This is a genomic window from Saccharothrix xinjiangensis (assembly GCF_039527585.1).
In the GTDB taxonomy this organism is placed as follows: Bacteria; Actinomycetota; Actinomycetes; order Mycobacteriales; family Pseudonocardiaceae; genus Actinosynnema; species Actinosynnema xinjiangensis.
Genome location: NZ_BAAAKE010000025.1, coordinates 1 through 115,343 on the forward strand (window position 1 = coordinate 1; position 115,343 = coordinate 115,343).

The following is a 115,343-nucleotide window of genomic DNA, read 5'->3' on the forward strand; positions in this document are numbered from 1 at the left end:
TACTGCGCGGTCGTGCTCGACGTCCATTCGCGCCGCGTCGTCGGCTGGTCGATCGACTCCGGCCAGACCGCCGCACCGGCCACCAACGCGCTCGGGACGGCCATCTCGAACCGGTCCCCACTGTCGGACACGGTGATCCACTCCGACCACGGAGTCCAGGGTGCATTCAACTGGTCGTCGCAACACCCTCTGATGTCGGAGGTGGTCGATCATGGCGGCGGCGGACTGGAGGAAGAAGACCAGCGATGCGCCGGAGGGTGCGCGTCGGCAGTGGCGCGCGGATCGGGCGCTGCGGCCCGCGATGCGCTCGCCCGGGCGGCCTGAGCCTTCGCGGGCGGTGCAGCGGCAGTTCTGGCGGCTGATCGCGACGGGTATCACCTCGGCCGAGGCTGCGGTGGCGGTGGGCGTGTCCGTGCCGGTCGGGATCCGCTGGTTTCGCCACGCTGGTGGCATGCCACCGATCTCGCTTGCCGCGCCTACCGGTCGCTATCTGTCTTTCGAGGAGCGTGAGGAGATAGCGCTGCTGCGCGCAAAGCAGGTCGGCGTGCGTGAGATCGCGCGTGCGATGGGGCGTGACCCCGGGACGATCTCCCGCGAGTTGCGCCGCAACGCGGCTACCCGAGGCGGTAAGCAGGAGTACCGGGCGCTGGTGGCGCAGTGGAAGGCTCAGCAGGCGGCGAAGCGTCCCAAGACGGTGAGGCTTGCGGCAGATGGCCGGTTGCGTGAGTACGTCCAGGAGCGCCTCGCCGGCAATGTCCGCCGGCCGGATGGCACCGTCGTCGTCGGGCCGGAGCCGCCGGCGTGGAAAGGGCTGAACAAGCCGCATCGGCAGGATCGGCGGTGGGCGACCGCGTGGAGTCCGGAGCAGATTTCGCACCGACTGAAGCTCGACTTCCCCGATGATGAGTCCATGCGCATCAGCCACGAGGCGATCTACCAGTCGCTGTTCATCCAGGGCCGTGGCGCACTCGAACGCGAGCTCGTCACCTGCCTGCGAACAGGCCGCGCTCTGCGACAGCCACGGGCTCGAGCGCAGAACCGCCCGCAAGGGCATGTCAGTGCCGACGTCGTGTTCTCCGAGCGGCCCGCCGAAGCCGCTGACCGCGCCGCTCCGGGGCACTGGGAAGGCGACCTGATCATTGGCGCCGGTCGGTCGGCGATCGGCACGATCGTCGAACGCAAGAGCCGCTCGACGCTGTTGGTGCATTTGCCCCGGCTAGAGGGTTGGGGTGAGAACCCGCCCGTCAAGAACGGTCCCGCGTTGGGTGGCTATGGCGCCGTCGCGATGAACGCCGCGCTCATCGCGTCGATGACCGCGCTTCCCGAACAGCTCCGCAAGACGCTCACATGGGACCGCGGCAAAGAACTCTCCGCACATGCCCAGTTCGCGCTCGAGACGGGTACGAAGGTGTTCTTCGCCGACCCCCATTCGCCCTGGCAGCGGCCGACGAACGAGAACACCAACGGGCTGCTGCGCCAGTACTTCCCGAAAGGCACGGACCTCTCCCGCTGGTCCGCCGAGGACCTCGAAGCCGTCGCTCTCGCGCTCAACAACCGACCCCGAAAGAGCCTCGACTGGAAGACTCCAGCCGAGGTCTTCGAGCAACAGCTACGCTCGCTCCAACAACCCGGTGTTGCAACGACCGGTTGAACCCAGGCAGTTCACATCGTGGACTTTCACCAGGCGTGCCAAGGAATCCGGGCTTCTACCCTCGACGGGTTCGATCGGTGACTGCTACGACAATGCCATGATCGAATCGTTCTGGGGACGCGTCCGGACCGAGCTGCTCGACCGTCGACGATGGCGCACCCGCCTCGAGTTGGCCAACGCCCTGTTCGAGTACCTTGAGATGTTCCACAACCGCCGTCGACGCCACACCGCACTCGGCATGCTCACTCCGATCGAGTACGAACTCCGACACGCCAGGATCGCTCCAGTAGCCTGAACTCCGGCAACCCGACTCCGTCAAACGGGGTGAGGATCACCCTGCACCATCGCCGGTGTCGCGGTGACCACGATCGAGACCGACTTCGGCCGGTTGTCGATCATGCTCAACAGGCGCATGCCCCCCGACACGCTCCAGGTCGTCAGCCTCGACCAGTGCGCGCCGGTGATGCTGGAGAAGCCCGGACAGGGGCTCCTGTTCTCTGAGCCGCTGGCCAAGACCGGCTCCAGCGACCGGGCGCAGATCTACGGCGAGATCTCCTTGGAGTATGGGCCGGAGGTGGCCCACGGCAAGATCACCGGCCCGACCGGCGGGGGTGGGGCGTGAAGTTCACCAGCATTCGCTACAAGCAGCTCGTCATCCACGACCTGGGCGTGAGGTTCGTCGACGGTGAGGTCGAGGTGACCGACAAGACCACGATCGAGGCCCTGCGCGGGCTCCCCGCCGAGCTGGGCGTCCGCGCATCCGGCGGTCGTCCGCCGGAGGAGCCCGCACAGGGTTGAGCGGTCAGGACGTCACTCGTGGGTCGGGTTCTGCCGTGAGCAATGCTGTGCGGCAGGCCCGCCCCGTGTCAGCTCGACGTCAGCGAGGTGATGAGTGAGGTGATCTCGGGGGTGATGGCATCGACGGATGCCTGGAGATCGGCGAAGGAGTTTGTGAGGAGGCTGAGGTCCGCGGGGCCGCGGCTGTCTGCCGCAGAAGCGGTGCCTGCGGTGGCCAGGGACAAAGTGGCGGCGGCGACAAGCGTGGTCAACGTCGCGGTGATCCGATGACGAGTGTTCATCGCGTACTCCTCTGTTGGGCCCGCCGTCCTTGGCGGGTAATCGGGTCGGGAGCGGTGCGCACCATCTTGCTCGACCTAATTGCACAGGGTCTACCCGTTGGTCGGAGCACTATCGGGTGAAAGTGGACTGTGGTCCCCCATGCGGCTGTCGGGTGGTGGTCGTCGTGACCGCTCCCGCCTCACTTGGCACCGTGGCCGACGTGCAGGCCCGTGCCGAGGTGCGGTTGACCGCCGAGTAACAGGCCCGCGCGGCGGTGCTGATCGGCGACGCCTCGGCAATCATCCGCGCCCGTGTGCCGGATTTGCCCGATCCGCCGCCCGCGACCGCGCCGGGCGTGATCGCCACGGCGGTGCTGCGTGCGTTGGCGTCCCCGCCGGACGGCAACAAGTCCGAGACGGTGGGCGGCCATTCACGCACGGCCGCGCACGAGGGCGGCGGGCTCTACCTCGCCGAGGACGAGTTGGACTTGCTCCGGCCGTCCGCTCCCGCACCGCGCGGCGCGTTCTCCATCTGGACGGCCTGACCTCGACCGAGCCGCCACAGACGGCAGAGCGCCGGCCCGCTGTACGGGTCCGACGCTTCTCCTTCCCACATCGGCGGCCGTGCGCACCGACTTGAGCGATCCAGCCTCATTCCACCTGATCGGAGCAGCCATTCAGCTACCTCACCGCTTCCTCGTCGTCACCCCCACATCGGTCACCGACGAGTACGACAACCCCACCCCGGACCTGGGCTACGAGCCGGACGCCCCGCGTCGCGTGACGTGGGGCCTGTTCCAGCCGGTCACCTCGACCGAGCCCGCCGAACCCGGCCGCCGACCGGTGGTCACGGCGTGGCGGCTTTCGGCATCGAGCGCTTGGCCGCGCGCGAGCGCATCGAGTGGAAGGGCCGGGTGTTGGAGGTCGAGGGCGAACCCGACCGCTGGGAACCCCGGTTCGGCCACGTCCACTACGAGACCCGACTCCGCCACGTGGAGGGCTCAACGATGGACGCATTCCACGGCTTTCTCCTCGACCGCGATGGTGTGCGCGAGCTGCTGAACTCGGACGGCTTCCAGGATGCGGTGCAGGCCGCGGCCGATCAGGTCGGCGCGGTGGCGCGCGGCGCCGGTCACCGCGCCACCTCGGGTGAGCCGTTGCCGGTCGAGGTCTTCGACGATCCCCGCCACGACCGGGTGGGCGTCACCGTCGCGGTGCACCATCCCGCCGGGGTCGGCATAGAAGCCCGCTACGGCCTGCTCAAGCGCGCGGCCGAGGCCACCGGCCTGGAGGTCGACGGCCTGGACTCAGACGGGCAGCCGTGATCGGACCGCTACCGGTGCCGGTCGATGTGGCCGAACTGGTCGTCCGCGCCCTGCGTCCGCAGTTGGCCGCCCGCCCCGACCCGGTGCTCGCGGGCATCAAGGTGTCCACCCAGGTGGGCACCGGCCCGGACGGCGGCCCACCGTCGCTGCCGTGGCTGCTGATCGCAGAGGACGGCCACACCTGGGCCTGGCCCGCACTTCAGCGCGTGGTGATCCGGCTGACCTGCTGGCACCGCTCCGAGCACGCGGCCAAGGCCGCCGTGGGCCTGGCGTTGGCGCTGCTGTGCCTGCCGACGCCCGCATCGGGCCTGACCGGAGGCGAACCCGTCACCGGCCCCCTCGGCGGGCTCGACCCGCACACCGAGCGTCCGTTGGCTACCGCCGCCGTCGCGGTGCGCGCCCGCTCCACCATCCGCTGAACCCTCGTACCCGCCTCGGGAGGCTGCCCGCCTCCCGGCACCACCTCCAGGAGAGCGGCCCTCCCGCGCCCTCCTGGAGGTCGTCCGCTTGGCCCCGAGTCCCACCCTCGTCCGCGTCCCCGGCACCGGGGAACTGTCCCTCGCCCCACCGGGCACACCCGAACCACCCGAACCCGGCACCGCGCTACCCGCCGCGTGGAGCGGCTTGGGGCTGTCAACCGAGGACGGCGTCACGATCCGCCGTGCGGTGGAGAAGTCCGGCACCACGCACTGGCAGCAGGTCACCCCGGCGCGGTTCATCTACGCCAGCCAGGAGTTCGGCGTCTCCAGCGTCTTCCAGGAGACCAAGGGCATCGTGCTGGGCGCGTACTTCGGCGGGATGGTGTTCGCCGAGACCGCCGCCGGGTCGAAGAAGTACCGCGCCGAGATCAGCAGCGTCCCCAAGGGCGACGAGCGCGCCCTGTGCGTGGACTGGGTCGACCAGATCTCCGCGACCGAGATCTACCACCACCGGCTCTACGTCCCGCGCGCCGAGGTCTCCGAAACCCAGGACGCCCAGTGGACCCGCACCCAAGAGGCGCGCTGGGGCCTGACCTTCGCCGCCCTCGCCCCGATCATCGGCACCACGTTGGCCGTGTGGCTCACCGACGACCCCGCCGTCCTGCCCGCCCCGCCCAACGGCGGCACGCTCGCCATCGAGGAGAACCCCAAGTGAGCAAAACCCAGCGCCGTGAGGCTACCAACCGCCCGGCCGCGCGCAGCGAGCACGCGGTGATGTGGCGCGGCAAACTCTTCACCCTGCCCTCCGCCTCGGAGTTCCCGCTTGCCGCGATCGAGGCCGAGGAGGAGGGCAAGGTCCTGCTGTCGCTGCGGCTGATCCTCGGTGACGAGCAGTACAAGACCTGGCGTCGCCTGGCGACCACGGCCGCCGACGCCGAGCACTTCTCGCAGACGATCATGCGAGGGCTGGGGCGGGGAAACCCGTAGTCGTCGCCCGCCTGCTGGCGGACGACACCACCGCCCACGCCCTCGAAGTCGACCTCCTCCGGCTGGGCCTGGACCTGCTGGACCTCTACCGGGGGCGGCTGTCGTTCCGGCGGTTCTGCGCCGTGGTCGCGCACCTCCCGGCCGATGCCGCCGTATGGCGCGCGACCGGACCCGACACCGGATGGACCCGTGACCAGATCGTCCTGGCCGCATTGGAACGCCGCGTCACGTTGCTGTGGGCCACCATCGCCACCGCTCTGGGCGGCAGAGTGTCCGAGAACGACGTCACCGGTCCACTCGATGGGGTGACCACCACCGCCTCCACCGCACACGCGCGACAGGAAGGAGACGAACCCGAAGTCAGGTCCCTACGTGAAATCGCGCTGTGGATGCGGCAGGGCTAGAGGCCGGTGCCGATGTAAGCGACGCGCTACTCCTGTGCCGCGCGCCCACACGCCGTCCTCGCGTGGCCAATCTCAACCCCGACATGAGTCAGATGGTTGACACACGGGCGGTAGAAGCCATCCTCGCCGGTCTGGCACGCGTCCTCGTGGTTGTTCACAACTTCATAGCCCTCCTCGCGCAAATAGTCGATGCACTCTCCCGCAGTGGCTTGGGCCGGTGCGGCGGCCAACAGCGGGAGGGCTGCGGCGGCGAAGGTGGCGGCGGCCACGCCGACCGCGCGGGCGATACGGAACATCGGTCATCACGTCCTTGATCGTGGAGTCTTGGACCCGGACGACCTGACACTCGCCCGGATCGAGGGGCGGAAACCCTGTGCTGCCAGTGTCCGACGCGACACGCGGCCACGCTCACCGGCAAAGCCCATCGGGAACGCGGCTCACCCGACCGTGCCCTGAATCAGCACAGAGCGCGAACCACCCGCCGTTACCCGAGGGCCAACCTGCTCGGTGGTCCGAGCACTGCCGCCGTGACCGGTGCGTCGGGTGGTGGTCGCACTGGCCGCCGTCGGCCACGCCTACCTCACCACCCTGCCCAGCCTCCAGGGCCTCGGGCGTCACGTCCGCGAGCAGATCAACCAGGCCCAGCGCTGTCAAGTACCGGGTTTGGTGGAGGGTTTGATCACCCGCTCGGTGTCGGTACGGGTGCGGTTGTGTGGTGGTGGTTGGTCTCGTGTTCGACGGGCGGGATCAGACCGAGCTCGCCGTGTAGTCGGCAGTGGTTGTACCAGTCGATGTACTCGGTGACGGCAATTTCGAGGTCGTCGATGCCGCGCCAGGGCCCCTTGTTGCGGACAAGCTCCGCCTTGAAGATCGAGTTGAAGGCTTCCGCGAGGGCGTTGTCGTAGGAATCTCTCTTGCTGCCAACGGATGCGATCGCGCCGGCCTCGGCCAGGCGCTGGGTGTAGCGCACGGCGTGGTATTGCTTGGATTCAACTGGTCGTCGCAACACCCCTGATCGAGAGGTGGAGCGATGGCTGGGCCGAAGCAGAAACGGGTTCGGGCGTACCGCGGGCGGATACCGTCGCCAGGACGCCCGACGGTCGCCTGGCGCGAGGATCGCGTGAGGTTCTGGGCGGCGATCACCGCCGGTGTGCTGACCGACGAGGCGTCGGAGGCGGCCGGCGTGTCGGCTCCGGTCGGTTACCGGTGGTTCCGTCACGCTGGCGGGGTGAACCCGCGACTGTCCACGACGGTCTCCGGCCGCTATCTGTCGTTCGTCGAGCGCGAGGACATCGCGCTGTTGCGCGCCCGGGGCCTGGGCGTGCACGAGATCGCCTGTGGGGTGCCAGAACTCTGCACTGATGTACCGAGCTGCGGCGATCGCGCACGACGTGCTGCAGGAGCACGATCGTGAGCTTCCCCCGGTAGCTCGGAGTCTTTCCAGGCATGGTCCAATAGGGCCTGAAGGGAGCGTCCGTGGCACCACCGAAGAAGTACCCCGACGAGTTGAGGGCACGTGCGGTCCGGTTGTACCGGGAGTCGGACTCCAAGCCGGTGATCCGGCGCCTGGCCGAGCAGCTGGGCGTGCACCCGGAGGCGTTGCGGAACTGGATCCGGCAGGACGAGGCCGACCGCGGCGAGCGGGGACGACCGGTCCACGACCTCCGAGTCGGATGAGCTGCGCAGGTTGCGGCGGGAGAACGCGGAACTGAAGCGCGCCAACAAAATCTTGAAGACCGCGTCCGCGTTTTTCGCGGCGGAACTCGACCCGACCCGGCGACGGTCGTGAAGCTCGTGGAGCAGCTTCGCGGGCGTTTCGGGGTCGAGTTCGTCCTCCGGGTCCTGGGCATCGCCTCGTCCACCTATTACGGCTGGGTGGCCCGACAGGCCGCCCCGTCCCGCCGTGAGCGCGAGGACCGGTCGATCACCGCGGAGATCGTCGACATCCACACCGCCTCCGGCGGCACCTACGGCAGCCCGCGGGTGCACCAAGTACTGCGACGTCGGGGCATCCGCGTGTCGCGCAAGCGGGTCGAGCGGCTGATGCGCCAGGCCGGCCTGCAGGGCGCCTTTCTGCGCAAACAGTGGCGGACCTCGTCAACCAGGCAGGATCCGCAGGCCGCACCGGCGCCCGATCGGGTGAACCGGGACTTCACCGCGCCCGCCCCGGACCGGTTGTGGGTCGCCGACGCGACCCGGATCCGCACCGGCGAGGGCGCCTTCTGGCTCGCGGCCATGCGCGACGCGTTCTCCAACCGGATCGTGGGCTGGAAGACCAGCGACCGCTGCGACACCGACCTCGTGCTCGGCGCTCTGGAATACGCGATCTGGTCCCGCGACGTGCGCGACGGGCAGCTGATCCACCACAGCGACCGCGGGTCGACCCCTGGATTCAATCGGTCGTCGCAACACCTTGATCGTGGAGGTGTCGGATGGGGCGGCCAGCAGGGTGGATGACGACTGTGACGGGGCGTCCGGCGATGAGGTCCCCAGGGCGGCCTCCGATTCGTCGTGATGTGGAGCGTGCGTTCTGGAATGCGATCGCCGAAGGGGTGTCCACTGAGGACGCTGCTGTCGCGTGCGGCGTGTCGGGACCGGTGGGCTGGCGGTGGTTCCGGCAGCGTGGTGGCGTGCCCTCGATCAGTCTCGCCCCACCATCTGGCAGGTATCTGTCGTTCGCCGAGCGCGAGGAGATCGCGCTGCTGAGGGTCCCGGACGTTGGCGTGCGCGAGATCGCCCGCAGGCTGGGGCGATCACCGTCGACGATTTCGCGGGAGTTGCGCCGCAACGCCGCCACCCGCGGTGGTCGGTTGGACTATCGGGCCTCGATCGCGCAGTGGAAGGCCGAACTGATGGCCCGACGCCCGAAGGCCGCCAAGCTCGCAGCCGATGATCGACTCCGCGAGTATGTCCAGGACCGGCTCGCCGGCGCGATCGGCACGCCCGGCGGAGTGGAGGTCGGGCCGATCGCGCGTAAGTGGAACGGCCGCGGCGAACCGCGGCAGGAGGACCGCGAATGGGTGACGGCGTGGAGTCCGGAGCAGATCAGCCGCCGGTTGCCGCTGGACTTCCCCGATGATGAGTCCATGCGGATCTCGCACGAGGCGATCTACCAGGCCCTCTACGTCCAGGGGCGCGGCGCGCTGCGGCGGGAGTTGGTCGCCTGCCTACGGACCGGTCGTGCGCTGCGGGTGCCGCGTGCCCGCGCCCGCCGACGGGCGGGCGGTCACGTCACCGCGGAGGTGATGATCAGCGAGCGTCCCGCCGAGGTCGAGGACCGGGCGGTGCCGGGTCACTGGGAAGGCGATCTGATCATCGGCGCCGACCGGTCGGCCATCGGCACGCTGGTGGAGCGCACGACGCGGTTCACGATGCTGCTGCACCTGCCCCGCATGGAGGGCTTCGGCACCGAACGGCACGTCAAGAACGGTCCCGCGTTGGCCGGTCGCGGCGCCCTGGCGGTGAAGGACGCCATCGCGGCGAGGTTCACGACCATGCCCGACCAGTTGCGGCGGTCGTTGACCTGGGACCGCGGCAAGGAACTGGCCCGGCACGCGCAGCTGCGGATCGATACCGGGCTGGCGGTCTACTTCGCCGACCCGCACAGCCCGTGGCAACACGGCACGAACGAGAACACCAACGGCCTGCTGCGGCCAGTACTTCCCCAAGGGAACCGACCTCTCCCGATGGGACATCGACGAGATCGAGGCCGTCGCCGCCGCACTGAACAGCAGACCCCGCAAGACCCTCGGCTGGAGGACTCCTGCGGAAGCCCTGAACGATCATCTATCCTCGCTCCAACAAGCTGGTGTTGCGACGACCGATTGAATCCAGGCTGTGGTACTCAGTCAGTGACGGCAATGGGGTCGGGGATTGATTCCATGCGGGTGGTTTCGCTGGTATCGCCAACGGTGCTGGCCAAGACACACTCGACGTGCTCGGTGGACAGGCTCAGGGCTAGTCCCGATCCTTCGGGCGTGTGGTTGTACTGCAGCCGAGCCCCGGTCACGGCAGGGAACAATGCTCGCAGTTCTGTCGGCACGTCCTGGGTGGACAACTCGACCAGGGTGGCAAGGTCTTCGACCCCGAGTGGGTCGGTGACCACCAACTCGGCGTCCAGGGTCCAGTCCTTGCCGCTCTTGTTGAAGTCCCCGTCGAAGTAGAAGATCGGCCCATCGGTCTCGGTGGCCGAGCTGAATGCCATCGACGCGCCGACGGTGACCTCATTGCCTGCCACCCATTCCACTCTTGGTGTAATCTCGACGTCCCACTCGTCGATCAGAGTCCGCGCGGAGAACGCGGCCTGCCAGAACTCCCATCCTGAGCCCCGGATCGTGTGGATTGACACGCCACTGATCGTCAGATCGCGCACCAGGTCGGGAAGGTTCACCGTCACCTGCCACTCTTTTCCTGCCCAGTCCAGGACGTTCTGCACCGTGACTTGCTCCACCCATACCCCGTGCTCGGCACATCCCGATCCGTCCGACCACGTGGCGACCAGCACCAACTCGATCTTGCGGCCGCCGATCTCGATCGGAAGGTCGTCGTTGGGTACCACATCGACGATTCCCGGTTGAGTGGCCGGGTGTTGTGTCGGTTTGGGAGTTCGTTTTGTCATCGCCGCATCTCGACCCCTCACCTGCCGCAACACCACTCGTTGTTTGTTCCTGGTCCAGACGACGGGCGTCTTACCGTTCTCCACCAATCCCACAGCCGCTGCGACGTAAAAATCTCCGAAATTGACCTTCTTCCAGTATTTGTCTTCAACCTTCTGTGCCACTGTGACACCAGAATCGAAAAGGATTTTGTATCCAGTGAAGTAATCTTTCAGATCCTTGTTCCCCGAAATCCACCCCCGGTACGTCCGCTCGGCGCGAGCCATCTTTCTCAGGCCAAGTTTTGCGGGGCCACTATTCACACACTCGAGCAGGAAATGTTCGACATGCTCGCGGGGATCGTCCACACGACCCGGCATTCCGACACCGTCGGTCGGTTGCGGGCCGATAACCAGGTTCGCCGGACACCACGTGAGAAGTGCTAGAAACGCGTCCCGTGCGGGTTTATAGTCGTCTGCCTCCTGCGAGTCCACCCCATGGGTGATCCTTTTTCCGGCGATCTCCGCGATTAGTTGGGCCACTGACGGTGAACCCTCTTCCAGAGGGGTGAGTCCTAGATAATCAGCCCGTGCGGCGACTGCCGCCAGGAAGTCCGCAGCTGATTTGTCCGGAATACTTACGACCTTGGTGAAAAAAAGCTCTACGGCCTTGTTCCAGCGATCCCTGAGGATGTTGTAAGCAATGATGTGGTGTCGCGACAACTGAACACCGCCCACCAACTCCACGTTCAGATTGTCAGGATCTCTACTTCTCATCAACTCGGGTGTTTCCAGAAAGTCGGGCCTAAATTCGCGGCGCCCATTCGGTAGCTCAATATCAAGCGTCGGCACGAGACACTCCTCGCTTCCAGGTCCGTCACCGTGACGAACTTCCCACACCACCACAGTCTCGTTACCTCACCATGGCGGCACGTCCACTGCTCGCTGAACTGGAAACATTAATCCGTTCGGGCGTCAATTCACCCAGCGTGAGACAGGAGTTCGGTCGCACAACCGAACGCGGATACCTTCGGTACTGTCTCAAGATCGGCACCTTCTGTGTCGGGTGGCCGGTGACGAGAGGAAACCGAGTCTCAGGTGATAGCGCGGTGGACGGTGTCGAAGAGTTTGCGGTCGAGCAGCGCAGTGCTTCCTTGTGGGTGAACGGAACCTCGAGATGGGCCGGTTCGCGCGAGGATCCTGGCGGCGGCGACGTCCCCATGCCATGCAACAGCGCCCGCGATGCGGCGATCTGCTCGTCGGCGGAGACGGTGTACAGGTCAGGTGCGGACCAGGCCGCGCGGACTTGTGGCGGTGTCCGGTGGTGGGCGGCCGCACCCGGCGCATCCCGCCGATGAGAGTGCTGTCGACGGCCCGCCTGCAAGTCTCGGAAGCAGAGGTGATGTTCCGTGTCGCCCGCTCGGGTGGCTGCGGTGGCCGAACAGATACCGCTGCGGTCTGATGGCTCTCAGGCGACTGTCACCAGCGGACGCCGTTCGGACCGCGACATTTGCTTGCCGTCGACCAGCATCGTCCATCGTGGATGGTGATGTGGAGATGTGTCGGTTGGTGACGTGATCGGGAGGCTGGTATGGCAGGCACGCGTGTGACGGTTCTGGCGGTGCGACTCGCGCTGGATGTCTCGCTGGCGGATGTGCCAGTGGTCGGATCACAGATCCCGCACGATACCGCGTCGGTATCCGGACTGGACCTGATGGTGCTGTCGTCGTCTCAGACGAATCCCGCACAGCAGCAGGCGCTGCGGAGTTTGCTGGACGGGGCGGGGTGGACCGGCGCGGCGTGGCCGGAGTCGGTGTGGAAAGCGACGGTGTCAGTGGGCGCCACACTCAGGGTGACCAATAAGCCGTTCACCGCGTACGTGGCGCTGACGACGTCGAAACAGACCGACACGATGATGCTGTCCGACAGTGCGGGCACCGACCGGGACGACACTCTGCTCCCAGCCCGCCAAGCCGTGCTGGTTGCGGCGGCGGGGACTGGGATGACCGGGTGGGTGGAGGTGGACAAGGCGCTAGGGCCGTTGCGGGTGTCACGGTTGGGAGTCTCCTACCGCGATAAGACGGTGTTCCTGCTGTTGGACGGTTCCCTCACACTGGGCGGGATCGTTCTCGAAACGATGGGGCTGGGAATCGGCGTGAGGGTCGAGTCGCCCTACACCGTGACGGCCACATTGGACGGTCTGGGGATCGCGTTCGAGAAGGGCCCGGTGCGGATCGCAGGCGAGGTGTTGCGCCAAACCCCGCCGTCGCCGGACTGGGATCTGTTGCTGACCGGTGGGCTGGTGGTGTCCACGTCGCGGATCAGTATGGCGGTGGTCGGTGCGTACGCGCACGGGACGAACGGAATGGTGTCGCTGTTCCTGTTCGGGGAAATCGACGGGTTGGCGATCGGGGCGCCGCCGGTGGAGGTACTCGGCCTGTCTGGCGGGTTCGGTTACAACTCCACCGTCACCATTCCAGCGGTGGACCAGATCGCCGACTACGCGCTGGTCGCGGGCTTGACCGACCCGGAGAAGTTCCCGGTGGGTAAAGGGCCGCTCGAGGTGCTGAAGACGCTGACCACGAGTGTGATCACACCCGCGGTCGGGGAGATCTGGTTGGCGGCGGGGCTGCATGTGCGGTGTTTCGAGTTCATCGATGTGAAGGCGCTGTTGATCCTGCAGGTCGGTGAGAATTTCGCGGTGACACTGCTGGGGTTGGCGTCGGCGAGTTTCCCGCCGACCGGGCATGCCTACGCGAAGGCCACGTTGCAGGTGCGCGCGTCCTACCAGGCCTCGACCGGAGAGTTGGCGGTGTTGGGGCAGCTGACCCGGGATTCCTACCTGTTGGACCCGGACTGCCATCTTGAGGGCGGATTCGCGGTGTGCACGTGGGTGTCGCCCTCGCCGCACGCGGGAGACTTCGTGGTCTGTGCGGGCGGCTATCACCCCGATTACGCCAAGCCGGGGCACTATCCGGATGTGCCGCGGATCGGATTCTCCTGGGCGCTGGGCGGCGGCTTGTCGATCGTGGGCGAATGCTATGCGGCGCTGACCCCTTCGGCGTTCATGCTCGGCGCCAGGCTGGACGTCGATTTTCACGCCTCGGTGGTGCACGCGTGGCTGCATGCGCAGATCGACGCGCTCATTCAGTGGGACCCGTTCTCCTTCGAGATCGATATCGGTGTCCGTGCGGGCGCGGAACTGCACATCGGGTTCAACCCGCGGATAGAGCTCGGGGTGGATGTGACGGTGTGGGGTCCGCCGACCGGTGGGATCGCCACCTTCCACCTGCCTATCATCAGCGATGTGTCGGTGAAGTTCGGCGCGTCGAAACCGGCCACCCTGCCCTGGCTCGACTGGTCGGACTTCCACACCCGGGTGCTGGGCAAGCAGACGACGCAGGTGCTGGCGACCGGCGGGGTGCTGCCCGAGCCGCCGACACCCACGGCGGCAGCCGCCACAACGTCACCCTCGGTTGGCGAGGCGGAGGTGAAGCCGTGGCGGGTCAGCGCTGCGGGGTTCTCGTTCATCTCCCAAGCACCGACTCCGGTCACGACGGTGTCCCTGGTGACTCCGGACGGCACCACCACCCCGGTTTCTCTCCACGACCGTGATCCGTTCTCGGTGCGGCCCATGGGCACCCAGCCCGCGAACGCGACCCACACGGTGACGGTGAAACGGAACCCGACCCCGGCCGAGGCGGCAGCGGGGGTGGAGCCGGTGGTGGTGGACCTGCTGGGCGGTATTGACCCGTGGACGGCGGAAGCCGTCTACCAGGACGTGCCGATGAGCTTGTGGGGTCCCGCGCCACCGAGTCCCGGCACCCGACCCGCTACCGACACCGAACTACTGGTCGGGCAGGCGGTGGGTGTGCGGTTGACGGTGCCTGGCCCTGACCCCGGTGATCCTCTCGGGCCGATCGTCGAGACGGTGCTCGAGGTGGACCCGATCGAGGTGGACCCTCGACCGGTCTATGCCCTGTCGGGTTCGCCCGATCCAGATGGTCCCGTGCCTGACCGACCGGGCACGGTCCGCACCGCGATCGCCACCGGTCTGCTCGGCACCGCGAGCACACGGGCCGCGTTGGACACGGCGTTGCGCAAGTGGGGTGTGGCACCGCCACAGCCACGGGAGGGAACGCTGACCGACACGGCCGAGCGGGTTTGGTCCTACCTGCCGTACGACCCCATGACCGCGCCGACCAGGCAGGCGAGGCGATGAGCGACACAGTGGCCGATGCGACGGTCCCTGGCGCGACTCTGCCTGGTGCGGCGGTGCTGGCGACCCATGACGTCACGTTGCACCCGTACTACCTCCCTGCCTTGTCCGCGGGGTCGTACACCATTCAGGTCGAACACCACATCACCGCCACCACCGGCGGCGACGGGACGCTGGATGAGAAGTTGTCCGCTGCCGACCAGCCGGTCCAGGTCACCGCGCCGCGGTTCGGTATCGACCCGCCGACGGTGTATGCGTGCTACCCGCCCGCCGGGAGCAGCGGGGACTACAACACGACGCTGCCGCATCTGACGCTCACCGCCGCGAGCCTGCCCTGGGAACGCCGCATCGACCCCGATCTCCAGGACGATCGCGACGGCGACCCGCAGGCCGAGGTGACGGTTCCCTGGATGACATTGCTGTTGCTGACCGATCAGGACGTTCAAGCCGTACCGCCGAGCACGGACGCCGCGGCACCGACCGATCCTGCCTCGGCCATCCGAACCTGGACCGTCGGTGACGCCTTTTCCCTCCATACCGACAATGTCGCTGTACCAGATCTGGGTGTACTCAGCGAAACCGAGAAACAGACGTCCTGCCGCACAGTCGACGTGCCACTTGCGGCGGTCAAGGACCTGCTGCCCCGGCGGACGGAACTGCCGCTGCTGGCCCACATGCGCCATGTCACCAACCACCCGTCCACCCACAACGACGACCAGTTCCTCCCCGGCCGCTACAGCGTGATGGTCGGCAACCGCCTCGCCCGTGCCCGCGCCGTCACCAACGACGTGGATTCGGTTCAACCCTTCACCGCCGTGCTGGTGTCGCTGGAGGGCTACGGCAATCGAGACTTCCTCGGCGGCGCCGTCAGCACCACGCAGGCGGCCGTGCGGTTGGTGGTGCTGTGGTCCTGGTCGTTCACCTCGATCACCAACCCCTACGGCAGCTTCGCGACCCTGGCACGGAACCTGGCCGAGGAAGCCCACCGAACGGGCTCGATGCTGCAGCTGCCCACTCCGGACAGTCCCAGTGGTCCTGTCGAAGTCGCTGCTTGCTACCGGTTGCGCCGTGGTTATGTCCCCGTCGCGCACGGCGTCGAGGATGGGGACACCACCATTGGCTGGTATCGCGGCCCGTTTACCCCGGTGTGGCCACCATCAGTGCCGCCCTCCGCATCCGGGACTTCCGAACACCACGTCCGAACACGCGCAGGCGAGGTGGCCTCGGCAGCCGGGTCGCTGGTCTACCTGCCCGACATCGGCACATTCGACGTGTCCTTCGCCGCGGCGTTCACGATCGGTCGACTGCTGGTGATGGCCGACCCCGCGCTGGCCGCAGGGTTGTCGCGGCTGCGTGCGGACGCCGTGCGCGCGCTGCACCGGGCCACCGCGGCCACCCACCGCGGCGAGCGGCCTGCCCGGGCGGTGTTCGAGGACATGGTCGCCCGCGACATCGGCAGCGAATTCACCGACAAGCTCAAGGACCTGCACAACCACGACACGGGCGGAACGGACACCGAGACCGCGGTGGGCGGGGTGGGAGAGGTCTTGCGGGTCGCGGTCGCCGCTGTGCTGTCCGGCGTTCCCGACGAACAGCCAGGACGTAGACCCGCCACGTTGCGGGCGTCGATCACCATGGCCCTGGACGAGGTGATCGAGCAACACCGCGCTCGGCTCATGGATGCCGGGCTGGCCCCACACGCGCTGCTGGCCGCGCTGCCCTTCGATCATCTCGTGCCCGACGAGGCGATGCTGCCCGCCGAGAGCATCCGGTTCTTCTACCTCGACCCGTACTGGCTGGACGCGCTGGTCCAGGGCGCCACCAGTATCGGCGCCGCCACCGGACTGGACCAGTACGTCACCGCCAGAGCCGTTGCGAGAGGGTTCACCGAGCCCGAGGCCGGACCGTCGCCGCTGTGCGGGCTGCTGCTGAGGTCGCGGCTGGTGGAGCACTGGCCGAACCTGACCATTGACCCGGGATGCGCCCTGGAGGACGGTGAGCAGATCGGGATGGTCCAGATCCATCCAGCACCAGACATTCTGCTCGTGTTGTTCGATGCAGTTCCCGAGACCGTGACGTTGCGGGAACCACCGCATGCCCTGCACTTCGGCATCGACAGCCCGGTCGACGACAAAGACGGCGGCACCATCAATCTCCGCAGTCCGCAGGACGACTTCACGTTCGGCACCGGCACCTATTCCCTGGGTGAGCCCTTGAACGGTGGTGCGCTGAAGGGGGTGGCCGACCACCTGCGGCCCAACGCTATCCACGGCGCAGGCCAGGTTCTGGACCTGCTGGCGTCAGCGCACCCGGGTGGCGCGGACACCGGACTGGTGGCCGCCCTGGCGAGCACCCTCCATGTTGGACTCGAGGAGATGACCGACATGGTGGTGGCATTGGAACTGCTTGACACCCGCCAGGAACTGACCTTCACCCGCACCGACCCGCAGGAGGACACCCGATGACCGCGACCGCGGATGTGACGCTCGTGCCGGTGTCGGTGGAGGCGTTGGCCGCCAACGAGACCGTGTGCGTGTACGACACGTTCCTGCGGTGCGGTCTGCAGTTCACCCCAGGCGAACGGGCACATCCGCAGCAGCCCCCGTTCACCAATGACCAGCCCATGACCAGCCAGGTCGGGGTACCGAAGACCGATCGGATCGGCGTGTACCTGCACTGGCAGTTGCCTGACGCGGTCTGCCATGCCCGCACCGACTTGACTGACGCCACACAAGACATGCCAGTCGAGTTCCCGCCGGCGCCGGACCGGTGGCTGGTGGTGCGTTATCTGCGGACCACGCCGACTGCGGCGCCGACCGCAGCCGGGTGGCTCGTGCAGTCCAACTACCTCGAACCGCTGGGAGCCCGCGACGGCGCAGACGCCGACCTGGGGACCTCCCCGTACTTGTATGAGGACCAAGCCCGCTACATCGGCCGCAAACACGACCTGTGCACCGACGACTGGCAGGAACCCGCCGAACAGGGCGTGCCCCTGACCGCCGTCGGTCCCGGCGTGCCGACCTTCGCCGCCTACCAGCCCTACAACGAGGACGTGTTCTCCCTGCACGACCCTCTCCTCGACGACGCGGGCACGCCCATCGACGACGGGATGATCAGCTATCTGGTCGTCGGCTGGCACGCCGATGCCCGCGATGACCCGTTGGAGCCCCGCCGAGTCGCGGAGCTGCTGGACTTCTACGACGTGGAACGCAGCCATCCCGGGTCCGACGGGCTGCTGACAGCCGCGTTCACGGCACTAGGCTGGGACCGCCCAACCCCGCGAGCGGTCGGTGACGCGGCCGCTACCGCCGAGCCGATAAGCCGCTGTCTGTACGTCGGCACGGCACTGGGCCTGGTTTGGCAACGACACGACACCGGCGACCACCACGTGCCGCCATCACAGCGGCCACGTTCCCCGATCAGCGATGCCAACATCGGTGTCGGGCATTCCTCGGCGGATGCCCTGGACGCGCTTGTCCGCGACGCTCACGTCACCCCACCCACTGACCGGCCTCGCACGGACCCGCCCGTCGTCGACAGTCCACGGACGCTGCTGACCGCTTTCCACAGCGGCATGCTCGACGTACTCGACACGGCGCTGGACGACGGTATCCAGGCGCTGCGCACGGCGTTGCACCGCGAGTGGTTCAACGACAGCCTCGGCGGCTACTCCTGGCGCCTGGACGCCGGACCCACGACTGACCCGATCAGCGCAGGCGACGACGTGACCTCGGCCCTCGCCGCGCTGAACACGACCCAGCGGCGCCTGGACCAAGCCGTGCGCGAGAAGACATTTCACGCTCGCCGTGCTTACGACCTGTGGTGGATGCAAGGATTGGCTCCCGATCAGCACAAGGACTTCGTCGAGCAAGCCCAGGAATATCTCGACAACACGCTGTTCCCGGCGATCCGCACGGCCAGCGACGAGATCGCCGCACTGACCGTGGACCGCGACAACCAGGTCCGCGCGCTGCGTCCACCTCACAGCTCGGACAACGGCTCATGCACCGCCGCGGTGCTGCGGATGGTGCCTCAAGCCCCGTTCCACGAGGCGGTGGACCCGGTGTCGGTCGTTCGCGGTGCCGGTGTAGCGAATGACCGATTCCTCCCGCGCGCCACGCCATTGCTGTGCCGAGACCCCAGTGAACTGGTCACCCACGCCGAACTGGACGGCAGCGCCATCAGCGCGCCCCCTTACCCACCCGCGCCCGCACACCTCGAGTCGCTGCGACAGATTTTGGCGAATCTGGGCGTGGACTGGGAAGTGGTGACGGGACTGCTGGCCGAGTTCTGGGTCCTGGACACCGCCGCCGCGCAACTGCGTGCAGGCGAGACGCCGACCACCCTGTGCAAGGACTGCACGAAGCCCAACGCGGCCGATCCGTTCGATCCGCACGCGCAACGCTTCATCCCAGCCACTGGTCACCGCGTCGCGGAGTACACCGCCCTGTGGTGCCAACCCTGGTCGCCGATGCGTCTGGACTGGCTGGCCACACTGTGGCAGCTCCCGTTCATCTCCGACCGAGACCCGACCACCTTCGGTGAGAACTGGCGCTTCACCGATGACGGTAGCCTCGAACTGATCTCCCGCCCGGACCCCACAACGGTGACTCAGGCGCCCGTCTCCGGCCGGGTCACGGTGTCCCCGGTGCCGGTGTTCACCCTCCGCAGGCGGATCACCACCCACATCGACACCTATCCCGGCGGTCCCCAAGAGAAGATGTCCGAACTCGGTGACCAGGTCGGGAGCTGGGACATGATCTCCCAATCCCTCGACGGCATGACCGCGTGGCTGGCCCGCCGCAACCCCTTCTTTCCCGATCCGGACTCGCACACCGACCCGCTACCCACCGATGTTCGCCCCACCACCGTGCCCGCTCCCGACGCCCCGCCTGAGCAGCGGTGCCAGCCGGTCCGCGCGGCCGAGTTCGCGTTCACCAGGGTCACGGTCTCCGACCGGTTCGGCCGCTCCATAGAACTGCTTCCGCATGACAACCCGGACAGCTACCGGCCACACCGGGCCGACGGCCTCACCTCCCAAGTCGTATACCCCGATACCGACACCGGGCGGGTGGCGCACCTGCCACCGCGGCTTCCGCAACCCGCCCGCCTGTCGATTGACCTGCTCTCCGCCCACACCACCACTCCCACGGTGCTGGACACCGACGCCGATCCCACCCTGCTGGCCGACACTCCCGTGTGTGCGTGGCTGCTGTTCGGCGCGGGTGAACCGGGTCTGCCCGTCGACCCTCGCACCGATACTCGATCACTGACTGTTTATGGCCCGACAGGTCAGGGCCTGGGCCAGGTCAACATCATCGGCCCCGACAACCGCCGCGCCGTGGGCTGGTCGCCCCTACCTGATTCGTCCCTGACAACCCCGCAGGACCTGTTCAGCGACGCGTTCAGCACCGCCCATCCACACCTGGCCGAGTTCCTCCACGCCCTCGTCGACTCCGACGCCGACGCCTATGCCACCGGCCACGGTGATCGCGACTCGCCCAAACCCCAGCGTACGCACGAACTACTGACCGCGATCGAAAACGCACTGGTCACCATCACCCCCGCCCGTGACGACCAAGAAGAGATCGTCACCCGGCTCGTCGGGCGTCCCCTCGCGCTCGTTCGCGCGCGCCTGCACCTCGACCTCGACGGCCCGCCCCTGGCTGACACCACCTGGGACAACGCCCTGACAGAACCTGACCCGACCAGCCATGGGTTGTGGCGGCTGCGGTGGAATGTGCAACTCGGCGATCATCTCAACACCGCGGACGGCCTCGTCGGCTACTTCACCACCGTCGGTCCAGACCCCACAACACCCACCGACTACGAGCATCTGTGCGTCGACACCACCCCCGCGGGCGAACCGACGTACTTGCGGCGGGTCACCGACGGCAGCGCCCTCGCGGTGCCCGCGCGCCCTGTCCGGGCCATCGACCCGGACCCGGACCCCGACCCCGACCGCTACCGGTACCTCACACTGCTGATCGACCCGTGGGCAGCGGTACACGCCCGAACCGACATCCTCCCGGAGACGACACTGCGCCTGCCCGAAACCACCGTGGGCGATGTCCTACGACGGTTGCGCCTGGGTATCCGCACCGGTCCCGTGCTGGCCGCCACACGCACCCCACAACCCCACCTCACCGTCGGCACCACCCCGCGGGAAGAACCGCATGAGGCGGTGGTGCTGCCCGCCGCGACCGAACCACATCGCACCGGACGCCTCGCCCAATGGGCGCAGCGCAGCGGCGATGGCTGGACAACGCTGCCGATCGCCGCCGCCGACCCGCTCGCACACCTTCCGGGCACCCGACCGACAGCTCGCACCGGATTCGTCGACCTCGTCCCGATCGTCGACCCATCCGCTCACGCCGATCAGGAGACATCATGACCGCGACCGATTCGCAGCCCCTCGCTTTCGCCGCGGCGCCGACAGTCCTGCTCGACACGCCCGCCGGACCGCTCGTCTGCGCCTGTCCCGGCCGTCCACCCACCGCCGGAGCCCTCCGGGTGACCCTCGTCAACGACCGCGACACCCCCTTCGTCTGCACGGGCCTGACCCTCACCTTCCCGATCGGCGCGGCCTCCACCGCGTTGACCGACCGCGCCGAAGACCTTCGGGTCCACCCGCCGCGCGGGTGGACCGCCCGCCATGATCCACACGGCGAGATCACCGCGCTCCCGCACAGCCCCGCAGAACTCCCGGCCGGGCATACGCTCAGCCTCACCGTCGAGGGCATCCGCGTCCGCGAGCCCGGCATCACCCGTGTCCACCTTCACGCCGACGGCCACCACCCCGACGCCGCGCCCTCCCGGCACACCACCACGCATCTGATCCGCAAGGACGCTTCTCAGGCAATCCTGTCCTCACTGGTCGCCGACCCACCCGCAGTCGAACGAGGCGGGGACACCACGCTCAAGTGGCAGGTGGCTGCGGGCACTGATCCCCGGTTCGACCTGCGCGCCGCGACCACGGACCTCGAGGTCACCGAACAAACGGGACTGGAGAGAACCGGCGACTCCTACAGCTTCCCCATCAAGCCGCAGGGCGGCCTGACCCAGAACACCGCGTTCCTGCTCACAGCCCATCCCGCTGGTGGTCAACCGGACGACCACGCGGTCACGTTGGTCACCGTCACTCGAGGCGATATCGATGCGGGCAACCTGTCGGTGAACGGCACCGCCCGGATACTGACCACTCCCACGGCCTACACCCTGAATCCTGCCACCCACGAGCAGTCGATACCCGTCTCCACCGATGGGTTCCTCGCCGCCACAGTCCACACAGGAATGAACGGCGAGGCCGCCACCCTCGATATCAACCTCTGCCCGCTCGGCGACGAACCGATCTTCACCTACACCCTGGCCACTGCCGACGGCAGCGTCGATGAGAACGTCCTCGTCCCCGTTCCCGCCGACACCACCATCGACCTCACCCTGACCGGCGACTACCAACCCTCGGCCACGGCAACGTGGTTCCCCCTCGGCCACGGCACGTCCCAGGGCCGCGAGGCCCAGTCATGACCCGCCCCGACGTGACCGCGTTGACCCACACGATCACCATCGACCCGCCCGCGCCGCAAGTCAGTGACAGCACCGAGAGCCTCGTCACGCTCACCGCGATGATGCAGAACAAGACCGACCAGGCCATCCAGTTCACCTCGATCACGATCACACTGCCCGTCGGCGACGACGAGACCGACCTGACCGCGGAGAACCAACTCGGGGCCATCGCGCTCACCTACGACACAGGTTCAACCCGCTGGACACACAGTTGGAGCAAGGGCGTGGTCACCCTCACCCCGCCCCGAGCCGCGCCGCGGTTCCCCGCACGGAGATCGATCACCGTCACCCTCGGCGAGATCCACGTCAACCACCACACGGGAAAAGCCACCGTGACCGTCACCGAACACACCCCCACCGGTGACCACCCCGTGCCCGTGGACATCGAGAAAATTCCCGCGAGCACCGCCTTCGGCGACCTCACCCCCGACCTGCCCGTCGTGGACGCGGGCGCCCAAGCGCACCTGACCTGGACCGCACGGATGCCCGCGGCTGTCACGCACTACGCCGCGACCCTGAGCTGGGACACCGACCTCGAGCATCGCAGCGAGACCGTCACCACCGACCACTCCTACACCGATCGTCCACACCGCGACACCACCTACCTGCTCACCGCAGACATCACCGACACCGGCTGCATCACCACCCACCCCGCCCTGTCCACCTTCGTCACCGTCGCCCGCCCACACCTCAACGTCACCGACTGCACCGTACGCGGCGCGGCGCGAGTCCTGGGCATCCGCGAACGACAGGACATCCATCAGAAATTCGCGCCCGGACAGATCGCGCCGCCCGTCACCCGCACCGCGGGCACCGACGGCCTGCTGTCGATCATCCTTGCCACCTCCGGACCCGGTCGGCCATCCGTCGGCGTCACGCTCACCGCCCCCGATAGAACCTGCCTGTTCATCACGACAGCGACCGCGCGCTCCGGACCAGGCGACTCCGCGCCCTGCCTGACCGTACCTGTCCCCGCGGGCGCCACCATCACCGTCACCGACACCGGTACCGCCTCCGACTACTCGCTGAGCCTGGACTGGCGGCCACTGGGCACCGGCATCCTCACACCCAGCCAACAACTGGACCGATCGGAGCGGACATGACCACCCCGGACCCGAACGCGACAGCCGCCTTCGTGATGCCCATCGACGGCCCCAAGCAGCCAGCAACGGCCTACTTCGTCACCGACGACGGATACGTCGACCGCTGGTTCCAGGACAACCACGGAACCATCACCAAAACAAGCAGCCACTATCACCCCTACCCACCAAGACCAGACGTGATCGAAGAACTCTGGGTCGACTTCGCCAACCACAAACTCGCCGGGGTATGCGCCGCCTACAACCGCGCGGCACACCCCCAATTCATCGTTGACTCCACCACCGTCATCTACCCCGACCCCAACCTTCCCATCCTCCGCACCTCAACCATTCAGTGGTTCGACAGCGGAGGATCAGTATCCGAGAACCCTCGGACACAAGCCCTCACCGCCGAATTCCCAGCACTCAAGGACCTGGCCGGACCGCAACTCGCCGTCACCGCGGCCGCCGACACCCCCGTACCCAACACGACCATCCTGTTCTCCGGCGACACCTATCGCTGCGCGATCTCCCACTCACCTCAGATCGGAGATCCCCAAACCCTCACGGACGGCGGTGGCAGCACTTTCACCGTTCACTGCGCCTTCCTCGGCGCCGACAACGTCATCCGTGTCAGCGACGGCACCACCTGGCGCACCTGCACAATCACCGGAACCGGGACGAAACAAACCCTCACAGTCACCCCCTACCCACCCTGGTCCACATCGTGACGGCCTCGAAGGCAATAAAGGCGACGCAAGCTCCTCACTTTTCGCAACATCCGAGTCCTCAAACCGGCGACACCTTGGACATCAAAATTTCGTCAACGACGGCCCGCGGGAGAAAATGATGTCAGTCATGATCTTGTCCGGCATTGTGCAAGGCAATGGAGAAATCGCCTCCGGCACCGGCTTCACGGTGAAGAACATTAAGAACGACAAGAACGACAAGAACGACATCCTGGACATCGGAGTATGGATTGGCTTCGATCAGTCATTCGAGACAGTACCGTCCGTTACGGCGACTTTGTGTGCGTGGACCGAACAGGAAGCCACCGAAGTCATGTACATCCGATACGCCACACCCTCAAAGGATTCCGCGTGGATCCACTTTCTAGCACAAAGCAGCAATTGGAAGATCTGTTTTATTGCCGCAGGATAACCGAAGTGACAAGGTGATTCGGGAAGCTATCCATACAGACACGCCGCGTCGCCACACGGAATAGAAGGAGATGATTGCAGTTGAATGATCGACCAGTGGAAGACACGAGTATCCTCGCCGTATTCGAGGGCTATCCGTTGTCGGACATGTTTCCACACGAGATGTTCAGTTCACTCCGCTTCGCGGAAGGCATGAGCACGCCGCCGGTCAAGATCGTGCCACAAGAAGACGGCAGCGTGACCAGGCATAATTTGCCAACGCATTGCCCGGCCTGGGATACATTGTATCGGCCGGTGATGCACAACAATGTTTGGCAGCTACAAAAATGGAAGGCATCCACGTGCAAATATGCAAACTTGGTCAGCTTCGACAACGCCCACGGTGAGCCCGCGTCGATCGTCAGGTGCGTCACGATCCCGGGCGAAGCGGCCAAGCCGCTCACTCCCAATGGACTCATTTGTCTGCTGAACAATGACATCCCATTCGCGGTAGTCGCGCCCGGCGATACCGACCTCAAACCCCAGTTCTGGGACCCTAAACAAGTGATAACCGACTTGGACGAGCCACTGGTCGACGTCGCGGCCGCCCCGAGGGGCGCTGTCCTTTTCGGCGTCGGGAATCGGCCGAACGGCAGCGGTTTTGTCGCTGCCATGGTCCCACCCGGTAATCCGCCGCCTCCCGGGATCGATCCCAGCTATAATTGTGTCAAAAATCCCGGCGGGGTCGCCTGCAGCGCTGACGGAAAGTACGTAGTAGTCGTCGGCTCCGATGGGAAGAAGGCCACGGTTCTGTGTCTTCAACCTTCCCCGGCACACGGCTACGACGTCGATCTCGAGACCGACGGCACCTACGGAACAAGTGGGCTCTACCAATTCATCGACGGTACCACCTGTTACGTCCTGCTGACCCGAGTCACGGTACGTGGATACGATTACCGATCAACGATCTGGAAGATCGACCTGGAGAATGAGAAGGCAAGTCGAGTCGACACCTCACACGCCGACGAGGTGATCGAGGGCATCGGAATGGACCCGACCGGGTCGGTATGGGTTTGCAGTTGGATCAAAGACAGCGACTCCTGGGCACAAGGCGTCTACAATTTGGATAGTCCCACCACCGTGTATTCCACCGGAGAACCCACAGCCACCACACCCAACAAGAGCAACACCTTCGCCATCCGCAGACTCGCCTGGACCTGATCCAGCACGGACCGACGCGCGACCCACTTCGCGCCGACTGCAGCCGAACACACCTCCACCGAACGAAACTGGTGCCACAACGCCCCCACCCTGGGCAAGTTCGCGCCAGTTGACAACAATTACCCGATCGAGAAGATCCACCACCCCCTGGAACGACACCCCCTATTTTGCTCTTCACCTGCCAGTACAACTGGCCAACAGTCCACAGTGGGCGATGAACGCGGCACCCCAAAGACCAAAACACGACCGTCGAGCGACAAGAGTTGAACCTGCGCCTCCTCTACCTCCACCGCCCCGATCGAGCCACCACCTGCGGAAGTACCGATTCTGCCTCGTGTTTCCCGCTTATTGATTCTATTTCACGCCTCTACCCACTACAGAGGTTGAATTCGTGATGGCGGATGTCGTGATCATGGTGTCGTCGTGAGGGTCAGTCCGGTCTGGGTGAGGCAGCCGTCGAGCACGTCGGGCCGGTACTGGATCTTCTTGAGTTTGCGTTTCACCACGCGCACGAGGTGGTCGAGGTCGGCCGCGGCGAAGTCGGTCAGCGACCGCTTGAGCAGCGACCACACCCCTTCGTTCGGGTTCAGGTCGGGTGCGTAGGAGGGCAGGTGCACCACGCGCAGCCAGTCCCGGTTCGCGTCGATAAACTCGATCAACTCGTGTGCTTTGTGGACATTGAGGTTGTCCCAGATCCACACCATCGGAGCTCGGAGCTGGTTGTGGGTGGCTACGATCAGGTCCCGGTACTCGCTCCAGGTGAAGCCGCGCCGCTCGCCCTTGCGTCCACGCCACAGACGCAGCCGGTCGCCGGGCTTGAAGCACAGCACGCCGGCGATGGACACCCAGCCCGCACGGCGGCCGCGCACCCGGAACACCGGCGTCCGCCCGCGTGGTGCCCAACTGCGCCCTTTGGGCGGTCTCAGGCCCTGGCCCGCCTCGTCCTCGAAGCAGATGACGGCGCCCAGGTCCGCCGCGAGTCTTTCACCCGGGGCCACACCTCCTCGTGCCACACCCCGACCGCCCCGTCGTCAAGCTCCAACGCCCGATGCGCCGGGACCTGCACCGACCAACCGTGCCGCCGCAGCAACCGCCACACCCCCTGCACCGCGTAGCCGACCCGGAACAACCGCCCGATCACAGTCTTCACCCGCGCCAGGGGTCCACCCCTGCCCCTCGTCCCAGCCGTGCGCCAACGGACCCCCGGCCAACTCGCGCACCAACCGTTCCCACTGCGCCGGCGAGAGCCGCTCCACCGACATCGGCCCCGCCGACCGCAACGCCTCCAGACCACCCTCACGCCAACTCCGGCGCCACTTCTCCACCTGCCGCACACCCACCCGCAACCCCGCGGCGACCACGGCGGTCCTCTCGACCCGGGCGAACCGGGCACCGGCATCCAGTCGTACCCGCTCCCGCGCCCGCCGTTGGCGGGGCGTCAAGCCACCACCCTGCGCATACCTCATCCACCCGGCACACCGCGACGATCAAGAAACGTCACGGGGCCACTTCCACCGCCAACACGAATTCAACCTCTGTACCGTGGCTGCCGGCTCCACCGCTTCCCGGAGCTGATGACCAGGCCGTCCTCGTTGAACTGGCGTTGCAGCTCGCCTACCTATCCTGTGCGGCGGTGGGCGGCGACCAGGCGCAGGTCCACTTCACTGGGTCAGCCCTTTCCAGCATTGGGCGGCGATGTCCTCCTCGCCCTCCTGACGCCGCGGGTCTTGCAGATCGCGCACCACCGCGAGCGCCATACGACCACCTCCCCGTTCACGAACCATGCCAACTGCTCGACATCCGACTCATTGGCTCACGAACTGTGACATTGAGTCGAAATGTCCCCAGGCCACCTGATCGGTGCCAGTACAGCAGGTCCAGCACGCTCAACCAGGGCCGCGCCGGCGGCGCGCAAGGACGACCTCGGGCACACAGGATCCGATCTGCCCATCTTCATCCGCAAATGCTGAGACGGAGTTCGCGGAGCAGCGTGTTCAGGGTGGTCCCGCGCCGCTTCTCGATGCGGTGGGTTGGTGTCCCCCACACGTGCCCATTGCCCTGTCACCCATGTCCGGCCGGTACATCCTCGGATCGGCGAATCGCCGACTTGATGAGTTCTACTACGGAGGATGTGGCGACGATGCGCAGGACCGCACTGTGGGTGGCTGTTGTTGGCGTGGCAGCCGGGATGGTATTCGGAACGGTCGGGTCCGCCGCGGCCGATCCCGGCTGGGTATCGGCCGATCAATGTGTGACCTACGGTGGCCTGATCACACCGGCCGAGGACGAGGACGGCTTCGTCTGCAACGGTGGCCGCTTCGACGGGTACCGGGTCTACTTCGATTAGATGAGCAGGTCCAAGGGTAGACGTCTGGAGACGCGAAGCGAGGGTGTCGATGTACGGGTTGTGACGACCGACGTCGACACCCTCGCGCCCGCGATATACGTCGAACCGACGACCTGTTGATCGCCGCGCCGCACCCGGCGCCGTGGCGGCCGAGGGTCGGTCCCAGGCCCCGGTTGACCGATGCCGAGTTGATCACTCTGCCGGTGATCCAGGCCTTGCTCGGGTTCACCAACGAGGCCTGGTTCCTGAGCCACGCCCACGTACGTGTAGGGCATCTGTTCCGCTACCTGCCTGGCCAGTTCGGCTACAACAAGCGGCTACGCAAGGCATCCGTCCTGGTCAAGGCCGTGACCCGGATGCTCGCCGTCGACACCACGCTGTGAACCGACGACGTGTGGATGATCGACTCCCCCGGTGGAATGCGGCCGCTCCCGTGAGACCACGAAACGCTCCGACCCTGCTCCGCCTCCCACTCCCGCTTCTCCTGGGGCCTGCGCCTGCATCTGATCTGCACACCGGGCGTGCTGCCGGTCGCGTTCGCGCCGACCGAACGCCAAGGCAGGCCAACGCACGGAGCTGTACCCGACTCCCGCCAAGGAGGAAATCGTGGCGGGTGTGCTGGCCCATCACGCCCGTCAGGCCGAGCGGCGTGCCTAGCCGGTGCCGCGGCCCGCGGCCTTTGGACCCGTCGCTACGGGAATGTTCCCCTCCTCACCCAGCCCGACAGTGGTGGCCCCATACCGCGTAGACGCCGCAGGAAACGCTCCGGGGACCGACGTCCTCGCCGTTTCTCCCCGAGGTCAAGGAGACTCGGGCAGGGCGCCGCCGCGGAGTTGCAGGGAAACGACAGCGCACAAGAGCCCTTCCCGCCGTCGAGGTCGTCACTACCGGCGAGTTCTGCGACCGTCTGAACCCGCCCAGGGTTCCTCCGGCTCACCGGATTCGCCCGGCAATCCGGATGACGGACCGGCGCCGCTGGGCGCAAGTCCGGTCACCGGGTTCGTCGGGGCGCGTGTGTCCATCGGCTGGGTGGAACCGCTCGGGCGGGCAGTGGGGCCTCGTAGCCGTGGAAGGGGCGTTGGAAGATCCAGTTGTAGATCATCTCTCGGCAGGTGCCGGGTTGGAAGGCGGGCACCTGGTGGCCGGAGGCGGGAATGCTGACCTGGGTCAGGTTCAGGTGTTGACGGACGAACCCCTTCGGGTTCCCCTGTGCCTGCGTCCAGATCAGCCGGGGTGCGGTGGACCAGCCGTTCCGCCCGGTCCACGGGAGATCGGCCAGGATCTCCTCGGTGCTCCGGTAGCCGCAGGCGGTGTCGAAGTTGCCGGTGTAGAACAGCAGCCGGTACCGGTCGGCGGCCCCGGTCCTCTTGTCGAGCAGTTCCGAGAAGTCCCCGGAGCAGTCCGCCATGTTGTCGTCCACGAGTGCCCGCGCGACGGGCCCGTCGTTGTCGGCGCATGTCCACTCGATGTCCGGGGGGACGTGCAGTGCGGTCTTGACCGGTTCGCTGTTCAGGTACTTCCTCAGCGCGCCCAGGGACAGGTCGTCCCAGCGCCGGACGTCGTACATGTCGAAACCGCCGCCGCAGGCGAGGATCGCGGCCACGAGCTCGTTGCCGAGCGTGGTCGCCTCACCCATGTCCGGTGTGGCTCGGTGCAGGACTTCCTGGAACTTCTCGTAGTCCCGGTAGAGCTCGTCCCGCTGGTGCTTCCCGATGAATCCCGTGGTGTAGGCGTAGTCGATCATCACCCGGAGGGACAGCTCGGGCTTGATCCAGCCGTTGCCGACGGACATCCCCCGGAGGTCGATCCTCACCCGGTCCGGGTCGTCCTCCCGGTTGTGCTCGTCGATCGCCAGGGCGATCGCGGGCACGTACTTGCCGGCGTAGCTCTCACCGCAGAGGTAGACCGGGCATTCCGCGTACTCCGGGTGCCGCGAGAAGAAGCCTTGCAGGGCCTCCCGGAACATCTCGCCGAGGGCTGCTTCGTCGTGCACGCACTCGTCCTGATCACGCGTTCCCGCGCGCCCCTCGTCGCGGGTGTGGCTGTACCCGGTGCCGATGGGCTGGTCCCAGTAGACGACGTGCGCCTCCTGGTTCCAGCTGTCGGGGGTGACGGAGATGGTCCCGGCCGCGTCGCCGTCGATGGTGAACGGCCCGTTCTCCAGGAACAGCCCCAGCAGCGAGGACGCGCCCGGTCCCCCGTTGAGCCAGATGATCAGCGGTGTCTCGGCGATCAGCCGTCGCTGTCGAGGGTCGGTGGCCGCGATGTGCGGGTTGCACGTCTGGCTCTCGAAGAACCAGTAGAAGAGCTGGTTCCTCTTCCTTCCACCCTGGTGGACCTGGTCGGCGAGATCGATGTGACCGGCATAGGAGCGGGCTTTCCGGACACCGCTGTCGGTGTACAGGTCGATCTGGAGGGTGTTGTCGATGTTCGCCGGGATGCTGGTGACGAGATCGGCCGGGAGGTCGTTGTCGGGCATGGATCGCACCATCCGTCCGCTGTGTCCGATCAGGATTCGAGGTTGGCGGACGGAGCGCGCCCGGAGGTGGAGAAGAACCCGGGCAGTGTCATTTCGAGCTGCCCGATGCGTTGCCCCTGGAGCAGCCGGAGGGCGGGGAACCTCCCGGGCTCGAACAGGAGGATGTTCAGTGATCCGCCGTACTTGAAGTAGCCGATCTTCTCCCCTTTGTTCACCGCGACGGACCCGGTGGTGTCGTTGACGTCCCGGAACTTCTCCAGGAACCGGACGGAGGCGATCGAGTTGAGCCCGACGGGCACCATTCCGACGTAGCCGTGCTGTTCGGTCTCGATGACGAGGTAGCCGCGGCGGAAGTGCTCGAACATGCTGTAGTCGTACCCGTAGCCCACGTCCCCCTTGTTGAGCAGTTCGGGGAAGTCCCGCATGCCGTAGTAGATCCCGCCGATGTCGTCGCGTGATTCCACCACCCGGCCCGTGACGGGAGAGTGGTACCAGTGGTACGTGTCGGGCATCAGGATGCAGGACACCGCGGTGCCGCCGGACGTGTCACCCCGCTTGTGGTCCTTGACGAAACTGGCCGCGTACTCGGAGCGGTCGAGCAGCGTCTCGACGTTCATGGTCACGGTCTTGACCGGGAGTGCCGTGTCCGCGGTCAGGTCGTCGACGATCATGTTGATCACGCAGTCGGCCGGTGCGACGACCACGGAATCGTCATTCGGCGCGTCGATCGGTCGGACGCCCGGCTTCAGGTCCCGGGTGAAGAATTCGTTGAAGTTCTGGAAGCCGTCTTGCGGTACGACGTAGTCCTCCATCTTCGGCCCGAGTTCTTCTTCCCACTTCCCGACGAGGTCGCGCGAGGCCGGCGAGTCCATGTACCGGCCCTGCAACTGCGTGAAGTCGTAGGTCATCAGAAGCCCTGCGCCGGTGGTGACGAACTTCATGCCGTCGTCGTTCCGGTAGTTGAGCCAGCTGAACTTCTCGATGTAGTTCAACCCCTCCTCGACCTTCGGCTCCCAGGCATACCATTCTCGGAAGAAATTGCACAGCCCGTCGATCGTGCCGTGCTTCTCCCAGTCGTAGTAGACGTCGGAGCTCTTGTCGACAGGCGGCTTCTTCAGTCCTTCGATCGTGGCGTGGAACATGGCCTTGAAATCCAGGTGGTTGCTTTCGTACCACTTGGCGATCCGTTCGGCGAACTCGTCGATGGTGGCACTCGGGATGAATTTCTCATGGGCCATGTCCTGCATTGCCTTTCGGGTTGTCGGCCGCGCCCGAGGTGTGGTCGGTGCGGATGCCCCTTGCCGTGCGGGCGGCTCTGGGCGAACACGGCTACAGCCAAGCGGCTCCGCCCCCCACGCCGCACACGCCCACTGCGGTGTTCACCTGGCAGAACCGGGAAGCACCCGGCCAGGTGACCTGTCGTCGACGACGCCCTCGCGCGGCTGACCGTTGCCCGGACCGCTGATCGACCTGGTTCCGGTCGATCCTGTGATGGTCGGCTTGCTCGGCAGACCCCTTGGCGAACCCGCCGCCATCCCTCTCGACCGCGGGGTCGTCGTCAATCCCTCAACGGATCGACCCGCAGGCCGTCTTCGAGCACTCGTCCTGTTGTTGTCGAGTTGTCTGTCGGTGCTCGGGGCGGTCCTGACGGCGCCGATCGCGGGTCGTGTCCTGGAGCGCACGGGACGCAAACGCCTGCTGGTCGCAGCGCTGGTCGCCTACGGGTTCTTCGGCACCGCGCCGCTGTGGCTGCCGTCGCTGGAGCTGATCGTCGCCAGCCTCGTGCTCGTCGGCATCACCGAAGCCGCGATCATGTTGCAGACCGTCTGCACGACCGTCGCCGCCACCGTCTTCTTCGCCCTGGGCGGCCCGCTGGGGGCGCAGGGCCGGCGGATCCGCGGTCCCCTTGGCGTTTCCGCTGTCCGGGATCGGGTTGGGCATCCTGGCTTTCGCTCCCGGCACGGCCTGGGTCGTCGTTGGTGCCGTCGTGGCGGGCCCAGGCAACGGCGTGCTCATCGGCCAGTTCGCCTGCCCGCTGGTGGTCCTGGCGCTGGACGGCGGCGGTTCCGCGTCGCGGTCGGTGACCGGGCGGGCGCCGGCGCTGCTGGGCGCGTTCGACCCGACCCACCGGCGACTGCGGATCACCGCGTTGGCCCGGCGTGCGGGGTTGCCGTCGTCGACCACCCACCGACTGGCTGCCGAGTTGGTGGCGTGGGGGGGCGCTGCACCGCGACGACAGCGGCTGGTGCAGCATCGGGTTGCGGCTGTGGGAGCCGGCCGTGCGGGCGTCCCCGGCGTTGAGTCTCCGAGAGGCGGCGATGCCGTTCCTGAAGGACCTGCACGCGGTGGTGGGGCACCACGCGCAGCTGGCGGTACTGGAGCGCGGTGAGGCGTTGTTCTGCGCGGGTTCCTGGCCTCCGTGCGCCGCGAGGAGCACGCGTTGTGCCCCGGCTTCATCGACGAGCACGCCACCGGCATCGCCGTGCCGGTCCGCGGCGCGCACGGCGAGGTAGTGGCCGCGCTGTCGGTCATCGTGCCCAACGACGGCAACGCCCGTGCGCAGATCCCGGCGTTGCGGGCGGCGGCGCGCGGGGTGTCGCGGACGATGCGCGGCCCGGACGGCACGAGGGCTTCTCTCGACCGATGAGAAGGCCGTAGTGGCGTGGACCACGTCCGGTTCATCCTCGGTCACCGATGACACACCCCGAGGAGCGTCGAGGACGATGGCACTCGCCGACAACGCGCTGGTCGACTTGGTCGTGACGGACAGGGCCGACGCGGCCGAGGGCGTCACGGCACTGACCCTGCGGCACCCCCGGGGTCGCCGCCTGCCGGACTGGGCCCCCGGCGCGCACCTCGACCTGGTCCTGCCCAACGGGCTGACCCGGCAGTGCTCCCTGTGCGGCGACCGGTGGGACGCGCACGCCTACCGCGTCGCCGTCCTGCGCGAACCACGCGGTCGACTCGCGCTGCGCACGCGAGGTGCTGACCGACGTCGCCCCCGGCGTCCACCTGACGTTCCGGCAGACCTCACCGGCACTCCTGGACACCCTGGGCACCCTGCTCAGCACCGTGGACGGCCTGCTGCTCCCGCACGGCGTCATCGACGGATTCCCCGCCGTCGAACTGTTCACCGACCGGTGGGTGTGCCTGGTCGCCGACGACAACCCCGACATCGGCGACGAACTCACCCTCGACGACCTCGCGCGCCTGCCCTGGGCGGTCTACCAACGCGCCTACGACGCACCGGTCACCCGTCAGCTGAGCATGCTCGGCATCAGCCCCCAGGTCGACGTGTCCGTGCCCTCGTTCCACCTCTTGCCCCCTCTCGTCGCCGGCACGCGACGCGTGGCCTTGGCGCAGCAACGCCTGGTCGAACGCTTCCCCGCACCGGGCGTGCGCGCCCTGCCCTGCCCGTTCCCCGCCGTGCCGGTACAGGAGGCGCTGTGGTGGCACCCGGTACACACCCAGGACGCCGGACACATCTGGCTGCGCGAGGTGACGGAGAAGGTCGGCCGACGGATCTGCACGCTGTGAAGCGTTTTATTTGACGCCTGTCAGGTTGCCCGAACAGGTATCCGACAACCAGGTTGCGGGCACTGCTGGTGGACCGCGATGCGCTGGCGGGGGCCGCGTCCGCGTCGGTGGAGGATTGTGTCACCCGGCTGCGCGAGCTGCACCAAGCGCACCGGGCGGACTACCGCGCCTACTACGAGCGGCACGCCACGCCCGACTCGCCGCCGATGCGCGACGCGGACCCGGCGATCGTGCTGGTCCCCGGCGTCGGCATGTTCTCCTGGTGGCGATCAGCGACTCGGGGTGGTCATGGCGCAACAAGCTGAACGCGAAGTCGTTGCCCGGGTGGGACTTCGTCGTCGCCTTCGTCCGCGCCTGCCTGGCGCACGCCGACCAGGTGGGCGCACCGGTGCCGGCGGACCTGGCCGATCTGGCGTGGTGGGACGCAGCGCACTGGGAGCTGCTCCGCTCGATCGACGGCCACCGCTCGCCCGACCGGCTCGCCGCCACCGCGCGGGGCGAGTCACGTCGTCGCCAGGCGCGCTCCCGGTCGGCGGAACGCGACGCGTGGGCGGCGCCGCGACGGCCGCCCGCGCCGGCGCCCCGCTTCGCCGGCCGGGTCGGGCCCCGAACCGGTTGGCGGAGCTGCTCGCCGACCTCCGACCCGCTCCGGGGATGGTGATCATGGCGATAGGCCGCACGGGGGGCGTGGGCAAGACCGCGCTCGACCACTGCCGGCGGGCGCTCGCCCTGCAACAGGAGATCGGCGACACCTACTGGCAGGCGCACACCCGGGGCAGCCTCGGATCCGCCCACCACCACCTCGGCCGGCACCGGGAGGCGACGCCCCCTCGGGTGTCGCCGAGCCGGCGGGTCGGGCTCCCGCTCCCCTACCAGGTCACCGGGAACTCGTAGATGCCGTAGACGTTCGCGTCGTCCTTGAACGGCAGGCTGTCGAGGGGCACGGCGGAGCGGAGGTCGGGGATGCGGCGGAACAGCGTGGTGAACACGACCTCCAGCTCCAGCCGCGCGAGGTTCTGGCCCAGGCACTGGTGCGGGCCGAAGCCGAACGCCAGGTGGTGACGCGCGCCGCGGCCGATGTCCAGTTCGTCGGGCCGCTCGAACGCCTCGGGGTCGCGGTTGCCGGTGTTGCTCAGCGCCACCACGCCCTCGCCCGCCCTGATCACCACGCCGCCGATCTCGGCGTCGGCGACCGCGACGCGCGTCGTCGCGATCTCGGCGATCGTGAAGTAGCGCAACAACTCCTCCACGGCTAACGGCGTCTTCGACGGGTCCTCGCGGATCGCGCGGGCGTTCCCGGGGTGTTCGAGGAAGGTCATCACGCCGAGCGAGATCATGTTCGCCGTGGTCTCGTGCCCGGCCACGAGCAGCAGGAACGCGAGCATGACCAGCTGTTCGCGGTCGTCGGACGTGGCGGCCTGGCGGCTGAGCAGGTCGTCGGCGGGCTCGTCCCGCTTGGCCTCGATCAGCTCGCCGAGGTAGGCGCGCAGTTCCGTGATGGCGCCGACGCGCTCCTCCGCCGAGGCCTCCCGCTTCAGCAGCAGCGCCGACCGGCTCTGGAAGAACTCGTGGTCCGCGTAGGGGACGCCGAGCAGTTCGCAGACGACCAGCGACGGCACCGGCAGGGACAGCGCCTTCACCAGGTCGACGGGCCGGGGCCCGGCGAGCATCGCGTCGACGTGCTCGTCGACGACCTGCTGGACGCGCGGGCGCAGGGCGGCCATCCGCCTGACGGTGAACTCGCCGACGACCGCGCGCCGCGCCGGGCCGTGCTCCGGCGGGTCCATGCCGATCAGGGACGGCGTGAACCCGGCGAGGGCCCGCTGCCCCGGCGTCAGCACCGGGAAGCCCGGGTTGCGCCGGTCGGAGCTGAACCGGGGGTCGGTGAGCATCGCGCGGATGTCCTCGTGCCTCGTCAGCGCCCACGCGTCCATGCCGCTGGGCAGGGTCACCCGCGAGATCGGCGCTTCCCGCAGCAGGCGGAGGTGCTCGTCCGGCGGCGCGTGCGGGCAGGTGCGGGTGATGGGCAGCGCGGTGGGGAGCTGAGCGGTCATGGTTCCACCCCGATCTCGACAGGAACTATGTGGAAGGAAATCCTCCGGTTCGCCTTCTCGACCGTACCGATGCGGAGGTTTTTCGTCCACTTCCTTCGGATGAGACAATGTTTGCCCAGGTGAGGGAGAGGCAGGAGATGACGGCTGACCCGGAGACCCCGTTGCGGGCCGACGCGCGGCGCAACCGCGACCAGATCCTCGCGGCCGCGCGCGAGGTGTTCGCCACGCAAGGCCCCGAGGTGCCGATGGAGGAGATCGCGCGGACCGCCGGGGTCGGCATCGGCACCCTCTACCGCCGCTTCCCGGACCGGGACTCGCTCATCCGCGCGGTCGCCCGGGCGAGCTTCGCCCAGGTCCTCGACGACACGCGCTCGGCCGCGACCGAGGAGCCCACGGCGTGGGACGCGCTGGTGCGCCTGGTCAACCGGTCGCACCAGCTCCAGGCGAGCGTCCACCTCTCCTTGACCTCACCCAGGGCCCGGGAGGTCCTGCACGGCGACCCGGAGATCGAGGAGTCGCGCGACGAGCTGCTGGCCGAGTTCGCCCGGATCGTCGAGGCCGCGAAGGCCGAGGGGACGATGCGCCCGGACGTGGACGCCGGTGACGTGGTGGTCCTGACCGCGATGGTCCTGCACCGGCCGCCGGGTGCGCTCGCCACCGCCGTGCTCGCGTTCGACCGGGCGGTCGCGATCGTGCTCGACGGCCTGCGCGCGCGGCCCGGCGGCACGCCGGCCGGCAGCTCCCTGCCCGGCCGCCCGATCACCGTCGACGACCTGGGCGCGTCGGCGCTCCGGGGCGGGGCCGACACCGCGGCGGGCCGGCGACCGACCCGGTGACGCCGGGCCGCGGGACGTCGTCAGGGGCGTCGCGTCATACGCCCCGACCGAGGCGGCCGAGGCGTTCGGCCGGCGGGACCGGTCACCGACCCGCCGCACGCCTCGTGGTCGGGGGTGCCGGCGCGGCGCCGTCGAGGACCTGCTCGCGGAGGATGTCCGCGTGGCCGCAGTGCTGGGCCAGTTCCCGGAGCACGTGGAGGTAGACCCACCGCAGCGGGAGCGGCCCGCGCCGGTTGCCCGGCAGCACGTCGTCGAGGTCGAGGTGCGCCGTGGCCTCGCGGGACGCCTCGCAGGCCTCGCGGTAGTCCCGGCGCACCGCGTCGATCGAGTCCTCCTCGGTCAGCGCGAACGACTCGTCGGGCGTCCCGGGGATGCCGATTTCGGCGCGGGAGCGGCCCGTCACCGCCTCGTCGAACCAGACCCGCTCGACGAAGGCGGCGTGCTTGACCAGACCGAGCAGGGTCGTGCGGGAGGCGACGAGCGACCTGCGCGCCTGTTCCCCGGTCAGCCCGTCGAGGCAGTCGTGGAGGGCTGCGCGGTGCTGGTCGATGAACGCCTCGAACTGGGCCTTGAGCGGGCTGTCGACGACTCGTTCGACCGACGCGGGACCGGGGTGGCTCATGGTGCGAGTATCGCCGGTCGACCGTCGAGCAGGGTGAGGTACGCGTCGAGTTGGGCCGCGCCGGCGAGGAGGTCGCGGCTGCGCCTGGTCAGCCGGTCCTGCCAGGCGTCGAGGAAGGCGCTCAACGCGCCCGCCCCGCCCGCCTCGCGCAGTGAGTCGACGAACCGCGCGACCTGGTGCAGCGGGTGGCCGCCCCGGCGCAACTGCCGCGCGACCTCGGCGTCGCGCACGCGGTCCGGCCCGTACTCGCGGTAGCCCGTCGCCCGGTCGCGTTCGGGGCGCAGGATGCCCGCGGTCTCCCAGGTGCGCAGCGTCGCCGGGTGCACGCCGAGCCGACGCGCGAGTTCGCCCACGGTCAGCGGTCGACCGCGGGCCGGCTCGGGCGTCGTGGCGGACAGGCCGCCCAGGGCCGTCGCCACCTCGGCGCGGGTGTCGCGTTCGGCGAGCAGCGCGACGTGCGCGGCGTCGACGAGCCGGTAGGCGGACTCGGTGTCGCCCCGGTTGATCGCGCGCATGATCTCCACCGCCTGCCCGTGCCCGTGCCCGGCGCGCAGCGCGAGGAAGGCGCGCAGGGCCTGCGCGTGCAGCGGCGTGTAGCGCCGGTGGCCGGCCTCGCTGCGCCCGGTCGGCGGGAGCACGCCCTCGTCGTCGTAATTGCGGACCGCCTGCGCGGACAACCCGTGCTCCCGGGCGAGGTCGATGGGTCTCAGCGCGCACCTCCGATTGAGGTTTCGATGCCAAAACCCCAGGTCGGTTCCGTGGAAGTTTCACCCGAACCTTCAACGATACGGTCAACAGCGGTTCCTACCGAACAGGGGTGTTCATGTCCACTTCCGCAGCACTGCGCGCCATCGGCCGACCACTCGACGACCCGGCCGACCTGGGCCGCGCCCTCGACGAACTGCTCGCCGCGCGGGCCGAGCCGCCGGCCCTGCTCGCCCTGGGCGAGCCGACCCACGGGATCGAGGCGTTCCCGCTGCTGCGCAACGAGGTCCTCACCCACCTCGTCGAACGCGGGTTCCGGTCGATCGCGCTGGAGACCGACTTCTTCGCCGCGTCCGTCGTCGACGACCACGTCACCGGCGGGACGGCGGAGGTCGACGCGGTGCTCGCGACCGGGTTCAGCCACTCGTTCGGCGGCGTGCCGGGCAACCGCGAACTCGTCGAGCTGCTCCGCGCGCACAACGCCGACCGACCGCCGCGGGACCAGGTCCGCTTCCACGGCTTCGACGCGCCGACCGAGACCGCCGCCGCGCCCGGCCCGCGGCACGCGCTGTCCGCGGTCGCCGACCACCTGCCCCCGGCGCTGCGACCCGCGTCGGTCCGCGACCTCGACGCGCTGCTCGACGCGGACTCGGACGAGGACTGGACCAACCCGGCCGCCATGTACGACCCGGCGGCGTCCATCGGCGGCTCCGACCGCGCCCGCGCCCTGCGCGTCGTCGCCGACGACCTCTCCAGCGCCCTGCGGCGCGCCGCGCCCGTCCTGCGGCCCGCCGACCCCGACGGCTACGACCACGCCCTCGCGCACGCGCGCACCGCCCAGGGCCTGTTGCGCTACCACGCGGCCATGGCCACTCCCGCGCCCGACCGCATCGCGACCCTGCTCAGCCTGCGCGCCGAGATGATGGCCGAGAACCTGCTCGCGATCGTCGCCCGGGAGCGGCGGCGCGGACCGACCCTGGTGTTCGCGCACAACGCGCACCTGCAACGCACGCCGTCCCACATGCGGTTCGGCGAGGAGGAGGCGAGCTGGGGCAGCGCCGGCGCGCTGGTCGCCACCACCCTCGGCGAGCGCTACCTGTTCCTGGCGACCGACGCCAACCCCCGCAGCGAACCGGGCACCCTCCAGCACGCGCTGGCCGGTGCGACCACCCGCCGCGCCCTGTTCCCCGCGCCGGCCCTGCGCGCCGCGCTCCCGCCGTCGACCCGCACGGGCGAACCGATCGTGCCCGGCCACCTCCCGCTCGACCCGGCGGACCTGGACGGCGCCGACGCGGTCGTCTTCGTCGCCGACACCGACGGGGTGCGGCACCAGTACTGGTGACCGGGCCCGACGACCCGGTGGCGCGCACCGGCGGCGGTGGTCGACGGTGGAGCGGTGCGAGTGGACGGCGAGGGCCTCCTCGCGGGTTATGCGACCGGGCCGGCGGCCGCGACCGAGGCGACGGCGCGGGCCGAGGCGCGGGCGGAGGACGCCCGTGCCGTCGTGCTCGTCGAGGGGGTCGGCGACCAGATCGCCGTCGAGACGCCGGCCGCGCGTGCGGCCGCGACCTGGGGGCCGAGCGCGTCGTGGTCCTGCCCGTCGGCGGCGCCCACGGCGTCGCCCGCCACCTGCGGCGGTTCCTCGGCGCGGGGTCGGGGCGCAAGCTCCGCTACGCCCGCCTGTTCACCGGGGCCGTGGCCACCTGGTTCACTGGTCCCCCGCGAAGCCGGATCCCGCCGGCGGCGGACGGGAGGTCGAGGTGTCCGAGACGGTGGCCGGGACGGCGGTGGCCGAGGTGATGGCCGAGCTGGCCGCGCTCGACGACCCGAAGGCGCGCGCGGTGAACGAGAGGCACGGCGACGACCACGGCGTGAACCTCGGCAAGCTGCGCGCGGTCGCCAAGCGGTTGAAGACGCAGCAGGAGCTCGCGCACCGGCTGTGGGCGACGGGCGACACCGCGGCGAGGCTGCTGGCGATCCTGGTCTGCCGCCCGAAGGCGTTCGAACGCGACGAGCTGGACGCCATGCTGCGCGAGGCGCGCGCGCCCAAGGTGCACGACTGGCTCGTCAACTACGTGGTGAAGAAGAGCGCGCACCGCGAGGAGCTGCGCCTGGCCTGGACCGCCGACCCGGACCCGGTGGTGGCGAGCGCCGGGTGGGCGCTGACCACCGAACGCGTGGCCAAGGAGCCCGGGGGCCTCGACCTCGCGGGGCTGCTCGACGTCATCGAGGCGGGCATGAGGGACGCCCCGGACCGCCTCCAGTGGGCGATGAACCACTGCCTGGCCCAGATCGGGATCGAGCACGCCGGGCACCGCGCCCGCGCGATCGACATCGGCGAGCGCCTGGAGGTGCTCAAGGACTACCCGACTCCCCCGAACTGCACGTCGCCGTTCGCACCCACCTGGATCGCCGAGATGGTGCGCCGCGGGCAGGGCTGAGCGCCCGCGGTCGTGCCGCCGAGCCCGGGAGGACGTGGCGGCACGACCCCGGTTCGCTCACACCGTGATGACGACCTTGGCGCGCGCGTGCTCGTCCTCGACGTACCGGATGGCGTCGGGCACCTCGTCGAGCGCGTAGGTCCGGTCGATGACCGGCGTCACCGCCCCGGCCTCGGCGAGTTCCCGCAGCGTCGCCAGGTTCTCCGCGCTCGGCCGCGCCTCCAGGACGGCGATCCGGTGCCGGCGGACCAGGGCGGCCGACAGCGACCCCCGGATGATCAGGCCCATCGGCCCGAGGAAGCTGCCGCCGGTGGACGCGCCGCCGCCGGAGAGGACGAGCGCGCCACCCGGCTTGAGCGTGCGCCGGAGCGCGGTCAGCGAGTGGTTGCCCACCAGGTCGAAGACGACGTCGTAACGCCCCGCGTCCCGGGTGAAGTCGTCCTGGCCGTAGTCGATGACGTGGTCCGCGCCGAGCGAGGTCACCAGGTCCACGTTCCTGGCGCCGCACACCGCCGTCACCTCCGCGCCGAGCCACTTGCCGATCTGCACGGCGAACGTGCCGACGCCGCCGGACGCGCCGTTGACCAGGACCCGCTGCCCGGCCCGCACCCGCCCCTCGTCGCGCAGGCCCATGAGCGCGGTGTTGGCCGCCAGCGGCAGCGCGGCCGCCTGCTCGAAGGTCAGGTTGGCCGGTTTGCGGTCCACGACGCCCTCCGGCGCGCGCACGTACTCGGCGAACGCGCCGTCGACCTCGCCGTACACCTCGTCGCCCGGCCGCAACCGGGTCACCCGCCCGCCCACCGCCTCCACCACGCCCGCGAAGTCCGTGCCCCGGATCCGCACCTTGGGACCGCGGAACCCCATCACGCCCGGCAGGAGCCGGGCCAGGTAGGGATCGCCGCGCATGACGTGCCAGTCGCGGGCGTTCACCGTCGCCGCGCGCACCCGCACGAGCACCTCGTCATCCGCCGGCGACGGGCGGTCCACCTCGCTGAGCAGCAGCACGTCGGGAGAACCGTAACGGTCCTGGGCGATCGCTTTCACCGTACCTCCGAGGGGTGTGGGTCGCGGGAGCGGCGGATGGCCCGCTCGGCCACGAGAAGGTTGATCAGCCAGCCGGCGACCATCAGCAGCGCCTCGGCGAGCCGGCCGGGTTCGCCGGCGAACGCCGACCAGGACGCGAGGGTGAGGACCTGCGTGCCGGCCCCCAGGCCGACCGCGTAGCCGCGGATCATCCAGTCGCGGTGCCCGGCGAAGTCGCGGCGCCGGGCCGCGGCGAACCCGAGGACGAGGAACAGTGCCCAGGCCGCGCCGAACACGAGCCGCGAACCGGCGCCGAGCGCGCCGACGCCCGCGCGGTGCCCGGACAGGGCCAGCCACAGCGCCGACAGCGCGCCGACGAGCCCGCACAGGACCAGCAGCCGCCCCGCCACCCGGTGCCACCCGCGCCGCCGCGCCCGGAACCCGGGTGCGAACTGGAAGGCGCCCAGGACGGCGTACGCGCTGACCGTGACGATGTGCGCCGCCAAGGGACCCGCTGTGCCGAGGTGGTGCTCCCCGCCGTCCGGCAAGAGCCGCGCGCCACCGCCCAGTTCGACCAGGCGGAACGCGCCCGCCAGCACCGGGACGAGGCTGAGCGCGATCAGCCCGGCCGGCAGGAGCCACCCCCGGCGGGCGGGGGCGGCGCGCCTCGGCGTTGTCGTCGTCATGCCCCAGATCGTGGCCGGTGCGGTGGTGCCGGCTCATCGGGAATCAGGCCGCGATCCACCCGTCCGGAAGGCCGGGACCCGGGTCGTACTTTCGGCTAACGGCGGTCGCCGTCGCGCCGGAACCGGCCCGTCTCGTGCGCCCAGATGGCGATCTCCACGCGGTTCCGCGCGCCGAGCTTGTTCATCAGGCTCGTGATGTGGGTCTTGACGGTGCTGAGCGTGATGTGGAGCCGCTGTGCCACCTCGCCGTTGGTGCACCCGGACGCCACCGCGGCCAGGACCTGCTCCTCCCGCTCGGTGAGCGGGTCGACGGGCCGCGCCGGCGTCGAGGGCGGTCCGGAGCCCGCGAACGCGGCGAGCAGCCGGGCCGTGACGCTGGGCGCGATCAGCGCCTCGCCGTTCGCGGCGGCGTGGACGGCCTGGGCCAGCAGGGCGGGGCCCGCGTCCTTGAGCAGGAAGCCCTTGGCGCCCGCGCGCAGCGCCGCGTAGACGTACTCGTCCAGGTCGAAGGTGGTGATGACGACGATCGCCAACGGGTCGGCGACGCCGGGCCCGGCGAGCGCGCGGGTGGCCTCGATGCCGTCGACCACGGGCATCCGGATGTCGAACAGGCACACGTCGGGGCGCAGCCGCCGGGCCAGCTCGACCGCCTGCCGACCGTCGGCCGCCGCGCCGACCACCTCGATGCCCGGCTGGGCGTCGAGGATCATCGTGAGGCCGGTGCGGATGATCTCCTGGTCGTCGGCCACGACCACGCTGACGCTCACGCGGCTCCCCCGGCGCGCGGCAGCACGGCGGTCACGGTCCAGCCGCGGTCCGGGTTCGGGCCCGCCTCGCAGGTGCCGCCGAGCAGGCCGGCGCGTTCGGCCATGCCGATCAGCCCGTGCCCCCGCGCCGCGGTCGGGCGGGTCGGGCGCTCACCGTCGTCGGTCACCCACAGGCGCACCGCCCGTTCGTCGACGACCACCCGGACCCCGATCCGGGAGGCGTGCCGGGCGTGCCGCCGGGCGTTGGTGACCGATTCCTGGGCGAGCCGGTAGGCCGCGGTCCCGACCGACGGTGCCAGGTCCTCGACGTCGCCGAGGACCACCACGTCCACGGACGGGCCGAAGGGCGAGCGGCTCGCGAGCCGTTCGAGGTCGGCGACGCCCGGGTTCGGCGCCAGGTCGACCGGGTCGTCCCGCCTCAGCGCCCGGACCATGGTGCGCATCTCGGCCAGCGCCCTCGACGCCTCGGACTCGATCACGCGCAGCGCGTCGGCCGCGGCCTCCGGGTGGGAACCCGACGTGGCGAGGCCGGCCTGCGCGCGGATGGCCATCGCCGAGACGTGGTGCGCGACGGTGTCGTGCAGGTCGCGGGCCAGCCGCTCCCGTTCCATCAGCTTGGCCTGGTCGAGTTCGCGCACCCGCGCCCTGACCCGGAACCGCAGCGCCGCGCCGAGGGTGGCGGCCGTCGACAGGACGACGACACCGGCGAACCCCTCGCTCGCCCCGGTGGCGCCGAGCACCACCGAGGAGCCGACCTTGGCCAGCACGACCAGCGAACCGAGCACCGCCTCGCGCCCGGATCCCCAGCGGAACAGGGAGAACGGGAACAGCAGCAGGTACACCATGGTGTTCAGCTCGGGCTCGCGGCCGATCACCGCCGGGACCACCGCGGACACGCCGAAGGCGATCCCGACCACCAGCAGCGGCCGGGTCCGCCGCCACCGCAACGCGGGCAGCAGCCCCACGGCGACCACCACCGAGGCGACCGGCGACCGGAGGTCCTCCCGGAGCAGCCCCTCCAGCACCGCGGCCACCGCGAGCACGCCGACCAACGCCCAGTCCCGCCAGGCGCGCGACGGCGGGTGCGGAGGGCGTGGCTCGTCCCACACGGACCGGAAGAACTCGTGCACCGGCTCATGGTAGGCGAGCCCGCGCCGCGGCAGATCGGCCTGAAGTACGAGTGGCGCGGCCCGGTGCGCGGCCCGGCGGGTGGTCCGGCGCGGCTCCCCGCGCCACCGCCGCGCCGGTCACCGGGAGGCGAGCGCCACGAGGCGGTCGAACGTGGCCACCAGCACCTCCCGGCGACCGGCGCGGTACTCCGGGGACGGCCCCAGGTCGTCGATCGTCGCGTCCCACACCTCCAGGTAGCGCCGCTTCCACTCCAGCGCCACGGCCGCGGGCGGCAGCGTGGCGCCCACCCAGCCCTGTTCGGCGATCAGGCACAGCAGCTCCACCGCGCCGGGCACCACGGCACCGCCGTACTCGTCCGGCTCCAACCCCACCGGGTCGCCCGCGAAGTGCTCCGCGATCTCCTCGACCAACCCGCTGGTGCGGGTGCTCAGGTGATCGGCGGCCGTGTCGTCTTCGTAGTTGCCGGTGCCCCACGTGCCCACTGGTTCGCCTCCGCTGTTCCTCGATCTACCGAGGGGATGGTGCACCAGCCTGCCGACCCCCGCCGGAAAACCCGTTGCCCGACGGCACGCCGGTTGAACATCATGGCGGACATGGATCTGTAGCCAGTGGCACGCCCGCGGGACGAGGACGGGTTCGACTTCTCCCCTCCTCCTCCCGCCGCACCGCTCGGAGCCCGCGCCTCGTGACGAGGGCGGGCTTCCTCACGCGCCGCGTTGTGCGGCGTCACGCCGGCCGGCGTTCCCGCTCCCGGGCGCCGGCCGCCTGCCACCGGGTCCCCGAGGCGATCCCCGGCGCCGCGAAATGCCGGCCGGGCGCCTCCCCGCGAGCTTGGAGTTCGCCGAAACCATGAGTGATCACCGCGGTGCCCGCGTGCCCGCCGGATCCGACGTCGACCGCAAAGCGCTGTGGGTGGTCAAGGAACTCGGCCTGCCCGCCATCGTCAAGGCGTGCGCGTCGTGCAGGTCCACGCGCCACCACCCCACCGGCAAGTTCCGGGTGAACGCGAGCGGCAAGCTCCTCGACGTCTGGATGCTGATCCGCTGCGAGCTGTGCGACCGCACCTCGAAGATCCCCGTCCACGAGCGCGTCCACGTGCAGGCGCTCGACCACGAGCGGCTGCTGATGTTCGAGGGCAACCACCCGGCCATGGTGCGCCGGCTGGCCATGGACCCGGCGCCGGCGGGCAAGGCCGCGCACCGGCTCGACTGGAGCGGCACGTGGGAGCTGGAGACCGACATGCCGTTCTACGAACCCGACGACCCGGCGCCGCTGGAGGTCGTGGTCAGGTTCGAGCTGCCGGCGCCCATCCGGGTCGAGAAGCTGCTCACGGCCGGGCTGGACCTGAGCCGGTCCGCCGTGAGGGACGCGGTCCGTTCCGGGCGCGTGCACCTGCCCCTGGCCGTCGACGCGAAGGCCCGCGAGGACTTCACCTTCTTCGTCACGCCGGTGTGCGCGCCACCGGCGTGACGCGACCCGGCCCGCCCGACGCCGAAGGGCTTCGGGCGGGCCGGTCCCGGTGTCAGACCAGGGAGCGCAGCGCGTCCGGGGTGAACGGGGCGAGGCCCGCCACGTCGCCCCCCTCGACCTTGCGGGCCCACTCGGGGTCGGCCAGCAGCGCCCGCCCGACGGCGATCAGGTCGAACTCGTCCGCGGCCAGGCGCTCCAGCAGCTGGTCGATGCCCGTGGGCGACGGGACCTGCCCGGCGAAGGAGGCCAGGAACTCGCCGTCCAGCCCGACCGAGCCGACGGAGATGGTGGGTCGGCCGGTGATCTTCTTGATCCACCCCGCGAAGTTGAGGTCCGAGCCCTCGAACTCGGGCTGCCAGTAGCGGCGCGTCGAACCGTGGAAGACGTCCACGCCGGCCTCGGCCAGCGGCGTCAGGATCGACTCCAGCTCCTGCGGCGTGTGCGCCAGCTTGGCGTCGTACGCGCCGGGCTTCCACTGCGACAGGCGCAGGACGACCGGGAAGTCCGGCGACGTCGCGGCGCGCACCGCGGCCACGACCTCGGCGACCAGGCGCGTCCGGGCGACCGCGCTGCCGCCGTAGGCGTCGGTGCGGCGGTTGGTGACCTCCCACAGGAAGTTGTCGAGCAGGTAACCGTGGGCGCCGTGCAGCTCCACGCCGTCGAAGCCCAGGCGGCGCGCGTCCGCGGCGGCCTCGGCGAACGCGGTCACGACGGCCTCCAGGTCGCTGGTCGTCGGCACCGGGCCGGCCTCGCCGATCGGTGCGCCGTCCAGCCCCAGGCCCGACGGCGTCAGCACGGGCGCGTCCGGCACGGGCGGCGTGCCGGGCTTGCGGGCCGCGCCCACGTGCCACAGCTGCGGCACGATCCGGCCGCCCTCGGCGTGCACGCGCTCGACGACGCGCGCCCAGCCCGCCAGCGCGTCCTCGCCGTGGAAGCGCGGCACGTCGGCGCTCTCGCCGGCGCTGGGGTGCCCGACGTAGGTGCCCTCGGTGACGATCAGGCCGACACCGCCGGCGGCGCGCCGCGCGTAGTAGTCGGCGACGTTCTCACCCGGCACCCCACCGGGCGAGAACTGCCTGGTCATGGGAGCCATCACCACGCGGTTCGGCAGGTCGAGCGAACCGGCGGTGAAGGGGCGGAACAGCGGCGAGGTGTCGGTGCGCGTGGGCGTGGTCATGTCCATCCTCGGTGTCGAAGCGGAGCGGTTGCTCCTCTTGAAGCTAGCACAACCGGAGCAACTGCTCCGCTACCGCCCGCGGACGACTATGCTGGGGGCGTGGCCACCGACCCGTCGACCCGCAGACCGCTCCGCGCCGACGCCGAGCGCAACCGCGCCGCGATCATCGAAGCCGCCACCGAGGTGCTCGCCGAGCAGGGCAGCGCCGTGGACGTCCGGGAGATCGCCCAGCGCAGCGGCGTCGGCATGGGCACGCTCTACCGCCACTTCCCGACCAAGGAAGACCTCCTCGGCACCATCCTCGACCGCGAGTTCACCGCGTGGGCCTGCGCCGCGCGCAGGGCCGCCGACAGCACCGACGACCCCCGGGCCGCGCTGGAGGGGTTCTACGAGCACGCCCTGGCCACCCAGGCCTGCCACCGGGCCGTCGTGGAGGCCTACGGCAACACCTGGAGCGGCCCGAGCCCGGACTGCACGGGCCTGCTGCACCCCGTGCTCGACGACCTGCGCGCCCGCGCCCAGGACGCCGGGGTGCTGCGCGCCGACGTGACGACCGGCGACCTGGCGCTGCTGCTGGCCACGTTGAGCCACACCGTGCAACTGGTGGGCGACCACTGCGCGTGGGTGTGGCGGCGGCAGCTGCGCATCGCCCTCGACGGCCTCGGCGCGGTGCACGGCGCGCCGCTGCCGACGGCGTGACCATCTACAGTGGACCTGTCGTCGGCGGGCGCGCCGGTCCGCCCCGACCCGGTCGGCGGGCCAACGGTACAGACCTCCGCGGATCCGCGATCAGCCCCACCCGGATCGGGTGACGATCGCCCGAGGCGCGACCATGCCGCCATGACCGATCTCCCCCGCGGCAGCGACGACTACCGGCGCTCGCTGGAGCTGACCCGCCGCACCTACGCCCAGGCCGTGCGCGACCACGACCGCCCGACCCGCCGCCGGGTGGTCCGCACGATGACCGACGCCTACGGCGCCGTCGGGCTCCGGGACCTGCTGGCCACCCTGCTGCTCGACCTCGCCGCGCACTGGCCGCGCCGACCGCGGACCGCTCCCTCTGGCGCCCGCCTGTCCCCGCTCACGCCCGACCTCACCGACCTGGCCGACCTGCTGGTGGCCGCCGCCGACCACGCGCAGCACCCGTCCACGGCCGCCGGCACCACGGTGTACGAGCGGATGCTGAGCACCATCACCCGGGTCCGGCCGGTCGTGCAGGCCGCGCTGGAGCAGGCGGCGGTGGAGCGGGCCGCCTACGTCGACGCGCGGGCGCACGACCCGTTCACCGGCCCGGTCCACCACCACCTGGCGGGCCTGAGCACCGCCTCGGACCTGGCCGCCGCCATCCACCTGGTCGGCAGCGCCTACGGCGAAACGGCCGGGCGGACGCCCCTCACGGCGTGAACGCGACCACCGGCGAGCCGAGCACGGCGCGGTCCGCGGCTCGCCGTCTTCGTGATTGAGGGGCAAACACCGCGACCACCGCCGCGGCGGTTGTCAGTCCTCGCAAAACCGGTCGGATCCACCCCGTTCGCCGCTCCCGCCGGTGCAGACTGGCGCCGTTCGCCTGGACGGCCGGGCGCCCCGCCACGTCGCGCCGTTCGTCCCGGACGGGGGGAGAACGCGGTGGTGGAGTTCCGGGTCCTGGGTCCGGTCGAGGTCGTGCACGCGGGTCGTCCCCTCGCCCTGGGCGGGCCGCGGCACCGGCGGTTGCTCGCGGCCCTGTTGTTGCGGGCGGGGGACGTGGTGCCCGCCGGCACGCTGGTCCACGCGCTGTGGGGGGACGCTCCCCCGCGCAGCGCGCGGGCGATGCTGCACGTGCGGACGTCCGAGCTGCGGGCGGCGCTGCGGATCGCGGAGGTCCGGCTCTCCAGCCGGGCCGGCGGCTACGTGCTGGGCGCCGGCCCGGAGGACGTCGACGCGTGGCGCTTCGAACGGCTCGCCGCCGCGGGCGCGGCCGCGCTGGCCGCCGGGGAGCCCGGTCGTGCCCGCGACGACCTCGGCGCCGGGCTCGCGCTGTGGCGGGGACCCGCGCTGGCCGAGTTCGCCGACGAGCCGTTCGCCCGGCCCGACGTCGCGCGGCTGGGGGAGCTGCGGTTGCGGGCGCTGGAGAACCGGGTCGCCGCCGACCTGGACCTGGGCCGGCACGCCGAGCTGGTGGCGGAGCTGGGGGCGCTGGTGGCCGAGAACCCCCTGCGCGAGCGCTTCTGGGGTCAGCTCGTGCTGGCGCTGTACCGAACGGGTCGCCAAGGTGAGGCGCTGCGCGCTTACGAGAGCGTCCGCCTGGTGATGGCCGACCAGCTGGGGCTCGACCCCGGCGGTGAGCTGAGGGCGCTGCACGCGGCCGTCCTCCGCCAGGCATCGTGGCTGGACCCGCCGAGGGCGGTGCGGCGGCTGCACGTCCTGCCGGCCGCGGTGACCAGCTTCGTCGGGCGCCGGCGCGAGCTGCCCGGGATCCGCGCCCTGCTGCGCGAGCACCGCCTGGTCACGCTGACCGGCGCGGGCGGGGCGGGCAAGAGCCGCCTCGCGGTCGAGGCGGCCGGGGTGAGCGCACCGGACTTCCCGGCCGGGGCCGCGCTGGTCGACCTGGCCGCGGTGACCAGGCCGGGGTGCGCCGTGCCCGCGGTGGCGGCGGTGCTGGACGTGCGCGAGCGGCTTCGGCGACCGCTCTTCGACGCGCTCGCCGAGCGCATCGGCGGCGAGCGGCTGCTGCTCGTCCTGGACAACTGCGAGCACCTGGTCGACGAGGTCGGCGAGGTGGCGCTCCGGCTGCTCCGCCGCTGTCCCGAGCTGCGGGTCCTCGTCACCAGCCGCGAACGCCTCGGCCTCATCGGCGAGGCGGTGCGCCCGGTGCCGGGGCTGGGGCTGCCCGCGGTCGGCGCCGCGGGGGTCGACGCGATCGGCCGGGCCGACGCGGTCCGGTTGGTCGTCGACCGAGTGTCGGCCGTCGACCCGGACTTCCGGTTGACCGAGGTCACGGCCGGCGCGGTCGCCGAGATCTGCCGACGCCTGGACGGCCTGCCGCTGGCGATCGAGCTGGCCGTGGCCGGGGTGCGGACGTGGGGGGTGCGGCGGATCGCCGCGAGCCTGGACGACCCCTTCCGGCTGCCGGTGTCCGGCTCCTGCGGCACGTCAGGCCGGCACCGGACGTTGCGCGCGGTGGTGGACTGGAGCTACGACCTGCTCGACGACGCCCAGCGGCGGTTGTTCGACCGGCTCGCCGTCTTCGCGGGCGGGTTCACCGCGCAGGCGGTCGAGGCGGTCTGCGGCGGTGCGCCCGGCGACGGCCCGCCGGTGGCGGAGGTGCTGGCCGGCCTGGTCGACAAGTCGCTGGTCGCCGTCGACCACACCGGCGTCGAACCGCGCTACCGGATGCTGGGGACGCTGCGGGCTTACGCGTCGGAGCGCCTGGCGGAGTCCGGCGGGGTGAGCGGCACGGCGGGTGGCGCGGCGGACGTCATGACGGCCACCTCGTCGGCCGTCATCACGGACGGCACGGCGGACGTGACAGCGGACGGTGCGCACGGCCGCCAAGCGGCCCACCTGGTGGCGGCGGTCGCGTCCGCGGGCGCCCGGCGCGGGAGCGCCCGCTCCGACGGCGCCGAGCCCGTCCCCGGCCGGGGACGGGCTCGGCGGTCCGGGCGTCAGCCCGCGTCGAGCGCGACCGCCACCTCGGTGACGGGCGCGATCGACGGGAAGTCCCCGACCTTGGTCGCCGTGCCGGTGAGCACGTCGATCGAGTAGAACGACGCCCTGGCGCCGCCCGCGGGCACGAACGCGGCGAACGCCGTGTTCGAGGTGGTCCGGCCGCCCGACAGGTCGCTGAAGATGTCGAGGCCCGCGTTGGCGCCGACGTCGACGCCGACCTTGCCGGTCGCGTTCAGCGGGCCGCTGTTGGGCGGCGCCTGGACGACGACCTGGTCGTTGATCGTGTTGAGGTCGAACAACGTGGTCGCGGTGTCGCTGTTCAGGTCGTTGTTCGTGTACGCGGCGGCGGTGACGCCCTTGGCCGTCGTGCCGCCGGAGTTCAACGCGGAGTCCGCGACGGTGGTGTGGGTGTTGAGGTCGTGCCGCAGGTTCTGGCCGTTGTCGCCGATCACCCGCAGCCGGTCGGCGGCCGGGTTGAAGTCGACGCCGAAGTCGACGCCGTGCGGCGCGACGGTCAGCTGCGAGACCTTCGTGAGCGTCGCGTACTCGTCCCCGACCGCGATCGTGTAGATGCCGCCCTTGTCGCCGACGGCGTACAGGACGTTGTCCTGCACGCGGATGTCGAGCCCGATCAGGCGGGTCTCGCCGCCGGCGAACCCGCTCACGTCCCTGACCCAGTTGAGCGTGGTGGGCGTGGTGGTGTTGAAGGCGCACATCGTCCTGCCGTCGCCGATGAGCCCGAACGCCGACAGGTTCGGCACCGCGGCGGCCGCGGTGCCGCCGCTGCTCCCTACGAAGATCGCCGCCGTGACGGCCACCGCCGCCGTCGCCGCCGCCACCCCCTTCTTGACCGGCACTCTCATCACGTCTCCCCTTCCGGTGAGTTCCGCCAGGTTGCGGCGCCACGCTATTCAGCGCGCCTTCCGGAATCCTTATTCGTCCGCTACCGGCGGAGTTGTCCGGTGCGCCGGTCGTGGCATTGATGCGTGAAAAGTCCTAAATGGTTCAACGATTAACCCATCAGGAGTAATCAAATCGTGTAGCGGTAGCTCCTTGTGACAGAAAGCACAGCTCTTTATGCCGCTTCTGGCCTGTTCGGGTGATTTGTTGATCTATTGCCACTCACTCGATCGAGTGAAGGATGGTCCGGTCCCGCCAGGCGGGCCGATCCCCGCCTGGGCTCCAGGTCCTGAAGGGCTGCACCCACGTGGCAAGAAAAGGCGCAATCGCCATCACCATCCCCCTCGCCCTCAGCGCGCTCCTGACCGCCGGCGCGTTCCCGGCCCAGTCGCAGGTGCCGTTGCAGAGCCCGATCGACATCGCGCCCTCGGCGATCCGCTTCAACCCGCACCTGCCCCAGTTGCAGATCTCCTACGGCCACCACGTCGCGGGCGACCTCCACTACGTCCGCAAGGACACCGCGGCGGCCGACGGCTGCACCGTGCGCGACCACGAGGAGACCGAGGAGTTCGAGGTCCAGCCCGGCTCCGGCCACGTGACCCTCTCCGGCGTCCGGTACGACCTCCTGCAACTGCACTTCCACACGCCGTCGGAGCACCGGCTCGCCGGCCACGCCGACCCGCTGGAGATGCACCTGGTGCACCGCAGCGCCGCGGGCGCCCTGCTGGTGATCGGCGTGCCGCTGCGCGTCGGCGCGGCCTCCACCGTGGACGCGGTCCTGGCGCACCTCGCGCCCGAGTGCGGCGAGGAGGTGCACCTGACCGACATCGACCTGAACACCCTGCTGCCGGTCAACCGCGCCACCGCCCGCTACACCGGCTCGCTCACCACCGCGCCGTTCACCGAGGGCGTGCAGTGGTTCCTGATGAGCGAGAAGACGGTCACCCAGGCCACCGTCTCCCGCTTCCAGAGCCTGTTCTACGAGGGCAACTCCCGCCCCGTGCAGCCGCTGAACGGCCGCACGGTCCAGGTCGAGCTGCCGCACCTCTGACCGGCCGGTGGGGCGGGGTCCCCTCCCGCCCCACCCCGGCTCACCGCCCGCCGGTGCGACGACGCGCGCGGTCGGGCAGCGCCGCTTGGCCGCGCACGCCGGCCGGCGAAGCGGGTGCGGGGCCTCGCGGAAGGTCCGGCCCCCGGAAGCCGTCGACGGGTTCCGGGAGGCGGTCGTGGCACGTCACGTCGGTCCTCCCCCTGCGCCCCGGGACGGGATGAGCGCTTCCGGTGGCCGGCCCCGGGCCGTTGCCGCACCGCAGAACTGCGGTGCGGCGTTAGCGCGAACGAGTGATTTCCCGCCAATCCCGGGGCGTGCCGGCGCGACCGCTGGAACCTGGGGATGATCGCGGCGACGGGTCGCGACCACCCGCAGCCCACGGAGCGCCGACCGCCGCATGACCGGGAAACCTCAGGAAGAGCCGCCCTTCCAGGGCCTGCACGCCCTGCTCGACGTCATCCGCGACCTCGTCGACCGGCCCCGCTGGAGCTGGCGCAGGCCCAAGGAGGGCGAGTACCGGGGCGACCGGCCGCTGCCCATCCTGTCCCTGGTCGGCGCCGCTCCCGGCGACGTGCCCGGCGCCCTCGCGACCCGGCTGAACCAGCCGGAGCGGGACAAGGTCGCGCACGTCATCGTGAACGCGGCCGACCCGCTGCCCGGCGCGGCCGGTGCGCTGCTGCCGCTGCTGGACGTCGTGCAGCAGGTGCTGGAGTGGGACAACCAGGGCACGGGCGGGCGGCTGCGGTTCCAGCACTACCGGCTCGCGTCCTGGCTCACCCGGCAGACCATCGAACCCGTCGACGGCCGGGACGCGCGCGCGGCGAGCCTCGCGCTGCTGCGCACCTGGTACAAGAAGGACCGCCCCCAGGCGATGGCGGGCGACGCCGCCGACGGCGGCCTGCCGTGGTGGGCGCGCCTGCTCGTCGTCGTGGGCGGCCCGCTGCCGTTCTGGCTGTGGACGCACCGCTGGCCGATCGTCGGCCGGGTGCCCCGGTGGTTCATGCGGCAGCCGTTCATGGTGCCGCTGCACTCGACGACGTTCGTGGGCTTCGCCGAACGCCTCACCACCGGCCGGCGCGGCACCGAGGACGTCGAGCAGATCAAGAAGGTGCTGGTCCACGCGTTCCTGCGGGACCTGCGCCTGGCCTACCGGCCGCGGGGCCTGCGCCCGCGGCGGTGGCGGCGCACCGCGTACGTGGTGCTCGTGCTGGACGACGTCACCGAGGCCGGCTGGGAGCTGCTGCGCCTGGTCAACGACGTGCGCAACGAGAAGGGCGACCTGGACCCGCTGCTGGTGGTGGCGCGCAGCGACGCCCCGCCGACGTGGAAGAGCCCGCACGGCATCCCCCCGGTGCGCGACGTCCAGTCCGTGGTGGACCGCTGGTACCGGATGCTGCCGACGCTGCGGCAGCGCCAGGAGGGCGAGGCGCGGTTCGTGTTCGCCCGCCTGCCCGACCCGTCCGACGAACCGTCCGACGCCGACCGCGAGGCGTGGCCGAAGATCCGCTCCCTGCCGCCGCGCAAACCCGCGTGGCTGGCGCGCAAGGGCGTCGCCGTGGCGGTGACCGCGCTGCTGATCGCCGTGCCGGTGCTGACCGCCGGGGCCTGGACGGTGTACCGCTGGGCCGCCAACTGCCTGCCGAGCCCGACCTCCGGCGCCGTGGCGCGGTGGCACGACGCCCTCGGCCAGTGCGTGGGGTACAGCGACAACAGCGCCCTCGTGTTCGGGCAGGACCAGCGGTTGCGGCTGGCGCAGCTGGCGGTGTTCGAGCAGAACGCCGTCGCGCGCGACCTGCACGAGGCCAACCCCGAACGGCCGCTGGTCAGCGTCGTGTACTTCTCCGGCCTGACGCACCGCGAGGCCGACCCCGGCACCGACCACTCCATCGCCGAGGAGCTGGAGGGCCTGCTGATCCGGCAGCAGCAGCACAACCGCAAGGAGCAGACCGAGCCGCTGCTGCGGGTGGTCGTGGCCAACGGCGGCAGCGCGATGAAGGCCGCGCCCGAGATCGTGCGCGACCTGCTGGCCCCGCTGCTGCGGGACGACCCGACCGTGCTCGGCGTCATCGGCATGGACCGGACCGTGCCGGAGACCGAGACCGCGATCGCGCTGCTGGGGCACCTGGGCACGGCGGTGGTGACCATGGTCCTCACCGGCGAGAACCTCGGCGAGGTGTCGCCGCTGTACTTCCAGCTCCCGCCCGGGAACCGGGTGCAGGCGCGGATGGTCGTGGAGTACGCGCACCGGACGTCGCGGCAGCTGACCGTCTACCACCCGCCCGCCGACGACGCGTACATCAAGACCCTGGTCGAGGAGACGTCCACCGCCGTGGAGGAGCGCGGGCCCGACATGCGGGCCCGGCAGCCCGTGCGGTGGGAGCGGTCGCCGGACGAGGTGGACGTGCGCTGCGGTGGCGGGGAGGTCGCGTTCTACGCGGGCCGCGAGGGGCAGTTCGCGGCGTTCCTCAACCGGGTCGTGGGCCTGTGCGGGCGCGACGGTTCACCGACCGTCGTCGGCGACGACTCGGTGATCAGATTCGTGGCGCAGCAGCGGAGCCGCGACCAGTACGAGCTGAACGGCCTGCCGGTGTCCTGGGTGGACATGGGCGGGCGGGTCGTGGCGGCGGGCCGGTCGTGCCGCGACGAGGGCATCCCGGGCACCAACCGGAACGAGCAGCCGCTGGTGGCGTTCTGCGACGGGTACAACCTGCTCTACCAGGTGTCGGACGCGAAGCCGCCGGCCGCCAACGACTACGCGCGCGAGCTGGCGCGCACCCCCGGCCCGCCGTGGCCCGGGCAGGGCGTCGGCCTCGCCTACGACGCGGCGGGCCTGTTCATCGCCGCCGTGCGCCGCAACCAGCAGCGCCCCGGCCACGACCCGGTGTACCTGCCGCACCGCGCGGCCATCGCCCAGGAGCTGATCGAGCGCAGCCCGTTCGACGGCGCCACCGGCGAGATCAGCTTCCGCGACTCCCGGACCGGCGCGCAGCGCAAGCTCATGATCGCGCGCATCGACGACATCGGCGACGCGTCCGCCGTGCCCCGCTGCGAGTTCGTCTACAGCGACGGCCGGCCCGAGTCGTGCCCCGGCTGACGCGCCAGGTCCCTCTTGCGCTGAAGGCATACGCTGTTGCGCATGGAGCAAAGCAATGGCGAGTTGGACAGCCTGGTGCGCAAGCGGATCCGGGCGCTGCGCGTCGCGCAGGGCTGGTCGCTGGAAGACCTGGCCGGCCGCGCCCGGCTCAGCCAGTCCACGCTCAGCCGGATCGAGAACGGGCAGCGCCGCCTCGCCCTGGACCAGCTCGTCACCCTCGCCCGCGCCCTCAACACCTCCCTGGACCAACTCGTCGAGACCGCCGCGGACGACGTCGTCTCCAACCCGACGCTCGACTCGGCGCACGGGGTGATGCGGTGGTCCGTCCGGGCGGACCCCGGCGTGACGGTCGTGCGCCACCGCATGGTGGACCCGCCACCCGACAACCCGGCGCGCCTGCGCGCCCACCCCGGCCGCGAGTGGCTCGTCGTCCTCTCCGGCACAGCGGTCCTGCTGCTGGGCAACCGCCGGTTCCGGGTGGAGGCCAACCAGGCCGCGGAGTTCCCCACGATGCTCCCGCACGCCATCGGCGCGGAGGGCGGTCCGTGCGACGTCCTGGGCATCTTCGACCGCGACGCCCGCCGCGGCCACCAGGGTCGTGAGGACACCCGGTCGGGCCGGTCGCCGCGGTGAGTCGCACGCTGCGGTGAGTCGTGCGCCGGGTGGTTTGCGCGTCGCGGCGGGTGGGTTGCGCGTTCGGCAGGGCGGTCGGACATCGTCTTGCGCATTCGGGGAGAACTCGTGCCGGGAGCGCATGGCCGACCTAGCGTGGGGGCCGTGAACCACGCATCCCAGCACGCGGCGCACCGAGCCGGCCACGACGACACCGACCAGGCGGAGATCCTGGACCTGGACGCGGAGGTGCTCGCCGAGCACACCGCCTCCATCACCGCGTGGCTGCCCGTCCGGACCGACCCCCGTCACGTCGTGGACCTGGGCTGCGGGACCGGCGCGGGCACCCTCGCCCTGCTCGACCGCTTCCCCGGCGCGGAGGTGACCGCCGTCGACGCCTCGCCGAACCACCTGCGCCGCCTGCGGGAGAAGGCCGGGGCGGCCGGCGTGCTCGACCGGGTGCGCACCGCGGAGGCCGACCTCGACGGGGCGTGGCCCGAGCTCGGCACGCCGGACCTGGTGTGGGCGTCCGCCTCCGTGCACCACCTGGCCGACCCGGACCTCGCGCTGCGCCGGGTCCACGACGTGCTCGCGCCGGGCGGGCTGTTCGCCGTCGTCGAGTTGGCCGGCTTCCCCCGGTTCCTGCCCGCGGACGCCCCGGAGGAGCGGCCGGGCCTGGAGGAGCGCTGCCACGCCGCGCTCGCCGACCACCACGCCCGGCACATGCCCCACCGCGGCGCCGACTGGGGTCCCAGGCTGACCGCCGCCGGGTTCACCGTCGAGGGCGAGCGCACGATCACCGTGAACCCGGGCGAGGAGCACGCCGAGTCGGTCGGCCGCTACGCCCTCAGCGGCCTGCGCCGCCTGCGCGACGCCGCCGCCCGGTTCCTGGCCGCCGAGGACCTGGACGCCCTCGACCGGCTGCTCGACACCGAGGGTCCGCGGTCGATCCTGCGCCGCGACGACCTCGCGATGCGCACCGAGCGCAGCGTGTGGGCCGCGCGCCGCTGAACCGCGCCACGGCTACCCGGTGTCATGCCCGCCCGTGCGCGATCAAGGCGGTGTGGGGCAGCACGAGCGTCCCATCGGGACCGGCGAACTCCGCGCACAACTCGTCGTAGTGCGCCTTGACCCGCGCGACGACCTCGGGCGGTTGGCCGGTGATGACCTGACCGATGGTCGCCACCCCGGCGGCCGGGCCGCTCCACCACCGCTCGGGGGTGGTCACGTGGTCCCAGTCCAGGGCCCGGCAGGACGCCTCGGCCAGGCCCGCCTCGCCGAACAGCGCCACCAGGCCCCGCTCGGTGCGGGGGAAGTCGTCCTCCGGCGCCAGGGTGGGCAGGTGCGCGGGCCGGGTGGCGCCCGCCGCCTGGACGGCCCGCCCGAGCAGGGCCTGACCGGGCGCCGGCGGGGTGGCCCACAGGGTGAGCGCGACACGCCCGCCCGCCCGGGTGACGCGGCGCAGTTCGGCCACCGCCGCGCGGGGACGTCCGACGTGGTTGAGGACGAAGTTGCCCACCACCGCGTCGAACGAGTCGTCGGCGAACGGGAGGTCGGGCAGGGCGGCCACCCGCACGTCGACGCCCGGCGCGGCCCGAGCGGCCAGCTCGACCATGCCCGGCTCCGCGTCCACGGCCGTCACCAGCGCGCCCCGGTCGACCGCAGCGGAGGCGGCCGTGCCGGTACCCGTGCCCACGTCCAGCACCCGGAGGCCCCCGCGCACGCCGGCGGCGTCCAGCAGGGCGGGCACGGTGTGCGCGCAGAGCGCGGCGAAGCTGGAGGCGTAGGCGTCGGCGCGCCCGGCCCACGTCCGGCGCTCGGCCTGGTCGAACACCGTCATCGCCCTCGGCCCCCTCGGCGGGTCACGTCAAGATCGGTCATCGTCGCAGATCCCCTCGCCCGGTCGGGGCGCGACCGCCGCTCCGCGGGGTGGGCGGCCTGATGACCGGCCGAGCCCGCAGGTCCGCACGTAGGGGACGAGGAGGGCGGACAGGGCGGGTTGCCACAGGTGCAGCGGTCCGAGGGCGCGCTCAGGGACAGCGGTAGCCGGTCACGGCAGCGGGCGCGTCGGGGTGCGCCGGCGCGCCCGCGCCGTCACGGCGTGCGCCAGGGCTTGCCGCCCGGATCGGCGACCCCGGCGGTCAGGATCTCCACGAACCGCGCCGCCCAGCCCGCCACCGTGTCGGCGTCGAACAGGTCGGTGGCGTACTCCAGCACCAGGTCCAGCCCGCCGGCGGGGTTGGGGCTGAACACCCAGGTCTGCTCGGCCCTGGCCACCGGCAGCTCCACGTCCACCGGGGCGGCCGGGGCGGCGCCGGTCAGCTCCAGGTGCGGGATCGGGTCGTTGAAGAAGCCGAAGATGACCCTCGGCGGGTTGCCCGCGAACTTCCCGCCCGCCGCCTCGTTGAGCACCGGCGCGGGCACCGACTGCAACGCCAGCCGCCGCCACACCGCGTCCTTCGCCACCTCCACCAGGTCGTCGAAGGTCGCCACGCCCGCGACCGGCACCACCACCCAGGACGACAGGGTGAAGACGCCGACGACGTCCTCGAAGCGGGCCTCCGGCCGGTTGGCCACCCCGCACACCGACGCCGACGCGGGGGTGCCGGTCACCTCGTGGGCCAGCGCGGCGAAGGCGGCCGTCAGCACCGCGAACGTCGTCGTGCCCCGGCGGGCCGCCAACGCGTCGACGCCGGCCGCCAACCCGGGCGGGAGGGTGACCGCGCGGACCGCGCCGTCGCCGAGCGGCGCGCCCGACCGGGGCCGGTCGGTGGGGAACAGCAGCGGGCGCGCGCCGACCGAGCCGACGTGGTCGGCCCACTCCTCGACGGCGGCGCGCGTCGCCGGGTCGGACAGGTGGGCCGCCTCCCACTCGGTGAAGTCCACGTAGGTCGCCGTCAGGTCGGGCAGGTCGGGCGCGCGGCCGGCGACCTCCGCGCGGTACAGCTCGGCCAGGTCGCGGACGAGGACGGTCGTCGACCAGCCGTCGCTGAAGGAGTGGTGCACCGCCAGCAGCAGTTCCGAGCGCCGGTCGGACGCGGTGAACAGGGTGGCGCGGAACGTGCCGGCCCTGGTCAGGTCCGGCGCCTCGTCGGCGGCCGCGAGCACCGCGCCGTCCAGCTCGGGTTCGGCGACCTCCACGACGCGCAGCGGCACACCGCTCGCGACCAGCACCTCCTGGCGCAGCCGCCCGTCGACCTCGCGCAGCCGGGTCCGCAGGGCGGCGTGCCTGGCCACCAGCGCGGTCAGCGCCCGCCGGAGGGCGGCGACGTCCAGCCGGCCGTGCAGCGCGAACCGCATCGCGATCGTCAGCACGCTCGGCTTGGCGCTCGTCGCGGTGACCCGGTACCCGTGCCGCTGCCCCCAGCTCGCCGGGGCCTCGACCTCGACGCCGGGATCGGCCGGCGCCAGCAGCGCCGCCAGGCCGCGCACGGTCGGCGCGCGCAGGAAGGCGGGCACGTCCAGCCGCACACCCAGTTCGGCGCGGATCCGGTTCACCAGGCGGATGGCGGTGAGCGAGTGCCCGCCCAGTTCGAAGAACGTGGCCCCCGGCGGCACCGACTCCCGGCCCAGCTCGGCCGCCCACATGGCGCTCAGCCCGCGTTCGAGGTCGCCCTCCGGCTCCTGCGACGACGACGCCGGCGCGACCGGCGACGGTTCGGGCAGCGCGCTGCGGTCGATCTTGCCGCTGGTGGTCAGCGGCAGGGCTTCGAGGACGTCCCACGTCGCGGGGACCATGTACTCGGGCAGCCGCGTGGCCAGCTCCGCGCGCAGGTCGGCGACCTCCGCACCGGGCGCGGGGACGACGTGCGCGGCCAGCCGCACCGTGCCGTCGGCGTCGGTCAGGGCCCGCACCGCCGCCTCCCGCACCCCCGGCAGCGCGGTGAGCTGGTGCTCCACCTCCCCCGGCTCGACCCGGAACCCCCGGATCTGCACCTGCCGGTCACGGCGCCGCAGGAACTCCAGCTCGCCGTCGGCGCGCCAGCGCACCACGTCGCCGGTCCGGTAGGCGCGGTCCGCGCCCGCGCCGGTGAACCTCGCCGCCTGCTCCGGGGTGGGGTCGGCGTAGCCCCTGGCCAGCTGGGCGCCGCCGAGCAGCAGCTCACCCGGCACGCCCACCGGGACCCGCCGCCCGGCGCCGTCGACGACCCGCACCCGGGTGCCCGGCACCGGCCGCCCGATCGTCGGCAGCCCGTCCCCGGTCGGCGGGACCTCGGCCCAGGTGGACACGACGGCCGCTTCGGTCGGGCCGTACACGTTCCACAGCCGGAACGGCGCGCCGGCCGGTGGCCTGCGGCGCAGCACGTCGCCGCCGACGACCAGGTGGCGCAGGGCGACCGGGCCGGTCGACCAGTCCTGGTCGAGCAGCAGCTCCCCCACGGGGGTGGGCGCGAACGCGACGGTGATGCCGGTGTCGACCAGCCAGTCGCGCAGCCCGGCCGGGTCGTGGCGCAGGCCGGGCGGGACGACGTGCAGCGGCGCGCCCACCCGCAGCGCGGGCCACACCTCGATCACGGAGGCGTCGAACCCGGGGCTGGCGAACCAGGACAGCCGGTCGCGCGAGGTCAGGCCCAGGTCCCGGGTGTACCAGCCGAGGGTGTTGGCGATCGACCGGTGCTCGACCACCGCGCCCTTGGGCTCCCCGGTCGACCCGGAGGTGAACAGCACGTAGGCCACGTCGTCCGGCGTCAGCGGGTGGCCCACGGCGGCGGGTGCCGGTGGCAGCGGGCGGTCCGCGACGGCGGGTCCCGGCGACAACCGGTCGACCAGGATCGTCGGCAACCCGCCGGGCGCGTCGACGCCGCCGGCGGTGACCACCGCCGCGACCCCGGCCTTGCGGAGCATGTGCCCCAGCCGGGCCGGGGGCTGCTCCGGGTCCAGCGGCACGTACGGCACGCCGGCCGTGAGCGCGCCCAGCACGGCCGCCACCGCGTCCGCGCCCCTCGGCAGCAGCACCGCCACGGGCGTCCCGGCCGGCACGCCGAGCCCGGCGATGGCGCCGGCCACGGCGGCGGCCCGGTCGCGCAGCTCCGCGCCGGTGGTCCCGCGCCCGTCCTCGACCACCGCCACGGCGTCACCCAGCCGGGCGGGCACGCCGTCGTGCAGCAGGGCCGGGCCGTGCGGCGGCGGGCCGCCGTCGGCCCAGGTGTCGAGCAGGGCGGCGTCGTCGGGGGTGAGCACGTCCAGTTCGCGCAGCGGCCGGTCCGGTGCGGCCACCGCCGCCGCGAGCACCCCCAGGTAGGTGTCCAGGACGCGGCGGGCGGTGGGGCCCTCGACCAGGTCCAGGGCGTGGTTCAGCCGGCAGCGCACGGTGTCGCCGAGGTTGGTCAGGAACAGCACCAGGTCCACCGGCGCCCGGTCGACCGCCACGTCGACCAGGGTCGACCGCACACCGGGCAGGTCCAGTTCGAAGGCGGCCTCGTTGTCGTACTCCACCACGGTGTCGAACAGCGGGTTGCGCAGCGGGTCCGGGTTGCCGCCCAGCGCCCGCACGATCTCCGGGAAGGGCGCCTCCCGGTGCTCCTGGGCGCCGAGCACCTGCCCCCGCACCACCTTCAGCAGCTCGGCGAACGACGCGTCGTCGTCCACCGCGATCCGCAGCGGCAGCGTGTGCACGAAGAACCCGACCGCCCGCTCCGCGCCCTCCGGCCGGTGCGCGAACGGCGTGCCCACCACCAGGTCGTCCTTCCCGCCGAGCACCCGCAGCGCGACGGCCCAGCCGGCGAGCAGCGCCATGAACGGCGTCACCCGGTGCGCGCGCGCCACCGCCCGCAGCGCCGCCGTCGCCCCGGCGTCCAGCTCCGACCCGACCGAGCCGCCCCGGCCGGACGGCTCCTGCGGGCGGGGGTGGTCGGCGGGCAGGTCGAGTTCGCGCGGCGCGCCGGCGAGCAGGTCGGTCCAGTAGGCCAGCGCCTCCGCCGACGGCGGCCTCGGCGCGGGCAGCGGGTCCACGGCGGGCAGGGCGATGTCGGCGCCGGTGGCGGCGGCCCGGTAGGCCTCGGCGATCTCCCCGGTCAGCACCCCCGCCGACACGGTGTCGATCACCAGGTGGTGCATCCGCAGCACCAGCAGGCGCCGGTCGGCGTCGAGGCGGACCAGGTACGGCTCGAACAGCGGTCCCCGCGCCACGTCGAACGGCGTCGAGGTCTCCCGCTCGACCACCCGCCGCGCCGCCTCCTCCACCGAAGCCCCCGGGTCCTCGCGCACCGGCAGCGCGAACTCCGCCGGTGCGGCGACGACCCGCTTCAGCTCGCCGTCGATGTCGTGGAAGGTCGACCGCAGGCCGTCGTGCCGGGCGACGACCGCCGCCAGCGCCGCGCGCAGCGCCTCGGTGTCCAGCTCGCCCTCCAGCGCCACGACGATCGTCTCGTTGTGGGTGGGGCGGCCGGGGAGGGTCTGCTCGACGTACCAGATCTGCTGCTCGGTCGGGCTCGCGGCGCGCACGTCGGCGGGTGGCGCGTCGGCGGGGAGCGGCCCGGTGGGCGGCGTCTCCGCGAACATCCCGCGCAGCACGTCGATCCCGGGCAGCCCGGCGGTGATCCGCGCGGGCGGGAGGCCGAAGTCGACGAAGCACGCCACCTCGTCCACGCCCAGCCCGGCCAGCGCGCGCACGATCGGCGCCGCGTCGTCCGGCGTGCCGATCAGCGCCCGGTCGGCGCAGTAGCGCTCGTAGGCGCGGGACAGCAGGTACTCCAGGTCCTCGGGGTTGGTGTGCTCCAGGTCGATGGAGAAGCCGAGGCTGTTGGTCACCTGGCCGAACAGCGACAGCGACGAGCGCAGGTAGTCGCAGAACGGGCCGAAGGCCTCCGCGCGGACCCGCTCGGTGTCGTCGCCGAGGTAGGTGTGCAGCAGCAGCACGACCCGCCCCGCACCCGGGTCGAGCCCGACTTCGGCCCTGGTGCGCCGGTAGCGGGCGATGTTGTCCGCCAACTGCTCCACGCCCTGCGCCATCAGGTTGGTGATGACGCCGAACCCGCCGCGCGCGGCCCGCTCGTAGCTCTCGGGGTTGCCGACGATCGCGGTGTAGAAGTCCGGTTCCGGCTGCACCGGGGTCGGGTGGAGCCGGACCTCGACCTCCTCGCCGTTCCCGGCCGTCCTGGTCACCGCGTCGCCGCGCCACAGCGCGCGGATCGCCTCCACGCCCTCGTACATGGCCTCCCGGTGCCTGCCGTACACGCCGGGCGCCAGCACGAAGTCCCGCGCGTGCCAACCGCTCGCCACCCCGATCGACACCCGCCCGCCGGAGAGGTTGTCCACGACGGACCACTCCTCGGCGACCCGGATCGGGTCGTGCAGCGGCAGCACCACGCTGCCCGAGTGCAGCCGCACCCGGCTGGTCTGCGCGGCGATCGCGGCGGCGAGCACCGACGGGTTGGGGAACACCCCGCCGAAGGAGTCGAAGTGCCTCTCCGGCAACCACACCGCGTGCAGGCCGCTGCGGTCGGCGAACCGGGCAGCGGACAGGATCGCGGCGTACTTGTCGCCGTCGCGGTCGCGCGGGTAGTCGCCGAAGAAGTACAGGCTGAAGTCCGGGGTGGTCCTGCCGACCTCCGTGGACACCGCCTCGACCGGCGCGGTCCGGGCGACGGCCCGGGGGATCCTCGGCAGCGCGCGGCGCGGTGCGGGAGCGGGCGCGGGGCGGCCCGGCAGGAAACCGCCCCGGCGCAGGTCGTGCAGCGAGTTGCGGACCGCGTCGACCACGAAGTCGACGTCGGCGTCGGTGTGCGCGGTGGAGAGGAAGAAGTTGCGCCACTCCCAGACGTGCACGCCCTCCATCACCAGGTGGTGGAACAGCAGTTCCAGGTTGCCCCGGTGGGCGAACCGGAACAGCGAGCCGAACCGGTGCACCGACAGCGGGAAGTCCTCGGCGGCGAAGAAGTCGTTGAGGGTGGTCGCCAGCCGCTCGGTGCGGGCGTTGACGGCCTGTTGCAGGCCGGGCCCCCGGTCGCGCAGGTGGGTCAGGACGGCCTTGGCCGCGACCATCGCCAACGGGTGCTGGATGTAGGTGCCGCCGAAGAAGGTCGTCTCGCCCTCGGGGACGCTGTCGTCGCCGTAGCGCCAGAAGCCGCCGTCGACCCAGTCCATGATGTCCGCGCGGCCCGCGATGGCGCCGATCGGGTAGCCGCCGCCGATCAGCTTGCCGTAGGTCGCCAGGTCGGCCTTGACCCCGAAGATCCCCTGCGCGCCCTGCGGGTGCGGGCGGAAGCCGGTCAGCATCTCGTCGAACATCAGCACGATGCCCGTCTCGTCGCACAGCCGCCGCAGCGCGCGCACGAACTCCACCGGCTGCCGCTGCGGGTACCGGCTGGGCACGGCCTCCAGCACGACGGCGGCGATCTCCCCGGCGCGCCTGCGGATCACGTCGAGGCTGGACTCGTCGCCGTAGGGCAGCACCACCGACTCGGCCACCGCCGACGCGGGCACCCCGGCCGACACCGGCACGGTCCGCAGCACGTCGCCGTCGGGCACGGTCCGGCCGAGCACCGGGTCGAAGTGCCCGTGGTACGAGCCGTCGAAGGTGACGATCTTCGTCCGCCCCGTGTACGCCCTGGCCAGCCGGAACGCCGCCGAGTTGGCCTCGGTGCCGGAGGTGGAGAACGCCACCCGGTCCAGGCCGGTCAGCTCGGCGAGCAGCTCGGCGGCCTCGCCGGTCTCCGGGCCGCGCGGACCCAGCCTCAGGCCGTCGGCCTGGTAGGCGGCCACGGCGTCGGTGACGAAGTCGGGGTCGTGGCCGAACATCAGCACGCCGAAGCCCATGGTGATGTCGACGTAGGTGTTGCCGTCGACGTCTTCGAGGTGGGCGCCCCTGGCCCGGCGCGCGGCCAGCGGGTACAGGAGTTCCTTGGTGACGCCCCGGAACCCGACCACGGCTCGGCTGTCGGCCAGCGGTCGCCGGAAGCGCTGGGCGATGTCCTTGGAGGTCCTGGTGCGCGCGGTGTAGCGGGCGACGAGGTCGTCGAGGTGCGCGCGCTGGGCCGGGTCCAGCCGGCCGCCGGACATGCCGGAGCCCTGGGCGATCGTCGGGCGCGGGCCGAGCTGGGTGCCCTCGACGGGTCGGGGTGACGGGGGTTCGGGCTGGGTGGGTGCGGGTGCGGAGGTAGGGACGGGGGCGGGTGCGGGGGCGGGTGCGGCGGGTTCGTTCGCGAGCAGGGCCAGCTGCTCGGACATGATCCGGGTGAACCGGTCCATCAGGTTCAGCTGTTCCCGCACCACGGCTTCGTGGCCGGTGGAGGGCGGGGAGGGCGGCGGCGCGGGTGTCGGGGCCACCGCGGCGGGCGCGGGTTGCCCGGTGGGCACGGGCGGCGAGGTGGGCATGGGTGGCGAGGTGGGCGTGGGTGGTGAGGCGGGCGCGAGCGGCGCGGAGGGTGCGGGTGTTGGGAGGGGCGCGGGCGGCGGGGCGGGCGCGGGTGTTGGGGCCAGTTCGGCGCGCTTCTCGGCCGACATCCGCTCGGTGATCACCTCCGCCAGCCGGGCCGGGGTGTCGACCTCCTCGAACAGCTCCCGCATCGCCACCCGCACGCCGAAGGCGACCTCCAGCTCGCGCACCATGTTGATCATCAGCAGCGAGTCCGCGCCCAGGTCGAAGAACGGCACGTCCGGTGTGATCCGGTCCGGCTTGTCACCCAGGTGGCGCGCTGTCAGCTCCCGCACGCGGGTCAGCACCGACTCGTCCAGGTCGCGGTCCTGCTCGGCGGGCACGGCGGGCGCACTCTCCTCGTGATCGGCAGCGGGCACGGGATCGACAACGGGCACGGGATCGGCGGCGGGCACCGGGTCGATCCAGTGCCGGGTGGGCCGGAACGGGTAGGTGGGCAGCGGCACGCGTCCGCCGCCGGGGGCGAGCGCGGCCCAGTCGACCTCGACGCCGTGGCAGAACAGCGCGGCCAGGCCGGGGACGACGCTGCCCCCGCCCCGGCGGAGCAGCGGCAACCAGGTCGTGCCCGGCCACTGCCTGCCCAGCGCCGACAGCACCCCGGACGGGCCCAGCTCCACGAACGTCGTGCAGCCGTCCGCCACCAGGCCGTCGACCGAGCCGCGGAAGTCCGCCGTCGACCGGGTGTGCGCGCGGACGTGGTCGGGACCCGGCACCGTCCCCTCGGCCAGCACCGCGCCGACGCCCGAGTGCACCGGCAGCGACAGCGGCTTCCACCCCAGCGCCGCCGCCTGCCTGCCCAGCGCGTCCAGCACGGGGTCGACCGCGCTGGTGTGGAAGGCGCGGTCGGCGGCCAACCGCCGGTGCTCCACCCCGCGCGCGGCCAGTGACCGCTCGGCCTCGGCCACGGCCTCCGGGGGCCCGCCGAACACCGTGTGCCGGGGCCCGTTGCGCACCGCCACCGACAGCCCGGCCGGCTCCTCCACGTCGTCGAACACCGCCAGCAGCGCGCCCTCGGGGGCCGACTGCATCAGCGCGCCGCGCACGGCGGCCAGGTGCAGGGCGTCCTCGTGGGACAGCGCGCCCGCGACGGCCAGCGCCGCGTACTCGCCCGCGCTGTGCCCGACCACGGCCTCCGGGCGCACCCCCAGCTCGGCCAGCAGCGCCGCCTGGGCCAGCTGCACGGCCAGCAGCGCCGGTTGCAGGGTCGCGGTCGTCCACTCGTGCGGCTCGCCGAGCAGCGGCGGCAGCAGGTCGACGCCCCAGTCGCGGCGGTGCCGGTCGAGCAGCCCGCGCAGCACGGCCGCCGAGACCGGGTGCGCCAGCAGCGGCGCCCCCGCGCCCGAGCAGTCCACGCCCTGGCCGGCGAAGGCGAACACCAGCGGTCCCGGGTGCCGGGCGACACCGCAGGCCGACCCGCCCGCCCGCAGGTCCCGGGCGGTCTCGGCGGCGTCGCCGCCCCACGCGACCAGCCGGTGCGGCAGCCGCCCGCGCCCCGCGCCCAGCGTCGTCAGCACGTCCGCCGGGTCCGCGTCGCCGAGCGCGTCGGCGGTGGCGGCGGCCAGGTGCGCCAGCGCCTCCGGCGTCCGCGCCGACAGCGGCGCCACCCACGGCGCGTCCCGGTTCGCCGGCGGCACCCGGTCCGCCCGGACCGGGTCGGGAGCCTGCTCCAGCACCACGTGCGCGTTCGTCCCGCCCACGCCCAGCGCGGTCACCCCGGCCCGGCGGACACCGGGCAGCGGCCACGGCGTCGGCGCGGTGGGCACCGCGATCAGGCCGTCGTCCAGGCGCAGCGCGGGGTTCGGGGAGTCGAAGTTCGCCTGCGGCGGCACAGTGCCGGCGCGCAGCGCGAGCACCGCCTTGAGCAGGCCGGCCATGCCCGCCGCGCTGTCGAGGTGGCCGATGTTGGACTTGACCGACCCCACCAGCAGCGGTTCCGCCCGACCGGCGAACGCGCCGCGCAGCGCCTCGACCTCGATCGGGTCGCCCACCGCGGTCCCGGTGCCGTGCGCCTCGACGTACCCGATGGACCCCGGCGGCACGCCGGCCGCCGCGAGCGCGTCGCGCACCACCGCCGTCTGCCCGGCGACACCGGGCGAGGTGTAGCCGACCTTGGCCGCGCCGTCGTTGTTGATCGCCGACCCGAGGACCACCGCGTGCACGGTGTCGCCGTCGGCCAGCGCGGCGTCCAGCGGTTTGAGCAGCACGGCCGCGACGCCGTTGCCGCCGACCGTGCCGTCGGCGGCGGCGTCGAACGCCCGGCACCGACCGGTGGCGGACAGGATCGACCCCGGCTCGTACCGGTACCCGGCGATCCCGGGCACGTGCAGCGCCGCCGCGCCGGCCAGCGCCATGTCCGCGTCGCCCGCCAGCAGCGCGGTGATCGCGGAGTGCACGGCGACCAGCGAGGTGGAGCAGGCGGAGCGCACGGTCACCGCGGGCCCGGTCAGGCCGAGCCGGTAGGCCACCCTGGTGGCCAGGAAGTCCGGTTCGTTGCCGATCGCCACCTGGAGCGCGGCCAGCTGGTCGCCGGGGTCGGCGCCACCGAGGTTCTCGCGCAGGTAGGTGCGCAGCGAGTACAGGGTCATCCCGGAACCCGCGTAGACCCCGACCCGGCCGCCCGCCCCGGCGTAGCCGGCGTGCTCCAGCGCCTGGTGGCAGACCTGGAGGAACAGCCGCTGCTGCGGGTCGGTGATCGCCGCCTCGGCCGGGCTGATGCCGAACAGCTCGGCGTCGAAGCCCGCGATGTCGTCGAGCGCGCCGCTGACCGGCACGTACGCCGGGTCGTCGACCAGGCGCGCGGGGATGCCCGCGGCGATCAGCTCCTCGCGACCGAACCGGGTGGTGCTGACCACGCCGGCGAGCAGGTTCTCCCAGTACCGCTCCAGGGTCGGCGCGCCGGGGAACCTGGCGGCCATGCCGATGATCGCGACGCGCCGGTCCCGCCGGTCGCCACGGCGCTCCCCCGCCCGGTGGTCCCCGGTCAGCTCGGACAGGTGCGCGCCCAGCGCCGCCTCGTTGGGGTGGGCGTACAGCGCGGTCAGCGGGAACTCCCGGCCCAGCGCCCGCTGGAGCGCGGCGTGCAGCCGGACCAGGCCCAGCGACCCGAGGCCCGCCTCGTAGAACGGGGTGTCCGGGCCGAGCCCGCCGGGCACGACCTCCCGCAGGGTTTCGCGCACCAGCCTGCGCACGCCCGCCGCGCCACCGGTCGGCCGCCCGGTGACGCGCGCCGGTCCGGGCGCGGGACCGGCCGCCACACCCGTCGGGGCACCGGCCGTCGCCTCGGTCGCGGCACCGGCCGGGGCGACCGGGAGGTCGACGCCGAACGCGTCGCGCCCCGGGGTGGTCGCGCCCTCCAGGGGTTCCGCGGGCAGCATCCGCCGAGCGGCCGGGTTGGCCCGGTCGACGCCGAGCAGGATCGTGCCCGGCGGTTGGCGCAGCGCGGCCGTGAACAGGGCGTTGCCGTCGGCGGCGGTGAAGGCGAGCAGCTTGCCCCGGCTGGCGGCCTCCCGGTCCTCGTGGCCCTCGTTGAGGCCCGTCGACCGCCACAGGCCCCAGACCAGGGTGTGCACCGGGTGGTCCGCGCCCAGGTGCCCGGCCAGGGCCTCCAGGTACCGGTTGCCCGCCGTGTAGCCGGCCGTGCCGACGGCCGGGAACCAGGTCAGCAGCGTGGAGAACGCGATCAGCCTGCTGCCCGGCCGCCGCCGCAGCACCTCGGCCACGGCCTGCGACCCGGCCACCTTGGTCCGCGTCTGCGCCCGCCACCGGGCGGCCGTGAGGTCGGCCAGCTGCCCGATCTCGTAGGTGCCGGCCAGGTGCAGCACCCCGGCGAGCGGCTCGCCCCACGCCGCCTCCGCCTCGACGACGGCGGCCTCCAGCGCGTCCGCGTCCGCCACGTCGACCCGCGCGTGGCGCGCGTCGGGGCCCAGTCCCGCCAGGTCGGTCGCCGGTCCCCGGCCGACGACCAGCAGCCGCAGCCCCAGGCCCGGCAGCACCACCCGGCCGATGCCGCCCAGCCCGCCGGTCACCAGCCAGCAGCTGCCCGGTTCGGCCGCCGGGGGCGCGTCCGGGACGGGCTCGACCGGCTCCAGCGAGCGCACCAGCGGCCGGTCGCGCCAGGCGATCACCGGTTCGCGGTGGACCCAGGTCAGCGCCCGCGCCAGCAGTTCCGGGTCGTCGTCGCCGCCGGGCAGCTCCAGGTGCCAGGCGCGCAGCCCCGGCCGTTCCAGGGCGGCGGAGACGGCGATCGACGCGGTCAGCGCCGCCGCGCACCCGCCCGCCCGGCCGACGCTGACCAGCTCGCCCGTCCAGCCCGCCCCGGCCAGCCGGGCGACGAGGTCCAGCACCGGGACCGACGCCCGTTCCTCGTCGGGACCGGCGACGAGGACGACGACGTCCGCGTCCGGGTCGTCCGGGTCGAGGACCGCCGCGCCGGGCACGGCGGCGGCCAGGTCCGGGTCGCCGAACACGCGGACCCGGCCCGGGTCGCGGGTCGCGGTGAACGAGCGGGGCGCCCACACCGGGCGGTGCAGGGCGTCGGGCAGGGTGGTGCGCGCCGACTCGGCCAGGTCCACCGCGCGCACCCGGTCGTCCAGCTCGCCGCGCAGCAGCCGGGCGCGCATGGCGGTGCGCTGGATCTTGCCGCTGGTGGTCTTGGCGAACCCGTCCCGGTCCACGGCCGCGAGCAGCACCGACACCAGGCCGAACCGCTCGGCCAGCCGCCGCCGCACCTCGCCCACCACCCGGCCCGTCAGCCCGTCGGCGGGCACGAACACCACCGCCAGCCGCTCGCCGCCGTCCGGGTCGGGCACCCCGAACGCGCCGACGAAGCTCGTCGCCACCCCCGGCAGCGCGCCCACCACGTCCTCGATCTCGTGGCAGTAGTAGTGGACGCCGTTGTTGATGATGATCTCCTTGGCCCGGCCGGTGATCGTCACCCGGCCGGCGGCCACGAACGCGAGGTCGCCGGTGTCGAACCAGTCCCCGTCGGGGAAGGCCTCGGCGTTGGCCTCCGGGTTGTCCAGGTAGCCGGGGGTGATCCGCGCCGAGCGGCCCTGCAACCGGCCGATGCGCAGCTCCGGCAGCACGGTCGTGCCGTCCGGCCCGACGACGCGGAACTCCGAGCCGGGCGCGGGGCGGCCCATGCTCAGGAACGTCGAGCTGCCCTCGGCGGGCTCGGCCAGCAGCTCCAGCCCGCCGCCCGCGGCCTGCCGCACGTGCTGCACCGCGTCCGGCCCGAACGCCTGGTAGGTGATGGCCGTGCACGTCTCGGCCATGCCCCAGGCCAGCAGCACGGTGTCGTCGGAGACCCCGAACCGGCCGGTCGCCGCCAGGAAGCGGCGCACCACCGGCTCCGTGCACTGCTCGCCCGCGTTGACCAGCGCGCGCAGCGGGGTCAGGTCCCAGGTGCGCGCCGGGTCCGCGGTCGCGAGCGCGTCGGCGACCAGGCCGAACCCGAAGTTGGGCGACCAGCTGTGCTGCGCCCGGTACTCGTGCAGCAGGTCCAGCCAGCGCAGCGGGTCGGCCAGCACGTCGGCGGTGGGCACGTGCACGTTGTCGCAGCCCAGCACCACCGGGCCGAAGTGGTACATGACCACACCGGCCACGTGGTCGAGCGGCAGCCAGTTCACGAACACGTCCCCGGTGTCCATCCGGCTGACCTGCCGCGCCGCCCGCGCGTAGCGCACGAGGCCGCGGTGGGTGACCTGGATGACCTTGGACCTGCCGGTGCTGCCCGACGACAGCTGCAACACCGCCACCGCGCCCGGCTCCGGCCGGTGCACCTCGGCGACCGGCTCGGCCTCCGCGCACCCGGCCAGGTCGAGCACCCTCATCGAGGTCAGCCCGGACCGCTCGGCGTGCCCGCGCAGCCCGGCGACGGTGGCGCCGCCGGAGAGCACCACCGGTTCGCCCAGGTCGCGCCAGGCGTGCTCCAGCTTGTCCAGCACGGCCGTGCGCTCCGCGTAGGTCGCGGACTGGGCCACCGCGACCGGGCGGACACCGCCGAGCAGGCACGCCCACAGCGCGACGACGTGCTCGGCCAGCGAGGGCGTGTGCAGCACCGCCGCGTCGCCCACCGCCAACCCGGCCGCGCGCAGCCCGGCGAGCACCCGCTTGGCCCGGTCCAGCAGCTCGGGGTAGGTCACCACCCCGACGCCGCCGCCCTCGACGACGTGCACGCCCCGGCCCGGGTGCCGCCGCGCCGTGGCGAGCAGCGCCTCGACCAGGGTGGCCGGGTCGTCCTCGGCCGGGTCCGGGTCGTCGGTGGCGGTCAGCGACGACGGACCGGCGAGGTCGGCGGCGACGACGTCGTCCAGGGCGGCCGGCGGGCCCGCCACCCACCGCGGTGGCAGGTCGACGAACTCGGCGAGGTGGCGCCGCCCGGTCGTCGGCGCGGGCAGGGGCACGGGCGCGGTCACCGACGCCCGCACCGGCAGCCGCCGCAGCGCCGCCTCGTCCGGCTCGCCGTCCCGGTCGCGCGGGATCGCCGAGACCACCGAGACCAGCAGCGGCAGCGGGTCGCCGTCGACCGCGCCCAGGGCGCTCACCACCCGGCGCGCCCGGTCGGGCGCCACCCCCGGCGACGGCACCACGTGCGCCACCCGGACGGCCCGGCCGTCGGCGGTGGTCGCGGTCAGCACGGCGGCGTCCGCCACCAGCGGGTGGCCGAGCAGGGTGGTCGGCGGGGTGTCGGGCACGGCGGTCCCCCTCAGTCCGCGGGTAAGGGCGGGTCGGTGGCGCGGCGGGCGGTCAGGGCCAGGTACCCGGCGGCGAGCACGACCACCAGGCCGTGCATCAGCGCGGCGACGGCCAGCGGCGTCCACACCTCCAGCAGGCCCGCGGCGACCAGCAGGCCCACGCCCAGCCCGGCGTTCTCGGCCATCGCGGTCAGGCCGAAGAACCAGCCGCGCGCCGGTTCGGGCTCGGCCTGGACGCGCGTGGTGTAGGTGATCTCGGTGAACCCGTCGGCCAGCCCGGCGACCAGGGCGATCAGCAGCACCCAGGGCTGCACGACGCCCGTGAACGCCGCGATGAACGCCCCGGACATCACCGCGGTCCCGATGACGAACGCCCACTCGTCGTGCCGGGGACCGCCCTTGTGGAACCGGGACACCAGCTGGTGCGCGGTGAGCAGGCCGACCGCCCACGCGGCCCAGAAGTTGCCGATGAACGCCGCCGGGTCGCCGGGCTGGAGCTGGGTGGCGTAGATCGGGATGCCGACCTGGTGCGAGGCCGAGCCGAACGCGTCGACCGAGCGGATCACCACGATCGCCAGCACGGCGGGCGCGGCGGCCAGCGCCGCCACCACCAGCCCGCGCCGCTCGCGCAGCCCCGGCTTCGCCGCCGCCCGCGCGCCCACCCGGCGGGGGAAGCGCAGCGCGACCGTGGCCAGCACCAGCGCGGACAGGCCGAAGGTGCCCGCGTTCACCAGGAACGCCGAGGTGTAGCCCACCCACGACACCAGCACGCCGCCGGTGGCGAACCCCAGCGCCATCGCCACCGCGCGGCCGGTGACCAGCAGCCCGTTGGCGCGCAGGCGGTGCTCCGCGCCGACCAGGTCCGGCACGCTCGCCCGCAGCAGCAGCTGGCTGGTCGTGGTCAGCGCCCCGATCGACACGGCCACCACCGGCAGCAGCGACACCCGCGAGTCGTCCGGGGCCAGCGCGAACACCAGCAGCACCGCGGCCTGCGCCACGTCGCAGGTGATCATCACCGGGCGGCGGGGCAGCCGGGTCGCCACGGCGCCGCCCACCAGGCCCGCGACGAAGCCGGTCGCCATCCGCAGCACCATGAACAGGCCGGTCGCGACGGCGCTGCCGGTCGCCTCGTACACGAACAGGTTGAGCGCCACCATGTTCAGGTAGCTGCCGAACGACGACGCCGCGGTGCCCCCGACCAGCAGCCGGAACCGGCGCAGGTCGCCCCGGTCGATCTCCGGCGCCGCGGCCGGACCCCGGTCCGCCACGCTCAGTACCCCGCGGCTCGGTGCGGGTCCGCCTCGCGCGTCGGCACCAGGAAGCTGCGCTCGAAGGTCAGCACGACCTCCCCGGTCGACTTGCGCCCGGCCGTCCGGCACTGCGCGATGCCGTGGCCCGGCCTGCTCTCCGACAGGCGCTTGGCGGTGATCTCGCTCTCCGCGTACAGGGTGTCGCCGACGAACACCGGCGCGGTCAGCCGGATCCGGTCCCAGCCCAGGTTCGCGATCGCCTTGCCGCTGGTGCTGCGCGCGGTCATGCCGCCGACGATGCTCAGCGTCACCAGGCTCGACACCAGCGGCCTGCCCCACTCGCCCTGCTCGCTGAACGCGGCGTCGATGTGCAGCGGTGAGTCGTTCATGCTGAGCATGGACATGAGCACGTTGTCCATCTCGGTGATCGTGCGGCCGGGCCGGTGCTCGATCACCACCCCCACCTGGAGGTCCTCGTAGCAGAACCCGACGACCTCGCGGAAGCGGTTCTCCCCCACCTGCTGGAAACCGACGGGGTGGTTCGGTGGCACTGGCGGCTCTCCGATCATCGCGAGGGGCTGTCGGTCAGGTCCTGGTCGAGGAGTTCCCGGACGTGCCCGATGAAGGCGGTGATCTCCTCGGCGGTCATGTCGGCGCGGATCATCACCCGCAGGCCCGCCTCGCCGCGGGGCACGATCGGGAAGAAGATCGCCGAGCTGTAGTAGCCCCGCCGGTACAGCTCCGCCGACAGCGCCACCGCCCGGTCCGCCTCGCCGACGTCGATCCGGCGCACCGGCAGGCCGTTGCCCGCCAGCGGCGTGGGCAGCAGCTCGTCGAACAGGTCGAGGTTGGCGCGCAGCGCGGCCTGCAACTCGCCCAGCTCCGGCGAGCGGTGCACCTCGGCGCTGCCGAGCGCCGCGCCGATCGTGGGCACGGACACGTCCTGCGACCAGCCGAGCGGGCCGCCGTGCCGGGACAGGAACTCCGCCTTGCGCCTGCTGTCGAGCAGCGCGATCCCGCCGCCGCTGCCGAAGCCCTTGCCGAGGCTCGTCACGATCGTGGTCAGCTCGCCCACCTCGGTGCGCGAGCGCGCGTACCCCTCGCCGCGCTCGCCGATGATCGACACCGAGTGCGAGTCGTCGATGAACAGGTACAGCCCGTGCCGCTCCTGGAGCTCCAGCAGGCCGTCGAGCGCCGCCGCGCCGCCCATGGAGTACGCGCCGTCGCCGACGTAGGCCACGCTCGGGTACTTGCGGCAGGTGTCGGCGATGAAGTCGAGGTCGTTGTGGTCGCAGGTCAGGACCAGGCTCTCCTCGGCGCAGATCGCCTTGACGTAGGACATGGAGAAGTGCGCGAACCGGTCGAAGACCATCACCCGCGGCCCGCCGGGCGCCATGTGCCCGGACGCCACCAGCGGCAGGATGCCCGCGGTCACCGCGGTGCACGTGGTCGCCGGCAGGATCTCCGCGCCGAACAGGTCGCTCAGCTCCTCCTCCAGCCTGCCCTGGATGGTCGGGCGGATCCGGGTGGTGGAGGTCATCAGCTCGATGGTCCCGGTCTCGCGCACCGCGGAGACCACGCCCTCCAGCACCTTGGGGTGCCGGTTGAGCCCCAGGTACGAGCAGGACACCATGTTCGCGAACGCGTGCCCGGTGCCCGGCACCACCAGCCGGTTGTTCGACTCGTGCTCGACCTGGATGTCGATGAGCCCGTGGTCGGCGGCGGCCTGCCAGACCGGGTCGGAGTTGCGCACCAGGGCGCTGCTGTTGCGGAACCGGCGCGCGCCCCGCACGTCCGGGGCCTGACCGGGGTCGAGCGCCGCTGCGCTGGAAGTCGTCTCCGTCATGGTGTGCGCGTCACGCTCCCGGTGTGGGTGAGGGGGCCGAACTCGGCGAGCAGGCGCTGCGCCGCCTCGAAGAAGGGCTTGCCGACCATGCTCCCGTCGACCGTGGTCACCCCGTCGCCGCTGCGCAGCGCGGCCTCCACCACCCGCGCGGCCTGCTCCAGCTCGGCGGCCGTCGGCGTGAACGCCCGCGTGATCGCCGGCAGCTGCTCCGGGTGCAGCGCGATCTTGCCGCTGAACCCGAACTGCTTGGCCAGCAGCGACTCGTGGCGCAGCAGCGCCCGGTCGGCCAGGTCGAAGGTGGGCGAGTCGACGGCGTGCAGGTCGTTGGCCCGCGCGGTGGTCACCAGCACCGACCTGGCGTGCGCCAGCGGGTCCCAGGCCAGGCCGGAGCCGAGCGCGGCGGCGTAGTCCGCGGACCCGAAGACCAGCGCGCGCAGGCCGTGCCCGGCCGCGGCGATCTCCGGCAACCGCTGCACGCCGAGCGGTGTCTCGATCACCGCGAACAGCACCACCTCGCCGCCCAGCACCTCGGCGACGATCTCCAGGTCCCTCGGCGACTCGACCTTGGGCACCAGCACGACCTCCGGCGGCGCCGGGAAGTCGCGCAGCGCCAGCAGGTCCCGCAGCCCGTCCGGTTCCACGACCGGGTTGATCCGCACCGCGCAGCGCACCGGCAGGCCCCGGGCGGCGGTGAAGAACCGCACGGCGGCGCGCCTGGCCTCCTCCTTGCGCAGCGGCGCGACGGAGTCCTCCAGGTCGACCAGGCAGATGTCCGCGCCCGAGGCGTGGCAGGCGGCGAAGCGCTCCGGCGCGGTGGCCGGGGTGCACAGCACCGTGCGGCAGTAGCGGCTGAACACCGGTCAGCCCACCTCCCGCACGTCGACCAGCACTTTCCCGATCGTGCGCCGCGCCGCGAACGCCGCGTGCGCCGCGCCGACGCCGGACAGCGGCACCACCCGGTCTATCCGCGCGGTCAGCGATCCCCGGCGCGCCAGGTCGAACAGCGCGTCGGCGATCCCGGTGAGCAGCACCCGGTCGTCGACGACGTGCCGCATCCAGAAGCCGGCCACCCCGATCGAGCCGTCCACCAGCTCCTCGGTGCTGACGCCGGTCCACCCGCAGCCCGGCGCGCCGCCGCGCCAGCCGTAGGACACCAACCGCCCGAACGGGGCCAAGCCGCGCAGCGCCGCCTTGACCTGCTCGCCGCCGTTGCCGTCGATGACGAGGTCCGCGCCGCGCCCGCCGGTCACCGCGCGCAGCTCGCCGACCTCGTCCGGCGCGAGCACCGCGTCGGCGCCCAGCTCGGCGACCACGGCCCGCTTCTCCGCCGTGGAGGCGACGCCGATCACCGGCTTGGCGCCCAGCGCCACCGCGAGCTGCACCGCCAGGTGCCCGACGCCGCCCGCCGCCGAGGTCACCACGACCGATTCACCGGCCTGCACCCGGCCCGCCAGCCGCAGCGCGCCGTAGGCGGTGGCGCCCTGCTCGAACAAGGCGACCGCCTGCGCGTCGTCGACGTCGTCGGGCACCGGCACCGAGTGCGCGTCGACGGCGGCGGCCACCCGGGCGTACCCGCCGCCCCGGCGCAGCAGCGCCACCACGCGCCGCCCGTCCCGCCTGCGCCGCCCGACCACGTCGACCCCGAGCACGGCGGGCAGCGGCAGCTCCGGCTCGGCGCCCCTGCGGTGTTCCAGGTCGTCGAAGTTCACCCCGGCCAGCGAGACGTCGACCAGGCTCGCGCCCTCGGGGCACCCCGGTTCGTCGACCCGCTCCACCCGCAGCACCTCGGGGCCGCCGAACCGGCGCAGCACGGCGGCGGCCATCCGCGCGCTCACCGGCGTCCCGCGCTTCGCCCGGGTGGAGTGGAGGACTTCGCCCGGACACTGGTCGACCTCGACAACGGCACGGCGGAGTCACCTCCTGCGACCGGGTGGGGCTTCGCCCGAACCAGTCGAACATAACCGCAGCCCTCTTCGAGGGGCAACGACCCGGCGACCGCGCAGACGGGTTCCCGATGCCGCGCCGGGTGGCGGATCACCGGAGTGCCACGCCACCGGGCCTCTCGCGGCCCGCCGCCGGGGCGGCCGTGCGGGTGAAGCGCAGTTCGGGGTCGGTGACGCCGTCGGAGCGCAGCAGCTTGACGTCGGAGTGGTAGCTCATCGAGGTCAGCCACGGCATCCGGTCGCCCTGGCGCGGCAGCCGGTCGACGGCGCGCTCGACGTAGCCGGCGGCGAAGTCGAGGAACGGCCTGGTCGGCATGGCCGGGTCGGCCGGCTCCGGGCGGCAGGTGTCGTACCCGTGCGCGTCCATGTGCGCCAGCAGGCGGCAGAAGTGCTCGCAGAGCAGGCCGACCTTCAGCGTCCAGGACGAGTTGGTGTAGCCGATGGCGAACGCGAAGTTGGGCACCCCGGACAGCATCACGCCCTTGTAGGCGATGGTGTCGGGCAGGTGCACGGGCTCGCCGTCCACGGTGAGGTCGACGCCGCCGAAGGCCTGCACGTTCAGGCCGGTGGCGGTGACGACGACGTCGGCCTCCAGCTCGCGGCCGGACTCCAGCAGCACGCCGCGCTCGGTGAAGGTGGAGATCCGGTCGGTGACGACGTCGGCGCGGCCGTCGCGGATGGCGCGGAACAGGTCGCCGTCGGGCACGGCGCACAGCCGCTGGTCCCACGGGTCGTACGGCGGGTTGAAGTGCTCGTCGACCGGGTAGCCGGCGGGCAGCTGCCTGGTGTTGACCCAGCGGATGAGCTTGCGGGCGGCCTTGGGGAAGCGTTGGCAGAACCGCCACACCGCGATGCCCTTGAGGATGTTCTTGCGCCTGGTCAGCGCGTAGCCGCGCGACTCGCCCAGCAGCCGGCGCAGCAGGGTGGCGAGCCCGTCCTCGCGGGGCACCGGCATGACGTAGGTCGGGGTGCGCTGGAGCATCGTGACGTGCGCGGCGGTTTCGGCCATCGCGGGCACGAGGGTGACGGCCGTGGCCCCGCTGCCGATCACCAGGACCCGCTTGCCGCTGTGGTCGAGGTCCTCGGGCCAGTGCTGCGGGTGCGCGATCGTGCCGCGGAAGCGGTCGCGGCCCTCGAAGCGAGGGGTGAACCCCTCGTCGTAGCGGTAGTAGCCGGAGGCGCTGAACAGCCACCCGGCGCTCAGCCGCACCCGCTCGCCGGTGTCGGCGCGCTCGACCTCGACGAGCCAGCGCGCCGACTCGCTCGACCAGGAGGCCGCCACCAGCCGGTGGTGGTGCCGGATGTGGGCGTCCAGGCCGTTCTCGGTGACCGCCTCGCGCAGGTAGGCCAGGATGCGGGGCGCGTCGGCGATCGACTGCCGGTCGCGCCACGGCTTGAACTCGTAGCCGAAGGTGTGCAGGTCGGAGTCCGAGCGGATGCCCGGGTAGCGGAACAGGTCCCAGGTGCCGCCGGAGGCCGCCCGCGCCTCCAGGATCGCGAAGCTCTTGCCCGGGTGCTCGGCCTTGAGGTAGCGCCCGGCCCCGATGCCGGAGATCCCGGCGCCGACGATCAGCACGTCGAGGTGCTCGACCGGCGTCTGCGTGGTCATGCGCGGCTCCCACTCGGACTTGCTCGTGCGGCTGGTGCTCTCACCCTGCGTGGACCGAGCCCGCTCGCGCCAGTGCAAAAGGCACCTGAATACTCTTCTCATGGTGCACAGTGCTGCGAACGAATCCGAGTGGCCCTCGCTGTCGCCCGAGGCGCGGCAGTTGTTCCGGCGGGGAGCCGAGGCGGTGCTGACCCTGCGCCCGGACTGGCTGGAGGAGCTGCACGCGGCGGCGCTGGGCGGGCAGCGGATGCGGCCCGTGGCCGAGGACCCGGCGCTCGCCGCGGCGACCCGGCGGGCCACCCTCGCCAACCTGCGGCACTGGGCGGCGGCCAACGTGTCCCACCCCGGCGACCGGGTGCCCGCCAACACGGCGCCGCAACTGCTGGAGTCGGCCCGCGACCTGGTGCGGCGCGGCCTCGACGAGAGCGCGTTGGAGGCCTACCGCACCGCCCAGGGCGTCGCCTGGCGGCGCTGGATGCGGATCTGCTTCGACCTGACCTCCGACCCGGAGCCGCTGCGCGAGCTGCTCGACGCCTCCGCGCTGTCCATCACCACGTTCATCGACGACACCGTCGCCGCGATCACCGAGCAGATGAGGGTCGAGCGCGCCGAGCTCACCCGCGGCACGCACGCCGAGCGCCGCGCCGCGGTCACTTTGCTGCTGGAGGGCGCCCCCATCGCCCGCGCCCGCGCCGAGGCCCAGCTCGGGTACGGCCTGACCGGCCCGCACACCGCCGCCGTCATCTGGGGCGGCACGGGCGCCGAGGCGTCGCGCCGGCTGGAAGCGGCCGCGGAGGCGGTCGTGCGGGCCACCGGGGCGGGCCACCGGCTGACCGTCCTCGCCGGCGCCGCCACCCTGTGGGTCTGGCTGCCCGTGGGCACCGCGCCCGACCTGGACGAACTCACCGCGGACCTGGCGGACCACCCCGACGTCCGCGTGGCCGTCGGCCGACCGGGCACCGACGTCGACGGCTTCCGCCGCAGCCACCTCGACGCCACCACCACCCAGCGCATGATGGCCCGGCTCACCTCACCGCAGCGGGCCGCCCGCTACGACGACGTCCAGCTCGCCGCGCTGCTCACCAACCAGCCCGCCCAGGCCGACGAGTTCCTCGCCGACACCCTCGGCGACCTGCTCACCGCGGACCCCGACACCCGGCAGGCCGTCCTGACCTACGTCCGCGAACTGGGCAACACCACCCGCACGGCCGAACGCCTCTACACCCACCGCAACACCGTCCTGCGCCGCCTCGCCCGCGCCGACGAGCTGCTGCCCCGACCCCTCGCGGAGAACGCGATCGGCGTGGCCGCCGCGCTGGAGGTGCTGCGCTGGCGTGGCGCCACACCGTAGCCGCGCGGTCATGCCGTGCCCGCGGTGTCGTGCCGGGTGCGCAGCACATGGACGGCGGCGACCACGCCCACGGCCGCGATGGCGAACAGCACGCGGTAGTGCGCGAACCCGACCAGGACCGAGCCGGTCGGGATGGCCGGCGCCGACGGGGTGAACGGGGCGGTGAACGCCGCGTGCCGGTGCGGCCTCGCAGCTCGTTGGGCGTGGTGCGCTGGATCAGGGTGGTCGTGCCGGTGAAGCGACGGCGCGACGAGACCGCCGAGCCGACGACCAGCCGGCGCAGCGGCGCGACCGGGACGACTCCGGTCGACGCCGGCGCGCAGCTCACGCCACCGGCCAGTGGTGGGCCACCAGCGCCTCGTCGCAGGGGCGGTCGTGGCGTGATGCCGACCGGCACGTGGCACAGGTGGACTTCGGGCGCCGGCGCGTCCGTTCCGGGCGCGGACCGGTGGGCGCTGTCCCGGCGTTGGGTGATGCTGTCGACCCAGCCCGTGGAGATCGGCCTCCCATCACCCGAATGATGCGCCTGCCAACCCGACTACCCTCAGCAGCAGCCGGGAGGTGGGTACGTGGACGCCACGCAGGACACGCGGCAGGACCCGACGCCGCTGAAGATCGGCCGGCGCGTGCGCACGATCCGCCGCCGACGCGGCCTGTCCCTCGAAGTTGCCGCCGGCCTGGCCGGGATCTCCGCGCCGTACCTGTCGATGCTGGAGAACGGCCGCCGTCGGTTCCAGCGGCGCGGGCTGCTGGAGGACATCGCCCACGCACTGGGCTGCTCCGTCGCCGACCTCACCGGACAGCCTTACCTTCCCGGCGACCGTGCCGGCGCCGAAGCCCTGGCCACCCTGCCGGGGATCTCCGTCGGCCTGTTCGACGCCACCCTGGACGACGTGCCCGACGTGCCTGCCCGGCCGCTGCACGAGCTGGTGGCGTGGGCGCGCGCCGCGAACGAGCACACCGCCCACAGCCGCTACGACGCGGCCGGACGCGACCTGGGCGCGCTGCTGACCGACCTGCACGTCCACGCCGTCACCGGGACCGGCGCCAACCGCCGGACCGCCCTGGCCACGCTGGCCGAGGCGTGCCTGGTGGCGTGCGGCGTCGCCCGCAGCCTGGGCAACCAGGACCTGGCGGTCACCGCCGCCGCACGCGGCCAGGAAGCCGCCCGGCGGTTGGAGGACCCGGCGCTGGCCGGGTTCACCGCTATGACCAGCACGGGCGCGTTGAGCCGGCTGGGCGCGCGGCACCGCGCCGAACGCGTCGCCAGGACCGCCCTGGAGCGCCTGGTGGACGTGGCCGACCCAACCACACCGAACACCGCCACGGCGGAGGCCGCGGGCATGTTGTTCCTGACCTCGGCGCAGTTGGCGGCGAAGGCGGGCCGGGCGCAGGACGCGGCGGCACACCTCACGGAGGCCGCCGACCTGGCGGAGCGGACCGGTGAACGCAACACCCTGTGGTTCAGCTTCGGCTCGGCGAACGTGCGCGCGTGGGCGCTGTCGGTGGCGGTTGAGTCCGGCGAAGGACCGGCGGAGGCCGAGCGCATCGAGGCCACCCCGGGCTACGACGAGGCGCTGATCGCCGCCGACCGCCGCGCTGCGCTGCACTTCGACCTGGCGCGAGCTCACGCCCAGGCCGGGGGCTCGCGGGACGTGGCGGCCGTACGGCACTTGGACACCGCCGACCGGATCGCGCCGCAGCGCATCCGCCACGACCCGGTGGCGCGGGAGCTGCTGGCGGAGCTGGATCGGCGCACCCGTGTGCAGTCGTGGGAGCTGCGCTCGCTGAAGAACCGCCTGGGCTGGGGTTGACGCACGGCGAACCCCTGAGTTCCAGCGTCGGCGCGTGGCCGTCCGGGACTCGACTTCGACCGGGACGTCCGGTGACAGCGCCCCTCCGTGATGGTGGTGCCGCACCCGAAAGGTCAGTCGAAGGCAGTGCATCGGCCACGGTCCGCTGCGGCCGGCGATGTCCGCGGGTTCGCGCTGCGCTCCAGGCGACTCCACCGCTCAACTGTTCACCGGCTGTTCGCGCCCGGGATCCGCCGCGACGCGTGGCGAACTCACGATACTTCGGTTCGCCGCAGTTCGGTCCAGGATCGGAGCCGTCAGCATGTCGCACGACCACCACGGCCACACGCACGAGCACCACCACGAGGACGTGGACGGCAGCTGGCGCGACACCGCCGACGACCGGCCGCTGTCGGTGGCGCGCCGCCGCTTCCTGGCGGGCCTGGGCGCGGCCGGGGTGGCCACGACGGTCGGCGCGCTGCCCGCCCACGCGCACGACGACCGCCCGCCGCGCCCGGTGAACCCGTGGCACGGCCGGTCCCGCTGGTACGCGGGCGACCACCACATCCACACCAAGTACTCCTCCGACGGCCAGTACGAGGTCGCCCAGCAGGTGGCCAAGGCCCGCGAGCACGGCCTGGACTGGGTCGTCATCACCGACCACGGCGGCGTCGCGCACGAGAAGCTCTCCATCGACCAGGTCGCGCCGGACATCGAGCGGGCCCGGCGGGAGCACCGGGACGTGCTGGTCTACCAGGGTCTGGAGTGGAACATCCCGGGCGCCGAGCACGCCACCGTGTTCCTGCCGCCCGGTCGGTCCACTGTGGACATCCTGCGGGCGTTCGAGGCGGCGTACGACGGCGGTGTGCTGTCCACGCCGGTCGCGCAGGGCGGCGCGGGCCTGCTCAGCCGCTCCACCTCCGCCGACGGCGAGCCGTACGCGCTGGCCGCGCTGCGGTACCTGGAGGCCCAGGTGCTGTCCGGTCGCGCCGAGATCGCGCTGATGTTCGCCAACCACCCGGCGCGGCGCGGTGTGGACAGCCCGCACGAGATCCGCGGTTGGCGCGACGCGGCCCCCGGCGTGGCCGTGGGCATGGAGGGCGCGCCCGGCCACCAGGCGGCGGGCATCCGGAAGGAGGCGGGCGGGCGCGGTGGCGCGCGCGGCTACTACGACGGCTCGCCCAACCAGGACAGCTTCCCCGGCTACGCGCCCACCGCCACCGAGAACCCCTACCGCACCTACGGCGGGTTCGACTGGATGACCGCCAAGGTCGGCGGCCTGTGGGACTCGCTGCTCGCCGAGGGCAGGCCGTGGTGGGTGACCGCCACCTCCGACGCCCACCAGGTGCACCTGGACACGCACGCGCCGGGCAGCGGCGACCACAACGCCACCGGCAGCCGCGGCAAGCCGGTGGACACCGGCAAGCCCCAGGTCTACGGCGACTACTGGCCGGGCTTCTACAGCTCCACGCTGGTCGGCTCGGACTCCCGGTCCTACGTGGACGTCATGCGCGGGATGCAGGGCGGTCGCGTGGTGGCCGTGCACGGGCGCGTCGTCGACGGGCTGAACCTGCGGGTGCGGTCGCTCGGCGAAGGCGACGACCGGGGCGTGACGATCGGCGGCCGCACGTTCGTCCGGCGCGGCGACTCGGTGGAGGTGTCGATCGAGGTCGACCTGGCGCGGGGCGCGAACTTCGGCGGCTCGGTGCCGCGCCTGGCCAAGGTGGACCTGATCGCGGGCCCGGTCACCGGCCCCGCCGCCGACCGCGACGCGCTCGCCGCGCCGCTCACCAAGGTGGTCAAGACGTTCGAGGTGGCCCGCACCGCGCGCGGCACGGTCCGCTTCACCCACACCTTCCGCAACGTCGACACCGCGTTCTACCTGAGGCTGCGCGGTTCGGACGGCAACCGGCTCACCTCCGACGGCGGCCCGGTGATGGACGTGATCGGCGACGCGGACCCGTGGTCGGACCTGTGGTTCTACGCGAACCCGGTCTTCGTCGACGTCGTCTGATGACCTGGCTCGACGCCGTGCCCGCCCTGCCCGGCGGGCACGGCGCGGCGCACCGGGACGCGCTGCTGCTGGCCGCGCTGGACTCGTGCGCCGCGGCGGACCTCGTGTTCACCCGGGTCGACCGCACCGGCCCGGTGGCGGTCACCGCCGTGTCCGCGCACGTCACCGCCCCGTTCGACCCGGTCGCCGTGTCGGCCGCGCTGGGCGGCCCGGTGACCGTGACCGACTCCCCCGCCCTGGACCGCTGCGTCAGGTTCCCCGGCCAGTCGGCGCTGACCGGCACGCACCCGGCCGCGGAGGTGGTCGCCTCGTCGGCGATCGACCGCGTCGTCGGCGTCGGCGTGCCGGTCTCGCCGGCCGACCGGGTCGAGACGCTGGGTTTCCTGCGGCCGGTCCACCGGGACGGCGAGCTGGTGCTGCTGGTGGAGCCGGCGGTGGGGGGCGTGCTGCGGCCGATCGAGTCGGAGGACCCGCACGAGTGCTGCGGCGGGGCGCACTGACAGCAGACCTTGTCCGCCGTTGTGCGATTTCGCGGGCACCGACTGCACTTCGCGGGGTGACACCCACTGTCGGTCGGCCCACCCCGAACCTTCGGTAGCCCCACAAGAGCAGCCGCGTGCGGTGGTGTGCGGGTCGCGAAGCCCTCCACCACCGACGGAAAGTTACTCACTGAAACGGCCTAGTAACTTCCGGGTCACGATCCCCGATTTCCCCTCCACGTGAGTGAAAGGGAAGTGGGGACATGAAATCCAGACACCTGACCGGGGCGGCGGCGTTAGCGGTCGCCGCCCTGGTCGCGAGCCAGATCCAGGCTCACGCCACCGACGGCAACCTGCCGGGCGGCACCAGCATCTCCGTGGACATCACCAGCCCGACCCCCGGCACCGTCGTCCCGCAGGGGCCGGTGACGATCACCGGCACGGCGTCCGTCGGCACGGGCGTCGCGGTCAAGGACACCGCGCTGACCTACGTCGTGGACGTGTCGGGCAGCACCGCGAGCCCGTGCGCCGGCGGTGACGTCCTGTCCTGCGAGCGCACCGCGGTGGCCAACCTCAACACCATCGCGGCGGCGCCGAACACGGTGGTCGGCAGCGTGGGCGCGGTGGTGTTCGCCACCACCGCCGCGACCGTGGACGTGGGCCCGGCGGCCGGCGACCAGCTGCTGACCGCGCCGGAGACCGACGCCAACGGCAACGGCGCCCGGGACGTGGAGGAGGCCGTCGGCTCGGCCGTCCAGGGCGGCGTGAACCAGTTCACCGCCAAGTCCGTCGGCGGCGGCACCACGTTCGTGCCCGCCGTGCAGGCGGCGACCACCGTGACCAACGCCCAGTCGCAGGCCCGCAAGGTCGTGCTGTTCCTGTCCGACGGCTTCGCCACGGGCGACGTCACCGGTGTCGCGGGCGCGGTGCCCGCCAACGTCGACTACTTCACCTTCGCCGTCGGCCCCGGCTCCGCCTGCAACAGCGGCGACTACAACGCCAGCCTCCAGGCCATCGCGGACCTCACCGGCGGCACCTGCACGTCGGTGCCCGACCCGGCCAACCTGCCGAACGTGGTGCCCGGCGTCATCGCCTCGCAGCTGACGAACCTGACGCTGAGGGTGAACGGCGGCGCGCCGACGCAGATCACCAACGTCACCCCGGCCCTGCCGGAGACCGGTCCCGCCTCGGTGGGCTACACCGCGACCACCGGCGTCCTGACCTCCGGCACGCACGAGCTGTGCGTGACCGCCCACGGCACCGACGGCGGCGGCGCGGGCACGGTCACCGAGTGCACCACGGTCATCGTCAACGACCCGCCGGTCGTCGAACCGGGCGGCCCGTACGCGGGCCAGGAGGGCACCCCGGTGGCCCTGGCCGGCAGCGTCGTCGACCCCGACGGCCCGTCGCTGTCGACGCAGTGGAGCGCGACGCCGCAGTCCGGCGTCGACCCGGGCACCACGTGCTCGTTCTCCGCGCCCACGTCCCTGAACACCAACGTCACGTGCAACGACGACGGTGTGTGGACGCTGACCCTGACCGCGAACGACGGCCTGCACCCCGACGTGGTCGCCACGACCACGCTCACGCTGACCAACGTGGCGCCGCAGGTGACGATCTCGTCGCCGGCCGACGGCACGCTGGTGCTGCGCAACACGCCGGTCACGGTCACCGCGCCGTTCACCGACATCGCCACGCACGACACCCACACGTGCACGGTCGACTTCGACGACGGCACGCCCGTGGTGACCGGCACGGTCGCGCAGGGCGCCGGTTCGGGCACCTGCACCGCCACGCACCCCTACGCCGGCGTCGGCTCGCACGACGTGCTGGTGACGGTCACCGACGACGACGGCGGTTCCGCCACCGCCGTGGTCAGGATCGTGTCCCACGTGCGGGCGGAGGCGTGGTCGCTCAGCGCCTCGGGCCTGATCAACGTCGCCAAGACGCCGCACGCCACCTGCCCGCCGTCCTCGGACCGGACCACGGCCTCGGTGAACGTGCTCGGCCTGGCCTCGGTGCAGGCGCTGCACGCCGACTGCCACCTGGACACCGCGACGGGCCGCACCGACGCGGGCGCCGAGGTGTCGAGCGCGAGCCTGCTGGGCGGCGCGATCACCGTGTCCGACATCGAGACCAGCTGCGTGGCGAACGAGCAGGGCCTGTCCAGCTCGTCGCGCGTCGGCACGCTGAACGGCCAGCCGATCGGCACCGCTCCGCTCTCGATCGGCGTGCCCGGCGTGGCGACCGTCCACCTGAACCAGACGGTCGTCGGGCCGAACGGCCAGCGCGCGCAGTACGCCGTGCGGGTCGTGACGCTGCTGGGGCAGGAGATCATCCTGTCCGGTTGCCGGATGGGCTTCTGACCGCGTGACGCGCGACGGGCCCGGTCGCTCGGGTGAGCGGCCGGGCCCGTCGCGGGTGGGTGTCAGGGCGCCTTCGGGGTGTCCGACAGGTCCAGGCTGCTGCGCAGCAGGATCGGCTTGAGCAGCAGGGCCGCGACCACGCCGACCACGGCGATGCCCGCCGAGATCAGGAAGATGTGCCCGGTCGCGTCGCCGTAGGCGGCGCGGACGACGTGCTGCACGGCCTCGGGCAGCGCGTCCAGGTTCAGGTTGCTGCTGCCCGAGTCGCCGCCGCCCGCCGGGATGCCGGCCGCGGTCAGGTCGCGGGTGATCGCGGCGTCGACCCGCCGGGCCAGCACCGCGCCCAGCACCGAGACGCCGATCGTGCCGCCGAGCGAGCGGAAGAACGCCACGGTCGAGCTGGCCGCGCCGATGTCCTTGAGCGGCACGGTGTTCTGCACCGCGAGCACCAGGTTCTGCATGGTCATGCCGACGCCGGCGCCGACCAGCAGCATCGCGCCGCCGACCAGGACCAGCGACGTGTCGTGGTCGATCTGGCCGAGCAGCAGGAACCCGACGACCAGCACGGCGGCGCCCGCCACGATGTAGGGCTTGACCTTGCCGGTCTTGGTGATCAGCCGCCCGCTCACGATCGACGTGCCGAGCACGCCCACCATCATCGGGATGGTCAGCAGACCCGCTTCGGTGGGGCTGTAGCCGCGGCCGATCTGGAAGTACTGGCCGAGGAACACCGCACCGCCGAACATCGCCATGCCGACCGCGAGGCTGGCCAGGATCGCCAGCGCGGTGGTGCGCCGCTTGACGATCTCCAGGGGCACCACGGGCTCGGGGGCGCGCGCTTCGACGGCGACGGCGAGCGCCAGGAGCACCACCGACGCGCCGACCATGGTGAGGCTCTGCCACGACAGCCAGGCGAAGGACGAGTCGACGAACGAGATCCAGACCAGCAGCACGCTCACGCCGACCGCGATCAGCGACGCGCCGAGGTAGTCGATCTTGACGTTCTCGCGCCGGGTGGTCGGCATCCGCAGCGTGGCCTGGAGCACGAACAGGGCGATCACCGCGACCGGCACGCCGATGAAGAAGCACCAGCGCCAGCCCAGCCACGAGGTGTCCACGATCAGGCCGCCCAGCAGCGGGCCGCCGACCGTGGCCACGGCCATCACGCCACCGAGGTAGCCGTTGTAGCGGCCGCGCTCGCGGGGCGGGATCATCGCCGCGATCACGACCTGCACCAGCGCCTGGAGGCCGCCGACGCCGATGCCCTGGAAGGCGCGGGCGGCGATCAGCTGGCCGGCGCTCTGCGCGAGGCCGGACACGACGGAGCCGGCCACGAAGATCAGGATCGCGACCTGGACGAGGGACTTCTTGTTGAACAGGTCCGCGAGCTTGCCCCAGATGGGCGTGCTGGCGGTGGCGGTCAGCAGGGTCGCGGTGACCACCCAGGTGTACTGGTTCTGCGAACCGTTGAGCGCGCCGATGATCTGCGGCAGCGCCGTGGACACCACGGTGCCGCTGAGCATGGCGACGAACAGCACCAGGAGCAGGCCGCTGAGGGCCTCCAGCACTTGGCGGTGGTTCATCGTGCCGGTTGTCGGCGCGGGGGCGGTGACGCCCGTCGCGCGGGGTGCGCTCATCGCGCGGCCTCCCAGGTGGAGCTCAAGGCTCCTTCGACGTCGGTGGTCAGGCGCCCGATCGCGGTGGTCAGGGCGGTGACCTCTTCAGGGGTCCAGTCGGCAAGGGCACGGCCCACCAGCGCGCCGTACCGGTCGCGGGCGTCCGCCAGCGCGGTCCGGCCCCGCTCGGTCACGACCAGCGCGCTGGCCCGGCCGTCGTCGGGGTCGGCGCGGCGCTCGACCAGGCCGTGCGAGACCAGCGCGGCCACCGCGCGGCTGACCGTGGACGGGTCGAGCCCGGCCAGCACGGCCAACTGCTTCGCGTGGCAGCCGGTGGGCTTGCCGCCCTCGCGCTCGATGAGCCCGAGGGTGCCGACGAGACCGGCGGGCACGGCGGAGTGGTGCTGTTGCTTGACCATGCGCACGACCCTCAACAGGTCTCGCACCCGGTCCTCCAGCTCCCGCGCGACGACGTCCACGTCGTCCCCCTCTCCCGCATTGCTTGCCACATACAAGTATCCACAAACTTGCGCGTCGTGCAAGTTTGCCCAGTGGGAACCTTCATTAGACTGGGTGGGGATGGACACACTCCGGGAACGCAAGAAGGCGGCCACGCGCATGGCCCTGCACCAGGCGGCGCTGCGGCTCGCCCTGGAGCACGGTCCCGAACGAGTGACGGTGGAGGCGATCGCGGACGCCGCCTCGGTGTCGCGGCGCACCTTCTCCAACTACTTCGCGGGCAAGGAGGAGGCGATCTTCTACGGCGACCTGCTCCGCCTGCGCCGCCTGCTCGACCTGGTCCGCGCGCAACCCGCCGGGCCGCCGCGCGCGGCGCTGGTCCGGGCCGCCGTCGAACTGACCGGCGAGGGCTTCGACCCGGAGCAGCTCACCAGGCGGCGGCAGGTCTCCCGGCACCCCAGCCTGGTGGCGCACCAGGTCGCGGCCTACGCGGCGGTCGAGCGCGACCTCACCGCCGAGATCTCCCGCAGGCAGGAGGTCGAGGACCCGCTGCGCGCCCGCGTGCTCGCGGCGACCTTCCTGGCCGCGCTGCGGGCCGCCACCCAGCACTGGCTCGACCACCCCGAGCGGCCGCCGGCCGAGGTGGTCGCCGAGGCGATGGAGATGAACACGAACGAGGGATAGGTCGTGCACGGTGCGCACACGCGTGCGTACGGTGGGTTACCACCACGACAGCGGCGCCACCACGACGCCGAGCGCCGGCCCGACCGCCTCCGGGCCGGGAACGGACCAGGCCATGACCACCGCACCCCAACGCCCCAACACCAACCGCCCCTCGCTGGGCATCCCGCCGGAGCTGACCGCGCGCGAGTCCGGCCCCTTCGACCCGCCCGAGCTGATCAGCAGGGTGGCCGGGCGGGGACCCGTGCACCGCCTGACCCTCGCCGACGGCGAGCCGATGTGGCTGATCACCGGTCACGACGAGGCCCGCGCCGCCCTGGCCGACCCCCGGCTGAGCTCCGACCGGTTCCGCAGCGAGCGCGTGGTCGCCAAGCTGCCCGAGCGGTTCCGGGACCGGGCGGCCGACCCGCGGCGGCGGGCGGGCAACTTCGTCACCCTGGACCCGCCCGCGCACACCCGCTACCGCAAGCTGCTGACCGGCCAGTTCACCGTCCGGCGGATGCGGCAGCTCGCGCCGCGCGTCGAGGGCGTCGTCACCGAGCGCATCGACGCGATGGTCGCCGCGGGCCCGACCGCGGACCTGGTGACCGCGTTCGCCCTGCCCGTGCCCTCGCTGGTGATCTGCGAACTGCTGGGCGTCGACGACGCCGACCGCCACGAGTTCCAGGAGCGCAGCGCGAAGCTGGTGCGGTTGGACACCCCGCTCGACGAGGTCGCACGGGTCGCCGACGGGCTGCGGGCGTTCATGGTCGACCTGGTCCGGCGCAAGCGGGCCGAACCGACCGACGACGTGCTGTCCGGGCTCATCGGGGCGGACCCCTCGCTGACCGACGACGAGCTGGTCGGCATCGCCAACCTGCTGCTGGTCGCGGGCCACGAGACCACCGCGAACATGCTGGCCCTCGGCACCTTCGCGCTGCTGGAGCGCCCCGACCAGCTCGCCCGGCTGCGGGCGGACCCCGCGCTGGTCGACGGCGCGGTCGAGGAGCTGCTGCGCCACCTGTCGATCATCCACCTGGGCGTGCTGCGCCTCACCCTGGAGGAGGTGGGGGTCGCGGGCGAGGTGATCCCGCCCGACTCGGACGTGCTGATCTCGGTGATCGCGCCCAACCGCGACCCGCGCCGGTTCGACCGGCCGGACGAGCTGGACGTGACCCGCCCGCGCGGGCCGCACCTGGCGTTCGGCCACGGCGTGCACCAGTGCCTCGGCCAGCAACTGGCGCGCGTGGAGCTGGCGGTGGGGTTCACCGAGCTGCTGCGCCGGCTGCCGGACCTGCGGCTCGCCGTGCCGGCCGAGCAGGTGCCGCTGCGCTGCGACATGATCGTCTACGGCGTGCACTCGCTGCCGGTGGCCTGGGGCTAGCGCTCGGGGGCCCGCCTGGTGGTCACGAGACCGCCGCGGGCTCGGCGAAGCCGGTGCGCAGCCGGTCCACCAGCACGTCGATCAGGTCGACCAGCCGGGGCGGGTCGGTGGTGTCCAGCCACCGGCCGACGACCACCCGCAGGGTCGCCATCACGGTGGCCGCGAGCAGCGCCGGGTAGAGGTCGGCGTCCGCGTCGACACCGGCCCGCGCGGCCACCGCGGCGGCCAGCTCCCGCTCCTGCGCGGCGAAGGCCGCGATCTGGTGCGGCAGCAGCGCCGGTGTGCCGCGCAGCGCCCGCCGCAGGGCGACCCGGTCCTGGTCGACGTGCTCGGGGACGACCTCGACCAGCGCCCACCGCAGGGCGTCCAGCACCGGTTCGGCGGCGGGCCGCTCGGCGAAGGCGCGCACGAACGCGGCGGCCGTGGCCACGTCACCGGCGACGACCGCCTCCTCCTTGGAGGAGAAGTAGTTGAAGAAGGTGCGCAGCGACACGCCCGCCTCGGTGGCGACCTGTTCGACGGTCACCCCGTCCAGGCCGTGCGCAACGCACAACCTCAGCGCCGCATCGGCCAACGCGGCGCGCGTGGCCTGCTTCTTGCGTTCCCTGAGCCCGGACACGGCAAGAGTGTCGCACTGTGCACATGGCCGCTGCTCCGCAGACGGCGGCGAGGGCGCCTGGAAGTCGGTCGTTCGCGCCTGATCCCCCGACGATCGAAAAGCGTGATCGCCGGGGGATCAGGCGTGAACGACCGACGCGCCCTCGCGGGTCGGCGCGTGCAAGCGCGTCAGGGTGCCCTGGCGTGTCAGGCGCCAGAGGGTGGCGCGTCAGTGCAGCGGGGCCATCTCGGCTTCGGCGGCCAGGCGCTCGTCACCGCTGAGCGTCTTGAGCGGCTTCTCCTTGATGAACAGCACCGCGACCAGGGCCAGCACCGCGATCGGCGCGCCGATCAGGAACAGCTCGGCGGTGGCCGTGGCGTAGATCTCCCGCACGACCACCCGCACCGGCTCGGGCAGCAGCGCCAGGTCCGGCACCTCGCCCGCCTGGCCGTCGGGCGCCGGGCCGAACTTCTCCTCGGACAGGGTGGTCACCCGGTTGGCCAGCACCGCGCCGAGCGCGCTCACGCCGATCGCGCCGCCGAGCGAGCGGAAGAACGTGAGCGTGGACGTGGTCGCGCCCAGGTCCTTGGCCGGCACGTCGTTCTGCGCCGCCAGCACCAGGTTCTGCATCAGCATGCCGACGCCGACGCCCAGCACCGCCATGTGCACCGACACCACGAACACGCTGGTGTTGGCGTCGATCGTGGCGAGCAGGAGCATGCCGCCGACCATGATCGCGCCGCCCGCGACCAGGAACACCTTCCACCTGCCCCACTTGGTGATGAGCTGACCGGCCACGGTGGACGACACCAGCAGGCCGAAGATCATCGGCAGGCTCATCAGGCCCGCCTGGGTCGGCGTCTTGCCCAGGCCGATCTGGAAGTACTGCGACAGGAACACAGTGCCGCCGAACATCGCCACGCCGACCAGGGCGCTGGCGAGCGTGGTCAGGGCGACCGTGCGGTTGGCGAAGATGGTCAGCGGCACGATCGGGTCGACCGCCCGGGACTCGACCCACACCGCCAGCCCCAGCATCGCCAGGCCCGCGGCGACCAGCACGGCGGTCCAGGTCGAGGCCCACTCGAACTGGTGGCCCGCCAGCGTGGACCACACCAGCAGCGTGGACACGCCGGCCATGATCAGCACCGCGCCCGCCCAGTCGATGGTGACCTCCTTGCGCACCACCGGCAGGTTCAGCGTGCGCTGGAGCAGGAAGACCGAGGCGAGGGTGAACGGCACGCCGATGAAGAAGCACCAGCGCCAGCCCAGCCACGAGGTGTCGACCATGAGGCCGCCGATGAGCGGGCCGGCGACCGTGCCGACGCCGAACACCGCGCCGAAGATGCCCGCGTAGCGGCCCATCTCGCGCGGCGGGATCATCGCCGCCATCACGATCGTGGCCAGCGCGGTCATGCCGCCCGCGCCGAGGCCCTGCACGATGCGGCTGCCGATCAGCACCTCGACGTTGGGCGCGAACCCGGCGATGAGCGAGCCCACCGCGAACAGGCCCAGGGACAGCTGGATGAGCAGCTTGCGGCTGTAGAGGTCGGCGAGCTTGCCCCACAGCGGCACGGTCGCCGTCATGGCCAGCAGCTCGGTGGTGACGACCCACGTGTAGACCGACTGGGAGCCGTGCAGGTCGGAGATGATGCGCGGCAGCGCGTTGGACACGATGGTCGAGGCCAGGATGGACACGAACATGCCCATCATCAGGCCGGACATCGCTTGGAGTACGTCCCGGCGCGAATGGGTGCCGGTTTCGGTGGACATGATCCCCCCGGGTTCAGGACTGTGGTGGGTTGGCGAGGCCCGCGGCGAGCAGGTCCAGGGCCTCGACGAGCAGGGTCGGCAGGGGTGCGGAGCCGGTGGCGGACCAGCGGGCGACGGCGACGCGGAACGCCGCGCCCGTCGCCGCGGCGAGCAGCATCGGGTAGGTGGCGTCGACGGGCAGGCCGACCCGTTCGGCGATGCCCGCCACGACCTCGCGCTCGACCTGTTCGCCACCGGCGAGCACCCTGGCCAGCAGCACGGGGTGCTGCTGCACGACGGACATCCGCCGCGTCCAGGAGGTGCGGTCCTCGTTCAGCTCGACGCCCACCTCGGCCAGCAGCGCTTCGCGCACCGCCTCGGCGGCGGACAACCGGGCGGGCTGGGCGAGCACGCCCGCCCGCAGGCGCGCGCCCATCTCGGGGTCGGGCGCGAGGACGGCTTCTTCCTTGCCGGTGAAGTAGTTGAAGAACGTGCGCGGCGAGACGTCGGCCGCCGCGCTGATGTCCTCCACCGTGACGCCGTCGAGCCCGTGCTCGGCGACCAGGTCGACGGCCGCGCGGCTGAGCGCCTCGCGGGTCTGCCGCTTCTTGCGGTCGCGGAGCCCCTCGCCCGCCGCCTTGGTCACTCGATCAGAGTAGGGAAAAAGATGCACTCACTGCAACTTTGCAGAGACTGCACGTTTGTGATCCAGCTCTCCTTTACCACGTGAGCAGCACGATCGCACGGCGGGCGAGTGGCGGGCGAGGGGTTTTCCGGTGGCTCGGCGCTCGGCACGCGGAGTCACCCGTCGACGATCAGCCACCCCGGACGGGTGAACCCGTTACGCCCGGCGTTCGAGCACGACCGTGTCGCGCCACGTGCCGTGGTGCGCGGCGATGCGCTCGCGGATGCCCACGGTGCGGAAGCCGGCCGAGCGGTGCAGCGCCACGCTGGCCCGGTTCTCCGGGAACACCACCGCCTGGAGCGTCCACAGCCCGGCCGCGTCGGCGGCGGTGACCTGCCGGTGCAGCAACGCCTTGCCCACGCCGCGACCGCGATGCCGCGCGTCCACGTACAGCGAGGTCTCCGCGACGCCGGCGTAGCACTCGCGGGGCGACACCGGGGTGGCCGCGGCCCACCCGGCGACCTCGCCGCCGACCTCGGCCACCCACCGGTGGTCGGGCAGCCACTTCGCCTCCAGCGCGCGGCGGCTCGGCGTGGCGGTCTCGAACGTCGCCTGACGGGTCGCGATGCCCTCGCCGTAGATGCGCCGCACGTCATCCCAGTCGGCGTCGGTCATCGCGCGCACGGCCACGTCCGCGGGCGGGTCGAGCGGGCGGGCGACGACCGTGCCCAGGACCGCGTCCACGGCCTGCGGCAGCAGCGCCCGCCCGGACGGGTCGATCGAGGCGAGCGTCGCGGCGCCCTCGCGGCGCAGCCGGACGAGGCCCGCGGCGGCGAGCTCGCGGAGGTGGTGCGAGCACGTCGACCGGGTGACGCCGAGCAGGTCCGCCAGCGCGCCGACGGCCGTCTCGCCCGCGGCCACGGCGTGCAGCAGCCGCACGCGCGTGGCGTCGGCCAGGCAGGCGAACCGCTCGGCGCACGCGGCGGCGTCCTCGACCCGGAGGGTGGTCATGACGAGGATCCTTCGCCTCGCGAAGGGAACCGGTCAATCGAATCCGGGCGATGCAGCGGGGGTCACTCCGCGGACGCTCGTCCGGGGAACGGGGCGGCGAGTCATGAGAAGGGCTCGGGCCGGGTATGAAGTGCCGGCGGGAAGGCGGGTCCCATGGCGGTGGAGTTGCGGGTGCTCGGTCAGGTCGAGCTGCTGGTCGACGGCCGGCCGGTCGAGGTCGGCCACGCGCGGCAGCGGTGCGTGCTGGCGGTGCTGCTGGTGGAGGCGAACCGGGTCGTCACGCCGGAGCAGCTGGTGGAGCGGGTGTGGGCGGGCCGGCTGCCGCACAAGGCGCGGCAGGTGGTGACCAACTACGTGTCGCGGCTGCGGCGCGCGCTGCCGGGTGAGGCGGTGATCGCGCGGCGCGGCGGCGGGTACTCCCTGGAGGTCGACCCGGCGTCGGTGGACCTGCACCGGTTCCGCCTGCTCGTGGCGCGGGCGCGCGGTCAGGGCGACGCGCGGGCGTTGGCGCTGCTGGAGGAGGCGTCGCGGCTGTGGCGGGGCGAGGCGTTCGAGGGGCTGGACGCGCCGTGGCTGGCGGCCGTGCGCGAGGGGCTGGCCCGGGAGCGGTTCGCCGCCGACGTCGACCGGGTTGACCTGGCGCTCGCGCGCGGGCGGCACGCGGAGCTGTGCGCGGAGCTGGCCGAACGCGCAGACGCGCACCCGTTGGACGAGCGGGTCGCCGGGCAGCTGGTGCTCGCCCTGCACCGCAGCGGTCGCCGGGAGGAGGCGCTCGCCCGGTTCGAGGACATCCGGGCGCGCCTGGCCGACGGGCTGGGCGCCGACCCGGGACCGGACCTGCGCGCCCTGCACCGGCAGGTCCTGGCCGCGGCGCCCGCGCCTCGGCAGCTGCCCGCGCGACCGTGGTGGTTCACGGGCCGGGCCACCGAGCTGGAGCGCCTGGACGAGTCCGCCCGGGTCGCCGTGGTCGCCGGCTCGGGCGGGATCGGCAAGACCTGGCTGGCGCTGGACTGGGCGCACCGCAACGCGGACCGCTTCCCCGACGGGCAGCTGTTCGTGGACCTGCGGGGGTTCAGCCCCGAGGGCGAGCCGATGGACCCGGCGGTGGCGGTGCGCGGGTTCCTCGACGCGCTCGGCGTGGCGCCCGGTCGCGTGCCGGTCGACCCGGCGGGCCGGACGGCGCTGTTCCGCGACCTGGTGGTCGACCGGCGGGTGCTGCTGGTGCTGGACAACGCGGTCGACGCGGCCCAGGTCGCGCCGCTGCTGCCCGGCGGCGGCTCGTGCGCGGTGCTGGTGACCAGCCGCAACCAGCTGACCGGCCTGGCCGCCGAACAGGTCCTCCACCTGCCGCTGGACGTGCTGGCCGACGACGAGGCCCGCGCCCTGCTGGCCAACCGCCTCGGCGCGGACCGCGCGGCGGCGGAACCGGCCGCGGTGGACGAGCTGGCCGGGTTCTGCGGCGGGTTCCCGCTGGCGCTGAGCATCGTCGCCGGCCACGCCCACACCCACCCCGACCTCCCGCTGGCCCTGCTGGCGGCGGAACTGCGCGACCTCGGCCTGGGCACGCTGGACGACCACGACCCGACCGCCAGCCTGCCCGCGGTGCTGTCCTGGTCCCTGCACGACCTCACCGCCGACCAGACCACCGCGTTCGCGCTGCTGGGCATCGCGCCGGGCCCCGACATCGGCCTCCCGGCCGCCGCGAGCCTCACCGGCCTGTCCCCCGACCGCGCCGAGGTCGTGCTGCACGACCTGGAGCAGGCGTCGCTGGTCGCCCGGGACGCCTCCGGCCGCTACCGGATGCACGACCTGATCCGCGGCTACGCCGCCGCCACCGCCCACCGGGACCTGGACGCGGACCGGCGCACGGCGGCGTTGCGGCGGGTGGTCGACTTCTGCACCCGCACCGCCCACGCCGCCGAACGGCTCCTCAACCCCCACCTCCGGCCGATCGACCTCGACCCACCCCTGACCCGGCCCCACCCGCTGCCCGACGTCCCCGCCGCGCTGGCCTGGCTGGACACCGAGCACCGCGTCCTGCTCGCCGCCCAGCAGACCGCCGCGGCCCACCGGTGGCACGCCACCACGTGGCAGCTGGCCTGGTCCCTGACCACCTTCCTGTACCGGCGGGGACACCTCCACGACGCCCTGACCGCGTGGCGGGCCGCGCTGTCCTCGGCCGAGCACCTGCCCGACCCCGCGGCCCGCACCCTCGCCCACCGGCTGCTCGGCAGCGCCTGCGCCGAGCTGGGGCGGCACGAGGAGGCCGCCGAGCACCTGCGACGGGCACTCGCCCTGGCCGAGCGGCAGGGGGACACCGACCACCTGGCCCACACCCACCGGGAGTGCGCGCGGGCCTGGGCGCTGCGCGGGGACCACCGGCGGGCCCTGGACCACGCCCGGCTCGCCCTGGACCTGTTCCGCACCCTCGGCCAACCGGTCTGGCAGGCCCGCGCGCTCAACGCGGTGGGCTGGTACGCCGTCCTGCTCGGCGACCACGACACCGCCCGCGAGCACTGCCGGGCCGCCCTGGACCTGCTGCGCCGCCACCCCAACCCGGTCGGGGAGGCGGACACCCTGGACAGCCTGGGCCTCATCGACCACCGCACCGGCCGCCACCACGAGTCCGTCGAGCACTACCGGGAGGCCCTGGCCCTGTTCCGCGCCCACGGCGACACGAACGCCGTCGCCGACACCCTCGACGCGCTCGGCCGCCCCCACGCCGCCCTGGGGCAGCGCGAACAGGCCCGCGCGGTGTGGCGGGAGGCGCGCGACCTGTTCCGGCAGCAGGGGCGCGAGCAGCAGGCCGAACGGGTGCGCGAGCAGCTCGACGCGCTCGACCGCGCCGACGACGGGTCCCCGGGGTGAGGGCCGGCTGGGGACGCCGCGGGAGCGGGCCGGTTCGCGCTGCGCGGCGGTGAGCGGGGTCGCGCGGGCGCGGGAGGGGCTTGGCCCGCTCGCCCAGGTGCGCCGGGGACGGCCGAGGGGGCACGGCGCGCCGGACGCGCCCGGTGGCGCGGTTTCTTCGCGTAGTCATCCCCAGCACAAATTTCACCCCATCGTGTAGGAGCCTCTCATCGCCGCGCTTTTCGTCAAAAGTGCTGGCACAGCCGCTGCGCACGGTCGTACCGGGCAATTCGCTTCGTGAGAGGATCGCGGTGATCACAGAAAAGTTCCCGAGAAAATTTCCACCTTCTCGGGAATCAAGCACCCTATGCCACCAGGACGGGGGACCCATGCCGAGAAAATCGCCCGGTCCGAAAGCGAAGGAACTCGGCGCCGAACTGCGCACCCTCCGCAAGGACGCCGCGATCACCCTGGAGCAGGCCTCGGTGGCCATCGGGTTGTCCAAGCAGGTGCTGTCGCGCCTGGAGACGGGCAAGCGCAACATCGCGCCGGACGAGGTCGTCGGCCTGCTGGGCCTCTACGACGTGACCGGGCCGCGCCGCGAGCAGCTGCTGACCGTGGCGCGCACGCTCGACGACCCCGGCTGGTGGGAGCTGAACGCGCCGGGCCTGACGCCGGAGTCGGCGCTCCTGGCCGACTACGAGGACCGCGCCGCGCACATCACCGACTGGTCGCCGCTGCTGGTGCCCGGCCTGTTGCAGACCCCCGACTACGCCCGCGCGTTCATGCTCGACGACGGTGTCGCGCCGGCCGAGGTGGAGGCCCGGTTGGCCGCGCGGCTGCGCCGCCAGGAGCGGTTGCGCCGCGATGACGTCCGGTACACCGCCCTGATCGGCGAACCGGCGCTGATCGGCAACGACGACATCCACCACGACCAGTTGCAGGCCCTGGTCGCGGCGGCGGAGCGGCCCAACGTGACCATCCGGGTCGTCCCGGTCCGGTCGATGCCGCGGCTCGGCCGCGTGGAGGCGTTCATGCTGCTCGACGCGCTGCCGGCGGTCGTCGTGCACGTGGAGATGGCCCGATCGGGCGTGTTCCTGGAGGACGAGTCGCTCACCACGCCCTACCTGCGGCGCGCGGGACGGCTCGGCGAGGCGGCGTTGAGTGCCACACTGTCGCTCCGACGCGTCATCGAACTGCGAGCCGAGATGGAAGTGTGATCGATGAAGCCGTCCTCCCTGTCCTGGCGCAAGTCGCCCCGCTCGCAGTCCCAGTCCAACTGCGTCGAGCTGGCCGCGCTGCCGAGCGGCGGACTGGCCGTGCGGGACAGCAAGCTGGGCGAGCGCGGTCCGGTGCTGGCGTTCGGGCGCGGCGGCGTCGCCGCGTTCCTGCGCGGCGCCGGGCGCGGTGAGTTCGACGGGCCGGCCTGACCAGCGCGCTCACCCGGACGTGTGACCGTCCACTTGAAACACCAGCCCGTCGCCGGGAAGCTGTCAGCGCCTCCAGCAAGATCAACCCGCAGGGACCGCGATGCTCCGCAGCACCCGCCTGTTCGGCGGCAAGCGCCACGTGACCTTCTCGCTGCCGCTGGACGACCCGCACGGCCCGGTGAGCGTGGTCGGTTCGTTCAACGACTGGACGCCCGGCGTGCACGAGCTCATCCCCCGCCGCGACGGCACTCGCACGGTGGCGGTCGTCCTGCCGCCGGGCACGCACCGCTTCCGGTACCTCGCCGCCGACGGCCACTGGTTCGACGACGACGACGTCCCGCAGGTCGACGGCGAGGGCGGTGTGATCACGATCGAGAGCTGAGGGCCGGTGCGGTCAGGTGGGCAGTCGGTCGGCGCGTCGGCGCGGTCGGCCGGGCGGCGCAGGCAGGCGGTCAGCGCGGGCAGTCGGTCGGCGCGGCCGGCCAGGTCAGCCGGTCGGCGCGAGCAGCCGGTTCAGCACCTGCTTGACCGCGACCGTGAAGCGCCCCATCACGGTGTCCCGCGAACCGAGCACGACCAGCAGCAGCGTGCCGCTCAGCGGCTGCACGCCCACGCACCCCCGCTCGCCCTCCAGCACCACGCCCTGGAGGCGGCCGTGGTCGGAGGCCTGGACGAAGCGCTGGCCGATGCCCGCCGAGGCGGCGGCCATCGCGGCGGACTGGTCGGCCGCGTCGCCGGGGTTCGGGGTGCCGGGGTCGAGGTCCGCGGCGACCACGATCCCGTCGCGGCTCGTCACCACCAGGCCCGCCACGCCCTCGACGTCGGCGCGCACCCGGCCGAGCAGCTCGCCCAGGGCTTCGGGGTCCTGGAGGCGGATCTGGACGCGGTCGGCCGTCATACGACCAGGGCCTGCTCGATCCGGCGCAGGTGCAGCCGGGCCAGGGCGAGGTTGGCGCGGGCGCGGTCGAGCACCAGGTAGAGGAACAGGCGCGAGCCGCGGGTCTCGGCCAGCGGCCGGATGATGTGGTACTGGCGCTGGAGGGTGATGAGGATGTCCTCGATCGTGTCGTCCAGCTGGAGGGACGCGATGGTGCGCAGCTTCGCGCGCACCACCTCGGTGTTGCCCGCCCCCGCGGTTTCGAGGTCCAGCAGCGCGTGGCCGCCCTGCGAGCCGAGGGTCATGCCGCTGTCGTAGTCGACCAGCGACACCCCGACCGCGCCCTCCACGGTCATCGCCTCGCGCAGCGTCTCGTCGATGTTCACCCCGCCGGACCTCCACTCGATTTCCCCTGATCGACACGCACGGTAACCCAGGCTTCCGGCGAACGGGCGAGCCGGTGCTTCCGCGACCGATGAAAAGAGCGAAAAAGTTACGGAAAGATCAGGAGTCGCTGGTCCGTATAGAGGTACGGGCACGACTCGCGGGTTACGGCACGGTGAGTGAGCGGGCGCGATATTCGCTCGGCCCCCGGATGCGGGCGGGCTAATGTAACAGCACTGTTGTATCTCTTCGAGGAGGTTGGTCGTGCTGTACCCGGAGATCGAGCCGCACGACAGCGGCATGCTCGACGTCGGCGACGGGCACCACGTGTACTGGGAGGTCAGCGGCAACCCGGACGGCAAACCCGCCCTGGTGGTCCACGGCGGGCCCGGCTCCGGGTCGTCGCCCAGGGCCCGCCGGCACTTCGACCCGGAGGCCTACTGGGTGATCCAGTTCGACCAGCGCAACTGCGGGCGCAGCACGCCCCACGCGAGCAACCCCGTGGTGGACCTGTCGACGAACACCACCGATCACCTGCTCGCCGACGTGGAGCGACTCCGAGAGCACCTGGGTGTCGACCGCTGGCTGCTGTTCGCCGCGTCGTGGGGCTCGGTGCTCGCCCTGGTCTACGCCGTGCGGCACCCCCACCGGGTCAGCGAGATGGTGCACGCGGGCGTGGCCGTCGGCCTGCGGGAGGAGACCGACCTGCTGACCAAGGGCCTCGCCCCGATGTTCCCCGAGGCGTGGGCCCGGTTCCGCGCGCACGCGCCGGAAGGCGACGACCTGTCGGCCGCCTACCTCCGGCTGCTGCTCGACCCGGACCCGGCCGTGCACCAGCCGGCCGCCGACGAGTGGTGCCGGTGGGAGGAGGCCGTGGTGCCGCCCGCGCCCGGCCCCAACCGCTTCGACTCCCCGGAGCACCGGCTCGCGTTCGCCCGGATCGTCACCCACTACTGGGCGCACGGTTCCTGGCTGCCCGACAACCTCGTCCTCGACGGGGCGGACAGGCTCGCCGGCATCCCGGGCGTGATCGTTCAAGGGGTGCTTGACCTGGGCAACCTCATCGGCATCCCCTGGCGGTTGACGCGGGTCTGGCCGGACGCGGAGTTGGTGATGATCCCCGACACCGACCACGGCGGGAACGCCGCCATGACGGAGGCCCGCATCGCGGCTACTGACAAATACCGGTAACACCCCGAAACTCGGTGCGATGGTTTGATGACAGCTTGAGCACGGAGGGGGCCGGGTGCACACCAGCTTCACCGCGCGCGCCCGGCGGGTGCTCTCGGACGCCCGGCGCACGGCGAGCGAGCGCGCGGGCGCGGAGGTGCTGCTCCCGGACCTGCTGCTGGGCCTGGTGCCGGCCGGCGGCCCGGCGGGTCGGGTGCTGGGCGAGCTGGGGGTGACGTCGGCCGCGGTGCGGCGGCGGCTCCCCGCCGCCGCGCCCGACCCGGCCGGCGGTGGGGCCGGCGACCCGTCCGCCGGCCCGGCCTCCGGTCCACCCGGCGACCCACGCAACGCCTCGCCCAACGGCCTGCCCAGCGACCCGTCCGCCGACCCGGCTTCCGGTCCACCCGGCGACCCCGAGGGACCGACCCTGTCGCCGCAGGTGCTGCGGGTGCTCGCCCGCGCGCGGGCGGACGTGCCCCCGGCCCAACCGGTCGACGCCCACCACCTGCTGCTCGCGCTGGTGGACGTGGACGACCCGGGGGTCCGGCGCCTCCTCACCTCGGCCGGCGTGCCGCCGCGGGTGCTGCGCGACCGCGTGCTGGCGGCGGCCAACGACGACCGGCCGCCCGCGCCGTCGCCGAGGGTGTTCATCAGCTACCGCAGGCAGCAGGCGCGGCACGTGGCGGGTCGGATCGCGGACTGGCTCGCCGACCGCGCCGAGGTATTCCTCGACGTGCACTCGATCCGGCCCGGCGCCGATTTCACCGAGGCCATCAACACCGCGGTCGACGGGTGCACCGCGCTGGTGGCCGTCATCGGGCCCGGGTGGGCCGGGCTCACCGACGACCGGGGCAGGCAGCGGCTGGCGCAGGCGGACGACGTGGTGCGGCTGGAGGTCGAGGCCGCCCTGCGGCGCGACGTCGCGGTGATCCCGGTGCTGGTGGACGGTGCGCGGATGCCCCGCGTGGACGAGCTGCCCGAGAGCCTGCGCCCGCTGGCGTTCCGCAACGCCCTGGAGATCAGGCACGAGAGCTTCAGGCAGGACGTGGCCCGGCTGGGCGAAGCCGTGACGAGGGGGTGACGGTGGAACGGTTCACGGAGGGGGCGCGACAGGTCTCCGCGTTGGCGCTCCGCGAGGCGCGGGGGTTGAAGCACACCTCCATCGGCACCGGGCACCAGCTGCTCGGCCTGCTCGGCGAGGGCGGCGCGGCGGCGGCCGTCCTGGCGTCGTTCGACCTGTCGCTGCCCGGCTGCCGGGAGCACGTCCGGACCATCGAGGGTCGCGGCGGCCTGGTGGTAGCCGGGCACCTGCCGTTCACCCCCGGCGCGAAGCGGGCGCTGGCGGCGGCGGTGCGGGAGGCGTTCGCGCTGGGGCAGCGGCGGGTCGGGACCGAGCACCTGCTGCTGGGCCTGCTGACCGAGGAGGACGGGTTGGCGCTGGACGTGCTGACCCGCTGCGGGGTCGACGCCGCCGAGGTGCGGGACCGGGCGTTCGCGGTGCTGGCCGGGATCGAGCTGCCACCCGCCTGGCGGCCGGCGCGGCTGTTCCTCAGCCACCGGCCGCAGGACCTGCACGTGGCGGGCCGGATCGCCGACCGGCTCGGCGACATCGGCCGGCCGGTGGTGGGCGACGTGGCGCAGTGCGACGTGCTGCTCGCCGTGATCGCGCCGGGGTGGACCCCCACCGAGGCGGTGCTGGGCCACGTCGAGACGGCGCGGACGCGGTCGGTGCCGGTGATCCCGGTGCTGGTCGACGGCGCCGAGCTGCCCCACGACCAGCTGCCGGGCGCCGAGGGCGTCAGCGTGCGGCACGAGACGTTCCGCGAGGACGTGGCGCGGCTGGCCGACGCGATCCGGTACGCCCGGCCGGGCGCGGGCTGACCGGCACTCCCCCGTCACCTTGAAGTGCGATTTGAGGGTTTTGGCGACCTCCCCTGGGGCTTTGCGCCTCGAAGTCCCAACAAGGAGTTCAATGAAACACTTGAAGCATGGAAGCCAGTGAGGTCCAGCGACACATCTGCGAGGCGTTCGAGGGCGTCAACGCGCTCGAAAGCGACGGCGACACCTACTTCCTCTTCGACCCCGACCGGGACCTGCCGCCGGAGCGGCAGCTGCCCTTCGCCACCCTCGTCACCGGCGACCGCCACGACCGGGTGTCGGACCTCGACCGCCCCGGCGCCTACCGGCTCAACATCGGCCTCACCAAGGCCACCTACACGTCGCTGTTCGGCGCACCGCCCACGCGGCGCGACGCGGACCACGTCCTGGACACCGGGTACGACCACGCCGAGCGCGACCGCCTGGTGCCGCACCCGGTCTACGCCTCCCAGCACTGGGTCTGCGTGGTGACGCCGAGCGAGGCGACGTTCGAGACCCTGCGGCCCCTGCTCGCCGAGGCGCACGGGTTCGCCGCGCGCAAGCACGCCAACCACGTCGGGCGCGCGCGGTCCTGACGGCTCGCCCCGCACCTCGGGCACCGCCGCGCCCGCCCGGCGAGCGACCGGGCGGGCGCGGCCGACGACCTCAGGCCCAGCCCGGCATCGGGTAGCCCGACATCAGCTCGGCCACCTCGCCGGCGATGCGGTCCAGCTCCCGCTCGTCGCCCGCCGCGGCCACGGCGCGGTCGATCCACTCCGCGACCCGCGGCATCTGCTCCGCGGTCAGGCCGCGCGTGGTGACGGCGGCCGTGCCGAGGCGCACGCCGGACGGGTCGAACGGCTTGCGCGGGTCGAACGGCACGGTGTTGTAGTTGGCCTCGATCCCGGCCCGGTCCAGGGCCTTGGCCGCGGGCTTGCCGCCGATGCCCTTGGTGGTCAGGTCGAGCAGGACCAGGTGGTTGTCCGTGCCGCCGGACACCAGCTCGAAGCCGCGGTCGAGCAGGGCGGCGGCCAGGGCGCGGGCGTTCTGCACGACCGCGTGCGCGTACAGGCCGAAGCCCGGGTCCAGCGCTTCGCCCAGCGCCACCGCGATCGCCGCCGTGGTGTGGTTGTGCGGTCCGCCCTGCAACCCCGGGAACACGGCCTTGTCCACGGCCTTGGCGTGCCCGGCGTCGCTGAGGACCATGGCGCCGCGCGGGCCGCGCAGGGTCTTGTGCGTGGTCGTGGTGATCACCTGGGCGTGCCCGACCGGCGACGGGTGCGCGCCGCCCGCGACCAGGCCCGCGATGTGCGCGATGTCGGCCACCAGCACCGCGCCGACCTCGCGGGCGATCTCGGCGAAGCCCGGGAAGTCGATGGTGCGCGGGATGGCCGTGCCGCCGCAGAAGATCACCTTCGGGCGCTCGGCGCGGGCCAGGTCGCGGACCTCGTCGAGGTCCACCACGCCGGTCTCCTTCCGCACCCCGTACTGGGCGCTGCGGAACCACTTGCCGGTGGCCGACACGCCCCAGCCGTGGGTGAGGTGGCCGCCCGCGGGCAGGGCCATGCCCATGACGGTGTCGCCGGGCTCCAGGAACGCCAGGTACACGGCGAGGTTGGCCGGTGAGCCGGAGTAGGGCTGGACGTTGGCGTGGTCGACGCCGAACAGGGTCCTGGCCCGCGCGACGGCCAGCTCCTCCACCGGGTCGACGACCTGCTGGCCCTCGTAGTACCGGCGGCCCGCGTAGCCCTCCGAGTACTTGTTGGTCAGCACCGAGCCGGTGGCCTCCAGCACCGCGGTGGACACGTAGTTCTCCGAGGCGATGAGCCGGACCTTCTCGAACTGGCGGCGGGCCTCGGCCTGGAGCAGCCGGGCGACCTCGGGGTCGGCGCCGGTCAGGGACGGGATGGCGGGGTCGTGCACGACGTCCTCCACGCGCGCGGGGGCGCTGCCGTGGCACCCAGGCGCGCGGTGCGTTCCGGCCTCACGCTCCCCGGTGGTCGATCCCACCCTCGTCACGCCAGTCGCGAACGCGCCGATCCTACCCCGCCGCGCGTTCACGCCGCGCCGTCCCGTGGACGCATTGGGCGGAACGGACCATTGCCCTCCCTGCGCCCCAACCCAATACTCAGGGTTGGAAATCTTCCAACCGGCCCTGTGCCACGTCAGCACTTCCCCCTGCTCCGAAAGGACTGACGTGCTCGATCGGCGAACGTTCGTGCTGAGTGCCGCCGCGACAGCGGCACTCGTCACCGCAGCACCGGCCCACGCGACGGCGGCAGCCGCCGTGCCGGGCAAGACCGCGGGCGCCCTGCTCGCCCCCGATGGAAACCCTTACCTCCTCCTGTGGTCCGATGGCCAGTGGGTGTTGCTCGACGAGCGCGGTTCGGTGCGCATCACCGAAGGCCTCGGCAGCGCGGCCCTGGTCGACGTGGCCGACGACGGCGGCCGACTGGTCGCCGTCGGCTCGCTCGGCGACGACGACCCGACCGCCGTGATCTGGGAGTCGACCAACGGCACGACCTGGCACGAGGCACGCCGCCTGCACGGCCTGCGCTCGGAGTTCACCGCCGTCGGCGGCGGGCTGGCGCTCGGCTCGGTGGTCAAGGCCGAACGGGCCTCCGTGGTCCGCATCGCGGCCCGCCGCACCGCGTCCGGCTGGGCGACCGTGCCCGTGCGCGGTCTGGAGTGGACCGACGGCCTGGCCGCCACCGCGGTGGCCCGCACCGCCGACGGCTGGGTCGCGGCGGCGGTCGACCAGGCGGGCACCGTCCTGCACACCTCGCGCGACGGCGTCTCCTGGACCGCCCGGCCCCGGCTCGACGGGGTCGCGGTGCGCGGCCTGGCCGCGCTCGGCGGCGGCGTGCGCTGGGTCGGCAACGAACTGGTCGAGGCCACCCCGCTGACCGGTGTGCTCGACGCGGGGCAGCGGCAACCCGCCGTGCCCGCGGACGCGAAGGCGCTGGGCGTCGTCGGCGACCGCTCGGCCTGGCTGGCCGGTGGCCGCCTGATCACCGCGGAGGCGGCCCGATGATCACCTTCCAGCGCATCGACGGCACCCCGGTCTACTACTGGCGGTCCGGCCGCGGCAACACGACCCTGCGCAACTGGCAGGCCACCCAGGGGTTCTACGACACCCTGGTGCTGTGGATCCGGGACCTGCGGTCCCTGTCGTCGGCCTACGGCAGCATCACCTACCTGGTGTCGGCGGGCTTCTACGTGAACAAGCCCGGCGAGCACGGCGCGGGCACCGCCATGGACCTCGACCACGTGCGGTGGAGCGGCGGCCAGACCTGCTCGCCGCTGGACCGCGAGCACGCCTCCGGCACCCTGGCCACCCGCCGCCGCTACCTGGCGGTGGACGCGGTGTGCCGGCGGCGGTTCCGGTTCGCGCTGGACGGCTGGTACAACGCCGCCCACGAGGACCACATCCACTCCGACTTCGGCGGCCTGCCGGTCCGCTGCGTGACCGGGTCGGAGAGCGACACCAAGTTCGTCCAGGCGCTGTGCAACAACTTCATGAGCTCCGGCCTGGTCGTGGACGGCATCTGGGGTCCGAAGACGCAGAGCGCGTTCACCACCGCCAAGTCGCGGCTCGGCGTGACCGGCGACCCGCACTCCAGCAGCGCGGCGTGGCAGTCGTTCCTGTCCGCGGCGGCCCGCCGCGGTTTCGCGAACCAGGCGTTCTGAACAGCGCCCGGCCCGGGGAGCGCGACCCCGGGCCGGGCGCCCCCGCCGCGTGCCGCCGGCCTGCTCGCGCCCTCCCGGCCCGGCTCGCGGGTCCCGCCCCGCGACCACCGCCAGGCCCGTTGACGGTCCGACAGGCCATGCGCCCGTCACGCGCCGCCCGTCACGCGCCACCCACCGCGCGTCGCCCACCGCATGCCGCAGGCCGCCCGCTGCCCATCGCCGTGCCACCCGGGTGGTCCACCAACTCATCATGCAGACGCCCCCTGCCTGCCTTGTACCTTGCCGTGCAGTCCCACGTGAGTTCAGCGCGACTGAACTTTGATCATGGCGAACCCACGGCTTTTCGGCACGTGTCGCTCAAGATCATCTCGGGTTCTCGTGCCCGGTCCCTGTGGCGTGATCTGGTGGGAACGGGCCGTCCGCGGCGCGCGGGCGGCCCGTTCCTGTCGGGTTCAGGCGATGTAGGCGGCGTAGAGGGTGTTGTTGAGGGTGGTGAGGCCGGGTGGGAGGGGGCTGGTGACGCCGAGAGGGGTGAAGTTGTTCCATCGGGTGCCGTCGTGGCTGCACGAGTACAGGGTGCGGTTGGCGCCGGAGCCGCGGACCAGGCAGTGCAGTTTGTTGTTGGCGACGGCCAGGGCGGGGGCGTGGCCGGTGGTGCCCGAGGGCAGCGGGTCGGAGGGGGTCCAGGTGGTGCCGTCGAAGGTCGACCAGCGCAGGACGCCGGAGTCCCCGTGGCCGCGGCAGACGAGGTGGAGCTTCCCGCCGAAGGCGGCAGCGGCCGGGGCGGCGGTGCCGGCGGCGTAGTTGGGCAGCCCGGTGAAGGCGCTCCAACGGGTGCCGTCGAAGCTGCTCCAGGTCACCCGGGCGCTGCCGGCTTCGACGGCCAGGCAGTGGAGCCTGCCGTTGAAGACGACCAGGGCCGGGGCGTGGTCGGTGGTGGTGCCGGACAGGGCCACGGCGGCGCTCCACCGGGTGCCGTCGAAGTGGTTCCAGTACAGGGTGCCGGTGGCGTGGCTGGAGCGGTGCACGGCGTGGAGCCTGTCGCCCAGGGCCGCCAGGGCGGGGGTGACGGTGCTGGCCATGGGCAGTCGGGTGAACGCGGTCCAGCGGGTGCCGTCGAAGCTGTTGTGCCACAGGTGCGCATCCAGGCCGCGGACCAGGCAGTGGATCCCGCCCCGGTAGGCGGCCAGGGCGGGGGTGTGGGCGGTGGTGCCCGAGGTAACGGCCGGGCCGGGTGCCCAGCCGCCGGAGGCTCCCAGGGTCGTGGTGCGCAGCGGGCCGCCGCGTTCGACGAAGGGACCGCAGTGCAGGTACAGGGTGTGGCGGCCTCCGCCGCCGCCGTCGAACAGCAGCGCGAACTCGCCCTTGGGTCGGGAGGCGAGTTCGGCCAGGGCGGCGCGGTCGAACGTGAAGGACCGTTCCACGACCAGGTCGTCGTCGTTGGTCAGCCAGCCCAGGATCGCGTTGAGCAGCCCGGCGCCGATGGCGAACCAGGCGGCCAATCCGGCGGCCTTCTTGCTCTCGTCGTCGCCGGCCTCGGCCATCCGGACCGACAGGTCCAGGGCCGCCTCGGCGAAGTCGGCGAGCGCGCCGCGCAGGGAGTTGTAGAACCCGCCGCTGCTGTCGTCGGCCTCCCAGCACTGGATTTCGCAGGAGACGTACTTCTCGACTTCGCCGTTGAACAGGAACGTGTTGGCGTCGAAGGTGTGCCAGGTGCTGGTGGAGGTCGACCCGTACTCCCGGGTCTTGCCCGAGGTCTTGGCCCGGCCGTCGCTGCCCGCGGCCAGCGCCCAGTAGATCTCGTCGCGGCCCACCTCGCCCGACTTCCTGTCGCAGTGGAAGGAGTGCAGCCGCAACGGCGCCGACGCCGGCCCCACGTCCGTGGCCTGCGGCCCGGGGGCGGTGAGGATCGTCGTGCCGCGCCCGTACTCCACCAGCGCCGCCGCGAACTCCTCGTCATCGATCGGGGCGTCGCCGTCCAACGCGGTCACGTCCACGACCCGGACGTTGGGCTGCGCGAGGGCGTGCTCCCCGATCGCGGGCAGCGCGTCCAGCAGGTCGGCCAGGCCGTACCCGGTCTCCACCGGCAGGCCGGTGACCGCTTCGGGCAGCACGTCGACCGGGCCCCGCGTCACCGCGTCCCGGTACACCCCGCCGAACGCGACCAGTTCGTCGCCCGGCAGGTACGCCTCGGCCAGGTCGAGCAGCCGCTGCTCCAGATCGGTCGGCTCCAAGCCCCGCGCCCGTCGGTCGGCGCCGTGCAGCAACGCCCCCACCAGCACGTTCGCCGGGCGGTTGCGCTACAACCGGCGCGCGCCCCGCGACTGCGACCAGGCGCCGGCGCCGGACAGCATCGCCTCGACCTTGGCCAGCCGCTGCTCGGAGGTCAACGACCCGGTCAACGGCCCCGCCCGCCGCTCGGACGTGGACTGCCCGGGAATCACCGTGCCCGAGTCCGGGTCGGTCAGCGGCGTTCCAGAAGTCGGCGCGGCCACAGGGCCCCACACCCTTTCCGTGATCAGGGCACGGGCACCACACCCCCGCCTGCACCCCACGTAACCAGACGCCTCCTCACAGTGACAGTGGCGTCCCTCCGACGCCCACCGAATCCACCTGCGGGGTGACCTCGCGCGTCCCGACGCAGGACCGATCCCACAACCCCCACCGGTCACCGGACACCCCTGCGGTGCCGGACGCGCGGACCACCACTCGAGCCCACGCCGGCGAGTGAATCTCGTCCCCGAACCGGTGGAGCGGCACCGCGCGGCGCCCCGGGTGCGATCGAGGGCCGCGCTCTGGGCGTGACGTGCCAACCGGAGGACGACGACCACAGGAAGAGACCACGGTGAAACGCTCCCGGACCCTCGGCGTGATCACCGCCGCCGCCGTGATCGCGGCCCTCGGCCCGGCCGGTGCCGCGACCGCGTCGGTCGAACCGGCGCTCGCGTGTGCCGCGCTGGTCCAACCGCCGACCCGGAACGGCTACGAGCTCCGCGGCGTCGGCGGACGGTCGGGATGCGCGCACCGGCCCCGGACAACGACGAGGGCACACCGTTCGATGCGGCCTCGCGGACAGCGGGTCGGCGGCCCGCGTTCCCGCGACATGGAGCGGCACCGGTTGACCGACCGGGCCGCGTTCGACCGGCTCGTCACCACCTCGCAGCACCGCAACACCAAGCTGCGCGACCTCGCCCGGCGGCTGGTGGAGACCGGGGAGGACAGCCACCTGCTGTGAGGCGGCAGGAGGCAGCGGCGGCGGGAGGCAGTGAGCGGCAGCGGGGGAACCGGCGAAAGCCGAGGGGGCCGCGGCGGTGGCGGCCCCCTCGGCGTGCTCAGCCGAGCCGGTACGCCCGGATCACGGTCTGCCGCAGCACGTGACCCCTGCCGTCGGTCGCCTCCACCCGCAGCGAGGCGTGCGCGCCCGCGCCGGCGTCGTTGCGGACCAGCGCGGTGGAGCCGGCCACCGGGACCCGGGTCCACCGCTCGCCGTCGTCGAAGGACACCTCCACCCGGAAGCGCCTCAGGTGCACCCGCTCCGCGCCCTCCTGCCCGTCCACCACCAGCGGCACGCGCAGGACCCGGCCGGCGGGCGCCGCGCCGGAACCGTCCAGCTCCGGGGTGAAGCGGACCACCGACAGCGGCAGCGGCCGGGCCTCGTCACCGCGGACCGTGTCGGAGCGGAAGGTCCAGCTCAGCCCGACCTCCGTGGCGAATTCCGCGATGCCGGGCGCGCGGACCGCACTCGCCGCCACCCGGTACCCGGCCCGGCCCGGCGGCACCGGGAACAGGGCGGACTCCCCGTCCGCCCCGCCGACCAGCTCGCCGTCCCGGTACAGCTCGACGCGCGCGGACGAGGTCTGCGAGAAGCCCTCGTTGCCCTCCCGGTCGCCGAACAGCGGCAACCTCACGTCGATCTCGTCGCCGGCCCGGGACAGGTACGGGTAGCGCCCCGCGGCCAACGCGGGCCCGAACACCGGGTGGTGCATCGACCTGTCGTAGGTCCGGCCCGCGCGGTAGCGCTCCTCGGCGGAGGACAAACCGGTCTCGCTGAGCTGATCCCCGTCCTGGAAGAACACCCGCCGCCACGGGTTGCCGTCGGTGTTGACGTGGTCGATCCCCGAACCGGACGGCGGCACCTCGACCAGCCCGGCGACGCCGCCGAAGCCGAGGGAGTTGCTCGCGGACATGCCGTGGACGTAGACCTTCCCCGGCAGCGCCGGGCCGAACGAGGTGCGCACGCGCGCCAGGTCCCGCGACGCCGGCGCGCGCACCAGCCCGGTGGGCACGCGGCCCAGCTCCTCCCAGGCGAACCGGTAGGTCACCGGCGCGCCGTTCACGGGCGCTCCGATGAACTCCGCGCCGACCACGACGCTCAGCTCGTCCTCGGGCAGCTCCCGACCGGCGTGCCCGATGGTCATGCCCGCCGGGAAGCCCCGCGGGTAGATGCCGACGATGCCGCTCGGCCGACCGTCGTAGCTCCTGGTGACGTCCACCGCGTGGAGACCGGGCGCGGCGGCCGGGTCGGGGGCGGTGACGCGCAGCGGTCCCGCCACCCGGGCGTCCAGGGTGACGGAGCCGTCGCCGGTGACCGCCAGGTGGGGCTGCACGAGCAGGGTGAGCCCGTCCACCGGCCCGAGCTCGGACACGACGAGGTAGTCGCCCTTGGGCAGCCGGAGGGTGTCCTGGCCCGTGGTGAGGAAGGCGGTCCGGTCGTTGGAGAGGCCGAAGACGGAGGTGTAGTAGGTCCCCTCCGGCGCGCCGGACCGGTTGACGTGCTCGAAGGGGACGTCGTAGCTCTCCACCTCGCGGTCCACGGCCATCGGCGTGCGCAGCGGCTCGTCGCCGCCGGTGGCCACGACCGCGCCGGAGTAGGCGCCGTCCAGCGGGCCGAGCCTGGTGTCGGCGGTGACGCTCGCCGTCGCCTCGCCGCCCGCCGGCACGGTCAGCTCGGTCGGGGTGACGCTGAACATCCCCGCGGGCGCGGGCGCGCCGTCCGGCGCCTTCGCCTCGACGGCGAGGGTGAGGGTCACCGGGGCGTCGCCCGCGTTGCGGTAGGTGTGCTCCCGGGTGACCGGGGTGTCGTCCTGGTGCGGCCACTGCTGCACGCCCAGGTTGATGCCGACCGGGTCGGTGGTGAGCGCGGTGGTGATGGCGCGGGCCAGGTCGAGCCGACCCGAACCCTGGTCGAACGCCGTCAGGTCGGCGTTCGGCTCGGCCGACGCGGTGAGCACGGCCTTGATCCGCGCCCCGGTCCAGTCCGGGTGCTGCTGGGCGATCAGCGCCGCCGCGCCCGCGACGTGCGGTGTCGCCATGGAGGTGCCGGACAGGGCCAGGTGCCCGTCACCGACAGGTGTGCCGATGGTGGAGTGGGCGGCCTTGGCGGCGACGATGTCCACGCCGGGCGCGGTGATGTCCGGCTTGATCGCGCCGTCGCCGACGCGCGGGCCACGGCTGGAGAAGGGCGCGATGCTGTCGTCGCGCTCGACCGCGCCCACGGTGAGCGCGGCGTCCGCGCTGCCCGGCGAGCCCACGCTGCCCGGTGAACCGGAGTTGCCCGCGGCGATCACGAACAGGGCGCCGGTCTGGGCGGACAGCGCGTTGACGGCCTCCTCCAACGGGTCGATGCCGGGCCGGTCACGGCCGCCGAGGCTCAGGTTCACCACGTCGGCGCCCTGCTCGGTCGCCCACCGCATCCCCTCCAGGATCGCGGACTCCGCGCAACCGCCGCTCGCCTCGCACACCTTGCCGTCCAGGATCTCGGCGTCCGGCGCGACCCCTCGGTACTCCGGGCCGGAACTGGCGACGGTGGCGGCGACGTGCGTGCCGTGGCCGACCCGGTCGACGGTGTCCGGCTCGCTGGTGAAGTTGCGCTCCGCGACCTCCTTGCCCGCCAGGTCCGGGTGGTCGCCGTCCACGCCGGTGTCCAGCACGGCGACCTTCACGCCCGCGCCGGTGTGGCCCGCGGCCCACGCGGCGGGCGCGCCGACCTGGGCGGTGGAGCGGTCCAGCGAGATGCGGCGCACGCCGTCCAGCCAGACCTTCCGCACGCCCGGGTCGTCCACCAGGGCCCGGAACGCGGAACCCGCCGCCGCCTCGGCCTTGGGCGCCTCGGCGGTGGTGAAGTCGTTCCCGCGGGTCACGATGAGCGGCACGCTGTCGCGGCGGGTGTCGTCGTAGCCCGCCTCCACCAGGCCGGTGACGTCGAACAGCCGCGGGTCCAGCCGGTCCTGGGCCAGCAGCCGGGTGGCGTCGGCGGGCACGACGTGCACGTGGTCCGCGCGGTGGAACGCGTGGAACGGCACGTCCTCGCGCCCGGCGCCCGGCTTGACCGCCACGACGCGGTCGCCGTCGAGCACCACGCGGTCGCCCGTGACCAAGGTGACCGCCGTGATCTGGCCGCCCGCGGTCGCCGGGGCGGTGGCGGCGGCAGTGGTGGCGATCGCGGTGGTGCTGCCCGTTAACAGGGTCGTCACCACGGCGGTCGCCGCCCAAGCGGCGCGCCGAGGTGTTCGGGGGTGTGGCACAGTCGTCTCCCAGTGTTGTCCGGCATCGGGAGGAACCGCCGGACGAGCGGCGGTGTGGCATCCGGCGGTTCCGGGGTCGAACCGGCCTGACGCTAGGGCCACGGCCGCTGTTCATGTTCGAAGCGCGAGCACTGAACAACGTTGTGTGGACAATGAAGCCGCGGGAGGGGTGCTGGTGGCACGGCGCGAAACCCCGCTCGGTCCCGAGGACACCGCACTCCTGCGGTTCGCGAGCGACCTGCGGCGGCTGCGGGCGGGCCGACGTACCGCGAGCTCGGCAGGCGCGCGAACTACTCCGCCGCCGCGCGGTCGGCCGCGGCCGGCGGGCGCAGGCTGCCCAGCCCGCCGGTGACGCCGGTGTTCGTGCGGGCGTGCGGCGGCGACGTCGAGGAGTGGCGGGCCGGCCGGTACCCCGACCTTCAGCGGCCCGGAGCCGCGGCTCCGGGCCGGGTTCCCGGACGTGCCCGAGCAGTCCCCCTGCCCGTGGGCGCGGGGCCGGCTCGTCGGTGGTGTCGGCGCGGACCGCGCTGCTCCCCTGCCCGTGGGCGCGGGGCCAGTGGTCGCGCGGTGTGCCGGCCGTGGTCCTCGGCCATTGGTCCCGCGAGCGGGTGCGGCGACGATCCACCTGACCGCCGGTAGCAGGCGATGTGGACCGAACCCCGACCCGTGATCGGAAGTCAACCCATGGCACGGATCCCCTACCCGGACGTCGACCGGCTGCCCGAGCACGCGCGCGTCGCGCTGGGGAAGATGGCCGCACCGCTGAACCTCATGCGCATGTGCGCCCACGCACCCATGCTGGTCAAGCCCCTGCTCTCGTTGAGCACCACGCTGCTGACCCGGTTGGCGCTGTCCGCGCGCCACCGGGAGCTGCTGATCCTGCGGGTGGCCCGCAACACCGGCTGCGAGTACCTGCACGCCCAGCACCGGACGATGGCCCTCGCTTTGGGCCTGGACGAGGACGAGGTCGACGCCGCCTGGCGCGGGCAGGTCCCGCACGAGGCGTTCGACGACGTGGAGAACGCGCTGCTGGAGGCCGCCGACGCGCTGCACCGCGCCGCCGCCGCGCCGCCGGAGCTGGTCGGGTTCCTCGACCTGCGGCTCGGGCACGAGCGCGCGGTCGAGGTGCTCGTGGTGGTCGGCCACTACCGGATGCTCGCCGGGGTGCTCACCAGCCTGGCGGTGGACGTCGACCCGCAGGGCGAGAAGTTCGTCGCGCTGTCCGGTGGCAGGCGGCCCGTCGCGGTCGGGGACGAGGAGGCGCGATGACCGCGGCCGCGGTGGAGGAGCCGATCGCGGTCACGGGCATCGGCCTGGTGCTGCCCGGCGCCGACGACGTCGGCCGGTTCTGGGGCCACCTGCGGGAGGGCCGCTCCCAGCTGGGCGGCCTGACCCGCTTCGACCCCGCCGAGGAGGGGTTGAGCGTCCGCGTCGGCGGCGCGATCACCGACTTCGACCACCGGCGCTACCTGCCGGACCTCGCGCCGCGGCACGCATC

The 115,343-nt window shown here is 72.4% G+C and carries 98 protein-coding genes, 5 pseudogenes and 1 riboswitch (1 of these 104 running past the window's edge); of the genes and pseudogenes, 62 read left to right on the forward strand and 41 right to left on the reverse strand.

The annotated features are described in order from the left end of the window. The 5 genes from ABD223_RS33715 to ABD223_RS33735 all read left to right on the forward strand — a co-directional run. The coding region (locus ABD223_RS33715) for a DDE-type integrase/transposase/recombinase (protein ID WP_344040775.1) at positions 1-324 on the forward strand (324 nt) is incomplete at its 5' end. Continuing rightward, on the forward strand, positions 212-1,651 hold the full coding sequence (locus ABD223_RS33720) for an IS30 family transposase (RefSeq protein ID WP_425564063.1): 1,440 nt from the start codon (positions 212-214) through the stop codon (positions 1,649-1,651). The genes ABD223_RS33715 and ABD223_RS33720, both read left to right, overlap by 113 nt. Next, the gene (locus ABD223_RS33725; RefSeq protein WP_344040776.1) at positions 1,632-1,946 is read left to right on the forward strand and encodes an integrase core domain-containing protein; all 315 of its coding nucleotides are present in this window, start codon (positions 1,632-1,634) and stop codon (positions 1,944-1,946) included. The genes ABD223_RS33720 and ABD223_RS33725 overlap by 20 nt, the downstream gene beginning before the upstream one ends. Before the next feature lie 63 nt (positions 1,947-2,009). Further along, on the forward strand, positions 2,010-2,273 hold the full coding sequence (locus tag ABD223_RS33730) for an SU10 major capsid protein (protein ID WP_344040777.1): 264 nt from the start codon (positions 2,010-2,012) through the stop codon (positions 2,271-2,273). Continuing rightward, a complete protein-coding gene (locus ABD223_RS33735) occupies positions 2,270-2,449 on the forward strand; it encodes a hypothetical protein (RefSeq protein WP_344040778.1) in 180 nt (59 codons plus the stop codon). The genes ABD223_RS33730 and ABD223_RS33735 overlap by 4 nt, the downstream gene beginning before the upstream one ends. 68 nt (positions 2,450-2,517) lie before the next feature. Here the strand turns inward: ABD223_RS33735 and ABD223_RS33740 are convergent, their stop codons facing one another. Next, positions 2,518-2,730: a hypothetical protein gene (locus ABD223_RS33740; protein WP_344040779.1), complete on the reverse strand. Its 213-nt coding sequence runs from the start codon at positions 2,728-2,730 to the stop codon at positions 2,518-2,520. A gap of 254 nt (positions 2,731-2,984) precedes the next feature. Here ABD223_RS33740 and ABD223_RS33745 point away from each other — a divergent pair, with 254 nt between their 5' ends. From ABD223_RS33745 to ABD223_RS33770, 6 genes are all read left to right on the forward strand, one after another. Further along, positions 2,985-3,254: a hypothetical protein gene (locus tag ABD223_RS33745; RefSeq protein ID WP_344040780.1), complete on the forward strand. Its 270-nt coding sequence runs from the start codon at positions 2,985-2,987 to the stop codon at positions 3,252-3,254. Positions 3,255-3,563: 309 nt separating this feature from the next. Next, the gene (locus ABD223_RS33750) at positions 3,564-4,034 is read left to right on the forward strand and encodes a hypothetical protein (RefSeq protein WP_344040781.1); all 471 of its coding nucleotides are present in this window, start codon (positions 3,564-3,566) and stop codon (positions 4,032-4,034) included. Further along, a complete protein-coding gene (locus ABD223_RS33755; RefSeq protein WP_344040783.1) occupies positions 4,031-4,453 on the forward strand; it encodes a hypothetical protein in 423 nt (140 codons plus the stop codon). The genes ABD223_RS33750 and ABD223_RS33755 overlap by 4 nt, the downstream gene beginning before the upstream one ends. An 88-nt stretch (positions 4,454-4,541) precedes the next feature. After that, positions 4,542-5,168, forward strand: a complete 627-nt coding sequence (locus ABD223_RS33760) for a phage tail tube protein (RefSeq protein WP_465269837.1) — start codon at positions 4,542-4,544, stop codon at positions 5,166-5,168. Beyond that, the gene (locus tag ABD223_RS33765) at positions 5,165-5,440 is read left to right on the forward strand and encodes a hypothetical protein (RefSeq protein WP_344040785.1); all 276 of its coding nucleotides are present in this window, start codon (positions 5,165-5,167) and stop codon (positions 5,438-5,440) included. Before ABD223_RS33760 ends, ABD223_RS33765 begins: the two co-directional genes overlap by 4 nt. Positions 5,441-5,562: 122 nt before the next feature. Next, positions 5,563-5,844 (forward strand): hypothetical protein, encoded by a 282-nt coding sequence (locus tag ABD223_RS33770; protein ID WP_344040786.1) that lies wholly within the window; start codon positions 5,563-5,565, stop codon positions 5,842-5,844. Positions 5,845-5,870: 26 nt separating this feature from the next. Here ABD223_RS33770 and ABD223_RS33775 read toward each other — a convergent pair whose 3' ends face one another. Then, positions 5,871-6,140 (reverse strand): hypothetical protein, encoded by a 270-nt coding sequence (locus ABD223_RS33775; RefSeq protein ID WP_344040787.1) that lies wholly within the window; start codon positions 6,138-6,140, stop codon positions 5,871-5,873. A gap of 383 nt (positions 6,141-6,523) precedes the next feature. Further along, the gene (locus ABD223_RS33780; RefSeq protein WP_344040788.1) at positions 6,524-6,814 is read right to left on the reverse strand and encodes an integrase core domain-containing protein; all 291 of its coding nucleotides are present in this window, start codon (positions 6,812-6,814) and stop codon (positions 6,524-6,526) included. 60 nt (positions 6,815-6,874) lie between these two features. Here ABD223_RS33780 and ABD223_RS33785 point away from each other — a divergent pair. The 4 genes and pseudogenes from ABD223_RS33785 to ABD223_RS33800 form a co-directional block, all read left to right on the forward strand. Continuing rightward, positions 6,875-7,180: pseudogene (locus ABD223_RS33785) on the forward strand (helix-turn-helix domain-containing protein); the annotation flags it as partial. 140 nt (positions 7,181-7,320) lie between these two features. Then, positions 7,321-7,521: a transposase gene (locus tag ABD223_RS33790; protein WP_344040789.1), complete on the forward strand. Its 201-nt coding sequence runs from the start codon at positions 7,321-7,323 to the stop codon at positions 7,519-7,521. Positions 7,522-7,602: 81 nt separating this feature from the next. Continuing rightward, a pseudogene (locus ABD223_RS33795) lies at positions 7,603-8,301 on the forward strand (IS3 family transposase); the annotation flags it as partial. Then, positions 8,298-9,672, forward strand: a pseudogene (locus ABD223_RS33800) (IS30 family transposase). The pseudogenes ABD223_RS33795 and ABD223_RS33800, both read left to right, overlap by 4 nt. A gap of 16 nt (positions 9,673-9,688) precedes the next feature. On the opposite strand, the gene ABD223_RS33805 reads toward ABD223_RS33800, so the two are convergent. Then, positions 9,689-11,290: a hypothetical protein gene (locus ABD223_RS33805; RefSeq protein WP_344040790.1), complete on the reverse strand. Its 1,602-nt coding sequence runs from the start codon at positions 11,288-11,290 to the stop codon at positions 9,689-9,691. Between the two features lie 739 nt (positions 11,291-12,029). Here ABD223_RS33805 and ABD223_RS33810 point away from each other — a divergent pair. From ABD223_RS33810 to ABD223_RS33845, 8 genes are all read left to right on the forward strand, one after another. Continuing rightward, positions 12,030-14,660, forward strand: a complete 2,631-nt coding sequence (locus ABD223_RS33810) for a DUF6603 domain-containing protein (protein ID WP_344040791.1) — start codon at positions 12,030-12,032, stop codon at positions 14,658-14,660. Further along, positions 14,657-17,122, forward strand: a complete 2,466-nt coding sequence (locus tag ABD223_RS33815) for a hypothetical protein (RefSeq protein ID WP_344040792.1) — start codon at positions 14,657-14,659, stop codon at positions 17,120-17,122. The genes ABD223_RS33810 and ABD223_RS33815 overlap by 4 nt, the downstream gene beginning before the upstream one ends. Continuing rightward, positions 17,119-21,051, forward strand: a complete 3,933-nt coding sequence (locus ABD223_RS33820) for a hypothetical protein (protein WP_344040793.1) — start codon at positions 17,119-17,121, stop codon at positions 21,049-21,051. Before ABD223_RS33815 ends, ABD223_RS33820 begins: the two co-directional genes overlap by 4 nt. Further along, a complete protein-coding gene (locus ABD223_RS33825; protein WP_344040794.1) occupies positions 21,048-22,184 on the forward strand; it encodes a hypothetical protein in 1,137 nt (378 codons plus the stop codon). The genes ABD223_RS33820 and ABD223_RS33825 overlap by 4 nt, the downstream gene beginning before the upstream one ends. After that, positions 22,181-23,326, forward strand: a complete 1,146-nt coding sequence (locus ABD223_RS33830; RefSeq protein WP_344040795.1) for a hypothetical protein — start codon at positions 22,181-22,183, stop codon at positions 23,324-23,326. The genes ABD223_RS33825 and ABD223_RS33830 overlap by 4 nt, the downstream gene beginning before the upstream one ends. Continuing rightward, positions 23,323-24,033 carry a hypothetical protein gene (locus ABD223_RS33835; RefSeq protein ID WP_344040796.1) on the forward strand — a complete coding sequence of 237 codons (711 nt, stop codon included), beginning with the start codon at positions 23,323-23,325 and terminating at the stop codon, positions 24,031-24,033. Before ABD223_RS33830 ends, ABD223_RS33835 begins: the two co-directional genes overlap by 4 nt. A 127-nt stretch (positions 24,034-24,160) precedes the next feature. After that, complete coding sequence (locus ABD223_RS33840) at positions 24,161-24,463, forward strand: hypothetical protein (RefSeq protein WP_344040797.1); 303 nt, start codon at positions 24,161-24,163, stop codon at positions 24,461-24,463. A 95-nt stretch (positions 24,464-24,558) separates the two neighbouring features. Further along, positions 24,559-25,662: a hypothetical protein gene (locus ABD223_RS33845; protein ID WP_344040798.1), complete on the forward strand. Its 1,104-nt coding sequence runs from the start codon at positions 24,559-24,561 to the stop codon at positions 25,660-25,662. 410 nt (positions 25,663-26,072) lie between these two features. Here the strand turns inward: ABD223_RS33845 and ABD223_RS33850 are convergent, their stop codons facing one another. Continuing rightward, positions 26,073-26,660: a transposase gene (locus ABD223_RS33850; protein ID WP_344040799.1), complete on the reverse strand. Its 588-nt coding sequence runs from the start codon at positions 26,658-26,660 to the stop codon at positions 26,073-26,075. Next, entirely contained in the window at positions 26,585-27,061 is a 477-nt protein-coding gene (locus ABD223_RS43705) for a helix-turn-helix domain-containing protein (RefSeq protein WP_380646934.1), read from the reverse strand. The genes ABD223_RS33850 and ABD223_RS43705 overlap by 76 nt, the downstream gene beginning before the upstream one ends. A 741-nt stretch (positions 27,062-27,802) precedes the next feature. On the opposite strand from ABD223_RS43705, the gene ABD223_RS33855 reads away from it, so the two are divergent. Both ABD223_RS33855 and ABD223_RS43710 read left to right on the forward strand, forming a co-directional pair. Continuing rightward, entirely contained in the window at positions 27,803-28,009 is a 207-nt protein-coding gene (locus tag ABD223_RS33855) for a hypothetical protein (RefSeq protein ID WP_344040800.1), read from the forward strand. 60 nt (positions 28,010-28,069) lie between these two features. Next, positions 28,070-28,557 (forward strand): annotated as a pseudogene (locus ABD223_RS43710) (IS982 family transposase); the annotation flags it as partial. Positions 28,558-29,000: 443 nt separating this feature from the next. Here ABD223_RS43710 and ABD223_RS33865 read toward each other — a convergent pair. The 3 genes from ABD223_RS33865 to ABD223_RS33875 form a co-directional block, all read right to left on the reverse strand. Next, positions 29,001-30,488: a S10 family serine carboxypeptidase-like protein gene (locus ABD223_RS33865; RefSeq protein WP_344040803.1), complete on the reverse strand. Its 1,488-nt coding sequence runs from the start codon at positions 30,486-30,488 to the stop codon at positions 29,001-29,003. A 29-nt stretch (positions 30,489-30,517) separates the two neighbouring features. Further along, complete coding sequence (locus tag ABD223_RS33870) at positions 30,518-31,726, reverse strand: phosphatidylserine decarboxylase (protein WP_344040804.1); 1,209 nt, start codon at positions 31,724-31,726, stop codon at positions 30,518-30,520. Positions 31,727-32,054: 328 nt separating this feature from the next. Continuing rightward, positions 32,055-32,672, reverse strand: a complete 618-nt coding sequence (locus tag ABD223_RS33875; RefSeq protein WP_344040891.1) for a hypothetical protein — start codon at positions 32,670-32,672, stop codon at positions 32,055-32,057. Here ABD223_RS33875 and ABD223_RS33880 point away from each other — a divergent pair. The 6 genes and pseudogenes from ABD223_RS33880 (at position 32,569) to ABD223_RS33905 (ending at position 34,919) form a co-directional block, all read left to right on the forward strand. Continuing rightward, entirely contained in the window at positions 32,569-32,877 is a 309-nt protein-coding gene (locus ABD223_RS33880) for a helix-turn-helix domain-containing protein (RefSeq protein WP_344040886.1), read from the forward strand. The genes ABD223_RS33875 and ABD223_RS33880 overlap by 104 nt on opposite strands. 30 nt (positions 32,878-32,907) lie before the next feature. Further along, positions 32,908-33,135 carry an IclR family transcriptional regulator gene (locus tag ABD223_RS33885; protein WP_344040805.1) on the forward strand — a complete coding sequence of 76 codons (228 nt, stop codon included), beginning with the start codon at positions 32,908-32,910 and terminating at the stop codon, positions 33,133-33,135. A gap of 335 nt (positions 33,136-33,470) precedes the next feature. Beyond that, positions 33,471-34,025, forward strand: coding sequence for a LysR substrate-binding domain-containing protein (locus tag ABD223_RS33890; protein ID WP_344040806.1), 555 nt, complete (start codon positions 33,471-33,473; stop codon positions 34,023-34,025). A gap of 20 nt (positions 34,026-34,045) precedes the next feature. Next, a pseudogene (locus ABD223_RS33895) lies at positions 34,046-34,288 on the forward strand (bifunctional rhamnulose-1-phosphate aldolase/short-chain dehydrogenase); the annotation flags it as partial. Next, positions 34,288-34,686, forward strand: a complete 399-nt coding sequence (locus ABD223_RS33900; RefSeq protein WP_344040807.1) for a hypothetical protein — start codon at positions 34,288-34,290, stop codon at positions 34,684-34,686. The pseudogene ABD223_RS33895 and the gene ABD223_RS33900, both read left to right, overlap by 1 nt. A gap of 2 nt (positions 34,687-34,688) precedes the next feature. Then, positions 34,689-34,919 (forward strand): tetratricopeptide repeat protein, encoded by a 231-nt coding sequence (locus ABD223_RS33905; protein ID WP_344040808.1) that lies wholly within the window; start codon positions 34,689-34,691, stop codon positions 34,917-34,919. Here ABD223_RS33905 and ABD223_RS33910 read toward each other — a convergent pair. Further along, the gene (locus tag ABD223_RS33910) at positions 34,895-36,079 is read right to left on the reverse strand and encodes a cytochrome P450 (protein ID WP_344040809.1); all 1,185 of its coding nucleotides are present in this window, start codon (positions 36,077-36,079) and stop codon (positions 34,895-34,897) included. The genes ABD223_RS33905 and ABD223_RS33910 overlap by 25 nt on opposite strands. A 137-nt stretch (positions 36,080-36,216) precedes the next feature. Here ABD223_RS33910 and ABD223_RS33915 point away from each other — a divergent pair, with 137 nt between their 5' ends. Further along, complete coding sequence (locus ABD223_RS33915; protein WP_344040810.1) at positions 36,217-36,915, forward strand: TetR/AcrR family transcriptional regulator; 699 nt, start codon at positions 36,217-36,219, stop codon at positions 36,913-36,915. 82 nt (positions 36,916-36,997) lie between these two features. On the opposite strand, the gene ABD223_RS33920 is transcribed toward ABD223_RS33915, so the two are convergent. Together ABD223_RS33920 and ABD223_RS33925 are read right to left on the reverse strand one after the other, a co-directional pair. Then, positions 36,998-37,537 (reverse strand): DinB family protein, encoded by a 540-nt coding sequence (locus tag ABD223_RS33920; protein WP_344040811.1) that lies wholly within the window; start codon positions 37,535-37,537, stop codon positions 36,998-37,000. Continuing rightward, complete coding sequence (locus ABD223_RS33925; RefSeq protein WP_344040887.1) at positions 37,534-38,247, reverse strand: MerR family transcriptional regulator; 714 nt, start codon at positions 38,245-38,247, stop codon at positions 37,534-37,536. The genes ABD223_RS33920 and ABD223_RS33925 overlap by 4 nt, the downstream gene beginning before the upstream one ends. A 113-nt stretch (positions 38,248-38,360) precedes the next feature. Here ABD223_RS33925 and ABD223_RS33930 point away from each other — a divergent pair, with 113 nt between their 5' ends. After that, complete coding sequence (locus tag ABD223_RS33930) at positions 38,361-39,584, forward strand: erythromycin esterase family protein (RefSeq protein ID WP_344040812.1); 1,224 nt, start codon at positions 38,361-38,363, stop codon at positions 39,582-39,584. 86 nt (positions 39,585-39,670) lie between these two features. On the opposite strand, the gene ABD223_RS33935 is transcribed toward ABD223_RS33930, so the two are convergent. Next, on the reverse strand, positions 39,671-39,871 hold the full coding sequence (locus ABD223_RS33935; protein ID WP_344040813.1) for a hypothetical protein: 201 nt from the start codon (positions 39,869-39,871) through the stop codon (positions 39,671-39,673). A gap of 143 nt (positions 39,872-40,014) precedes the next feature. On the opposite strand from ABD223_RS33935, the gene ABD223_RS33940 reads away from it, so the two are divergent. Further along, a complete protein-coding gene (locus ABD223_RS33940; protein ID WP_380647013.1) occupies positions 40,015-40,683 on the forward strand; it encodes a DNA alkylation repair protein in 669 nt (222 codons plus the stop codon). Between the two features lie 57 nt (positions 40,684-40,740). Here the strand turns inward: ABD223_RS33940 and ABD223_RS33945 are convergent, their stop codons facing one another. From ABD223_RS33945 to ABD223_RS33965, 5 genes are all read right to left on the reverse strand, one after another. After that, complete coding sequence (locus ABD223_RS33945) at positions 40,741-41,727, reverse strand: NAD(P)-dependent alcohol dehydrogenase (protein WP_344040814.1); 987 nt, start codon at positions 41,725-41,727, stop codon at positions 40,741-40,743. Then, complete coding sequence (locus ABD223_RS33950; protein WP_344040815.1) at positions 41,724-42,392, reverse strand: DUF2306 domain-containing protein; 669 nt, start codon at positions 42,390-42,392, stop codon at positions 41,724-41,726. Before ABD223_RS33950 ends, ABD223_RS33945 begins: the two co-directional genes overlap by 4 nt. Before the next feature lie 95 nt (positions 42,393-42,487). After that, positions 42,488-43,159: a response regulator gene (locus ABD223_RS33955; protein WP_344040816.1), complete on the reverse strand. Its 672-nt coding sequence runs from the start codon at positions 43,157-43,159 to the stop codon at positions 42,488-42,490. Continuing rightward, complete coding sequence (locus tag ABD223_RS33960) at positions 43,156-44,289, reverse strand: sensor histidine kinase (RefSeq protein WP_344040817.1); 1,134 nt, start codon at positions 44,287-44,289, stop codon at positions 43,156-43,158. The genes ABD223_RS33955 and ABD223_RS33960 overlap by 4 nt, the downstream gene beginning before the upstream one ends. Positions 44,290-44,406: 117 nt before the next feature. Then, positions 44,407-44,772: a hypothetical protein gene (locus tag ABD223_RS33965; protein WP_344040818.1), complete on the reverse strand. Its 366-nt coding sequence runs from the start codon at positions 44,770-44,772 to the stop codon at positions 44,407-44,409. A gap of 391 nt (positions 44,773-45,163) precedes the next feature. On the opposite strand from ABD223_RS33965, the gene ABD223_RS33970 reads away from it, so the two are divergent. Continuing rightward, positions 45,164-45,760 carry a DUF1062 domain-containing protein gene (locus tag ABD223_RS33970; protein ID WP_344040819.1) on the forward strand — a complete coding sequence of 199 codons (597 nt, stop codon included), beginning with the start codon at positions 45,164-45,166 and terminating at the stop codon, positions 45,758-45,760. A 52-nt stretch (positions 45,761-45,812) separates the two neighbouring features. Here the strand turns inward: ABD223_RS33970 and ABD223_RS33975 are convergent, their stop codons facing one another. After that, a complete protein-coding gene (locus tag ABD223_RS33975; RefSeq protein WP_344040820.1) occupies positions 45,813-46,937 on the reverse strand; it encodes an NADH:flavin oxidoreductase in 1,125 nt (374 codons plus the stop codon). Positions 46,938-47,036: 99 nt separating this feature from the next. On the opposite strand from ABD223_RS33975, the gene ABD223_RS33980 reads away from it, so the two are divergent. From ABD223_RS33980 to ABD223_RS33990, 3 genes are all read left to right on the forward strand, one after another. After that, entirely contained in the window at positions 47,037-47,636 is a 600-nt protein-coding gene (locus ABD223_RS33980) for a TetR/AcrR family transcriptional regulator (protein ID WP_344040821.1), read from the forward strand. 141 nt (positions 47,637-47,777) lie between these two features. Continuing rightward, positions 47,778-48,341: a hypothetical protein gene (locus tag ABD223_RS33985; protein ID WP_344040822.1), complete on the forward strand. Its 564-nt coding sequence runs from the start codon at positions 47,778-47,780 to the stop codon at positions 48,339-48,341. A 222-nt stretch (positions 48,342-48,563) separates the two neighbouring features. After that, on the forward strand, positions 48,564-50,681 hold the full coding sequence (locus ABD223_RS33990; protein WP_344040823.1) for an ATP-binding protein: 2,118 nt from the start codon (positions 48,564-48,566) through the stop codon (positions 50,679-50,681). Here the strand turns inward: ABD223_RS33990 and ABD223_RS33995 are convergent. Beyond that, complete coding sequence (locus tag ABD223_RS33995; RefSeq protein ID WP_344040824.1) at positions 50,582-51,448, reverse strand: DUF4394 domain-containing protein; 867 nt, start codon at positions 51,446-51,448, stop codon at positions 50,582-50,584. The two genes, ABD223_RS33990 and ABD223_RS33995, sit on opposite strands and share 100 nt — an antisense overlap. Before the next feature lie 344 nt (positions 51,449-51,792). On the opposite strand from ABD223_RS33995, the gene ABD223_RS34000 reads away from it, so the two are divergent. The 4 genes from ABD223_RS34000 (at position 51,793) to ABD223_RS34015 (ending at position 57,253) form a co-directional block, all read left to right on the forward strand. After that, positions 51,793-52,536, forward strand: coding sequence for a carbonic anhydrase family protein (locus ABD223_RS34000; protein WP_344040825.1), 744 nt, complete (start codon positions 51,793-51,795; stop codon positions 52,534-52,536). Between the two features lie 397 nt (positions 52,537-52,933). Beyond that, entirely contained in the window at positions 52,934-55,630 is a 2,697-nt protein-coding gene (locus tag ABD223_RS34005) for an ABC transporter substrate-binding protein (protein ID WP_344040826.1), read from the forward strand. Positions 55,631-55,672: 42 nt separating this feature from the next. Next, the gene (locus tag ABD223_RS34010; protein WP_344040827.1) at positions 55,673-56,263 is read left to right on the forward strand and encodes a helix-turn-helix domain-containing protein; all 591 of its coding nucleotides are present in this window, start codon (positions 55,673-55,675) and stop codon (positions 56,261-56,263) included. Positions 56,264-56,407: 144 nt separating this feature from the next. Next, positions 56,408-57,253, forward strand: a complete 846-nt coding sequence (locus tag ABD223_RS34015; RefSeq protein ID WP_344040828.1) for a methyltransferase domain-containing protein — start codon at positions 56,408-56,410, stop codon at positions 57,251-57,253. A gap of 22 nt (positions 57,254-57,275) precedes the next feature. On the opposite strand, the gene ABD223_RS34020 is transcribed toward ABD223_RS34015, so the two are convergent. The 8 genes from ABD223_RS34020 to ABD223_RS34055 form a co-directional block, all read right to left on the reverse strand. Further along, positions 57,276-58,082, reverse strand: coding sequence for a class I SAM-dependent methyltransferase (locus ABD223_RS34020; protein ID WP_344040829.1), 807 nt, complete (start codon positions 58,080-58,082; stop codon positions 57,276-57,278). A gap of 254 nt (positions 58,083-58,336) precedes the next feature. Continuing rightward, positions 58,337-72,313, reverse strand: a complete 13,977-nt coding sequence (locus ABD223_RS34025) for a non-ribosomal peptide synthetase/type I polyketide synthase (RefSeq protein WP_344040830.1) — start codon at positions 72,311-72,313, stop codon at positions 58,337-58,339. 11 nt (positions 72,314-72,324) lie between these two features. Then, positions 72,325-73,581 (reverse strand): MFS transporter, encoded by a 1,257-nt coding sequence (locus ABD223_RS34030; RefSeq protein ID WP_344040831.1) that lies wholly within the window; start codon positions 73,579-73,581, stop codon positions 72,325-72,327. A 2-nt stretch (positions 73,582-73,583) separates the two neighbouring features. Further along, positions 73,584-74,114, reverse strand: a complete 531-nt coding sequence (locus ABD223_RS34035) for a MaoC family dehydratase (protein ID WP_344040832.1) — start codon at positions 74,112-74,114, stop codon at positions 73,584-73,586. Between the two features lie 14 nt (positions 74,115-74,128). Beyond that, positions 74,129-75,409 (reverse strand): aminotransferase class I/II-fold pyridoxal phosphate-dependent enzyme, encoded by a 1,281-nt coding sequence (locus ABD223_RS34040; protein ID WP_344040833.1) that lies wholly within the window; start codon positions 75,407-75,409, stop codon positions 74,129-74,131. Continuing rightward, positions 75,406-76,266 (reverse strand): HpcH/HpaI aldolase/citrate lyase family protein, encoded by an 861-nt coding sequence (locus ABD223_RS34045; protein WP_344040834.1) that lies wholly within the window; start codon positions 76,264-76,266, stop codon positions 75,406-75,408. The genes ABD223_RS34040 and ABD223_RS34045 overlap by 4 nt, the downstream gene beginning before the upstream one ends. 3 nt (positions 76,267-76,269) lie before the next feature. Further along, positions 76,270-77,244, reverse strand: coding sequence for a quinone oxidoreductase family protein (locus tag ABD223_RS34050; RefSeq protein WP_344040835.1), 975 nt, complete (start codon positions 77,242-77,244; stop codon positions 76,270-76,272). Between the two features lie 199 nt (positions 77,245-77,443). Continuing rightward, positions 77,444-78,961 (reverse strand): flavin-containing monooxygenase, encoded by a 1,518-nt coding sequence (locus ABD223_RS34055; protein WP_344040836.1) that lies wholly within the window; start codon positions 78,959-78,961, stop codon positions 77,444-77,446. A gap of 100 nt (positions 78,962-79,061) precedes the next feature. On the opposite strand from ABD223_RS34055, the gene ABD223_RS34060 reads away from it, so the two are divergent. After that, a complete protein-coding gene (locus ABD223_RS34060) occupies positions 79,062-80,312 on the forward strand; it encodes a PucR family transcriptional regulator (RefSeq protein ID WP_344040837.1) in 1,251 nt (416 codons plus the stop codon). 8 nt (positions 80,313-80,320) lie between these two features. Here the strand turns inward: ABD223_RS34060 and ABD223_RS34065 are convergent, their stop codons facing one another. Beyond that, positions 80,321-80,716 carry a hypothetical protein gene (locus ABD223_RS34065; protein ID WP_344040838.1) on the reverse strand — a complete coding sequence of 132 codons (396 nt, stop codon included), beginning with the start codon at positions 80,714-80,716 and terminating at the stop codon, positions 80,321-80,323. 165 nt (positions 80,717-80,881) lie between these two features. Between ABD223_RS34065 and ABD223_RS34070 the strand changes: the two genes are divergently transcribed. The 4 genes from ABD223_RS34070 (at position 80,882) to ABD223_RS34085 (ending at position 86,964) form a co-directional block, all read left to right on the forward strand. Continuing rightward, complete coding sequence (locus ABD223_RS34070; RefSeq protein ID WP_344040839.1) at positions 80,882-82,126, forward strand: helix-turn-helix domain-containing protein; 1,245 nt, start codon at positions 80,882-80,884, stop codon at positions 82,124-82,126. 301 nt (positions 82,127-82,427) lie between these two features. After that, positions 82,428-84,119 carry a PHP domain-containing protein gene (locus tag ABD223_RS34075; RefSeq protein WP_344040840.1) on the forward strand — a complete coding sequence of 564 codons (1,692 nt, stop codon included), beginning with the start codon at positions 82,428-82,430 and terminating at the stop codon, positions 84,117-84,119. Next, a complete protein-coding gene (locus ABD223_RS34080) occupies positions 84,119-84,619 on the forward strand; it encodes a hypothetical protein (RefSeq protein WP_344040841.1) in 501 nt (166 codons plus the stop codon). The genes ABD223_RS34075 and ABD223_RS34080 overlap by 1 nt, the downstream gene beginning before the upstream one ends. A gap of 242 nt (positions 84,620-84,861) precedes the next feature. After that, entirely contained in the window at positions 84,862-86,964 is a 2,103-nt protein-coding gene (locus tag ABD223_RS34085; protein ID WP_344040842.1) for a PKD domain-containing protein, read from the forward strand. 62 nt (positions 86,965-87,026) lie between these two features. Here the strand turns inward: ABD223_RS34085 and ABD223_RS34090 are convergent, their stop codons facing one another. After that, positions 87,027-88,601: an MDR family MFS transporter gene (locus ABD223_RS34090; RefSeq protein WP_380646917.1), complete on the reverse strand. Its 1,575-nt coding sequence runs from the start codon at positions 88,599-88,601 to the stop codon at positions 87,027-87,029. After that, on the reverse strand, positions 88,598-89,089 hold the full coding sequence (locus ABD223_RS34095; RefSeq protein WP_344040843.1) for a MarR family winged helix-turn-helix transcriptional regulator: 492 nt from the start codon (positions 89,087-89,089) through the stop codon (positions 88,598-88,600). Before ABD223_RS34095 ends, ABD223_RS34090 begins: the two co-directional genes overlap by 4 nt. Before the next feature lie 70 nt (positions 89,090-89,159). Between ABD223_RS34095 and ABD223_RS34100 the strand changes: the two genes are divergently transcribed. Beyond that, complete coding sequence (locus tag ABD223_RS34100) at positions 89,160-89,723, forward strand: TetR/AcrR family transcriptional regulator (protein WP_344040844.1); 564 nt, start codon at positions 89,160-89,162, stop codon at positions 89,721-89,723. Positions 89,724-89,835: 112 nt separating this feature from the next. Then, positions 89,836-91,083: a cytochrome P450 gene (locus ABD223_RS34105; protein ID WP_380647010.1), complete on the forward strand. Its 1,248-nt coding sequence runs from the start codon at positions 89,836-89,838 to the stop codon at positions 91,081-91,083. Between the two features lie 22 nt (positions 91,084-91,105). On the opposite strand, the gene ABD223_RS34110 is transcribed toward ABD223_RS34105, so the two are convergent. The 4 genes from ABD223_RS34110 to ABD223_RS34125 form a co-directional block, all read right to left on the reverse strand. Then, the gene (locus ABD223_RS34110) at positions 91,106-91,702 is read right to left on the reverse strand and encodes a TetR/AcrR family transcriptional regulator (RefSeq protein WP_344040846.1); all 597 of its coding nucleotides are present in this window, start codon (positions 91,700-91,702) and stop codon (positions 91,106-91,108) included. 207 nt (positions 91,703-91,909) lie between these two features. Beyond that, on the reverse strand, positions 91,910-93,403 hold the full coding sequence (locus tag ABD223_RS34115; protein ID WP_344040847.1) for an MDR family MFS transporter: 1,494 nt from the start codon (positions 93,401-93,403) through the stop codon (positions 91,910-91,912). A gap of 61 nt (positions 93,404-93,464) precedes the next feature. Beyond that, on the reverse strand, positions 93,465-94,076 hold the full coding sequence (locus tag ABD223_RS34120) for a TetR/AcrR family transcriptional regulator (protein ID WP_344040848.1): 612 nt from the start codon (positions 94,074-94,076) through the stop codon (positions 93,465-93,467). Between the two features lie 195 nt (positions 94,077-94,271). After that, positions 94,272-95,066 (reverse strand): helix-turn-helix domain-containing GNAT family N-acetyltransferase, encoded by a 795-nt coding sequence (locus ABD223_RS34125; RefSeq protein WP_344040849.1) that lies wholly within the window; start codon positions 95,064-95,066, stop codon positions 94,272-94,274. A 153-nt stretch (positions 95,067-95,219) separates the two neighbouring features. On the opposite strand from ABD223_RS34125, the gene ABD223_RS34130 reads away from it, so the two are divergent. From ABD223_RS34130 to ABD223_RS34145, 4 genes are all read left to right on the forward strand, one after another. Continuing rightward, positions 95,220-97,934 carry an AfsR/SARP family transcriptional regulator gene (locus ABD223_RS34130; RefSeq protein WP_344040850.1) on the forward strand — a complete coding sequence of 905 codons (2,715 nt, stop codon included), beginning with the start codon at positions 95,220-95,222 and terminating at the stop codon, positions 97,932-97,934. A gap of 368 nt (positions 97,935-98,302) precedes the next feature. Then, the gene (locus ABD223_RS34135; protein WP_344040851.1) at positions 98,303-99,133 is read left to right on the forward strand and encodes a helix-turn-helix domain-containing protein; all 831 of its coding nucleotides are present in this window, start codon (positions 98,303-98,305) and stop codon (positions 99,131-99,133) included. Positions 99,134-99,136: 3 nt separating this feature from the next. After that, positions 99,137-99,343, forward strand: a complete 207-nt coding sequence (locus ABD223_RS34140; protein ID WP_344040852.1) for a DUF397 domain-containing protein — start codon at positions 99,137-99,139, stop codon at positions 99,341-99,343. Between the two features lie 100 nt (positions 99,344-99,443). Continuing rightward, positions 99,444-99,725, forward strand: a complete 282-nt coding sequence (locus ABD223_RS34145) for an early set domain-containing protein (RefSeq protein WP_344040853.1) — start codon at positions 99,444-99,446, stop codon at positions 99,723-99,725. A gap of 105 nt (positions 99,726-99,830) precedes the next feature. On the opposite strand, the gene ABD223_RS34150 is transcribed toward ABD223_RS34145, so the two are convergent. Next, positions 99,831-100,241 carry a roadblock/LC7 domain-containing protein gene (locus ABD223_RS34150; RefSeq protein ID WP_344040854.1) on the reverse strand — a complete coding sequence of 137 codons (411 nt, stop codon included), beginning with the start codon at positions 100,239-100,241 and terminating at the stop codon, positions 99,831-99,833. Next, positions 100,238-100,606: a hypothetical protein gene (locus ABD223_RS34155; RefSeq protein ID WP_344040855.1), complete on the reverse strand. Its 369-nt coding sequence runs from the start codon at positions 100,604-100,606 to the stop codon at positions 100,238-100,240. The genes ABD223_RS34150 and ABD223_RS34155 overlap by 4 nt, the downstream gene beginning before the upstream one ends. Positions 100,607-100,868: 262 nt before the next feature. On the opposite strand from ABD223_RS34155, the gene pip reads away from it, so the two are divergent. The 4 genes from pip (at position 100,869) to ABD223_RS34175 (ending at position 104,227) form a co-directional block, all read left to right on the forward strand. Further along, a complete protein-coding gene (pip, locus tag ABD223_RS34160) occupies positions 100,869-101,795 on the forward strand; it encodes a prolyl aminopeptidase (RefSeq protein WP_344040856.1) in 927 nt (308 codons plus the stop codon). 55 nt (positions 101,796-101,850) lie between these two features. Further along, complete coding sequence (locus ABD223_RS34165; protein ID WP_344040857.1) at positions 101,851-102,855, forward strand: toll/interleukin-1 receptor domain-containing protein; 1,005 nt, start codon at positions 101,851-101,853, stop codon at positions 102,853-102,855. Between the two features lie 2 nt (positions 102,856-102,857). Beyond that, on the forward strand, positions 102,858-103,655 hold the full coding sequence (locus ABD223_RS34170; protein ID WP_344040858.1) for a Clp protease N-terminal domain-containing protein: 798 nt from the start codon (positions 102,858-102,860) through the stop codon (positions 103,653-103,655). A gap of 107 nt (positions 103,656-103,762) precedes the next feature. Next, entirely contained in the window at positions 103,763-104,227 is a 465-nt protein-coding gene (locus tag ABD223_RS34175; RefSeq protein ID WP_344040859.1) for a DUF6194 family protein, read from the forward strand. Positions 104,228-104,297: 70 nt separating this feature from the next. On the opposite strand, the gene ABD223_RS34180 is transcribed toward ABD223_RS34175, so the two are convergent. Beyond that, positions 104,298-105,554 (reverse strand): serine hydroxymethyltransferase, encoded by a 1,257-nt coding sequence (locus ABD223_RS34180; RefSeq protein ID WP_344040860.1) that lies wholly within the window; start codon positions 105,552-105,554, stop codon positions 104,298-104,300. 28 nt (positions 105,555-105,582) lie between these two features. Then, positions 105,583-105,669, reverse strand: a riboswitch (ZMP/ZTP riboswitch). 159 nt (positions 105,670-105,828) lie between these two features. Here ABD223_RS34180 and ABD223_RS34185 point away from each other — a divergent pair. Beyond that, entirely contained in the window at positions 105,829-106,665 is an 837-nt protein-coding gene (locus tag ABD223_RS34185; RefSeq protein WP_344040861.1) for a hypothetical protein, read from the forward strand. Beyond that, a complete protein-coding gene (locus ABD223_RS34190) occupies positions 106,662-107,321 on the forward strand; it encodes an extensin family protein (protein WP_344040862.1) in 660 nt (219 codons plus the stop codon). The genes ABD223_RS34185 and ABD223_RS34190 overlap by 4 nt, the downstream gene beginning before the upstream one ends. A gap of 452 nt (positions 107,322-107,773) precedes the next feature. Here the strand turns inward: ABD223_RS34190 and ABD223_RS34195 are convergent, their stop codons facing one another. Continuing rightward, positions 107,774-109,597: a DUF8189 domain-containing protein gene (locus ABD223_RS34195; protein ID WP_344040863.1), complete on the reverse strand. Its 1,824-nt coding sequence runs from the start codon at positions 109,595-109,597 to the stop codon at positions 107,774-107,776. A gap of 24 nt (positions 109,598-109,621) precedes the next feature. Beyond that, positions 109,622-109,816 (reverse strand): hypothetical protein, encoded by a 195-nt coding sequence (locus ABD223_RS34200; protein WP_344040864.1) that lies wholly within the window; start codon positions 109,814-109,816, stop codon positions 109,622-109,624. Positions 109,817-110,379: 563 nt separating this feature from the next. On the opposite strand from ABD223_RS34200, the gene ABD223_RS34205 reads away from it, so the two are divergent. Continuing rightward, complete coding sequence (locus ABD223_RS34205) at positions 110,380-110,556, forward strand: ANTAR domain-containing protein (protein WP_344040865.1); 177 nt, start codon at positions 110,380-110,382, stop codon at positions 110,554-110,556. Positions 110,557-110,653: 97 nt separating this feature from the next. Here the strand turns inward: ABD223_RS34205 and ABD223_RS34210 are convergent, their stop codons facing one another. Continuing rightward, positions 110,654-113,794: a S8 family serine peptidase gene (locus tag ABD223_RS34210; protein ID WP_344040866.1), complete on the reverse strand. Its 3,141-nt coding sequence runs from the start codon at positions 113,792-113,794 to the stop codon at positions 110,654-110,656. A gap of 735 nt (positions 113,795-114,529) precedes the next feature. Here ABD223_RS34210 and ABD223_RS34215 point away from each other — a divergent pair. Beyond that, positions 114,530-115,114, forward strand: a complete 585-nt coding sequence (locus tag ABD223_RS34215; RefSeq protein WP_344040867.1) for a carboxymuconolactone decarboxylase family protein — start codon at positions 114,530-114,532, stop codon at positions 115,112-115,114. Next, a protein-coding gene (locus ABD223_RS34220; protein ID WP_344040868.1) for a beta-ketoacyl-[acyl-carrier-protein] synthase family protein crosses the window boundary here: on the forward strand, positions 115,111-115,343 show its start. It continues 1,039 nt past the right edge of the window; 233 of the gene's 1,272 nt are visible here — the first part of the coding sequence; it begins with the start codon at positions 115,111-115,113; the stop codon falls past the right edge of the window. The genes ABD223_RS34215 and ABD223_RS34220 overlap by 4 nt, the downstream gene beginning before the upstream one ends.

What these genes read in the sequence shown, in the direction of transcription:
- ABD223_RS33720 (WP_425564063.1), top strand. Translation starts at nt 212, where the DNA reads ATGGCGGCGGCGGACTGGAGGAAGAAGACCAGCGATGCGCCGGAGGGT.
- ABD223_RS33740 (WP_344040779.1), bottom strand. Translation starts at nt 2,730, where the DNA reads ATGAACACTCGTCATCGGATCACCGCGACGTTGACCACGCTTGTCGCC.
- ABD223_RS33775 (WP_344040787.1), bottom strand. Translation starts at nt 6,140, where the DNA reads ATGTTCCGTATCGCCCGCGCGGTCGGCGTGGCCGCCGCCACCTTCGCC.
- ABD223_RS33810 (WP_344040791.1), top strand. Translation starts at nt 12,030, where the DNA reads ATGGCAGGCACGCGTGTGACGGTTCTGGCGGTGCGACTCGCGCTGGAT.
- ABD223_RS33815 (WP_344040792.1), top strand. Translation starts at nt 14,657, where the DNA reads ATGAGCGACACAGTGGCCGATGCGACGGTCCCTGGCGCGACTCTGCCT.
- ABD223_RS33820 (WP_344040793.1), top strand. Translation starts at nt 17,119, where the DNA reads ATGACCGCGACCGCGGATGTGACGCTCGTGCCGGTGTCGGTGGAGGCG.
- ABD223_RS33825 (WP_344040794.1), top strand. Translation starts at nt 21,048, where the DNA reads ATGACCGCGACCGATTCGCAGCCCCTCGCTTTCGCCGCGGCGCCGACA.
- ABD223_RS33830 (WP_344040795.1), top strand. Translation starts at nt 22,181, where the DNA reads ATGACCCGCCCCGACGTGACCGCGTTGACCCACACGATCACCATCGAC.
- ABD223_RS33835 (WP_344040796.1), top strand. Translation starts at nt 23,323, where the DNA reads ATGACCACCCCGGACCCGAACGCGACAGCCGCCTTCGTGATGCCCATC.
- ABD223_RS33840 (WP_344040797.1), top strand. Translation starts at nt 24,161, where the DNA reads ATGATCTTGTCCGGCATTGTGCAAGGCAATGGAGAAATCGCCTCCGGC.
- ABD223_RS43705 (WP_380646934.1), bottom strand. Translation starts at nt 27,061, where the DNA reads ATGCCGGTGCCCGGTTCGCCCGGGTCGAGAGGACCGCCGTGGTCGCCG.
- ABD223_RS33855 (WP_344040800.1), top strand. Translation starts at nt 27,803, where the DNA reads ATGCGCAGGACCGCACTGTGGGTGGCTGTTGTTGGCGTGGCAGCCGGG.
- ABD223_RS33865 (WP_344040803.1), bottom strand. Translation starts at nt 30,488, where the DNA reads ATGCCCGACAACGACCTCCCGGCCGATCTCGTCACCAGCATCCCGGCG.
- ABD223_RS33870 (WP_344040804.1), bottom strand. Translation starts at nt 31,726, where the DNA reads ATGGCCCATGAGAAATTCATCCCGAGTGCCACCATCGACGAGTTCGCC.
- ABD223_RS33905 (WP_344040808.1), top strand. Translation starts at nt 34,689, where the DNA reads ATGGCGATAGGCCGCACGGGGGGCGTGGGCAAGACCGCGCTCGACCAC.
- ABD223_RS33910 (WP_344040809.1), bottom strand. Translation starts at nt 36,079, where the DNA reads ATGACCGCTCAGCTCCCCACCGCGCTGCCCATCACCCGCACCTGCCCG.
- ABD223_RS33915 (WP_344040810.1), top strand. Translation starts at nt 36,217, where the DNA reads ATGACGGCTGACCCGGAGACCCCGTTGCGGGCCGACGCGCGGCGCAAC.
- ABD223_RS33920 (WP_344040811.1), bottom strand. Translation starts at nt 37,537, where the DNA reads ATGAGCCACCCCGGTCCCGCGTCGGTCGAACGAGTCGTCGACAGCCCG.
- ABD223_RS33930 (WP_344040812.1), top strand. Translation starts at nt 38,361, where the DNA reads ATGTCCACTTCCGCAGCACTGCGCGCCATCGGCCGACCACTCGACGAC.
- ABD223_RS33950 (WP_344040815.1), bottom strand. Translation starts at nt 42,392, where the DNA reads ATGACGACGACAACGCCGAGGCGCGCCGCCCCCGCCCGCCGGGGGTGG.
- ABD223_RS33975 (WP_344040820.1), bottom strand. Translation starts at nt 46,937, where the DNA reads ATGACCACGCCCACGCGCACCGACACCTCGCCGCTGTTCCGCCCCTTC.
- ABD223_RS33985 (WP_344040822.1), top strand. Translation starts at nt 47,778, where the DNA reads ATGACCGATCTCCCCCGCGGCAGCGACGACTACCGGCGCTCGCTGGAG.
- ABD223_RS33995 (WP_344040824.1), bottom strand. Translation starts at nt 51,448, where the DNA reads ATGAGAGTGCCGGTCAAGAAGGGGGTGGCGGCGGCGACGGCGGCGGTG.
- ABD223_RS34005 (WP_344040826.1), top strand. Translation starts at nt 52,934, where the DNA reads ATGACCGGGAAACCTCAGGAAGAGCCGCCCTTCCAGGGCCTGCACGCC.
- ABD223_RS34010 (WP_344040827.1), top strand. Translation starts at nt 55,673, where the DNA reads ATGGAGCAAAGCAATGGCGAGTTGGACAGCCTGGTGCGCAAGCGGATC.
- ABD223_RS34020 (WP_344040829.1), bottom strand. Translation starts at nt 58,082, where the DNA reads ATGACGGTGTTCGACCAGGCCGAGCGCCGGACGTGGGCCGGGCGCGCC.
- ABD223_RS34040 (WP_344040833.1), bottom strand. Translation starts at nt 75,409, where the DNA reads ATGACGGAGACGACTTCCAGCGCAGCGGCGCTCGACCCCGGTCAGGCC.
- ABD223_RS34055 (WP_344040836.1), bottom strand. Translation starts at nt 78,961, where the DNA reads ATGACCACGCAGACGCCGGTCGAGCACCTCGACGTGCTGATCGTCGGC.
- ABD223_RS34060 (WP_344040837.1), top strand. Translation starts at nt 79,062, where the DNA reads ATGGTGCACAGTGCTGCGAACGAATCCGAGTGGCCCTCGCTGTCGCCC.
- ABD223_RS34075 (WP_344040840.1), top strand. Translation starts at nt 82,428, where the DNA reads ATGTCGCACGACCACCACGGCCACACGCACGAGCACCACCACGAGGAC.
- ABD223_RS34080 (WP_344040841.1), top strand. Translation starts at nt 84,119, where the DNA reads ATGACCTGGCTCGACGCCGTGCCCGCCCTGCCCGGCGGGCACGGCGCG.
- ABD223_RS34085 (WP_344040842.1), top strand. Translation starts at nt 84,862, where the DNA reads ATGAAATCCAGACACCTGACCGGGGCGGCGGCGTTAGCGGTCGCCGCC.
- ABD223_RS34090 (WP_380646917.1), bottom strand. Translation starts at nt 88,601, where the DNA reads ATGAGCGCACCCCGCGCGACGGGCGTCACCGCCCCCGCGCCGACAACC.
- ABD223_RS34100 (WP_344040844.1), top strand. Translation starts at nt 89,160, where the DNA reads ATGGACACACTCCGGGAACGCAAGAAGGCGGCCACGCGCATGGCCCTG.
- ABD223_RS34105 (WP_380647010.1), top strand. Translation starts at nt 89,836, where the DNA reads ATGACCACCGCACCCCAACGCCCCAACACCAACCGCCCCTCGCTGGGC.
- ABD223_RS34115 (WP_344040847.1), bottom strand. Translation starts at nt 93,403, where the DNA reads ATGTCCGGCCTGATGATGGGCATGTTCGTGTCCATCCTGGCCTCGACC.
- ABD223_RS34125 (WP_344040849.1), bottom strand. Translation starts at nt 95,066, where the DNA reads ATGACCACCCTCCGGGTCGAGGACGCCGCCGCGTGCGCCGAGCGGTTC.
- ABD223_RS34130 (WP_344040850.1), top strand. Translation starts at nt 95,220, where the DNA reads ATGGCGGTGGAGTTGCGGGTGCTCGGTCAGGTCGAGCTGCTGGTCGAC.
- ABD223_RS34135 (WP_344040851.1), top strand. Translation starts at nt 98,303, where the DNA reads ATGCCGAGAAAATCGCCCGGTCCGAAAGCGAAGGAACTCGGCGCCGAA.
- ABD223_RS34140 (WP_344040852.1), top strand. Translation starts at nt 99,137, where the DNA reads ATGAAGCCGTCCTCCCTGTCCTGGCGCAAGTCGCCCCGCTCGCAGTCC.
- ABD223_RS34145 (WP_344040853.1), top strand. Translation starts at nt 99,444, where the DNA reads ATGCTCCGCAGCACCCGCCTGTTCGGCGGCAAGCGCCACGTGACCTTC.
- ABD223_RS34150 (WP_344040854.1), bottom strand. Translation starts at nt 100,241, where the DNA reads ATGACGGCCGACCGCGTCCAGATCCGCCTCCAGGACCCCGAAGCCCTG.
- ABD223_RS34175 (WP_344040859.1), top strand. Translation starts at nt 103,763, where the DNA reads ATGGAAGCCAGTGAGGTCCAGCGACACATCTGCGAGGCGTTCGAGGGC.
- ABD223_RS34190 (WP_344040862.1), top strand. Translation starts at nt 106,662, where the DNA reads ATGATCACCTTCCAGCGCATCGACGGCACCCCGGTCTACTACTGGCGG.
- ABD223_RS34205 (WP_344040865.1), top strand. Translation starts at nt 110,380, where the DNA reads ATGCGGCCTCGCGGACAGCGGGTCGGCGGCCCGCGTTCCCGCGACATG.
- ABD223_RS34215 (WP_344040867.1), top strand. Translation starts at nt 114,530, where the DNA reads ATGGCACGGATCCCCTACCCGGACGTCGACCGGCTGCCCGAGCACGCG.